General features: G+C 66.1%; 105 protein-coding genes and 3 tRNA genes (1 of these 108 running past the window's edge). 55 read left to right on the top strand and 53 right to left on the bottom strand.

Annotation, left to right across the window (positions count from 1 at the left end):
* A protein-coding gene (locus NED98_RS10045; RefSeq protein ID WP_265312885.1) for a TonB-dependent receptor plug domain-containing protein crosses the window boundary here: on the top strand, positions 1-488 show its 3' portion. 2,257 nt of this gene lie to the left of the window's left edge; only the last 488 of its 2,745 coding nucleotides appear in the window; its start codon lies off the left edge, out of view; the stop codon is at positions 486-488.
* Between the two features lie 84 nt (positions 489-572).
* Here the strand turns inward: NED98_RS10045 and trmFO are convergent, their stop codons facing one another.
* The gene (gene trmFO / locus NED98_RS10040; protein WP_265312884.1) at positions 573-1,880 is read right to left on the bottom strand and encodes a methylenetetrahydrofolate--tRNA-(uracil(54)-C(5))-methyltransferase (FADH(2)-oxidizing) TrmFO; all 1,308 of its coding nucleotides are present in this window, start codon (positions 1,878-1,880) and stop codon (positions 573-575) included.
* Positions 1,881-2,083: 203 nt separating this feature from the next.
* Between trmFO and NED98_RS10035 the strand changes: the two genes are divergently transcribed.
* The 26 genes from NED98_RS10035 (at position 2,084) to NED98_RS09910 (ending at position 25,788) form a co-directional block, all read left to right on the top strand.
* Entirely contained in the window at positions 2,084-2,686 is a 603-nt protein-coding gene (locus NED98_RS10035) for a lysoplasmalogenase family protein (RefSeq protein WP_265312883.1), read from the top strand.
* The gene (locus NED98_RS10030) at positions 2,683-3,129 is read left to right on the top strand and encodes a DUF488 domain-containing protein (protein ID WP_265312882.1); all 447 of its coding nucleotides are present in this window, start codon (positions 2,683-2,685) and stop codon (positions 3,127-3,129) included. The genes NED98_RS10035 and NED98_RS10030 overlap by 4 nt, the downstream gene beginning before the upstream one ends.
* Positions 3,126-3,770 carry a DsbA family oxidoreductase gene (locus NED98_RS10025; RefSeq protein ID WP_265312881.1) on the top strand — a complete coding sequence of 215 codons (645 nt, stop codon included), beginning with the start codon at positions 3,126-3,128 and terminating at the stop codon, positions 3,768-3,770. The genes NED98_RS10030 and NED98_RS10025 overlap by 4 nt, the downstream gene beginning before the upstream one ends.
* A gap of 11 nt (positions 3,771-3,781) precedes the next feature.
* Positions 3,782-4,141 (top strand): SpoIIAA family protein, encoded by a 360-nt coding sequence (locus tag NED98_RS10020; protein ID WP_265312880.1) that lies wholly within the window; start codon positions 3,782-3,784, stop codon positions 4,139-4,141.
* Between the two features lie 101 nt (positions 4,142-4,242).
* Positions 4,243-4,929 carry a thiamine phosphate synthase gene (gene thiE / locus NED98_RS10015; protein ID WP_179511334.1) on the top strand — a complete coding sequence of 229 codons (687 nt, stop codon included), beginning with the start codon at positions 4,243-4,245 and terminating at the stop codon, positions 4,927-4,929.
* Positions 4,930-5,133: 204 nt separating this feature from the next.
* A complete protein-coding gene (efp, locus tag NED98_RS10010) occupies positions 5,134-5,697 on the top strand; it encodes an elongation factor P (RefSeq protein ID WP_179511335.1) in 564 nt (187 codons plus the stop codon).
* 167 nt (positions 5,698-5,864) lie between these two features.
* The gene (locus NED98_RS10005; protein WP_265312879.1) at positions 5,865-6,677 is read left to right on the top strand and encodes an inositol monophosphatase family protein; all 813 of its coding nucleotides are present in this window, start codon (positions 5,865-5,867) and stop codon (positions 6,675-6,677) included.
* A gap of 311 nt (positions 6,678-6,988) precedes the next feature.
* Entirely contained in the window at positions 6,989-7,363 is a 375-nt protein-coding gene (ndhC, locus tag NED98_RS10000; protein ID WP_265271004.1) for an NADH-quinone oxidoreductase subunit A, read from the top strand.
* Positions 7,354-7,932, top strand: a complete 579-nt coding sequence (locus tag NED98_RS09995) for a NuoB/complex I 20 kDa subunit family protein (RefSeq protein WP_432423312.1) — start codon at positions 7,354-7,356, stop codon at positions 7,930-7,932. The genes ndhC and NED98_RS09995 overlap by 10 nt, the downstream gene beginning before the upstream one ends.
* Positions 7,929-8,753, top strand: coding sequence for an NADH-quinone oxidoreductase subunit C (locus NED98_RS09990; protein ID WP_265312878.1), 825 nt, complete (start codon positions 7,929-7,931; stop codon positions 8,751-8,753). The genes NED98_RS09995 and NED98_RS09990 overlap by 4 nt, the downstream gene beginning before the upstream one ends.
* 35 nt (positions 8,754-8,788) lie before the next feature.
* The gene (locus tag NED98_RS09985) at positions 8,789-10,003 is read left to right on the top strand and encodes an NADH-quinone oxidoreductase subunit D (protein ID WP_265271110.1); all 1,215 of its coding nucleotides are present in this window, start codon (positions 8,789-8,791) and stop codon (positions 10,001-10,003) included.
* Positions 10,003-10,683 (top strand): complex I 24 kDa subunit family protein, encoded by a 681-nt coding sequence (locus NED98_RS09980; protein ID WP_179511339.1) that lies wholly within the window; start codon positions 10,003-10,005, stop codon positions 10,681-10,683. Before NED98_RS09985 ends, NED98_RS09980 begins: the two co-directional genes overlap by 1 nt.
* Positions 10,680-11,999, top strand: a complete 1,320-nt coding sequence (gene nuoF, locus NED98_RS09975) for an NADH-quinone oxidoreductase subunit NuoF (protein WP_265312877.1) — start codon at positions 10,680-10,682, stop codon at positions 11,997-11,999. Before NED98_RS09980 ends, nuoF begins: the two co-directional genes overlap by 4 nt.
* A gap of 153 nt (positions 12,000-12,152) precedes the next feature.
* Complete coding sequence (gene nuoG / locus NED98_RS09970; RefSeq protein ID WP_265312876.1) at positions 12,153-14,153, top strand: NADH-quinone oxidoreductase subunit NuoG; 2,001 nt, start codon at positions 12,153-12,155, stop codon at positions 14,151-14,153.
* Positions 14,153-14,554: a clan AA aspartic protease gene (locus tag NED98_RS09965; protein WP_265312875.1), complete on the top strand. Its 402-nt coding sequence runs from the start codon at positions 14,153-14,155 to the stop codon at positions 14,552-14,554. The genes nuoG and NED98_RS09965 overlap by 1 nt, the downstream gene beginning before the upstream one ends.
* Positions 14,551-15,615, top strand: coding sequence for an NADH-quinone oxidoreductase subunit NuoH (nuoH, locus tag NED98_RS09960; RefSeq protein ID WP_265312874.1), 1,065 nt, complete (start codon positions 14,551-14,553; stop codon positions 15,613-15,615). The genes NED98_RS09965 and nuoH overlap by 4 nt, the downstream gene beginning before the upstream one ends.
* A gap of 2 nt (positions 15,616-15,617) precedes the next feature.
* A complete protein-coding gene (gene nuoI, locus NED98_RS09955; protein WP_179511344.1) occupies positions 15,618-16,103 on the top strand; it encodes an NADH-quinone oxidoreductase subunit NuoI in 486 nt (161 codons plus the stop codon).
* Positions 16,104-16,230: 127 nt separating this feature from the next.
* Entirely contained in the window at positions 16,231-16,842 is a 612-nt protein-coding gene (locus tag NED98_RS09950; protein ID WP_179511345.1) for an NADH-quinone oxidoreductase subunit J, read from the top strand.
* Positions 16,843-16,850: 8 nt separating this feature from the next.
* Positions 16,851-17,153 carry an NADH-quinone oxidoreductase subunit NuoK gene (nuoK, locus tag NED98_RS09945; protein ID WP_179513603.1) on the top strand — a complete coding sequence of 101 codons (303 nt, stop codon included), beginning with the start codon at positions 16,851-16,853 and terminating at the stop codon, positions 17,151-17,153.
* Between the two features lie 3 nt (positions 17,154-17,156).
* A complete protein-coding gene (nuoL, locus tag NED98_RS09940; RefSeq protein WP_265312873.1) occupies positions 17,157-19,220 on the top strand; it encodes an NADH-quinone oxidoreductase subunit L in 2,064 nt (687 codons plus the stop codon).
* A gap of 10 nt (positions 19,221-19,230) precedes the next feature.
* Positions 19,231-20,775, top strand: a complete 1,545-nt coding sequence (locus NED98_RS09935; RefSeq protein WP_265312872.1) for an NADH-quinone oxidoreductase subunit M — start codon at positions 19,231-19,233, stop codon at positions 20,773-20,775.
* On the top strand, positions 20,775-22,235 hold the full coding sequence (nuoN, locus tag NED98_RS09930; RefSeq protein WP_265271020.1) for an NADH-quinone oxidoreductase subunit NuoN: 1,461 nt from the start codon (positions 20,775-20,777) through the stop codon (positions 22,233-22,235). The genes NED98_RS09935 and nuoN overlap by 1 nt, the downstream gene beginning before the upstream one ends.
* A gap of 5 nt (positions 22,236-22,240) precedes the next feature.
* Positions 22,241-22,936 carry a biotin--[acetyl-CoA-carboxylase] ligase gene (locus NED98_RS09925; RefSeq protein WP_265313105.1) on the top strand — a complete coding sequence of 232 codons (696 nt, stop codon included), beginning with the start codon at positions 22,241-22,243 and terminating at the stop codon, positions 22,934-22,936.
* Positions 22,937-22,951: 15 nt separating this feature from the next.
* Complete coding sequence (locus NED98_RS09920) at positions 22,952-23,734, top strand: type III pantothenate kinase (protein WP_265312871.1); 783 nt, start codon at positions 22,952-22,954, stop codon at positions 23,732-23,734.
* Positions 23,735-23,875: 141 nt separating this feature from the next.
* Positions 23,876-25,510, top strand: a complete 1,635-nt coding sequence (locus NED98_RS09915; protein WP_179511350.1) for a ribonuclease J — start codon at positions 23,876-23,878, stop codon at positions 25,508-25,510.
* A 2-nt stretch (positions 25,511-25,512) separates the two neighbouring features.
* Entirely contained in the window at positions 25,513-25,788 is a 276-nt protein-coding gene (locus tag NED98_RS09910; RefSeq protein WP_265312870.1) for a DUF1467 family protein, read from the top strand.
* Positions 25,789-25,931: 143 nt separating this feature from the next.
* On the opposite strand, the gene NED98_RS09905 is transcribed toward NED98_RS09910, so the two are convergent.
* The 7 genes from NED98_RS09905 to NED98_RS09875 form a co-directional block, all read right to left on the bottom strand.
* The gene (locus NED98_RS09905) at positions 25,932-26,945 is read right to left on the bottom strand and encodes an aldo/keto reductase (RefSeq protein ID WP_265271023.1); all 1,014 of its coding nucleotides are present in this window, start codon (positions 26,943-26,945) and stop codon (positions 25,932-25,934) included.
* 120 nt (positions 26,946-27,065) lie between these two features.
* Positions 27,066-28,016: a Gfo/Idh/MocA family oxidoreductase gene (locus NED98_RS09900; RefSeq protein WP_265271024.1), complete on the bottom strand. Its 951-nt coding sequence runs from the start codon at positions 28,014-28,016 to the stop codon at positions 27,066-27,068.
* Between the two features lie 28 nt (positions 28,017-28,044).
* Positions 28,045-28,923, bottom strand: coding sequence for a class III extradiol dioxygenase subunit beta (locus tag NED98_RS09895; protein WP_179511354.1), 879 nt, complete (start codon positions 28,921-28,923; stop codon positions 28,045-28,047).
* On the bottom strand, positions 28,923-29,333 hold the full coding sequence (ligA, locus tag NED98_RS09890; protein WP_179511355.1) for a protocatechuate 4,5-dioxygenase subunit alpha: 411 nt from the start codon (positions 29,331-29,333) through the stop codon (positions 28,923-28,925). Before ligA (NED98_RS09890) ends, NED98_RS09895 begins: the two co-directional genes overlap by 1 nt.
* The gene (locus NED98_RS09885) at positions 29,330-30,355 is read right to left on the bottom strand and encodes an amidohydrolase family protein (RefSeq protein ID WP_265312869.1); all 1,026 of its coding nucleotides are present in this window, start codon (positions 30,353-30,355) and stop codon (positions 29,330-29,332) included. Before NED98_RS09885 ends, ligA (NED98_RS09890) begins: the two co-directional genes overlap by 4 nt.
* Complete coding sequence (locus NED98_RS09880) at positions 30,352-31,218, bottom strand: NAD(P)-dependent oxidoreductase (protein WP_265312868.1); 867 nt, start codon at positions 31,216-31,218, stop codon at positions 30,352-30,354. Before NED98_RS09880 ends, NED98_RS09885 begins: the two co-directional genes overlap by 4 nt.
* Before the next feature lie 194 nt (positions 31,219-31,412).
* Entirely contained in the window at positions 31,413-32,606 is a 1,194-nt protein-coding gene (locus tag NED98_RS09875) for a LysR family transcriptional regulator (protein WP_265312867.1), read from the bottom strand.
* A 201-nt stretch (positions 32,607-32,807) separates the two neighbouring features.
* Between NED98_RS09875 and NED98_RS09870 the strand changes: the two genes are divergently transcribed.
* Genes NED98_RS09870 through NED98_RS09850 form a run of 5 tightly spaced genes read left to right on the top strand, consistent with a single transcriptional unit; the run spans position 32,808 to position 35,861 of the window.
* Positions 32,808-33,482 carry a 4-carboxy-4-hydroxy-2-oxoadipate aldolase/oxaloacetate decarboxylase gene (locus NED98_RS09870; RefSeq protein ID WP_265312866.1) on the top strand — a complete coding sequence of 225 codons (675 nt, stop codon included), beginning with the start codon at positions 32,808-32,810 and terminating at the stop codon, positions 33,480-33,482.
* Entirely contained in the window at positions 33,475-34,536 is a 1,062-nt protein-coding gene (locus NED98_RS09865; RefSeq protein WP_265312865.1) for a 4-oxalomesaconate tautomerase, read from the top strand. Before NED98_RS09870 ends, NED98_RS09865 begins: the two co-directional genes overlap by 8 nt.
* On the top strand, positions 34,533-35,414 hold the full coding sequence (locus tag NED98_RS09860) for an amidohydrolase family protein (protein WP_179511361.1): 882 nt from the start codon (positions 34,533-34,535) through the stop codon (positions 35,412-35,414). The genes NED98_RS09865 and NED98_RS09860 overlap by 4 nt, the downstream gene beginning before the upstream one ends.
* Positions 35,415-35,467: 53 nt before the next feature.
* A complete protein-coding gene (locus NED98_RS09855) occupies positions 35,468-35,608 on the top strand; it encodes a DUF6306 domain-containing protein (RefSeq protein ID WP_265312864.1) in 141 nt (46 codons plus the stop codon).
* Positions 35,583-35,861 (top strand): DUF6306 domain-containing protein, encoded by a 279-nt coding sequence (locus NED98_RS09850; RefSeq protein ID WP_265312863.1) that lies wholly within the window; start codon positions 35,583-35,585, stop codon positions 35,859-35,861. The genes NED98_RS09855 and NED98_RS09850 overlap by 26 nt, the downstream gene beginning before the upstream one ends.
* Positions 35,862-35,869: 8 nt before the next feature.
* On the opposite strand, the gene NED98_RS09845 is transcribed toward NED98_RS09850, so the two are convergent.
* Entirely contained in the window at positions 35,870-36,811 is a 942-nt protein-coding gene (locus NED98_RS09845; protein ID WP_265312862.1) for an EAL domain-containing protein, read from the bottom strand.
* 317 nt (positions 36,812-37,128) lie between these two features.
* Here NED98_RS09845 and NED98_RS09840 point away from each other — a divergent pair, with 317 nt between their 5' ends.
* The gene (locus NED98_RS09840) at positions 37,129-38,808 is read left to right on the top strand and encodes a hypothetical protein (RefSeq protein ID WP_265312861.1); all 1,680 of its coding nucleotides are present in this window, start codon (positions 37,129-37,131) and stop codon (positions 38,806-38,808) included.
* A gap of 48 nt (positions 38,809-38,856) precedes the next feature.
* On the opposite strand, the gene NED98_RS09835 is transcribed toward NED98_RS09840, so the two are convergent.
* Entirely contained in the window at positions 38,857-41,169 is a 2,313-nt protein-coding gene (locus NED98_RS09835) for a TonB-dependent receptor (protein ID WP_179511364.1), read from the bottom strand.
* A gap of 301 nt (positions 41,170-41,470) precedes the next feature.
* Between NED98_RS09835 and NED98_RS09830 the strand changes: the two genes are divergently transcribed.
* The 3 genes from NED98_RS09830 (at position 41,471) to NED98_RS09820 (ending at position 47,208) form a co-directional block, all read left to right on the top strand.
* Positions 41,471-44,317 (top strand): M14 family zinc carboxypeptidase, encoded by a 2,847-nt coding sequence (locus NED98_RS09830; RefSeq protein ID WP_265312860.1) that lies wholly within the window; start codon positions 41,471-41,473, stop codon positions 44,315-44,317.
* A gap of 25 nt (positions 44,318-44,342) precedes the next feature.
* Positions 44,343-45,689, top strand: coding sequence for a metal-dependent hydrolase family protein (locus tag NED98_RS09825; RefSeq protein WP_265312859.1), 1,347 nt, complete (start codon positions 44,343-44,345; stop codon positions 45,687-45,689).
* A 343-nt stretch (positions 45,690-46,032) separates the two neighbouring features.
* A complete protein-coding gene (locus tag NED98_RS09820; RefSeq protein ID WP_265312858.1) occupies positions 46,033-47,208 on the top strand; it encodes an acyltransferase family protein in 1,176 nt (391 codons plus the stop codon).
* Between the two features lie 32 nt (positions 47,209-47,240).
* Here NED98_RS09820 and NED98_RS09815 read toward each other — a convergent pair.
* Positions 47,241-47,316 (bottom strand) — tRNA-Ala (locus NED98_RS09815).
* A gap of 185 nt (positions 47,317-47,501) precedes the next feature.
* Between NED98_RS09815 and NED98_RS09810 the strand changes: the two genes are divergently transcribed.
* On the top strand, positions 47,502-48,488 hold the full coding sequence (locus tag NED98_RS09810) for an NADP-dependent oxidoreductase (RefSeq protein WP_265312857.1): 987 nt from the start codon (positions 47,502-47,504) through the stop codon (positions 48,486-48,488).
* A 63-nt stretch (positions 48,489-48,551) separates the two neighbouring features.
* Here NED98_RS09810 and NED98_RS09805 read toward each other — a convergent pair whose 3' ends face one another.
* From NED98_RS09805 to hppD, 3 genes are all read right to left on the bottom strand, one after another.
* Entirely contained in the window at positions 48,552-49,448 is an 897-nt protein-coding gene (locus tag NED98_RS09805; protein ID WP_265312856.1) for an alpha/beta fold hydrolase, read from the bottom strand.
* A 66-nt stretch (positions 49,449-49,514) separates the two neighbouring features.
* Complete coding sequence (locus NED98_RS09800) at positions 49,515-49,865, bottom strand: Rieske (2Fe-2S) protein (RefSeq protein ID WP_265313104.1); 351 nt, start codon at positions 49,863-49,865, stop codon at positions 49,515-49,517.
* A 120-nt stretch (positions 49,866-49,985) separates the two neighbouring features.
* Positions 49,986-51,023 carry a 4-hydroxyphenylpyruvate dioxygenase gene (hppD, locus tag NED98_RS09795; protein WP_179511368.1) on the bottom strand — a complete coding sequence of 346 codons (1,038 nt, stop codon included), beginning with the start codon at positions 51,021-51,023 and terminating at the stop codon, positions 49,986-49,988.
* An 83-nt stretch (positions 51,024-51,106) separates the two neighbouring features.
* Here hppD and NED98_RS09790 point away from each other — a divergent pair, with 83 nt between their 5' ends.
* Positions 51,107-51,550 (top strand): MarR family winged helix-turn-helix transcriptional regulator, encoded by a 444-nt coding sequence (locus NED98_RS09790; RefSeq protein WP_179511369.1) that lies wholly within the window; start codon positions 51,107-51,109, stop codon positions 51,548-51,550.
* Between the two features lie 96 nt (positions 51,551-51,646).
* Here NED98_RS09790 and dinB read toward each other — a convergent pair whose 3' ends face one another.
* The 6 genes from dinB to NED98_RS09760 all read right to left on the bottom strand — a co-directional run bounded on the left by dinB (position 51,647) and on the right by NED98_RS09760 (position 57,659).
* On the bottom strand, positions 51,647-52,726 hold the full coding sequence (gene dinB / locus NED98_RS09785; protein WP_265312855.1) for a DNA polymerase IV: 1,080 nt from the start codon (positions 52,724-52,726) through the stop codon (positions 51,647-51,649).
* A gap of 252 nt (positions 52,727-52,978) precedes the next feature.
* On the bottom strand, positions 52,979-54,157 hold the full coding sequence (locus NED98_RS09780; RefSeq protein ID WP_179511371.1) for an acetyl-CoA C-acyltransferase: 1,179 nt from the start codon (positions 54,155-54,157) through the stop codon (positions 52,979-52,981).
* A gap of 47 nt (positions 54,158-54,204) precedes the next feature.
* Positions 54,205-54,639, bottom strand: coding sequence for a MaoC family dehydratase (locus NED98_RS09775; RefSeq protein ID WP_179513608.1), 435 nt, complete (start codon positions 54,637-54,639; stop codon positions 54,205-54,207).
* Between the two features lie 180 nt (positions 54,640-54,819).
* The gene (locus NED98_RS09770) at positions 54,820-55,989 is read right to left on the bottom strand and encodes a mechanosensitive ion channel family protein (protein ID WP_265312854.1); all 1,170 of its coding nucleotides are present in this window, start codon (positions 55,987-55,989) and stop codon (positions 54,820-54,822) included.
* Positions 55,990-56,176: 187 nt separating this feature from the next.
* Positions 56,177-57,526 (bottom strand): putative O-glycosylation ligase, exosortase A system-associated, encoded by a 1,350-nt coding sequence (locus tag NED98_RS09765; RefSeq protein ID WP_179511373.1) that lies wholly within the window; start codon positions 57,524-57,526, stop codon positions 56,177-56,179.
* Positions 57,519-57,659: a hypothetical protein gene (locus tag NED98_RS09760; RefSeq protein ID WP_179511374.1), complete on the bottom strand. Its 141-nt coding sequence runs from the start codon at positions 57,657-57,659 to the stop codon at positions 57,519-57,521. Before NED98_RS09760 ends, NED98_RS09765 begins: the two co-directional genes overlap by 8 nt.
* A 92-nt stretch (positions 57,660-57,751) precedes the next feature.
* Between NED98_RS09760 and NED98_RS09755 the strand changes: the two genes are divergently transcribed.
* The 3 genes from NED98_RS09755 to NED98_RS09745 all read left to right on the top strand — a co-directional run bounded on the left by NED98_RS09755 (position 57,752) and on the right by NED98_RS09745 (position 60,233).
* A complete protein-coding gene (locus NED98_RS09755; protein ID WP_265312853.1) occupies positions 57,752-58,990 on the top strand; it encodes a TIGR04063 family PEP-CTERM/XrtA system glycosyltransferase in 1,239 nt (412 codons plus the stop codon).
* A complete protein-coding gene (locus NED98_RS09750; protein WP_265312852.1) occupies positions 58,960-59,625 on the top strand; it encodes a hypothetical protein in 666 nt (221 codons plus the stop codon). Before NED98_RS09755 ends, NED98_RS09750 begins: the two co-directional genes overlap by 31 nt.
* 107 nt (positions 59,626-59,732) lie before the next feature.
* On the top strand, positions 59,733-60,233 hold the full coding sequence (locus NED98_RS09745; protein WP_265312851.1) for a DUF2141 domain-containing protein: 501 nt from the start codon (positions 59,733-59,735) through the stop codon (positions 60,231-60,233).
* Between the two features lie 99 nt (positions 60,234-60,332).
* On the opposite strand, the gene odhB is transcribed toward NED98_RS09745, so the two are convergent.
* The 9 genes from odhB to creD form a co-directional block, all read right to left on the bottom strand.
* The gene (gene odhB / locus NED98_RS09740; RefSeq protein ID WP_179511378.1) at positions 60,333-61,541 is read right to left on the bottom strand and encodes a 2-oxoglutarate dehydrogenase complex dihydrolipoyllysine-residue succinyltransferase; all 1,209 of its coding nucleotides are present in this window, start codon (positions 61,539-61,541) and stop codon (positions 60,333-60,335) included.
* A gap of 48 nt (positions 61,542-61,589) precedes the next feature.
* A complete protein-coding gene (locus NED98_RS09735) occupies positions 61,590-64,559 on the bottom strand; it encodes a 2-oxoglutarate dehydrogenase E1 component (RefSeq protein ID WP_265312850.1) in 2,970 nt (989 codons plus the stop codon).
* Positions 64,560-64,635: 76 nt separating this feature from the next.
* A complete protein-coding gene (gene sucD / locus NED98_RS09730; protein WP_179511380.1) occupies positions 64,636-65,526 on the bottom strand; it encodes a succinate--CoA ligase subunit alpha in 891 nt (296 codons plus the stop codon).
* Between the two features lie 74 nt (positions 65,527-65,600).
* Entirely contained in the window at positions 65,601-65,891 is a 291-nt protein-coding gene (locus NED98_RS09725) for a GIY-YIG nuclease family protein (RefSeq protein ID WP_265312849.1), read from the bottom strand.
* A gap of 146 nt (positions 65,892-66,037) precedes the next feature.
* Positions 66,038-67,000, bottom strand: a complete 963-nt coding sequence (mdh, locus tag NED98_RS09720; RefSeq protein ID WP_179511381.1) for a malate dehydrogenase — start codon at positions 66,998-67,000, stop codon at positions 66,038-66,040.
* A gap of 268 nt (positions 67,001-67,268) precedes the next feature.
* Positions 67,269-68,360: a cell division protein ZapE gene (zapE, locus tag NED98_RS09715; protein ID WP_179513609.1), complete on the bottom strand. Its 1,092-nt coding sequence runs from the start codon at positions 68,358-68,360 to the stop codon at positions 67,269-67,271.
* 130 nt (positions 68,361-68,490) lie between these two features.
* Complete coding sequence (locus tag NED98_RS09710; RefSeq protein ID WP_179511382.1) at positions 68,491-68,952, bottom strand: PaaI family thioesterase; 462 nt, start codon at positions 68,950-68,952, stop codon at positions 68,491-68,493.
* Positions 68,953-68,971: 19 nt separating this feature from the next.
* Positions 68,972-69,754 carry a succinate dehydrogenase iron-sulfur subunit gene (locus NED98_RS09705; protein ID WP_284699032.1) on the bottom strand — a complete coding sequence of 261 codons (783 nt, stop codon included), beginning with the start codon at positions 69,752-69,754 and terminating at the stop codon, positions 68,972-68,974.
* Between the two features lie 14 nt (positions 69,755-69,768).
* Complete coding sequence (gene creD / locus NED98_RS09700; protein ID WP_265312848.1) at positions 69,769-71,154, bottom strand: cell envelope integrity protein CreD; 1,386 nt, start codon at positions 71,152-71,154, stop codon at positions 69,769-69,771.
* Between the two features lie 154 nt (positions 71,155-71,308).
* On the opposite strand from creD, the gene NED98_RS09695 reads away from it, so the two are divergent.
* A complete protein-coding gene (locus NED98_RS09695) occupies positions 71,309-71,809 on the top strand; it encodes a hypothetical protein (protein WP_179511384.1) in 501 nt (166 codons plus the stop codon).
* Positions 71,810-71,820: 11 nt separating this feature from the next.
* Here the strand turns inward: NED98_RS09695 and ubiA are convergent, their stop codons facing one another.
* Positions 71,821-72,744 (bottom strand): 4-hydroxybenzoate octaprenyltransferase, encoded by a 924-nt coding sequence (gene ubiA / locus NED98_RS09690; RefSeq protein ID WP_265312847.1) that lies wholly within the window; start codon positions 72,742-72,744, stop codon positions 71,821-71,823.
* Positions 72,745-72,953: 209 nt separating this feature from the next.
* On the opposite strand from ubiA, the gene NED98_RS09685 reads away from it, so the two are divergent.
* From NED98_RS09685 to NED98_RS09675, 3 genes are all read left to right on the top strand, one after another.
* A complete protein-coding gene (locus tag NED98_RS09685; RefSeq protein WP_179511386.1) occupies positions 72,954-73,367 on the top strand; it encodes a DUF2147 domain-containing protein in 414 nt (137 codons plus the stop codon).
* Positions 73,368-73,524: 157 nt separating this feature from the next.
* On the top strand, positions 73,525-74,259 hold the full coding sequence (locus tag NED98_RS09680) for a 16S rRNA (uracil(1498)-N(3))-methyltransferase (RefSeq protein ID WP_179511387.1): 735 nt from the start codon (positions 73,525-73,527) through the stop codon (positions 74,257-74,259).
* Positions 74,260-74,384: 125 nt separating this feature from the next.
* Positions 74,385-75,758, top strand: a complete 1,374-nt coding sequence (locus NED98_RS09675) for a glutamate--cysteine ligase (protein WP_179511388.1) — start codon at positions 74,385-74,387, stop codon at positions 75,756-75,758.
* Here NED98_RS09675 and NED98_RS09670 read toward each other — a convergent pair.
* Positions 75,755-77,032 carry a methyltransferase family protein gene (locus NED98_RS09670; RefSeq protein WP_265312846.1) on the bottom strand — a complete coding sequence of 426 codons (1,278 nt, stop codon included), beginning with the start codon at positions 77,030-77,032 and terminating at the stop codon, positions 75,755-75,757. The genes NED98_RS09675 and NED98_RS09670 overlap by 4 nt on opposite strands.
* 68 nt (positions 77,033-77,100) lie before the next feature.
* Positions 77,101-77,174, bottom strand: a tRNA-Gly gene (locus tag NED98_RS09665).
* 281 nt (positions 77,175-77,455) lie between these two features.
* On the opposite strand from NED98_RS09665, the gene NED98_RS09660 reads away from it, so the two are divergent.
* Entirely contained in the window at positions 77,456-78,592 is a 1,137-nt protein-coding gene (locus NED98_RS09660) for an epoxide hydrolase family protein (protein WP_265312845.1), read from the top strand.
* A 24-nt stretch (positions 78,593-78,616) separates the two neighbouring features.
* Here the strand turns inward: NED98_RS09660 and NED98_RS09655 are convergent.
* Positions 78,617-78,702 (bottom strand) — tRNA-Tyr (locus NED98_RS09655).
* A gap of 183 nt (positions 78,703-78,885) precedes the next feature.
* On the opposite strand from NED98_RS09655, the gene rlmB reads away from it, so the two are divergent.
* Positions 78,886-79,632, top strand: a complete 747-nt coding sequence (rlmB, locus tag NED98_RS09650) for a 23S rRNA (guanosine(2251)-2'-O)-methyltransferase RlmB (protein WP_179511391.1) — start codon at positions 78,886-78,888, stop codon at positions 79,630-79,632.
* A 273-nt stretch (positions 79,633-79,905) separates the two neighbouring features.
* Here the strand turns inward: rlmB and NED98_RS09645 are convergent, their stop codons facing one another.
* Positions 79,906-80,223 (bottom strand): 2Fe-2S iron-sulfur cluster-binding family protein, encoded by a 318-nt coding sequence (locus NED98_RS09645; protein WP_179511392.1) that lies wholly within the window; start codon positions 80,221-80,223, stop codon positions 79,906-79,908.
* A 66-nt stretch (positions 80,224-80,289) separates the two neighbouring features.
* Between NED98_RS09645 and NED98_RS09640 the strand changes: the two genes are divergently transcribed.
* A complete protein-coding gene (locus NED98_RS09640; protein ID WP_265312844.1) occupies positions 80,290-80,919 on the top strand; it encodes a DNA-3-methyladenine glycosylase family protein in 630 nt (209 codons plus the stop codon).
* 79 nt (positions 80,920-80,998) lie between these two features.
* On the opposite strand, the gene NED98_RS09635 is transcribed toward NED98_RS09640, so the two are convergent.
* A complete protein-coding gene (locus NED98_RS09635) occupies positions 80,999-81,421 on the bottom strand; it encodes a DUF2147 domain-containing protein (RefSeq protein WP_265312843.1) in 423 nt (140 codons plus the stop codon).
* Between the two features lie 201 nt (positions 81,422-81,622).
* Here NED98_RS09635 and NED98_RS09630 point away from each other — a divergent pair, with 201 nt between their 5' ends.
* Positions 81,623-82,936, top strand: a complete 1,314-nt coding sequence (locus tag NED98_RS09630) for an Nramp family divalent metal transporter (protein ID WP_265312842.1) — start codon at positions 81,623-81,625, stop codon at positions 82,934-82,936.
* 104 nt (positions 82,937-83,040) lie between these two features.
* Here the strand turns inward: NED98_RS09630 and NED98_RS09625 are convergent, their stop codons facing one another.
* From NED98_RS09625 to NED98_RS09615, 3 genes are all read right to left on the bottom strand, one after another.
* Positions 83,041-83,820: a tyrosine-protein phosphatase gene (locus NED98_RS09625; RefSeq protein ID WP_265312841.1), complete on the bottom strand. Its 780-nt coding sequence runs from the start codon at positions 83,818-83,820 to the stop codon at positions 83,041-83,043.
* Positions 83,821-83,887: 67 nt separating this feature from the next.
* Positions 83,888-84,601 (bottom strand): hypothetical protein, encoded by a 714-nt coding sequence (locus NED98_RS09620; protein WP_265312840.1) that lies wholly within the window; start codon positions 84,599-84,601, stop codon positions 83,888-83,890.
* Positions 84,598-85,809 (bottom strand): toxic anion resistance protein, encoded by a 1,212-nt coding sequence (locus NED98_RS09615; protein ID WP_179511399.1) that lies wholly within the window; start codon positions 85,807-85,809, stop codon positions 84,598-84,600. Before NED98_RS09615 ends, NED98_RS09620 begins: the two co-directional genes overlap by 4 nt.
* A 181-nt stretch (positions 85,810-85,990) precedes the next feature.
* Between NED98_RS09615 and typA the strand changes: the two genes are divergently transcribed.
* Entirely contained in the window at positions 85,991-87,811 is a 1,821-nt protein-coding gene (gene typA / locus NED98_RS09610) for a translational GTPase TypA (protein WP_179511400.1), read from the top strand.
* 178 nt (positions 87,812-87,989) lie between these two features.
* Here typA and NED98_RS09605 read toward each other — a convergent pair whose 3' ends face one another.
* Together NED98_RS09605 and NED98_RS09600 are read right to left on the bottom strand one after the other, a co-directional pair.
* Positions 87,990-90,320 (bottom strand): TonB-dependent receptor, encoded by a 2,331-nt coding sequence (locus tag NED98_RS09605; RefSeq protein WP_432423311.1) that lies wholly within the window; start codon positions 90,318-90,320, stop codon positions 87,990-87,992.
* Positions 90,321-90,520: 200 nt separating this feature from the next.
* Positions 90,521-90,922, bottom strand: coding sequence for an EVE domain-containing protein (locus tag NED98_RS09600; protein ID WP_265312839.1), 402 nt, complete (start codon positions 90,920-90,922; stop codon positions 90,521-90,523).
* A gap of 129 nt (positions 90,923-91,051) precedes the next feature.
* On the opposite strand from NED98_RS09600, the gene NED98_RS09595 reads away from it, so the two are divergent.
* Both NED98_RS09595 and NED98_RS09590 read left to right on the top strand, forming a co-directional pair.
* On the top strand, positions 91,052-91,390 hold the full coding sequence (locus NED98_RS09595; protein WP_179511402.1) for a hypothetical protein: 339 nt from the start codon (positions 91,052-91,054) through the stop codon (positions 91,388-91,390).
* A 156-nt stretch (positions 91,391-91,546) separates the two neighbouring features.
* Positions 91,547-91,810, top strand: coding sequence for a DUF3297 family protein (locus NED98_RS09590; protein WP_179511403.1), 264 nt, complete (start codon positions 91,547-91,549; stop codon positions 91,808-91,810).
* Positions 91,811-91,849: 39 nt separating this feature from the next.
* Here the strand turns inward: NED98_RS09590 and NED98_RS09585 are convergent, their stop codons facing one another.
* The 9 genes from NED98_RS09585 to NED98_RS09545 all read right to left on the bottom strand — a co-directional run bounded on the left by NED98_RS09585 (position 91,850) and on the right by NED98_RS09545 (position 104,673).
* A complete protein-coding gene (locus tag NED98_RS09585) occupies positions 91,850-93,706 on the bottom strand; it encodes an ABC-F family ATP-binding cassette domain-containing protein (RefSeq protein ID WP_179511404.1) in 1,857 nt (618 codons plus the stop codon).
* A gap of 200 nt (positions 93,707-93,906) precedes the next feature.
* Positions 93,907-94,710, bottom strand: coding sequence for a LytR/AlgR family response regulator transcription factor (locus NED98_RS09580; protein ID WP_179511405.1), 804 nt, complete (start codon positions 94,708-94,710; stop codon positions 93,907-93,909).
* 94 nt (positions 94,711-94,804) lie between these two features.
* Positions 94,805-95,920, bottom strand: coding sequence for a sensor histidine kinase (locus tag NED98_RS09575; RefSeq protein WP_179513612.1), 1,116 nt, complete (start codon positions 95,918-95,920; stop codon positions 94,805-94,807).
* Positions 95,921-96,061: 141 nt separating this feature from the next.
* Positions 96,062-99,418, bottom strand: coding sequence for a TonB-dependent receptor (locus NED98_RS09570; RefSeq protein WP_265312838.1), 3,357 nt, complete (start codon positions 99,416-99,418; stop codon positions 96,062-96,064).
* 280 nt (positions 99,419-99,698) lie between these two features.
* Positions 99,699-101,825, bottom strand: coding sequence for an NAD-dependent DNA ligase LigA (gene ligA, locus NED98_RS09565; protein ID WP_265312837.1), 2,127 nt, complete (start codon positions 101,823-101,825; stop codon positions 99,699-99,701).
* A 61-nt stretch (positions 101,826-101,886) separates the two neighbouring features.
* Positions 101,887-103,455, bottom strand: coding sequence for an amino acid permease (locus NED98_RS09560; RefSeq protein WP_265312836.1), 1,569 nt, complete (start codon positions 103,453-103,455; stop codon positions 101,887-101,889).
* Positions 103,456-103,719: 264 nt separating this feature from the next.
* Positions 103,720-104,112, bottom strand: coding sequence for a histidine triad nucleotide-binding protein (locus NED98_RS09555; RefSeq protein ID WP_265271093.1), 393 nt, complete (start codon positions 104,110-104,112; stop codon positions 103,720-103,722).
* Positions 104,113-104,122: 10 nt separating this feature from the next.
* The gene (locus tag NED98_RS09550) at positions 104,123-104,458 is read right to left on the bottom strand and encodes a phosphoribosyl-ATP diphosphatase (RefSeq protein WP_265271121.1); all 336 of its coding nucleotides are present in this window, start codon (positions 104,456-104,458) and stop codon (positions 104,123-104,125) included.
* 32 nt (positions 104,459-104,490) lie between these two features.
* Entirely contained in the window at positions 104,491-104,673 is a 183-nt protein-coding gene (locus NED98_RS09545; protein ID WP_265312835.1) for a hypothetical protein, read from the bottom strand.
* A gap of 92 nt (positions 104,674-104,765) precedes the next feature.
* On the opposite strand from NED98_RS09545, the gene kynA reads away from it, so the two are divergent.
* Positions 104,766-105,593 carry a tryptophan 2,3-dioxygenase gene (kynA, locus tag NED98_RS09540; RefSeq protein WP_265312834.1) on the top strand — a complete coding sequence of 276 codons (828 nt, stop codon included), beginning with the start codon at positions 104,766-104,768 and terminating at the stop codon, positions 105,591-105,593.
* 116 nt (positions 105,594-105,709) lie between these two features.
* On the opposite strand, the gene NED98_RS09535 is transcribed toward kynA, so the two are convergent.
* Positions 105,710-106,183, bottom strand: a complete 474-nt coding sequence (locus NED98_RS09535) for an Lrp/AsnC family transcriptional regulator (RefSeq protein ID WP_265312833.1) — start codon at positions 106,181-106,183, stop codon at positions 105,710-105,712.
* 94 nt (positions 106,184-106,277) lie between these two features.
* On the opposite strand from NED98_RS09535, the gene putA reads away from it, so the two are divergent.
* A complete protein-coding gene (gene putA, locus NED98_RS09530; protein ID WP_265312832.1) occupies positions 106,278-109,904 on the top strand; it encodes a trifunctional transcriptional regulator/proline dehydrogenase/L-glutamate gamma-semialdehyde dehydrogenase in 3,627 nt (1,208 codons plus the stop codon).
* A gap of 12 nt (positions 109,905-109,916) precedes the next feature.
* On the opposite strand, the gene NED98_RS09525 is transcribed toward putA, so the two are convergent.
* Together NED98_RS09525 and NED98_RS09520 are read right to left on the bottom strand one after the other, a co-directional pair.
* On the bottom strand, positions 109,917-110,189 hold the full coding sequence (locus tag NED98_RS09525) for a BrnA antitoxin family protein (RefSeq protein ID WP_179511414.1): 273 nt from the start codon (positions 110,187-110,189) through the stop codon (positions 109,917-109,919).
* The gene (locus tag NED98_RS09520; RefSeq protein WP_265312831.1) at positions 110,186-110,449 is read right to left on the bottom strand and encodes a BrnT family toxin; all 264 of its coding nucleotides are present in this window, start codon (positions 110,447-110,449) and stop codon (positions 110,186-110,188) included. Before NED98_RS09520 ends, NED98_RS09525 begins: the two co-directional genes overlap by 4 nt.
* A 287-nt stretch (positions 110,450-110,736) precedes the next feature.
* Here NED98_RS09520 and NED98_RS09515 point away from each other — a divergent pair, with 287 nt between their 5' ends.
* On the top strand, positions 110,737-111,510 hold the full coding sequence (locus NED98_RS09515; protein WP_265271108.1) for a M23 family metallopeptidase: 774 nt from the start codon (positions 110,737-110,739) through the stop codon (positions 111,508-111,510).
* A gap of 209 nt (positions 111,511-111,719) precedes the next feature.
* On the opposite strand, the gene NED98_RS09510 is transcribed toward NED98_RS09515, so the two are convergent.
* The gene (locus tag NED98_RS09510) at positions 111,720-113,033 is read right to left on the bottom strand and encodes an AmpG family muropeptide MFS transporter (RefSeq protein ID WP_179511415.1); all 1,314 of its coding nucleotides are present in this window, start codon (positions 113,031-113,033) and stop codon (positions 111,720-111,722) included.
* Positions 113,034-113,225: the final 192 nt, after the last annotated feature.

Here is a 113,225-nt window from a genome sequence, read left to right as displayed (position 1 = left end):
GGATCGACAAACGGCTCAACAATCTCGGCCCGCTCGCGGCGGTGCCGGGGCTGGCGCTGTTCGGGCGGCAGGAGGGGCTGCGTTTCGAGAAGGGCCAGCCGCGCGACAAGATCGTGCTGTCAGCCAATGGCGAGATCGGCGTATTCGGGCTGACCGCCCGAACGACGCGTTACGGCAAGGTCGTGGCGGTAGCCGAGGCCGAGCCGCTGGATGAACCGAGCAGCCTGACCGCTTATGGCCCCGATGACATCTTCCTGCAGCCGCGATGGCTCACCGATGTCGAGGTTCGCTACACCTTCAAGAAGCATATGACCTTCTCGCTCGGCGCAGACAATGTCTTCGACGTCTATCCGACGCGCAGTCCGACCGGGAGGCGACCGGACGGCGGATTCTATCCGGAAGAAAATTCCTTCCTTCCCTATATCGATTTCTCGCCGTTCGGGTTCAACGGGCGCTACGTTTACGCCCGGTTCACCGCACAATTCTGAAAGACGCGCGCGGGTCGGCCTGGCGCCGGCCTGCGCCCCACCGTCGCCCCGGCCTCGCGCAGGGGGTGGCGGCGGATCGCGCCGCTACCCGATCCACGCCGCCAGCGCGGTGCGGGCGCGGTCGGTGTACATGCGTTTGCGGTCGGCCTTGCGCGTGCGCCCCTCGATCGGCGGGAACAGCCCGAAATTGACGTTCATCGGCTGATAGGTCTCCGCCACCGCGGCGCCGGTGATATGGTGGAGCAATGCCCCCAGCGCGGTCTCGACCGGCGGCGGGGCGAGCGGCTTCCCGGCGAGCTCGGCGGCGGCGAAACGCCCCGCCAGCAGCCCGACCGCGGCGCTCTCGATATAGCCCTCGCACCCCGTCACCTGTCCGGCGAAGCGGATCGCGGGGCGCGATTTGAGCCGCAATTCGGGGTCGAGCAATTCGGGCGAGCGCAGGAAGGTGTTGCGGTGCAGCCCGCCGAGCCGCGCGAATTCGGCCTGTTCAAGCCCCGGGATCGTGCGGAACAGCCGCACCTGCTCGGCGTGTTTCAACTTGGTCTGGAAACCGACGATGTTCCACAAGGTGCCGGTGGCATTGTCCTGCCGTAGCTGCACCACCGCATAAGGCCAGCGCCCGGTGCGCGGATCGTCGAGCCCGACCGGTTTCATCGGGCCGAAGCGCAGGGTTTCCGGCCCGCGCTCGGCCATCACTTCGATCGGCATGCAGCCCTCGAAATAGGGCACATTCTCCCAGCCGCGATATTCGGTCTTCTCGGCGGCGAGCAGCGCCGCGACGAACGCCGCATATTGCTCCTTGTCGAGCGGGCAGTTGATGTAATCCTTGCCGTCGCCCTTGTCCCAGCGGCTCTGGAACCACGCGACGCTCATGTCGATCGTCTCGCGGTGGACGATCGGCGCGATCGCGTCGAAGAAGGCGAGCGATTCCTTCCCCGTCTCGGCGCCGATCGCTTCGGCCAGCGCGGGCGCGGTGAGCGGCCCGGTGGCGATGATCGCCGGCCCCTCGGGCAGCGCGTCGACGCGTTCGCGGACGATCGTGATATTGGGGTGCGCGGCGAGCGCTTCGGTCACGCCCGCCGAGAAACCGTCGCGATCGACCGCCAGCGCCGAGCCGGCGGGGACGCGATGCGCGTCGCCCGCGCGCATGATCAGCGAGCCGAGCGCGCGCATCTCCTGATGCAGCAGCCCGACCGCATTGCTCTCGGCATCGTCCGAGCGGAAGCTGTTCGAGCAGACGAGTTCGGCGAGCGAGTCGCTCTGGTGCGCCGGGGTCGTGTCGCCGCCGCCGCGCATTTCCGACAGGCGCACGCGAAACCCCGCCTCGGCGAGCTGCCACGCGGCCTCCGAACCGGCGAGCCCGCCGCCGACGATATGGATGTGATGAGTCATGGCGGCCGGCGTTAGCCCGGTGGCGCGCGGATCGCCAGAACCCCGTTGCGGGGACCCAAGGGGCAGAGGCAGGCACTAGTGGATAGATTCAGACGGATGGTTCCAGTCTTTTTCAACCGGCATGACGGTGGGGATTTCTTCCGGACTCATCCGTTATGTTCTGACCACTAGCGCCACGGCGAACCCGCGCTACAGTCGCCCGCATGGGGAGAGGATTCATCGCGGCGTTGATCGCCGGGGCGGCCTATATGGTCGTTGTCTTGGGCTATTGGAGCGGGCCGGGAGCGGTGGTGCTCAAGGGCGCCGGGGTCGCGCTGCTCGCCTTATGGGCGGCGATGCGCGCGCGATCGACCGACGGCTGGATGATCGCGGCGGTGATGGCGCTGGGCGCGACCGGGGACATGCTGCTCGAACTGGCCGGGATGGTCGCCGGCGCGGCGGCGTTCCTTTCGGGGCATATCGTCGCGGTCGCACTCTATCGTCGCAACGGCGCGGGATGGGTGCTCACCGCCTGCGCCGCGGTGGCGGTCGCTGCGGTGGCGCGGCTGGTGGCGCATGACGCCGGGGTCGCGCTCTATGCGCTCGGGCTCGGCGCGATGGCCGGGGCGGCGACCGCGTCGCGCTTTCCGCGGCGGTTCGTCGCCCTGGGGGCGTGGCTGTTCGTGGTGTCGGACCTGCTGATCTTCGCGCGGATGGGGCTGCTCGCGGACAGCATCGTGCCGCGCCTTTTGGTCTGGCCGACCTATTTCGGCGGGCAGGCATTGGTCGCCTGGGGTGTCGTCACGACCTTGGCGCGGAAGCGATGACGCGTGTCTACACCATCGGCTATGAGGCCGCGACGATGGCCGAATTCCTCGCCGCGCTGCAGGCGGCGGGGGTCAGGCGCGTGATCGACGTCCGCGCGCTGCCGCTGTCGCGCCGGCCGGGCTTCTCCAAATCGCCGCTCGCCGCCGAACTGGCGGCGCGCGATATCGATTACGTCCACCTCAAGGCGCTCGGCACCCCCAAACCCGGGCGCGACGCGGCGAAGAAGGGCGATGTCGCGACCTTGCGCGCGGTCTATGATGCGCAGCTCGCCTTGCCCGAGGCACAGGCAGCGGCGGCGCGGATGCGCGACCTGATCGCCGAGACCCCGTCCGCCTTGCTGTGCTTCGAGCGCGATCCCTGCCACTGCCATCGCAGCTTGCTGCTCGCCGCGGAGGGCGAGGGGCTGGCTGTGGTCCACCTCTTTGCCGGAGCCACGCCATGACCCGCACGATGACTTTCGACGTGATCTCGGACGTGGTGTGCCCGTGGTGCGTGATCGGCCTGCTCGGGCTGGAGCGCGCGCTGGCGGCGACCGGAGATGTCGTCACCCCGGTGATCCGGCTCCAGCCGTTCGAGCTCAACCCGGATATGCCGGCGGGCGGGCAGGATATCGGCGAGCATCTGCGCGAGAAATACGGCGCCTCGGCGGGCAGCGGGGGCGAGGTGCGCGAGCGGATCCGCACGATGGCGGCCGGGCTCGGTTTCGACATGGCGCAGCGGCCCGGCGCGCGGATCTACAACACCTTCGACGCGCATCGCCTGATCGACTGGGCGGCGGGGCAGGGGAAGGCGTTGCCGCTCGCGCATGCCTTGTTCCGCGCCTATTTCACCGACGGGCGCGATCCCGGCGACCCCGCGGTGCTGGCGGCGGCCGCGCAGGCCGCCGGGCTCGACGGGGCGGACGCGGTGATCGCCGGCGATGCGCGGGCCGCGGAGGTGCGGGCGGCGGAAGAGCGCTGGCGGACGGACGGTATCACCTCGGTGCCGTCGATCATCGTCGACGGGCGTTACCTCATCCAGGGCGCGCAGGAGCCGGCCGCCTATGAGCGCGCGATCCGGCGCATCGCGGCCGAGGCGGCGTAAGGAGGTGAACGATGCTCACGATTGACGTGGCGGACGACGGATTGGTCGAGCTGGTGGTCGATGGCGCCATTTCGCGCGAGGATTACGATCGCGTGGTGGCAACGCTGGAGGCGCAGTTCGCAACGCATCGCAAGGTCAATGTGGTCGAGATCGTCCGCGCCTTCGGCGGAATCGCGCCGGCCTTGTGGTGGCAGGAGGTGAAGTGGAGCTTCGGCCATCTCGATCGCTTCGGGCGCTGCGCGATGGTGACCGATTCGGGCTGGATCGGCCCGGTCGCGCGGACCTTGGGGGCGATGCTGCCGATCGAATTGCGCACCTTCGGGACGAACGAGCTTGCGGCGGCGCGCGCCTGGGCGCGGGGAAGCGATTGATCCGGTTTCTTTCGTCATGCCGGGTCGAGCCCGGCATGACGGTGAGTGCGTGGGTGAAAAACCGGCTTCTGCTTGCGCGCGATCCGCCCTAGGGCGGCGTGATGGATGAAGACGATCCGCTCGGCCCGCTCGACCCCGATTTCGCCGCCGCCTTCGTGCGCGACGACAAGCGCCCGCCGTGCCAGCTCTATCTGATCTCGCCGCTCGACGTGTCGGGCGGGTTCGGCGACCGGCTGGCGCGCGCGCTCGACGCCGGACCGGTGGCGGCGTTCCAGTTCCGCGTGAAGGGCGTCGACCAGCATGAGGCGGCGCGGCTCGCCGAGCCGCTCCAGCGGATTTGCGCGGCGCGCGACTGTGCGTTCATCGTCAACGATTCGATCAGCCTGGCGAAGCGGCTCGGCGCCGACGGCGTCCATCTCGGGCAGGAGGACGGCGACCCGCGCGAGGCGCGCGCCGCGCTCGGCCCCAATGCGCAGATCGGCGTGACCTGCCACGACAGCCGGCATCTGGCGATGGAAGCGGGCGAGGCAGGGGCGGATTATGTCGCGTTCGGCGCTTTCTATCCCACCTCGACCAAGGAGGTGCGGCACCGCCCCGAGCCGGTGATCCTGTCGTGGTGGTCGACGCTGTTCGAACTGCCCTCGGTCGCGATCGGCGGGATCACCCCGGCCAATGCCGCGCCGCTGGTCAAGGCAGGGGCGGATTTCCTCGCGGTCAGCAACGCGGTGTGGGGCGGGGACGAGGCGGGGGCGGTGCGCGCCTTTGCCGAGGTGCTTGGCGGGCGCTGAAGCGGGCCCAACCTCCGTTCGCCCTGAGCTTGTCGAAGGGCTGCCCTTCTTCCGCAGAAGAAAGTGCAGGGCTTCGACAGGCTCAGCCCGAACGGGGAAGGGGGCTCGATCGCCAGCATCTTGCCGGATCGCGCCCGCGCCGCTAGACGCGCGCCACCGGAGCCGACGGCGGCTCTGATCGCTCTTTCCAGCAGGTCAAGAACCATGAAGATCAGCGGCGTGGACATCCGTCCCGGCAATATCATCGAATATGAAGGCGGCATCTGGCGTGCGGTCAAGATCCAGCACACCCAGCCCGGCAAGGGCGGCGCCTATATGCAGGTCGAGATGAAGAACCTCATCGACGGCCGCAAGACCAACGTCCGCTTCCGTTCGGCTGAGACGGTCGAGCGCGTGCGGCTCGATACCAAGGACTTCCAGTTCCTGTTCGCCGACGGCGACGGCCTCGTCTTCATGGACAAGGACACCTACGACCAGGTGACGCTGCCGCGCGACCTGCTCGGCGACGCCGCCGCCTTCCTGCAGGACGGGATGGACGTGGTGATGGAATTGCACGAGGAAAAGCCGATCTCGGTCCAGCTTCCCAACCAGGTCGAAGCGACGATCGTCGAGGCCGATGCGGTGGTGAAGGGGCAGACCGCCTCCTCCAGCTACAAGCCGGCGATCCTCGACAATGGCGTGCGCATCATGGTGCCGCCGCATATCGCCAGCGGCACGCGGATCGTGGTCGACGTCTACGAGCAGACCTACGTCAAGCGCGCGGACTGATATCTCCCCTTGTGCTCCCGCGAAGGCGGGAGCTCAGTCTGGGTCCCCGCCTTCGGTTCCCGTCAAAGTACTATTTTGATGGGGGCACTTCGCGGGGACACAGTTTTCGCTATCGGCGAAGCGACACGTTATAGAAACCGACCCCTCGCTGGGGTGGAGTAATCGAAATGCCTTCCCATTCCGGCCTGTTCACCGTCATCGAGCGCGCTGCGCGCAAGGCCGCGCCGCGGCTGCGTCGCGACTTCAACGAGGTCCAGCAGCTGCAGGTGAGCCGTAAGGGGCCGGCCGATTTCGTCTCGATGGCCGACAAGCGCGCCGAGCAGACCCTCTACGAGGAACTGTCCAAGGCGCGCCCCGACTGGGGCTTCGTGATGGAAGAGCGCGGCGAGGTCGCCGGCGATCCCGGCAAGCCGCGCTTCATCGTCGATCCGCTCGACGGCACCTCCAACTTCCTCCACGGCATCCCGCATTTCGCGATCTCGATCGCGGTCGAGGAGCCGCTCGCCAACGGCAAGCGCGAGGTGACCACCGCCCTGGTCTATCAGCCGCTGACCGACGAGAGCTTCTGGGCCGAGAAGGGGCGGGGCGCCTGGGTCCAGTCCGAGCGGCTGCGCGTCTCGGTGCGGCGCGATCCGTCCGAGGCTTTGGTCGCGACGGGCATCCCGTTCCTCGGTCACGGCGATTTCGTGCAATGGACACGGATCTTCGGCGCGATCGCACCGCAGGTCGCGGGGATTCGCCGGCTCGGCTCGGCCGCGCTCGATCTCGCGTGGGTCGCCGCAGGACGGTTCGATGCTTTCTGGGAAAGCGATCTCAACGTGTGGGACGTCGCGGCCGGGATGCTGCTGGTGAAGGAAGCCGGCGGCTTCGTTACCGATTTCCGCGGCGGCGATCGCGCGATCGAGCGTAGCGAATATCTCGCCGCCAACGATGCGCTGCACTCCAAGCTGCACAAGCTGGTGGCGGGGGCGCTGCGTTAAGCCACCTCCCGTCATTCCCGCGAAGGCGGGAATCCATTAACGCTGTCGGTGCGACTCTATCGCGAAGGTCCGAGTGCATGGATTCCCGCCTTCGCGGGAATGACGGATTGGCGGCGACGGCGGGGAATCGGTCCGATCCGTCACCAACCGACGGAACGTTATCCCCTTTCTTTCGTAGCTAACGCCAAGCAGGCGCCGGAAATCCCTGCAAAACCGTTCAGTTGCGAATCATTCTCATGCCTCCGGCGCTTGCCCGTGCGGACCCATCCGCCTAAAGCGCCCCCATCAATTTTCGCATCTGCGAGAGCCTAGTGGTCGACCTGTCGCAATATCTGCCGATCCTCATGTTCCTCGGGGTCGCGCTCGTGCTGTCCAGCGCGTTCGTCTTCCTCCCGATGATCGTCGCGCGCCTTACCGGCGCGCACAATCCGACGCCGGAAAAACTGGCGGAATATGAGTGCGGCTTCCCCGCCTTCGAGGATTCGCGCGCGCAATTCGACGTGCGTTTCTACCTCGTCGCGATCCTGTTCATCATCTTCGATCTGGAGGCCGCGTTCCTCTATCCGTGGGCGGTCAGCGTGTTCACGCTCGGCTGGACCGCGTGGATCAGCATGATGATCTTCATCGGCGAGCTTGCGCTCGGCCTCGTCTATGCCTGGAAAAAAGGCGCGTTGGATTGGGAATGAGCATGTCTTCCAACCTCCACAGCGGCCCGGTCGAACTGCGGCATGATCCCAGCGGGCAGGCGATCGTGCCGCCCGATCAGGGCTTTTTCGACGGCCTCAATGGCGAGCTGACCGACAAGGGCTTCCTCGTCACCTCGACCGAGGAATTGTTCCAATGGGCGCGCACCGGCAGCCTGTGGTGGATGACTTTCGGTCTCGCCTGCTGCGCGGTCGAGATGATCCACGTCAACATGCCGCGCTACGATCTCGAACGGTTCGGCGCCGCGCCGCGCGCGAGCCCGCGCCAGTCCGACGTGATGATCGTCGCCGGCACGCTCTGCAACAAGATGGCCCCCGCGCTCCGCAAGGTCTACGACCAGATGTCGGAGCCGAAATACGTCATCTCGATGGGCTCGTGCGCCAATGGCGGCGGCTATTATCATTATAGCTACAGCGTCGTGCGCGGCTGCGACCGGATCGTGCCCGTGGACATCTATGTCCCCGGCTGCCCGCCGACCGCCGAGGCTTTGCTCTACGGCATCATGCAGCTCCAGCGGAAGATCCGCCGCAGCGGGAGCATCGAGCGATGAGGGCGCCGGCACCGGCTTATGCCGCCGATCTCAACGGCGCGACGATCGCCGCGGCGCGCGATGCGCTCGGCACTGCGTTGGTCGACGCGCGCGACGCGGTGGGCGAGGTGGCGCTGTTCGTTACGCGCGACGGGCTGATCGACGCGATGATCGCGCTGCGCGACACGCCGGGGCTCGAATATCAGCAGCTGATGGAAATCGCCGGGGTGGATTTCCCCGACCGCCCCGAGCGGTTCGAGGTGGTCTATTGCCTGCTGTCGCTGACCCGCAACCATCGTATCCACGTCCATGTCGCAGCGAGCGAGGAGACCCCGGTTCCCTCGGTCACCGGGATCTGGCCGGTCGCCGGCTGGCTCGAGCGCGAAGTGTACGACATGTATGGCGTGCTGTTCGCGGGCAACCGCGATCTGCGTCGCATCCTCACCGATTACGGCTTCCGCGGCCACCCGCAGCGCAAGGACTTCCCGCTCTCGGGGTTCGTCGAGCTGCGTTATTCGGAAGAGGCGAAGCGCGTCGTCTATGAGCCGGTGCAACTGGCGCAGGATTTCCGCACCTTCGACTTCATGAGCCCGTGGGAAGGCGCCGAATACGTCCTCCCCGGCGACGAGAAGGGGGCGCTGCCCGAGGCGAAGGGCGCGCCGACGCAGCTCAGCGCCGACCAGATCCAGAAGGCCGATGCCGCGCAGACCGCCAAGGCTACCGCGACGACGCCGAAGACGACCGATTCGACCGCGCAGACCGGCGTCGGCAAGGCCGAGCCCGATGCGAAGCCGAAGCCGGCGGATCCCGATGTCTTGAAGGGCAAGGGAGAAGGCAAGTGACCGATACCCTGATCGACGATCCCGCGCTCGACAAGCTGCTGCATCGCACCGATGCCGCGCACCCCGACGCGGGGGACGTCGCGATCCAGAATTACACGATCAACTTCGGCCCGCAGCATCCGGCGGCGCACGGCGTGCTGCGTCTAGTGATGGAGCTCGACGGCGAGATCATCGAGCGCGTCGATCCGCACGTCGGGCTGCTCCACCGCGGCACCGAAAAGCTGATCGAATATAAGACCTATGCGCAGGCTTTGCCCTATTTCGACCGGCTCGATTATTGCTCGCCGCTCGGGATGGAGCACAGCTTCGTCCTTGCGGTCGAGAAATTGCTCGATTTGGAGGTGCCGGCGCGCGCGCAGTACCTGCGCACCTTCTTCGCCGAATTGACCCGCATTTCCAATCACATGCTCAACCTCGGTTCGCATGTGATGGACGTCGGCGCGATGACGCCGAACCTGTGGCTGTTCGAAATCCGCGAGGATTGCCTGAACTTCTTCGAGCGCGCCTCGGGTGCGCGGATGCATTCCAATTACTTCCGTGTCGGCGGGGTGCATCAGGACGTGCCGCTCAAGCTGCTCACCGATATCGGCGACTGGCTCGACACGCGGCTGCCGCGTCTGTTCGAGGATGCGATCAGCCTCGTCGCCGACAACCGCATCTTCAAGCAGCGCAACGTCGATATTGCGGTCGTTTCGCGCGACGATGCGATCAAATGGGGCTTCTCCGGCCCGATGATCCGCGGTTCGGGCATTCCCTGGGATCTGCGCAAGTCGCAGCCTTACGACGCCTATGCCAAGATGGATTTCGAGGTGCCGGTCGGCACGCGCGGCGATTGCTACGACCGGTTCATGGTCCGCGTCGAGGAAGTACGCCAGTCGGCGCGGATCATGCGCCAGTGCCTCAACGAAATGCCGGACGGGCCGATCGCCTCGCTCGACCGCAAGGTGGTGCCGCCCAAGCGCGGTGAGATGAAGAGCTCGATGGAAGCGCTCATCCACCACTTCAAGCTCTACACCGAAGGGTATCACGTGCCTGCCGGCGAAGTATATGTCGCGACCGAAAGCCCCAAGGGCGAATTCGGCGTGTATCTCGTCGCCGACGGCAGCAACAAACCCTATCGCTGCAAGATCCGCCCGACCGCCTTCAGCCATCTTCAGGCGATGGACATGATGTGCAAGGGCCACATGCTCGCCGACACGACCGCCATCCTGGGCGCGATCGATGTCGTCTTTGGTGAATGTGATCGCTGATGGCTGACGCTCCAGAAATCCCCGACGAGGCAGAGGTCCGCGCGCGCTGGGGCGCGTTCGCCTGGACCGATGAAAACAAGAAGAAGCGCGACGAGGTGCTCGCGCGCTATCCGGCCGGGCGCGAGCAATCCGCCTCGATTCCGCTGCTCGATCTCGCCCAGCGGCAGGTCGGCGCGGAGACGCAGACGCAAGGGTGGCTGCCGATCCCGGTGATCGAATTCGTCGCGCGCGAGATCGGCGTGCCCTATATGCGCGTCTACGAGGTCGCGACCTTCTACACGATGTTCAACCTCGCGCCGGTCGGTCGCTATCACGTCCAGGTGTGCGGCACGACGCCATGCATGCTGCGCGGCTCGGACGACGTGATGGCGGCGTGCAAGAACAAGGGGCTGATCAAGGGCAAAACGACCCCCGACGGCCTGTTCACGCTGACCGAGGTGGAATGCATGGGCAATTGCTCGTCCGCCCCGATGGTCCAGATCAACGACGATAATTACGAGGATCTCGATTACGATCGCACGATCGCGATCCTCGAGGCGCTGGAGCGCGGCGAGCACCCCAAGACGGGGACGCAGGAGCCCGGCCGCCACACCGTCGAGCCCGTCGGCGGCCCGACCACGCTGACCGCGATGGTCAAAGAGAACCACGATTACCGGCCGGAATGGGGGAATGCGGCATGAGCGCGATCACCTCATTGACCGACAAGGACCGGATCTTCACCAATCTCTACGGCTATCAGTCGTGGCGGCTCGATGCCGCGCGCAAGCGGGGCGATTGGGACGATACCAAGGCGCTGCTCGCCCTCGGGCAGGACAAGATCATCGACGTGATCAAGGCCTCGGGGCTGCGCGGGCGCGGCGGGGCGGGCTTCCCGACCGGCATGAAGTGGAGCTTCATGCCCAAGGAACCGCGCGCCGACCGGCCGAGCTTCCTCGTCATCAACGCCGACGAATCCGAACCGGGCTCGTGCAAGGACCGCGAGATCATCCGCCACGATCCGCACAAGCTGATCGAGGGTGCGCTGGTCGCGGGCTTCGCGATGCGCGCACGGGCGGCCTATATCTACATCCGCGGCGAATATATCCGCGAGGCGGAGACTTTGTTTGCCGCGGTCGCCGAGGCGTATGACGCCGGGCTGATCGGCAAGAACGCCGCCGGCTCGGGCTATGACTTCGACGTCTTCGTCCATCGCGGCGCGGGCGCCTACATCTGCGGCGAAGAGACCGCGATGCTCGAAAGCCTCGAGGGCAAGAAGGGCCAGCCGCGGCTCAAGCCGCCGTTCCCGGCCGGCGCGGGGCTCTACGGCTGCCCGACGACGGTCAACAACGTCGAATCGATCGCGGTCGCCCCGACGATCCTGCGGCGCGGCGCCGAGTGGTTCTCGAGCTTCGGCAACGAGAACAACAAGGGCACCAAGCTGTTCCAGATCAGCGGCCATGTCGAAAAGCCGTGCGTGGTCGAGGAAGCGATGTCGATCAGCTTCCGCGAGCTGGTCGAGAAGCATTGCGGCGGGATCCGCGGCGGGTGGGACAATCTGCTCGCGGTGATCCCGGGCGGCTCCTCGGTGCCGCTCGTGCCGGCGTCGCAGATCATCGATTGCCCGATGGATTTCGACGGGCTCAAGGCGGTCGGCTCGGGGCTCGGCACCGCGGCGGTGATCGTGATGGACAAGTCGACCGACGTGGTCCGCGCGATCAGCCGGCTCTCCTATTTCTACAAGCATGAGAGCTGCGGCCAATGCACCCCGTGCCGTGAGGGCACCGGCTGGATGTGGCGGGTGATGGAGCGCCTGCGCACCGGCGATGCCGATATCGGCGAAATCGACATGCTCCAGCAGGTGACGAAGCAGGTGGAAGGCCACACGATCTGCGCGCTCGGCGATGCCGCGGCGTGGCCGATCCAGGGCCTGATCCGCCACTTCCGCCCCGAGCTGGAGCGCCGCATCAACGAGCGTAAGGGCGGCTCGTCCGTCCCCTTGCAGGAGGCGGCGGAGTGATTTCGTGGAGCTTCTCGCTGAGCTGCTCGGTTGGCTATGGCCTTCCGGTGAGGAACGCCAGCGCCGCTGGGAGCGGGTTGGTATTGTCTTGGGGCTCTGCTTCCTTCTCGTCGGCCTTGCGGTCGTTGTCATATTCTCAGTGCGAGGCAGCTAATGCCTAAGGTCAAGGTCGACGGCGTAGAGATCGAGGTGCCCGCGGGCGCCACCGTGCTGCAGGCGTGTGAGCTTGCCGGCAAGGAGATCCCGCGCTTCTGCTATCACGAGCGGCTTTCGATCGCCGGCAATTGCCGCATGTGCCTCGTCGAGGTGAAGCCGGGGCCGCCCAAGCCGCAGGCCTCGTGCGCGCTGCCGGCGGCGGACAATCAGGAAATCTTCACCAACACCCCGATGGTGAAGAACGCCCGCGAGGGCGTGATGGAATTCCTGCTGATCAACCACCCGCTCGATTGCCCGATCTGCGATCAGGGCGGCGAGTGCGACCTGCAGGACCAGTCGGTCGCTTATGGCCGCGGCTCCTCGCGCTTCGAGGAAAACAAGCGCGCGGTGACCGAGAAGTACATGGGGCCGATCGTCAAAACGGTGATGACGCGCTGCATCCAGTGCACGCGCTGCATCCGCTTTGCCGAGGAAGTCGCCGGGGTCGAGGAAATCGGCGCGATCTATCGCGGCGAGAATATGCAGATCACCTCCTATCTGGAGGAAGCGGTGACCAGCGAGCTTTCGGGCAATGTGGTCGATCTGTGCCCGGTCGGCGCGCTGACCTCCAAGCCCTATGCCTTCGAGGCGCGGCCGTGGGAGCTCAAGAAGACGCTGACCATCGACGTGATGGACGCCGTCGGCACCAACATCCGCCTCGACAGCCGCGGCCGCCAGGTGCTGCGCTGCGTTCCGCGCATCAACGAGGACGTCAACGAGGAGTGGGCGACCGACAAGACGCGCCACGCGGTCGACGGGCTCGTCCGTCGCCGGCTCGATCGCCCGTTCGTGCGGCGTGACGGCAAGCTCGTCGAGGCGACCTGGGACGAAGCGTTCGCGGCGATCGCGGACGTCGCGAAGACCGTCGGCGACAGCGTGGCGGTGGTCTCGGGCGATCTCGCCGATTGCGAAACGCTGTTCGCGGGCAAGGCGCTGGCGAAGGCGTTCGGCTCGTCGCTGCTCGAAGGGCGGCAGACCGGGATGGACTATGACACGTCCAGCCTCGCCGCGGTCAATTTCAACACCACGATCGCCGGGGTCGAGACCGCCGACGTGATCCTGCTGGTCGGCACCAACCTGCGCTGGGAAGCCGCGCTGGTGAACACCCGCATCCGCAAGGCGATCAAGAAGGGCGCCAAGGTCTTCGCGGTCGGCCCCGAAACCGATCTGACCTATAAGGTCGAATGGCTCGGCGCCGATCTGGCGGTGCTCGGCAATCTGCCGGCGGCGGTGACCGATGCCTTCGCCAAGGCGCAGCGCCCGATGATGATCGTCGGCGGCGCGGCGATGAAGGGCGCGCAGGGCGCGACGCTGGCGCTGGTCGACACGCTCGGGCTGATCAAGGACGGGTGGAACGGCTATAACGTCCTCCACTTCTCGGCGAGCCGGATGGGCGGGCTGATGCTCGGCTATGCGCAAAAGGGCGGGATCGCCGACCTTCACGCGGCGAAGCTGGCCTTCTTCCTCGGCGCCGACGAGTGCGATTTCACCAGGTTCGGCGGGTTCAAGGTCTATATCGGCCACCACGGCGATGCCGGCGCGCATCATGCCGATGTCGTGCTGCCGGGCGCGAGCTATGCCGAGAAATCGGGCACCTGGGTCAATCTCGAAGGGCGCGTCCAGCGCGGCGAGCGCGCGGTGTTCCCGCCGGGCGACGCGCGCGAGGATTGGACGATCCTGCGCGCTCTGTCCGAGAAGCTCGGCAAGACGCTGCCGTTCGACACGCTCGAGGAATTGCGCGCGGCGATGGCGGTCGATTGCCCCGATCTCGCGACGCTCGGGCTGGCGAAATTCGCGTGGAACCCGCCGGCGCTCGCCGCCAAGGCGGAGGGCGTGCTCGCGGGCTATCCGATCAAGGATTTCTACCTCACCAATGCGATCTGCCGCGCGTCTCCGACGATGCAGCGCTGCTCGGCCGAGCTGATCCACGGTGAGACCTTCGCGGAGGCGGCGGAGTAATGGGGATCGTTCACGCCCAGATCGAACTGACCAACGCACGGCGCGACGATCTCCTGCCGATGTCGGTCGACGCGCTGGTCGATACCGGCGCGTTGCATCTGTGCATTCCACAGCATGTTGCGAATCAGCTCGATCTTGCCGTGCAGGACCGTCGTGAAGTCACCGTGGCAGACGGGCGCAAGCAGATGGTCGATTATGTCGGCCCGGTGCGCGTGCGGTTCGCCAATCGCCAATGCATGGTCGGCGCGCTCGTGCTCGGCGATCAGCCGTTGCTCGGCGCGATCCCGATGGAAGACATGGATCTCGTCATCAGCCCGGCGCGGCAGAGCATCATCGTCAACCCCGCCAATCCGAACATTCCGGGCGCGATGGCGATGGGATTGAAGGCATTTCATTCATGACCGCCTTTTTCCAAAACTTCGTCGGCCTGCCCTATGAATGGGCGTGGTTCGTCGCCACGCTGGTCGGCATCCTCGTTATCGCATTGCCGCTGATGCTGGCGGTGGCGATGATCATCTATGCCGATCGCAAGATCTGGGCGGCGATGGCGCTGCGCCGCGGGCCGAACGTGGTCGGCCCGTTCGGGCTGCTCCAGTCGTTCGCGGACGGGCTCAAGGTGTTCCTCCAGGAAACCATCGTCCCGGCGGCGGCCAATCGCGGGCTGTTCATCCTCGCGCCGATCATCACCTTCACGGTGGCGCTGATCGTGTGGGCGGTGGTGCCGTTCCAGGTCGGGGTGGTGCTGGCCGATATCAACGTCGGGCTGCTCTACGTGCTCGCCGCCTCGTCGCTCGGGGTGTACGGGATCATCCTCGCGGGCTGGTCGTCCAACTCGAAATATCCCTTCTTCTCGGCGATCCGCGCCGCGGCGCAGATGGTCAGCTACGAGGTCGCGATCGGCTTCATCCTGATCTCGATCGTGCTGTGGGCGGGGACGTTCAACCTCAGCGGGATCGTCGAGGCGCAGCGCGGGGTGTTGGGAACGCCGATCAACGGCTTCTTCCTCAATCCCTTGCTGTTCCCGATGGCGATCATGTTCCTGATCTCGTCGCTGGCCGAGACGCAGCGCGCACCGTTCGACCTCACCGAGGCGGAGAGTGAGCTCGTCGCGGGTTACCAGACCGAATATTCGTCGATGAGCTTCGCGCTCTACTGGCTCGGCGAATATGCCAATGTGATCCTGATGTGCACGCTCAACGCGACCTTGTTCTGGGGCGGCTATCTGCCGCCGATAGATATGCCGTTCTTGTTCTTTTTCCCGAACATTGTCGTGCCGGGGATCATCTGGCTGTTCGCCAAGATCCTGTTCTTCTTCTTCGTGTTCAGCTGGGTGAAGGCGACTGTCCCGCGCTATCGCTATGACCAGCTGATGCGGCTGGGCTGGAAGGTGTTCCTGCCGGTCTCGCTGTTCTGGGTGTTCCTCGTTTCCGGCGTCCTGATGTGGACGCGGGTAGGGTTCTGACGATGGGTATCGCATCGACCGTCAAGGCCTTCACGCTCTGGGAGTTCGTGAAGGCGCACGCTTTGACCTTGAAGTATTTCTTCAAGCCCAAGGCGACGATCAACTATCCGTTCGAGCGCAATCCGGTGTCGCCGCGCTTCCGCGGCGAACATGCGCTGCGCCGCTATCCCAACGGCGAGGAACGGTGCATCGCGTGCAAATTGTGCGAGGCGATCTGCCCCGCGCAGGCGATCACGATCGAGGCCGAACCGCGCGACGACGGCAGCCGCCGCACGACGCGCTACGACATCGACATGACCAAGTGCATCTATTGCGGCCTGTGCCAGGAGGCATGCCCGGTCGATGCGATCGTCGAGGGGCCGAATTACGAATTCGCCACCGAGACGCGCGAGGAACTGATCTACGACAAGGCGAAGCTGCTCGACAACGGCGACCGGTGGGAACGCGCGATCGCGGCCAACCTTGCCGCCGATGCGGCGTATCGATAATGCGCGCGCACCGTCGATTTTTCGCCGTTCGCCCTGAGCTTGTCGAAGGGCTGTACTTTTCTTCCTTAGTAAGGGCAGGGCTTCGACAGGCTCAGCCCGAACGGTCTCTCGGGGGGCTCGTCGAGGCATGATACAGGCCTTCGCCTTCTATTTGTTCGCGATCGTCGTGCTGCTTTCGGGCGCGATGACGATCTCGTCGCGCAACCCGGTGCATTCGGTGCTGTGGCTGATCCTCGCGTTCTTCAACGCCGCCGGGCTGATGGTGCTGGTGGGGGCGGAGTTCATCGCGATGCTGCTCGTCATCGTCTATGTCGGCGCGGTCGCGGTGCTGTTCCTGTTCGTCGTCATGATGCTCGACATCGACTTCGCGGAGATGCGGGCGGGCTTCGTGCGCTATGCCGCGCTCGGGCTCGCGCTGGCGGTGGCTCTGGTGTGCGAGATCTTCATCGGCATCGGCGCGTGGAGCGCGGGCGGGATCGATCTCGCGCGGCGCGCCGCCCCGGTCGATCCGGCGATCCCCAACATCCAGGCGATCGGCAATCTGCTCTACACGCGCTATCTGTTCGTGTTCGAGGGCGCGGGGTTGGTGCTGCTGGTGGCGATGATCGGCGCGATCGTGCTGACCCACCGCGAGCGCAAGGGCGTCCGCGGGCAGAATATCGCGCGTCAGGTCGCTCGCCGGCCAGAGGAAGCAACACGCAACATGCGGCCCGAAGTGGGCCAGGGGGTGCAGCTGTGAACGGCGCAATCGGCCTGATCCACTATCTCGTCGTCGCGGCGATCCTGTTCACGATGGGCGTCTTGGGGATTTTCCTCAACCGCAAGAACATCATCGTCATCCTGATGGCGATCGAGCTGATCCTGCTCGCGGTGAACATCAACCTCGTCGCCTTTTCGGCAGCGCTCAACGATCTGGTCGGGCAGGTGTTCGCGATGTTCGTGCTGACCGTGGCGGCGGGCGAGGCCGCGATCGGCCTTGCCATTCTCGTCATCTTCTTCCGTGGCCGCGGCTCGATCTCGGTCGATGATCCCAGCCGGATGAAGGGATAAATCGTGATCTCTATCCTGTTCATCGTTTTCCTGCCGCTGGTTGCGGCGGCGGTCGCCGGGCTGGGCAATCGCGCACTCGGCAATACGGTCGCCAAGTCGCTGACGACGGGCGCGCTGTTCGTCTCGTGCGCCTTGTCGTGGCCGATCTTCATCGGCTTCATGACCGGCTCGCTGAGCGAGAGCGTCACCCCGGTGCTGCACTTCATCACCTCGGGCACGATGGATGTGAGCTGGGCGCTGCGCGTCGATGCGCTCACCTCGGTGATGCTGGTCGTCATCACCAGCGTCTCCGCGCTCGTCCATCTGTATAGCTGGGGCTATATGGCGGAGGACCCGGATCAGCCGCGCTTCTTCGCCTATCTGTCGCTGTTCACCTTCGCGATGCTGATGCTGGTGACCGCGGACAATCTGATCCAGATGTTCTTCGGCTGGGAAGGCGTCGGCCTCGCGAGCTATCTGCTGATCGGTTTCTGGTTCAAGAAGCCGAGCGCCAATGCCGCGGCGATCAAGGCGTTCGTCGTCAACCGCGTCGGTGATCTCGGCTTCATGCTGGGCATTTTCGGCACCTATCTGGTGTTCGATACCGTCTCGATCCCGGCGATCCTGCACGCGGCGCCGGGCATGGCGGGGGCGACGATCGGGTTCCTCGGTTATCGCTTCGACACGATGACGGTGCTGTGCCTGCTGCTGTTCGTCGGCGCGATGGGCAAGTCGGCGCAGCTCGGCCTCCACACCTGGCTCCCCGACGCGATGGAAGGCCCGACCCCGGTCAGCGCGCTGATCCACGCGGCGACGATGGTCACCGCCGGTGTGTTCATGGTCTGCCGCCTGTCGCCGATGTTCGAAACCTCGCCGACCGCGCTGCATGTCGTGACGATCGTCGGCGCCGCGACCTGCTTCTTCGCCGCGACGATTGGTACGACGCAGAACGACATCAAGCGCGTGATCGCTTATTCGACCTGCTCGCAGCTCGGCTATATGTTCTTCGCCGCGGGCGTCGGCGCCTATGGCGCGGCGATGTTCCACCTGTTCACGCACGCTTTCTTCAAGGCGCTGCTGTTTCTCGGTGCCGGCTCGGTGATCCACGCGATGCACCACGAGCAGGACATGCGCTATTACGGCGGCCTCAGGAAGCATATCCCGATCACCTTCTGGGCGATGCTGCTCGGCACGCTGGCGATCACCGGGGTCGGCATCTATGGCGTCGGCGGCTTCGCCGGCTACCATTCGAAGGATGCGATCATCGAGGCGTCGTGGGCGGCCAAGCAAACGGGCGCATTCTGGGCCGGGGTGATCGCCGCGCTGCTCACCAGCTTCTACTCGTGGCGGCTGATGTTCCTCACCTTCTGGGGCAAGCCGCGCTGGGCCCAGTCCGAGCATATCCAGCACGCGGTGCACGATGCGCACGGCAACGGCCACGCGCACGATCATCCGGCGGACGAGCATACCGCGCCCGAAGCGCACGCGCACGACGCGGGCGCACACGAACTGGCGACCGGCACCGCGGGCTATCACCCGCACGAGAGCCCGCTCAACATGCTGATCCCGCTGATCGTGCTGTCGACGGGGGCGGTGCTTGCCGGCTTCGTGTTCCACGGCTGGTTCATCGAGCCGACCGCGGGCGAAGGCTTCTGGCGCGGGTCGATCGCCTTCAACGAGCATCTGATGCACGAGATGCACGGCGTGCCGGTGTGGGTGAAGCTCGCCGCGACGGTCGTGATGCTGCTCGGCTTTGCCGGCGCGGTGCTCGCCTATCTCGTGCGGACTGACATCCCGGCGCGGTTCACCGCGACTTTCGAGGTGTTGTACGATTTCGTGTACAACAAATGGTATTTCGACGAGCTGTACAACCTGCTGTTCGTTCGCCCCGCTTTCGCGATCGGCCGCTTCCTGTGGCACAAGGGCGATGAGGGGACGATCGACCGCTTCGGGCCGAACGGCTGGGCATGGGTGGTGCAGCAGGGCAGCCGCGTTACGGCGCGCGTCCAGACGGGGTATGTTTACACTTATGCGTTCGTCATGCTGATCGGGCTTACCGCCGCGGTCACCTGGGTCATCGCGGGTTGAGGTGGGGCAGATGAACGGCTTTCCGATCCTCTCCGTCATGTTGCTGGTGCCCGCGCTTGCTGCGGTCGCCTGCCTGTTCCTGGGCGCCAGCCAGGCGCGCTGGCTCGCGCTGGGCGCAACATTGGTCAACCTCGCGCTCGGCGCCCTGCTGTGGCTCAATTTCGATATCGGCGGCGCGCAATGGCAGTTCGTCGAGCATCATGAGCATGTCTTCGGCCTGTTCGGCTGGTCGCTCGGCATCGACGGCTTCGCGCTGCTGCTGATCGAGCTCTCGGTGTTCCTGATGCCGATCTGCATCGGCGCCTCGTGGGAGGCGATCGAGATGCGCGTCCCGGAATATATGAGCCTGTTCCTGTTCACCGAAGTGCTGATGATCGGCACCTTCGCGGCGCAGGATCTGTTCCTGTTCTACATCTTCTTCGAAGCCGGCCTGATCCCGATGTATCTGATCATCGGCATCTGGGGCGGGGCGAACCGCATCTACGCGTCGTACAAGTTCTTCCTGTACACGCTGCTCGGCTCGGTCGTGATGTTCATCGCGATGCTCTATATGAGCATCGTCGCGGGGACGACCTCGATCCCGGCGCTGATGGCCTATGATTTCCCGCCGCATGTGCAGACCTGGCTGTGGCTGGCGTTCTTCGCCTCGTTCGCGGTGAAGATGCCGATGTGGCCGGTCCACACCTGGCTTCCCGACGCGCACGTGCAGGCGCCGACCGCCGGGTCGGTGATCCTGGCGGGCGTGTTGTTGAAGCTCGGCGGATACGGCTTCCTGCGCTTCTCGCTGCCGATGTTCCCGGAGGCTTCGGCGCAGCTCACCTGGCTGGTTTTCGCGCTCTCGGCGGTGGCGGTGATCTACACCAGCCTCGTGGCGCTGGTGCAGTCGGACATGAAGAAGCTGATCGCCTACAGCTCGGTCGCGCATATGGCGATCGTTACGATCGGCCTGTTCGCGTTCAACACCCAGGGCATCGAGGGCGCGATGATGGTCATGCTCGGGCATGGCCTCGTCTCGGGCGCGTTGTTCCTGTGTGTCGGCGTGATCTACGACCGGCTGCACACCCGCGAGATTTCGCGCTACGGTGGCCTCGCGATCAACATGCCGCGTTATGCCGCATTGTTCATGCTGTTCACGATGGCTTCGGTCGGGTTGCCCGGCACGAGCAACTTCGTCGGCGAATTGCTGAGCCTGATGGGTACCTATCAGGTGTCGACCACGATCACCTTGCTGTGCACCACCGGCATCATCCTCGGCGCAGCCTATATGCTGTACCTCTATCGCCGCGTCGTGTTCGGCGAACTCAAGTCGGATGACGTGCGCGCGATGCCCGATCTGTCGTCGCGTGAAATGTGGCTGCTCGCGCCGATCGCCGCGGTGGTGCTGTGGATGGGCGTCTATCCGGAAAGCTTCCTCGCGCCGATGCGCAAGGATACCCAGACGTTGCTCGCTCGCATCGACCGCGCCAAGCCGGCGGGTGACTCGCTGCCGACCAAGGGAACCGGTATCGTCCCGGCCGCCCATGCCGAAACCGCCGCGCACGGGGAGGCGCACTGATGAACTACGCCGCTCAACTTGCGATGACGCTGCCCGAGGTGGTGCTGTCGCTGGGCGCGCTCGCGCTGATGCTGGTTGCCGCCTGGAGCGGCCCGAACGCGACCCGCGCCATTTCCTGGGCCGCGGTCGCGGTGCTCGCCGGCGCGTGCGTCGCGCTGGTCGGGCCGGCCACTTCGGGTGGCAGCGCGTTCGACGGCATGTATCGCGCCGACGCCTTCGCCGGCTTCGCCAAGACATTGATCTATGTCGCCGCGGCGGTCGCGATCCTGCTCGCGCCGGGCTTCTTCCAGCGCACCGCCGGGGACGATCTGCGCCCCGAATATCCGGTGCTGATCCTGCTTTCGGCGGTCGGCATGGGGATCATGGTCTCTGCCGCCGATCTGCTGACGCTCTATGTCGGGCTCGAACTGCAGAGCCTCGCCGCTTATGTGCTGGCGAGCTTCATGCGCCGCGACGCGCGGTCGGCCGAGGCGGGGCTGAAATATTTCGTGCTCGGCGCGCTGGCGAGCGGCATCCTGCTCTACGGCATCAGCCTGGTCTATGGCTTCACCGGCTCGACGCTGTTCGACGAGATCGCGGGGGCCTATGCCGCCGCGCCGCTCGCCGGCAGCACCAAGTCGCTGGGGCTGATGTTCGGGCTGGTGTTCGTCTTTGCGGGGCTGGCGTTCAAGATCTCGGCAGTGCCGTTCCATATGTGGACCCCGGACGTGTATGAGGGTGCACCGACCCCGGTGACCGCCTTCTTCGCGACTGCGCCCAAGGTGGCGGCGGTCGGCCTCGCGCTGCGCGTCGCGATCACCGCGATGGGGCCGGCGGCGGAGCAGTGGCGCCAGATCGTGATCTTTGCTGCGCTCGCCTCGATCCTGCTCGGTGCGGTGGCGGCGATCGGGCAGCAGAACATCAAGCGACTGCTCGCTTATTCGTCGATCAACAACGTCGGCTTCGCGCTGATCGGGCTTGCTGCGGGCACGCCCGAGGGCGTCGCCGCGGTGCTGGCCTATATGGCGATCTATATCGCGATGACGCTCGGCTCGTTCCTCGTCGTGCTGCAGATGCGCGATACGGACGGCCAGCCGATCGAGACGATCGCCTCGCTCTCGGGCCTGTCGCGGACGCGGCCGGCGCTGGCGTTCGGGCTTGCGGTGTTCATGTTCAGCCTCGCGGGCATCCCGCCGCTGTTCGGCTTCTATGCGAAGTTTGCGGTGTTCTACGCCGCGGTGCAGGCCGGGCTGTTCCCGCTCGCGGTGTTCGGTATCGCGTTCAGCGTGATCGGCGCTTATTATTACCTGCGCGTCGTCAAGACGATGTACTTCGACGAGCCGGCGGGTGAATATGGCCCCGGTGACCGGCTGGAGGGCGGGCTGATCGTGGCGACCGCGGCGATCGTCTCGCCGCTCGGCTATCTTGCGATCCCGCTGCTCACCGCCTGGACGATGGCGGCGGCAAAGGCGCTGTTCTGACCCGCATCCTTACCGTCGCGGAGACGGGATCGACCAATGCCGATCTCCTCGACCTCGCCGCCGGCGGGGCCGAGGACGGCATCTGGCTCCGCGCCGAGCGCCAGCTCAGCGGGCGCGGGCGGCAGGGCAGGGCGTGGGACTCGCCCGCCGGCAACCTTTACGCCAGCCATCTCGTCCGCCTCCGCGCGGGCGATCCCCCGGCCGCCTCGCTCGCGCTGGTTGCGGCGGTGGCGCTGGAGGAAGTGATCGCGCGGCTGGTGTCGCGCGGCACGATGCTCAAATGGCCCAATGATCTGCTGATCGGCGGCGCCAAGATCTCCGGCATCCTGCTCGAACGCGTCGGCGATGCCGTGGTGATCGGCATCGGGGTCAATGTCGCGCATTGCCCCGATCTGCCCGACCGCGCCGCGACCAGCCTCGCCGAACAGGGCGCGGCGATCACCCCGGCCGAACTACTCGAACGACTGGCGGCGATGGTCGAGGCGTGGCTGAGCATCTGGCGCGGGCAGGGGCTGGCGCCGATCGTTGCGCGCTGGATCGAGCGGGCGCATCCGGCGGGCACGCCGCTCCGCGCCCGGCTTGCCGACGGCACCAGCCTCGATGGCACATTCGAGACGCTCGCGCCCGACGGTGCGCTCGTCCTGCGCTTGGCGGACGGCACGACCCGTGCCATCCACGCGGGCGACGTTTTCCTGGTTTAAAAGGGGGAGAGGATCATGCTGCTGGCGGTCGATGCCGGAAACACCAATGTCGTTTTCGCTTTGGTCGACGGGCGCACGATCAAGGCGCGCTGGCGCATCGCCACCGATCCGCGCCGCACGGCGGATGAATATGCGGTGTGGCTCAATCAGTTGCTGATGCTGGAGGGGTTCGATCGGTCGCAGGTCGATGGCGTGGCGATCTCCACGGTCGTGCCGCGCGCGCTCCATAATCTGGAGGTGCTGGCGACCAAATATTTCGGCCGCGACGCGTTGATCGCCGGGCGTCCGCCGCTCGAATGGGGCATCGCGATCGATGTCGACGAGCCGAGCTCGCTCGGCGCCGACCGCGCGGTCAACACGATCGCGGCGCACGCGCTGCACGAGGGCGATCTGATCGTAATCGATTTCGGCACCGCCACCACCTTCGACCACTCGGATTATACCGGGGCATACAAGGGCGGGATCATCGCGCCGGGCATCAACCTGTCGCTGGACGCGCTTGTCAACAACGCCGCCAAGCTGCCGCGCATCGCGATCGAGGCGCCGGGCGGCAATTTGAGCGTGATCGGGCGCAACACCGTCGATCAGATGAACATCGGCATCTATTGGGGCTATATCGCGATGATCGAGGGGCTCGTCGCGCGGATGAAGGCCGAGGTGGGGCGCCCGGTGAAGGTGATCGCCACCGGCGGGCTCGCCACCTTGTTCGAGCAACATACCAATGCGTTCGACGCGATCGAGCCGGACCTGACCATTCAGGGGCTGGCGATCATGTGGGAACGCGCGCATATCCAGTGAAAATCGCCGGCGGTCATTGGATCTGATCCGTTCGCCCTGAGCTTGTCGAAGGGCTGCCTTCTTCCTCGCGGAGAAAGTGCAGGGCTTCGACAAGCTCAGCCCGAACGGGGATAGAGGACCGCGGCTCAACTTAGGAATACAATGACTCCCAAAAACGAACTTCTTTTCTGTGCGCTCGGCGGTTCGGGCGAGATCGGCATGAACGTCAACCTCTACGGCACCCAGGGAAAATGGGTGATGGTGGATATGGGGGTGACCTTCGCCGATCACAGCTATCCCGGCATCGATCTGGTGCTGCCCGATCTCTCGTTCATCGAGGAGCGGCGCGAGGAGCTGGTCGGCATCCTCATCACCCACGGGCATGAGGATCATATCGGCGCGCTGCCCTATCTCGCCGAGGACCTCGGCGTGCCACTTTATGCGACGCCGTTCACCGCCGGGCTGATCCGCGGCAAGCTGGAGGAGGAACGCGTCGCCGATCGCGTGGACCTGCGCGTGGTCGAGCCGCGCGAACGCGTGTCGGTCGGGCCGTTCGATGTGCGCTTCGTGCCGATGGCGCATTCGATCCCCGAGGCGAATGCGCTCGAAATCACCACCCCGCACGGCCGCGTGTTCCACACCGGCGACTGGAAATTTGACGCCAAGCCGGTGATCGGCAAGCCCGCGACCGAGAAGGAATTGCGCGCGATCGGCGAGGCGGGGATCGACGTGCTGGTGTGCGATTCGACCAATGTGTTCAACGCCGACGAATCCGGCTCGGAAAGCTCGGTGCGGCGCGGGCTGGCGGAGGCGGTGGCCAAGGCGCGCGGGCGCGTGCTGGTGACGACTTTCGCGTCGAACGCGGCGCGGCTCTCGACGCTCGGCGCGGTGGCGAAAGAGACGGGGCGCAAATTGTGCGTCACGGGTCGCTCGCTCGATCGCATCCTGCGCGTCGCGCAATCGTGCGGCTATCTGCGCGATTTCCCCGAGACGGTCGATCCCGAGACCGCGATGCGGCTGCCGCGCGACAAGGTGCTGATCGTCGCGACCGGCGGGCAGGGCGAGGCGCGCGCCGCGCTCGCGCGGATCGCCGAGGGCAATCACACCGTATCGCTCGATGCGGGCGATACGGTGATCTTCTCGTCGAAGCAGATTCCCGGCAACGAAGTCGCGATCGGGCGCATCCAGAATATCCTCGCCGGGCGCGGGGTGGAGATGGTGACCGAGAAGCAGGCGCATGTGCACGTCTCCGGCCACCCCGGCCGCCCCGAACTGGCGGCGATCTACGAGTGGCTCAAGCCGGGGCTGCTGCTGCCGGTCCACGGCGAGATGCGCCACCTGATGGAGCAGGCGCGGTTCGGGCTGTCGCTCGGCGTGCCGCGCGCCTTGGTGCAGACCGACGGCGATATCGTGCGGCTGGCGCCGGGCGAGCCGACCAAGATCGGGCACGCGCCGGTCGGGCGGCTGGTGCTCGACGGCGATGTGATCCTCCCCGCGGACGGGGTGACGATCAACGAGCGCCGCAAGCTCGGGGTCAACGGCCAGATGTCGGTCGCGGTCGCGACGCAGGGCGGGAAGCTCGCGGGGACGCCGCAGGTCCGTATCCAGGGCGTGCCCGTCGAGGAGGAGCGCCTGCCGTTCATCGCCGAGGCCGAGGAGGCTGCGGCGGAAGCGGTGCGCACCGGCCCGCGCGATCGCGAGCGGCTGCGTGAGGACGTGCGGCTCGCGGTGCGCCGCGTCGCGACGCGCTGGACCGGCAAGAAGCCGGTGGTCGACGTGCTCATCGTGGAGGTGTGACGATGCGCTGGACGTCGATGCTGGCGATCTACGTCCTGTTCTGGGCCTTTTCGGTCTTTCTCGTGCTGCCGTTCGGGGTGAGGACCGCCGAGGAAGCCGGGGTGGAGCGCGTGCCCGGACAGGCCGAAAGCGCCCCGCACGAATTCCGCATCGGCCGCATCGCCTTTCGCGTGACGATCGTCGCGACGGCGCTGTTCCTGCTGTTCGTCGCCAATTACCATTTCGGCTGGGTCACCACCGATATGCTCGACTTCCTCGACGTCGCGAACGGGGTTTAACTTCCCTTCCTTCTTCTCCCCTCCCTTGAACAAGGGAGGGGCCGGGGGTGGGTTGGCCCGAAGGGGCACCGTCGCCCGCGCCTCACACCCACCCACCCCCAGCCCCTCCCTTCACGAGGGAGGGGAGTAAGAAGGGGAAGGGATCAGGCCAGTTCCTCGTCCGCGAAGGTCTCGGTGTCGATCTGCGCCTGCATCGCGGCGGAATAGCGCGGTCCCTTGATCGATCCGGGGGCGAAGATCGTTTCCACCTCCGCCAGCACCTCGGCGCCCGGATCGAGCGCGATCGCGCCGAGATCCTCTTCCAGATGCGTGATGCTGCGCGTGCCGGGGATCGGCACGACATTATCCCCGCGCGACAGCACCCAGGCGAGCGCGAGCTGCGCCGGAGTCGCGCCGATCCGCGCGGCGAGCGCGTTGAACGCGGCCACCGCCTTCAGATTGTGGCGCAGATTCTCGCCGTTGAAACGCGGCATCGCGCGGCGGATATCGTGTTCGGCCTCATAAATGTCGTCGTGCACCGCGTCGCACAGCAACCCGCGTGCGACCGGCGAGAAAGCGACGAAGCCGATCCCCAGGGCGCGACAGGTATCGAGCACCGCTATCTCGGGGTTGCGCACGACCGGCGAATATTCGCTCTGCACCGCGGCGACCGGGTGGACGGCGTGCGCGCGGCGGATCGTTGCCGCGCCCATTTCGGAAAGCCCGATCGCGCCGATCTTGCCGGCCTCGTGTGCACGCGCCAGCGCGCCGACCGATTCCTCGATCGGTACGTTACGGTCGAGCCGGTGGAGATAATAGAGATCGATATGATCGGTCCCGAGCCGCTGCAGCGCCGCATCGAGCGTCGCGGCGATCGCGGCGGGCGAGCCGTTGAGCCCGCGCTTGCCGTCGTACATGTCGAGCACGCATTTCGAGGCGAGCGTGAATTCGCGCCGACGGTGGATCACCGAGGCGCGGATCAGCTTCTCGTTCTGCCCCGCGCCGTAGAGCGCCGCGGTATCGAGCAACGTGACCCCGAGATCGAGCGCGCGATTGAGCAGCCGCCCGCCTTCCTCCGCGCTCGGCGGGATGCCGTAAGCGTGGTTGAGGTTCATGCACCCGAGCCCGATCGCCGAAACGGTAAGCGGCCCGAGATTGCGGGTGGGAAGTGCGGTCACGGCGGCGCTCCTATGAGGTTTGCGGCGTGTGCTAAAGCATCGGATGCGAAATGGCACCCCGCCATCCTTCGCGCTCTCTTCTTCCTCCCCTCCCTGTTCAAGGGAGGGGAGGAAGAAAGGTCAGCCTCGTGCCAGTTGCTTCTCCAGCTGATCGAGCACGCGGTAGCACGGCATCACCTGCGCCACCGAGGCATTGGGCTCGCGCCCTTCGCGGATCGCGGCGACGAACTCGCGATCCTGCAGTTCGATGCCGTTGTTCGAGACAGTGACCCCGGTGAGGTCGATCGGCTCCTCCTTGCCGGTCACCAGATCGTCGTAGCGCGCGATCCAGGTGCCGGTGTCGCAGATGTAGCGGAAGAAGGTGCCGAGCGGCCCGTCGTTGTTGAAGCTCAGCGACAAGGTGCAGATCGCGCCGGTCGCGGCCTTGAGCTGGATCGACATATCCATCGCGATGCCGAGTTCGGGGTGGATCGGCCCCTCGATCGCATTGGCGGCGACGATCGGTCCGGCCTGATAGGCGAAGAGATCGACGGTATGCGCGGCGTGGTGCCACAAGAGGTGATCGGTCCAGCTCCGCGCCTCGCCCTTGGCGTTGATATTCTGGCGCCGGAAGAAATAGGTCTGGACGTCCATCTGCTGCACCTGCGCCTCGCCGCTGGCGAATTTGCGGTGGAGATATTGATGGCTCGGGTTGAACCGCCGCGTATGGCCGACCATCGCGACGAGCCCGGTTTCCTGCTGCTTCGCCAGCACCTTTTCGCCGTCGGCAAGGCTGTCGCACAGCGGGATTTCGACCTGCACATGCTTGCCGGCGTCAAGGCATTGCAGCGCCTGTGCCGCGTGCATCTGCGTCGGGGTGCACAGGATCACGGCGTCGACATCGTCGCGCGCCAGCGTGTCGGCCAGCTCGGTCGTGGCATGGCCGATGCCGTATTTCGCGGCGATCGCCTGCGTCGGCTCCAGCCGTCGCCCGACAAGGCTGGTCACCGCCACCCCGTCGATATTCTTCAGTCCGTCGAGATGCTTCTCGCCAAAGGCGCCGGCGCCGGCGAGCGCGATGCGGAGGGTCATGTTCGTCTCTCTTGTCGGGAAGGGGAAATCAGGCCGCGCCGCTGCCGGTCATGTCGAGGCCCTCGCCGTTATCCGGGCGCAGGACGATATGGCCGATCGCGGTGTTCGAGCAGGGGACGTGATAATGGCGGTGGAGCGCGCGCGTTCTTTTGCCCAGCGCGCCGCGCATGATCAGCCACATCACCATCTCGATCCCCTCGGAGCCGGTCTCGCGGAGATATTCGATATGCGGCACGTGGCGCAGCTCGTCGCCCTCGCCGATCAGCCGATCGAGGAAGCGATTGTCCCATTCGCGGTTGATCAACCCCGCGCGCGGCCCCTGAAGCTGGTGGCTCATCCCGCCGGTGCCCCAGATCTGCACGTTGATGTCCTCCGGGAAGCTCGCCACCGCACGCGCGATCGCCTCGCCCAGCGCCCAGCAGCGGTTGCCCGAGGGCGGCGGATAGGTGACGACATTGACCGCCAGCGGCACCACCTTCACTGGCCAGGCGTCGGGCTTGCCGAACATCATCGACAGCGGGACGGTGAGCCCGTGATCGACGTCCATCTCGTTGATGATCGTCATGTCGAATTCTTCGAGGATCAGGCTCTGCGCGATATGCCAGGCGAGATCGGGATGCCCCTCCACCTCGGGCACCGCGCGCGGCCCCCAGCCTTCGTCGGCGGGTTTGTAGCGCTCGCCGCAACCGATCGCGAAGGTCGGGATCACCTTCATGTCGAAGGCGGAGGCGTGATCGTTATAGACGAGGATCACGACATCGGGCTTCTCGGCCTTCTCCCAATCGCGGGTCCATTGGTAGCCTGAGAAGATCGGGCCGAAATAATCGTCCCCATCCTTGCCGAAATCGCTCGCGACGCCGAGCAGGGGGACGTGGCTGGAGCCGACGCCGGCGGTGATCCGCGCCATCAGTTCTTCCCCTTGATGCTGCGCGCGCCTTCGGGCGAGCGGCCGCCTGCGATCATCATTTTGGTATAGTCCTGGAAATTCATGTCGGTCATCGACGAGACGGCTTCCGCGAAGCTCAGCCCGTCGGTGGAGAACAATTTGGCGAGAAAATAGACGTTCCCGCCCAGATCGAGGCAGCGGTTGTAATCGCGTGCCAGCAGCGCCGCTTTCTGCTCCTCGCTGAGCGGCCATTCGTCGAGATAGGCGCGCTCGTCGGCCTTGAAGCGTTCGCGATTCTCGGGCTTCATCAGGCTCATCGCGAACTGGTTCATATGATAGCCGGCACGCGCGCGCTTCGCGGTGAACACGCGGGTGCCGGGGATATCGTCGAATTCGGCGAGATATTGGTGGATATCCTTCGGGCCGGTCATCGCCCTTTCTCCTTGAGCCGGGCGTCGAGCCGCGGGAAGACGCGGCGCGCATTGCCTTCATAGATTGCGTGGCGCTGATCGTCGCTGATCGGCAGCGCATCGACATAGCGTTTGGTGTCGTCGAAATAATGCCCGGTCTCGGGATCGATACCCCGCACCGCGCCGACCATCTCGCTGCCGAACAATATGTTCTTGGTGTCGATCACCTTGGCGAGCAGATCGACGCCGGGCTGGTGATAGACGCAGGTATCGAAATAGACGTTGTTCATCACATGCCCGGCGAGCGCGGGCTGCTTGAGCATGTCGGCGAGCCCGCGATAGCGCCCCCAATGATAGGGCACCGCGCCGCCGCCGTGCGGAATGATGAAGCGCAGGTCGGGGAAATCGCGGAACAGATCGCCCTCGATCAGTTGCATGAAGGCGATCGTGTCGGCGGCGATATAATAAGCGCCGGTGGCGTGGAGCCCGGGATTGCACGAGCCCGAGACGTGGATCATCGCCGGCACGTCGAGCTCGACCATCGCCTCGTAGAAGGGATACCAGAAGCGATCGGTGAGCGATGGGGCGGTGAAATGCCCGCCGCCGGGATCGGGGTTGAGGTTGCAGCCGATGAAGCCCAGTTCCTCGACGCAGCGCCGCAGTTCAGCGACCGAGGCGGTGAGATCGGCCTGGGGGTTCTGCGGCAGCATGCAGACCCCGGCGAAGATGTCCGGATAGAGGTCGACGCAGCGCTTGATCAGATCGTTGTTGGCGCGCGCCCAGGCGATCGCCACCGCCTCGTCGCCGACATGCGGCGCCATCGCCGAGGCGCGCGGGGAAAAGATCGTCATGTCCGCGCCGCGTTCGCGCAGCAGGCGGAGCTGGTTCTGCTCCAGCGTCTCGCGGATCTCGTCGTCGGAGATGACGGGATAGGGCGGCGCGGCGGTGCCGGCCTTGAACGCCGCCTTCTGCGCCTCGCGCCATTCGTTATGCGCGGTGGGGGCGGTGGTATAATGGCCGTGGCAGTCGATGATCATCGTCATGCAGGCTGTTCCTGACGCGTCAGCAGGGGGAGGATGAGGTCGAGCTTGGCGGCGAGCCCGTCGGGCGGCGCGGTGTTCAGCGATCCGATCGCGCGCTGTCGCTCGACCGTGCCGCGTGTCATCGCGCTGCCGGTGCCGAGCGCGTCGAGCGTCTTGGTCGCCTCTTCCATCTCGGCGGCACGGCGCTGGCCGTGGAGCATCATGCGATCGAGGTTGTAATCGAAGCGCTTCGCCCAATCCGCGCCCGGCCAGCTCGCGTCGAGCGAGGCGATCACCGCCGCGCGCACCCCGGCGGCTTCGGCGGCGAGCGCGCATTCGGCGGTCAGCGCCTCGATCCCCTTGACCATCACCGATCGGATCATCTTGATCGCCGACGCGTCGCCCACCGAGGGGCCGGCGATCGCGATATTGGTAAAGCCGAGATCGCGCAGCGCCGCGGCCCCCGCCTCGGCATGCGGGCCGGCGACGAGCAACGGCGTCGCGTGGCGGCCGGGGTGGACCGGCGCCATCACCGCGACATCGACATACCGCGCGCCGATCGCGGCGGCGGCGGCGCGCTTGGTGTCGGGCGCGACTGAATTCATGTCGAGCCACAAAGCGTCGGATGCGAGATGCGGCGCGGCGGTGTGCGCGGCGACCAGCGCCTGATCGGCGGTGACGAGCGACAAGACCGTTTGGGCACCTGCCAGCGCCTCGGCCGCGCTGTCGGCGCGGGCTACACCGGCAGCAGCGAAATCGGCGAGCTTGTTTGCGCGCGTCGCAGGGGTGTCGAGCTTGATGTCATAGCCGCGAATGTCGCTACGCCCGGGCGGCGCGAACGCCGCGCCTGCCTCGCCGAAGCCAATGAACGTCGCGCCTCTCATGGCGCTGGTGGTAAGGGGCGTCGCTGTCCGTGCGCCAATCGGAAGCGGGGCGTGGCTATTCGTTTTCCTGAATTCACCTTCGTCACCCCGGCCTTGAGCCGGGGTCCATTGTGCCGCGAGCTTTGCGATCAGAACCTCTTGCCCTGAGCCTGCCTCGCGATGGACTCCGGCTCAAGGCCGGGGTGACGGACGTTTTACAGGCTGGCCGACGCCTCCTCGATCAGCGCGATCAGCCGGCGTTGCATCGCGGTCGGGCGCCAGTCGGTGCGGGTGGTGAGGCCGATGTGGCGGATGCTGCCGGCGAGCGGCGGACCGATCGTGGTGAGCACCCCCGCCGCAATCTCCAGCGCGACCTGATCGGGCGAGAGCAAGGTGAGCAGATCGCTTTCGCCGAGCAAGCCGCGGATCACCATCACCGACCCGCACGCGATCGGCGCGGGGGGCAGCGGGTGATCGTCGAACAGCCGGCGCCAATGCGCGTGAAGCGGGGTTTGCGGCGAGCCCACGACCCAGGGATAAGCCGCCAGCGCGGCGCGATCGGGAGCGGCGATCCCGGCGAGCGGGTGCCCGGCGCGTGCGATCACCGCGAGCCGGTCATCGAACAGAGCGCGCTGGGTCAGCCCCGGCGGCGGCGGATCGCGCAGCGCGCCGATCATCAGATCGATCACCCCGTCGCTGAGCGGATCGACCAATTCGCGCCACGATCCCTCGACCACCTCGACGGTCACCCCCGGCGCCTGACGCGTGAAGCGCGACAGCGCGCGCGGCAGCACCAGAGCGCGCGACAGCGGCATCGCGCCGATCGTGATCCGCCCGGTGCCCGCAGGATCGGCGGACAGCTCGGCGATCCCGGCGGCGATTTCGCGCTCGGCGAGGCGGATGCCGCGCGCAAAACGGCGGCCGTGCGCGGTCAGCGCGACCCCCCGCCCGCGACGCTCGATCAGCGGCAACCCGATCACCTGCTCCAGCTCGCGCGCGGCGCGGTGCAGCGCGGGTTGCGAGAGGCCGCTGGCGCGCGCCCCGCCGACGAAGCTTCCGGCATCGGCAACGCGCAGGAAGGCATCGAGCTGGGTCGCGGTCATCAATTGCTCGGGGCGGGAGAAACCGCGCCCGCCGTTCATCGTCGCACGGCTCGCCTCGGCCAGCAGCCGGAAGGCGGTCGCGGCGCGCGCCGCCATTTCCGCGCCGGCGCTGGTCGGGGTCAGCCCGCCGGGGTGGCGCTCGAACAATCGCGTGCCGAGCTGCGCCTCGAGCTTGGACAGCCCCTGCGTCAACGCGGGTTGCGAGAGCCCGACGCGCGCCGCCGCGGCGGAGAGCGTGCCCTGTTCGACGGCGGCCGAAAGCGCGCGCAAATGGCGCAGGTTGAGATCGAACGGGCGCAGGTTCATCGGATGACCTATATCAAATTCTTATATGCCATACATGCATTCGATTGGGCGGGGAGGGGGCGGCGCGGCTAGGTCTGGCCGATATTCAACTTAGTCGTCATGCCGGGCCTGACCCGACATCCAGAGCCAAGAACGACGCCGCTTATGACTCTGGATGCCGGGTCAAGCCCGGCATGACGGTGCGTGGCGAAGGAGACATCAATGGCAGGCCGCGTCGTTCGCAATATCCCCCGCGCATCCGGCGCGGTGATCGACGGGTTGGCGCATGCCGGCGTCGCCACGGTGCACGAGGCGCAGGGGCGCATCGGCCTGCTCGCCAGCCGCTTGCGGCCGATCTATCCGGGCGCGCGCATCGCGGGGTCGGCGGTCACCATTTCGGCGCCGCCGGGCGACAATTGGATGGTGCATGTCGCGATCGAGCAATTGCAGCCCGGCGACATCCTCGTCCTCGCGCCGACCAGCCCGTGCGAGGACGGCTATTTCGGCGACCTGCTGGCGACCTCGGCGATGGCGCGCGGGTGTCGCGGGCTGGTGATCGACGCCGGGGTGCGCGACGTGCGCGATCTCACCGCGATGGGCTTCCCGGTCTGGTCGCGCGCGGTGTTCGCGCAAGGAACGGTCAAGGCGACGCTCGGCTCGGTCAATGTCCCGATCGTCTGCGCCGGGGCGGCGATCGAGGCGGGCGACGTGATCGTCGCCGACGATGACGGCGTGTGCGTCGTGCGCAATGCGGAGGCCGAGGCGGTGCTCGCCAAGGCGCAGGCGCGCGAGGCGGCGGAGGAGGGCAAGCGCAAGCGGCTCGCCGCCGGCGAACTCGGCCTCGATATCTACGATATGCGCGGCAAGCTGGCGGCGATGGGGCTGGTTTATGAATGACCTTGCCGGCGTCCGCTGCATGTGGATGCGCGGCGGCACCTCGAAGGGCGCCTTCTTCCTCGCCGACGATCTGCCGAGCGACGCCGCCGCGCGCGACGCTTTCCTGCTGCGGGTGATGGGATCGCCCGATCCGCGTCAGATCGACGGCATGGGGGGCGCCGATCCGCTGACGTCGAAGGTCGCGGTGGTTTCCCGCTCGACGCGGCCGGGGGTCGATGTCGACTATCTGTTCCTGCAGGTGTTCGTCGACCAGCCGATCGTCACCGACAGCCAGAATTGCGGCAATATGCTCGCCGGGGTTGCGCCCTTCGCGATCGAACGCGGGCTGGTCGCGGCGGCGGGCGAGGAGACCCGCGTCGCGATCTATATGGCCAATACCGGGCAGGTCGCGGTGGCGACGGTGCGCACGCCGGAAGGGCGGGTCGCCTATCACGGCGAGGCCGCGATCAGCGGGGTGCCGGGCACCGCCGCGCCGATCCCGCTCGCGTTTCGCGATACCGCCGGATCGAGTTGCGGCGCGCTGCTGCCGACCGGCAACGGGGTGGACGAAATCGACGGATTGGCCTGCACGCTGATCGATAACGGCATGCCGTGCGTCGTGCTCGCCGCCAGCGATGTCGGGGTGACCGGATATGAGGATCGCGATACGCTCGACAATGATGCGGCGATGAAGGCGAAGGTGGAGGCGATCCGGCTCAAGGCCGGGCCGATGATGAACCTTGGTGACGTCACCGAAAAATCGGTGCCCAAGATGATGCTCGTCGCCGCCCCGCGGGAAGGCGGCGCGATCGCGGTGCGCTCGCTGATCCCGCATCGCGTTCATGCCTCGATCGGCGTGCTCGGCGCGGTAAGCGTGGCGACGGCGTGTCTGATCGAAGGATCGCCCGCGGCCGCGGTGGCGGTGGTGCCGGCGGGGGAAAACAAGACGCTGGGGGTCGAACACCCGAGCGGGGTCACCGAATGCGTGGTCTCGGTCGACGACAGCGGCGCGCCGGTCGAGGCGGGAATGCTGCGCACCGCGCGCAAGCTGATGGACGGGGAGGTATTCGCATGAGTATCGATCGCGAAGGGCGCATCCGCAGCTGGACGCTCGATCCCTCGCGCCCGCGCTATGCCCCGCCCGCCGGGGCGATCGACGCGCATTGCCATGTCTTTGGTCCGGCGGCGCAATTTCCGTTCAGCGCCAAGGCGAAATATCTGCCGCAGGATGCCGGGCCGGAGATGCTGTTCGCGCTGCGCGACCGGCTCGGCTTCGCGCGCAACGTGATCGTCCAGGCGAGCTGCCACGGCACTGACAATCGCGCGACGCTCGCTGCGATCGCGCAATCGGGCGGCGCGGCGCGCGGGGTGGCGGTGGTCGATCCGGCGATCGGCGAGGGCGAGCTTGCCGCGCTCCACGAGGGCGGGATTCGCGGCATCCGCTTCAATTTCCTCAAGCGGCTGGTCGACGATGCACCCAAGGACAAATTCCTCGAGGTGGCGCGGCGACTGCCCGCGGGGTGGCACGTCGTGGTCTATTTCGAGGCCGATATCCTTGCCGAGCTGCGCCCGTTCCTCGATGCGATCCCGGTCCCGCTGGTGATCGATCATATGGGGCGCCCGGATGTGCGACAGGGGCCCGACGGCGCCGATATGCGGGCGTTTCGCGCCTTGCTCGACTCGCGCGACGATATCCATTTCAAGGCGACCTGCCCCGATCGGCTCGATCCGGCCGGCGCGCCGTGGGACGATTTCGCGCGCGCGGTGGCGCCGCTCGTTGCCGATTATCCCGATCGCTGCTTGTGGGGCACCGACTGGCCGCATCCCAATATGCAGGATGCGATCCCCGACGATGGCGCGCTGGTCGATATGATCCCGCGCATCGCCCCCGACCCGGCGGCGCAGCGCAAGTTGCTGATCGACAATCCGATGCGGCTTTATTGGGCGGATTGACCCGAGGCACTATACCGGCCCGGTGAGCGGCGAGCCTTCATCCCCGGTCTGTTATGCGGCAGAGGGGCGGCGATGCCTATATGGGCTATGCCGGCCGCGACGAGATCGTCGCCGCGCTCAACGCGTTGCTCGAGGCGGAACGCGCCGGCGCGCGGGTCGCGCTGGCCAGTGCGAGGGACGCGGATCCCTTCTAACACCATCACCCCGCCGCTCGATCGGCTGATATTCCTCAACCGCGGCCTATCCTGGGTGGTGCGACGGCTGGAGGCGCTGATGCCGAGAGTGCGTGACGCCGATCTCCACGCCGATCTGCGCGCGATGCTCGACAGTCACCGGGAGAATATCGCGCGGGCAGAGGGCTATGCGCGACAAGGGCAGGTCCATTCCACGCTGAGCTCGTCAAAGGTCGAACGGGGGACTCCCGACATCTGCGGTCCGCCGACTTAATGCGCTGATCAACCAGCCGGAGGCGATGGGGCCGATTCATCGAGAGGTGGCGGGCGACGGCCGCCGCTGCGTCTTGAGCCGCCTGACCGCCGAGGCTTGTCGGCTGCTGCGGGTGCTTTCGGCGGCGCATCGCGGCGGAATCCCCCGACGATGACCTTCGCTTCCGCAGATATTCGCCAGTTGCGCCTGAATGATTCCGTATCGATGATCTCGGCTTTGCGGATCACCTCGCGTCGGGCCCGGTCTCGGGCGATATCATCGAGCACCTCCTCCTGCCCGCGCGGATGCGAGAAGAGAAAGCCCTGCGCGTGGCTGAATCCGGCTGCGCGAACCAGATCGAGCTGTTCGTGCGTCTCGACCCCTTCGGCGATGATATGAATGCCCAGCCGTTCCCCGAGCGCCGCGACCGCGGACAGGATTTCGCGGCTTTTGTAGTCATAGGGCGCGTGTGAAGCGAAGCAGCGGTCGAGCTTGATCGCGTCGAACGAGAAGCGCTGCAGGTTCCTCAGCGAGGAATAGCCCGAGCCGAAATCGTCGAGCGATAGCGAGACCCCGGCGTGGCGCAGGAGGCGCAATTGCTCGACCACCTCGCGCGTCGGGACGAGCATCGCATTTTCGGTGATTTCGAGGTGAAGACGCTCGGCGGGCAGATTATGTCGCGCGAGCGCGTCGAACGTCTGCGCGGCGAAGTCGCCCGCGAGCAACTGGTGCGGCGATACGTTGACCGCCACGGCACAGCGATCGGCCCATTTGGCGGCGTCGCGGCATGCCCAATCGATGATCTTCCCGCCCAGTTCGACGATCCGCCCGGTCGTTTCCGCCACGTCGAACAGCGTCTCGACGTCGCACGGAATAGCCTGATCGGAGCCGCCCCAACGCAGCAGCGCTTCGCGCGCTGCGGTGCGGTCGTTGATCAGCGAATGGATATCTTGATAATTGAGCCGAAACATCTCTTCCTGTAAACCAAGGCGGAGAAATGCAGAAAGATGCTCGTTGCGCTGGAGTAGCGAAAATTCATCTGACATGTTCATGACATCGTCTCCCGAGTCGAACGGAGAATGACTGCAAATTTCGCCGATCCAAGGAGCAACAAAATTAGCGATTTTAATCTCGCGCTGCGCATCCGTCCGAATATTTCAACACCAGATACTCTACGCGGGGCGGAAGCGTCGGCCCCGTCTCGCAGCTGTCAAAAAGCGTTAAATGAGGGGGTTAAAAGCGTTACACGTAAATGACGTGACCGACTTCAATTTATCTGGAGTATAGAGTGATGAGACCGGCTGAGGCGGAAGCGCAGCCCGATCCGAGCGATATCCGTGAAGCGTTGCGCCTCATCCATGAATCAGGGGTTTTGGGCGAAGGAAAGCTGTCGCTGCTGCTCGATTATCTGGTCGAGGAGGAGCTTGCGGGGCGCGGCGATCGTCTGAAAGGCTATTCGATCGCGCTCGACGTGTTCAAGCGCGGCGAGGATTTCGATCCGTCGATCGACAGCGTGGTGCGTGTCGAAATGCTGCGGCTGCGCAAGGCGCTGGCGCGATATCATGCACAGCTGGATCCGGCGGCGCGCGTCGTGATCAACCTCGCCAAGGGCAGCTATCGGCCGACCTTCGGCAAGAGGGCCGAGGCTGCGGCGCCCGAAAGAGCGGATCGCAAAGCCGCGCCAGGCGCCTTCTTCGCCGCGCGGCGGCTCGCGCTGGCCGGGCTGGCCCTCGTGCTGCTCGCGGCGCTGTCGATCGTCGTTTTCAAGCCGTTCCAGGCCGCCAAGGATTATCATTGTCTTCGGCCCTCGCTGGCGCTGCGGTCGAACGGCTTCATGCCGGTTCGCGAGACCCAGTTTCAGGGTGTCTTCAGCAAGATTCTGCAGGCTTATCCTTTGGTGCTCACCGGCGCCGCGCCGAAGAGTTGCCCGGCAATGCAGCGCAGGCTCGAACTCACGCAGGTCTCCGAGCACTCGCTGCAGGCGGCGCTATACCGTGCTGCCGAAACCAACCCTTATTGGGCGCAGACCTTCACGATCGATCGCGGCGACGTCGAGCTCGTAATGGCGCAAATCCTTTATCGTGTCGCGTCGCATGAAGGCGCGCTCGTCAAGGATATGCTGCGAGGCAAATGGGAAAATCAGCAGGCGAAGCAAGATTATGCCTGCCATGTGAACGGCTATTCGCATTTCATCAATCCGATGACCGACAACCCGGCTGATGATGTGGCGTGCCTGCGCGCGAGCATGAAGGAGAAGTCGCCTTTTGCCGATACGTACAGCACTTATGCGATCTTCGTTCAGCTGCGATATTATGACCAGACTCTGTACGGCAAGGCCGATCGCGAGAAGCTGCTCGCGGAATATCGGCAGGCGATGAACCGCGCGCTGGCGATCGACCCGACCGAATGCCTCGCGTTGGTCGCGCGCCTACGCGAATATCGTCGCGCCGTTCCGCCCGATCATGAGCGGCTTGCCGAAACGGTGGAAACGATCAACCGCTATTGCGTCGGCAATCCGTTCATGTCGAGCCACGTCGCGATGATCGAAGGCTATGTTTTCAACGATTGGGCCGCGTCGCGCAATCTTCTGGACCGAGCCATCGCCATTTCCGGGCTGAAGCATTGGTATTCGCATTCGCTGTTCGGCAATTTGCTCGTCGCCGGGAAATGGGCCGAGGCTCATGATAAAATCAAATGGTTTCAGTCAATTCTCAATCCGGTCGACGCGATCTGGCTTGTCGTGATCGGCAATCATGTCGGCGATCGGGCAATGATCGGTGAGGGGCTCGAATATCTGCGGCGGCGATCGATCCGCACCTACGAAGACGCGGAGAATTTCATCGGGAGGGCCGGATATCACCCCGATTTCGCCGGCAAGTTGCTGGACGAACTGTCCGACGTGCTCCCTCACGCCGGCGCGGCGAACAAGTCGGACGTAACAAAAATCCCCGCGTCGCCGCGGGGATGATCGGATTGCGAGGCAAAGGGACGGCGGTCGCCGCCGTCCCCCACCGGATCAGAATGTCTTGCGCAGGTTGAGCCCGATCGTGCGCGGCCGCGCGGAGGTGACGCTGGTCAGCCCCACGCCGATCGCGCTCGACGAGGCGCGCGAGATCGCCAGCACATCGAACAGATTGTTGACGAAGATATAGGCGCCCCAATCGTTCGGCTTCTCGATGCCGATACGCGTGTTCACCAGCTCATAGCCGTTGATATAGCGCGTATAGACGTAGCTCGGTCGGAAATCGGAATAATAGCCGCTGGAGTGGCTGAAATCGCCGCGGACCAGCCCGTTGACCTCGCCGAACAACGGCCATGTATATTGCGCGCCGACCCCGGCGGTGAATTTCGGCACATAGGGGATGCGATCCCCCGCGCGGCCGGAGCTCGCGGTGGCGAGATTGGCGGCAAGCTGATCCTCGGTCAGCTTGGCGGTCATATAAGTGGCGTTGCCGTTGATGCTCAGGCCATGGACCGGCTGGATCGAGGTTTCGAACTCCACGCCCTGCACGCGCGCCGCGGCGGCGTTGCCGATATAGGAGAATGCGCCGTTCGGGGTGCGCTGGGTCACCTGCATGTTCGTCCAGTCGATACGGAACGCGTCGAGATTGACGATTAGCTTGTGGTTGAGCCACGAGGTCTTGAAGCCCGCCTCGTAATTCCACAGCGAGTCAGAGCGATAAGGCGTCAGCGACTGCGCCAGCCCGAGCACCTGATTGACCCCGCCGGGGCGGAAGCCCTGCGCCGCCTCGGCGTAGAACATGATGTCCGGCGTGATCTTGTACGAAGCGTTGGCCTTCACCACCGTGCCGTCCTCGCTCGACGACAGATAGGTCGGTGGGGTGAGCCGCGCGCCGACGAGGATCGACGGCACGTCGGTGTGGCCGACGACGTTCTTGGTATATTTGAAATAGCGCACGCCGCCGGTGATGTTCAGCCGCGAGGTGAGATCCCACGAAAGCTCGCCGAACGCCGCGACCTGCTTGAGCTGATCGTAGATGAAGCGGATCGTGTCGACCTCGGTCGGGATGACATAGCCGTTGAGCGGATTGACGTTGAGCTGCGGGTTGGCGACGTTGGTGCGGCGGCGCGAATAGAAGCCGCCGACCGTCCAGTGGATCGGCCCCTTGCTCGCCGAGCTGAGCCGCAGCTCCGCGGTCAGCGCGTTCAGATCCTGTTGCGGATAGAGCGAGCTGGTCGACTGGCCGGCGACGAACGCCTGATATTGCTTGAACGAGGTGATCGGGTTGAGGAACTGATCGGTGCAGCCGTTGGGCGCGCCGGTCGCGGTGAAGCAGCGCGCATTATAGCCCGCCAGCGTGTTGGTCCCCTGGATGAAGCGCGACGTATCGCTCTGGCTGACGAGATTGCGCTCCATATAGGAGACGACGCCGGTCGCGATGACCGGGCCGAAATCGTAATTGCTCGTCAGGCTGTACAGCTTCACCTCGTCGCGCACGACCTGCCGGGTGCGGGAATCGGTCTTGTACTTGCCGCTCTCCAGCAGCCAGGTCGGCGTGTCGGTGGTCGATTTGTTGTAATAGGCTGCCGCGTCGATCGTCCATTGCTCGACTGGCTGGATGCGCAGCATCACGCGCCCGCCGTAGCTTTCCTCAGCGTTGATGTCCTTCACGCGCAGCCACGTGTTGTCGATATAGCCCGAATTGCGCTTGAAGAAGCCGACCGCGCGGAGCGCGACCTTCTGGTCGACGATCGGGACGTTGATCATCCCGTTCATTTCCTGGTTCGCGCCGCCGTGCTGCGTGCCGGAGAGGCTGCCGTCGAAATCGGCGCCCAGTTCGTAGCTCGGCTTCTTGTAGATGATGCGCAGCGTGCCGCCCATCGAGCCCGAGCCGTAGAGCGTGCCCTGCGGGCCGCGCAGCGCCTCGACGCGCTCGACGTCGAACAGGCGAAGCTCGGGGGTCGAGCCGCCCGCGTCGTTGCTCGCGCCCACCGTGCCGGTCACCGGGGTTTCGTCATAATAGACGCCGACGGTCGGCTCGCCGGTGGCCTGGATGCCGCGGATCACGACGCGGCGGTTGGAAGGGCCGCCGTCGACGAAGCTGAGGCTCGGCACCTGGCTGCGCAGGTCGGCGATATTCTGCACGCCCGAATTGGCGATCGTCTGCGCCGACACCGCCGAGATCGCGATCGGGGTTTCCTGCAGGCGCGTGTCGCGCTTCAGCGCGGTGACGACGATATCCGCATCGCTGCCGCCGGTCACGGGCTGCGCATTCTGCGCGAAGGCCGGGGCGGCGAGCCCGCTCAGGAAGGTGGCGGCAAGCAGCGCATGGCCCATCGCACGGCGCGGCTGGATAACGTCGGTCATCGGGTTCCCCTTATCTCGTCGCCGCCCGCCCGCATCGCTTGCATGTCGCCAGGTCGGGTAGGGCGGCGTTCATGTCCCCATCACGCGATTGAGCAGGATGTGTGCGTTCGTCAATAAGTTCGTCAACTAATTGTGCGTGGCGCGACGATTTGATGATCCACCCTTGCGCGCGGTGGTGCGATGTCGCACGATTAGCATGTGAAGTGATCCGTCGCCGCAAGCGACGGGTTTCTCATGAGAATATGTCGGGGTCGGCGCGGGAACGGGCATCTGCCGTGTCCGCGCGAACGGGAGGGAATTGATGAAGCGGGTTTTGACGGGCGCGTCGCTGATCGGCGTCGCGATGTCGCTGGCGAATGCGGCCGGCGCGCAGCAGCAGGCGCCAAAGCAACAGATGGATTCCGATTTCGCAGCGTCGGTGAAGCAATGGACGACGCGTCCCGAATTCATGACCCCGCTGGTCGATCATCTCCCGCTGTCGACGACGATTCCCTCGCCCAAGCAGGTTTTCGGCCACCATATCGGCGTGCCCAACGTGCTTCACAGCCAGGCGGAAATTAACGGCTATTTCCGCAAGCTCGCCGCCGCCGCGCCCGATCGCGTGCGGATCATCGAGATCGGCAAGACCAACGAGGGTCGCGACAATATCGTGGTGATGATCTCCGACGCGGAGAATATCGCCAGGCTCGATCAGTATAAGGCGAACCTAGCCAAACTGGCCGACCCGCGGCGTATCACCCCCGCGGAAGCGACGCGGATCATCGGCGAGACAAAGCCGATCTATCACGTCACCGCGGGGCTGCACTCGGCCGAGACCGGCCCGCCCGAAATGGTGATGGAATTGGCCTATCGCCTGCTCACCGAGGATAGTCCGCTAATCCGCCAGATCGGCAAGAACCTCGTCGTCGCGTTCACCCCGGTGCTCGAGGCGGACGGGCGCGATCGCTATCGCGACTGGTATTATCGCCACCTGATCGACGAAAAGGACGATCTGAACAAGCCGGCGAGCACGCCCTATTGGGGCAAGTACATCTATCACGACAATAATCGCGACATCAATTTCTCAGACCCGAGCGCGCGGGAAATGATGCAATATTATCTCGAATGGCATCCGCCGATCATGCACGAACTGCATGAATCGGTGCCGTTCCTCTATACGTACAGCGGACAGGCGCCGCAGAACCCCGATCTCGATCCGATCCTTTACGGCGAGCTGCCCTTCTATTCCAATTTCGAAATGTCGCAGCTCACCAAAATGGGGCTGCCGGGGGTGTGGACGCACGGCTTCGTCGACGCCTGGTCGCCGGGGTACGTCGGCTTCATGGCGTCGAACCATAACGGCATGCTGCGCATGTACGAAACGTTCGGCAACGCCGGCGCGACGACGATGCTGCGCCACGTCGATACCGGTGAGGTCGGCCCCGGCGCACGCGGCGGCAACCAGACCGCGCGCGACTGGTATCGCCCGTCACCTGCCTACAAGGAGGTGGAATGGTCGATGCGCAACAACACCAATTATATGGAAACCGGGGTGCTCACCGCGCTCCAGCTCGCCTCGACCTTCCCCGATGTGATCCTCGAGAATTTCTACAAGAAAAGCGCGAACGGGGTCGCGGCGGGCGCGGCCAAGGCACCCTATGCCTATATCATCCCGGCCAATCAGAGCGACCCGACGCGGGTGAAGTTCGTCGTCGATACCCTCCAGCTGCAGGGAATCGAGATCGGCAAGGCCAATGGCGCGATCAAGCTGGGCGACAAGAGCTATCCGGCGGGGTCGCTCGTCATCAAGCTCAACCAGCCCTACGGCCGGCTCGCCAAGACCCTGCTCAAGGTGCAGGACAATTATCCCGACGACGACATGACCACCTATGACGATGCGGCCTGGACGATGGGGCTGATGACCCACACCAATATCGTCCAGATCGCCGACAAGGCCGTGCTCGATGTGCCGACGACGCCGCTCGACCGCTTCGTCGTCAACGGTGCGATCGGTGGCGCGGGGGCTGGGGGCTATGCGGTGCTCGACACCGGATCGGTCAATCTCGCGCAATTGCGTTTCCGGCTGAAGGACGTCGCGGTGCGCGTTGCCGAAAAGCCGTTCAAGGCGGGCGGGCGCGAGGTGCCGGCGGGGTCGTTGTTGATCCCGGCGAGTGCGGGCGGGCAGCTCAAGCCGCTGATCGAGGAACTAGGCCTCACCGCGGTCGCCGCGCCGGGCGATCCCGGCGTGCCGACCCACGACATGCCGATCCCGCGGGTCGCCTTGTTCAGCACCTGGGGGTCGACCCAGAGCGTCGGCTGGGTGCGCTATGCCTTCGATCGGTATAAGACGCCCTATGACCTGATCTTCAAGGAACAAGTCCGCGCGGGTGATCTGCGTGCAAAATATGACGTGATCATCCTGCCCGATCAGGGGCGGTCGCCGAAGGATGTGGTGTTCGATCTGCCGATGAAGGGCAAGCCCTTGCCCTATGACGCGTCGAAGGATTTCCCGACGATGGGGATGTACGGCTCATCGCCCGATATCCGCGGCGGAATGGGGCTCGAGGGGCTGGAGGAGCTGCGCAAGTTCGTTGCGGCGGGCGGGCTGCTCATCACCACCGGCAAGGCGAGCGGGGTGCCGGGCGGCTTCGGGCTGGTCGACGACGTGTCGGCCGGCGGGGTGAGCAAGGATTTCTACGCCCCCGGCCCGATCGTGAAAGCCAATGTGCTCCAACCGGCGAGCCCCTTGTTCTACGGCTATTCGCAAAAAACGATGCCGGTACGCTGGGCGAGCAACGTGCTGCTCGGCGTGCCCAAGACCGCCAAACAATATGTGCTGATGGAATTCCCGGGCGGGAAGAAATCGGTGATGAGCGGATTCATGAAGGGCGCCGAGGAGGTCAAGGACCGTCCTGCGATCGTCAATATGCCGGTCGGCGCTGGGCGGGTAGTGATGTTCGCCACCAACCCGATCTGGCGCTGGCAGAACCTCGGCGAATATCGGATGCTTTATAACGCGATGCTCAACTGGAAGGCGTTGGGCGGGGCGAACAACCTGGCGCCGGTCAAGCCCGACGAGGGCGCGCCCTTGGGCAAGACGCCGCGGGTCGACGACGGCTCGAAGCCGACCGGGCTCACCGGCTCCGACGATACCGGCACGCCGAACTGAACGACTTGGGGGACAGAGGAAGATCATGAAAACGAAGACGATTGCGCTGGCCGTGGCGGCCGCGCTGCTGGGGGTGTCTGGTCAGGCGCTGGCGCAGGCGGATAGCGTGCTCGCGCCCAAGGCGGAGAAGGCCCCCGATCGCTGGACGATCATCCACGCCGGTACGTTGATGGCCGATGCCGGCAAGCCGGTGGCGAAGGATGCCAGCATCATCGTCAAGAACGACAGGATCGAGGCGGTGCGCCCCGGCTTCGTCGGCGCGGAGGCGATCGGCAACGGCGTTACCGCGGCCAATGTCGCGATCGTCGAATTGCGCGACAAATTCGTCATGGCCGGGCTAATCGACGCGCATGTCCATGTCGGCGCGGGCGATCTGACCGCGGCACTGCGCAACGCGCGCGAGAAGGTGATGGGCGGGGCGACCACCGTGCGCGACGCGGGCGGCACCCCCGAAATCATCTTCCCGCTGCGCGATGCGATCAACAAGGGGCTGGTGGTCGGGCCGCGCATCCTCGCCTCGGGCGCGCCGATCACCACCACGGGCGGGCACGGCGATTTCCGCAACGGCAATTTCCAGGCCTCGCTCCAGCCGCCGGCCTTCTCCAGCGGCGTGTGCGACGGCGACGGCGAATGCGCCAAGGTGACGCGGCGGCAGATCCAGCTCGGCGCGGATCAGATCAAGATCATCGATACCGCGGGCGTGGTCGACGACAGCTATACCGGGCTCGACCAGCAATTCACCGATGCCGAGCTCCACGCGATCGTCGACGCCGCGCATCTGATGAAGCGCAAGGTGATGGCCCACGCGATCGGCGCCGAGGGGATCAAGGCCGCGGTGCGCGCCGGTGTCGATTCGATCGAGCACGGCAATTATCTTGACGACGAGGGCGCCAAATTGATGAAGGCGCACGGCACCTATCTGGTGCCGACGCTCGAAGCGCCGACCGATGTGCTGCGCCGCGTGCGCAACCCCAAGCCGGGCGATCGCCCGATCAGCGAGAATACCCGCATGAAGGTGCTCGGCATGCCCGAGGCGCAGCCCGACGGGATCGGCCGGCAGGTCAAGGTCGCGCTGCGCAACGGCGTGACGCTCGCGGTCGGCACCGATTTCGGCGGGACGCCGGGCGACGAGATGGTGCTGATGGTGCGCCAAGGCGGGATGAGCTCGGCCGCGGCCTTGCGCGCGGTGACGCTGACCAACGCCGAACTGCTTGGCATCTCCGCCAAGGCGGGGACGATCGAGCCGGGGAAATCGGCCGATATCGTCGCGTTCGACGGCAATCCGATCGATCAGATCGAGGCGTCGACCCGCGTGGTCTACGTCATGTCGCAGGGGCATCAGTTCAAGGCACCGGGCTTTCAGCTTCCGTAAAAGCGCCGCGGCGCGGTGCGATTGTAAAACTCTGTATGAATCTGCGAGCATCATCTGCATTCGATGTGAGATTATCGGGTGCGGATGATCTGCCGTGGAAGGTGGCAACCAGTTTGCCATCAGCTTCAATCATAACGTAAAAAACTTCATCGATATTACCGCACGCGCTGTCCGGCTCCGGCCGCGGAGGCGAGGTGGCGCGATTTCCGGCTTATTCGGAGCCCGTGGAGCGGCTTGCAATCGGCCTGCGGTTGCCAGTCTGCGGACCGTGCAAGAACGTTGCGACCCGCCGCCATCGCTCTGTTGGTGACCATTCGGACCCGGCGCCAATGGGGCGAGGGAGGTGGCGCCGCTCTCGCGTCGCGCGGGTCGCCTCGCCGACATGTGTCCCAAAACGGATCAGTCGCTACGCGACGGCCATTCCGCAGTTGCGTTGCGCGACGAAATATCGGCAGGGGAAATTAAGTGTAGATTAACCAAAAAGGTCAACATGCGATACAGCCCAAGTCTGGACGGCTTGCGCGCCGCGGCGGTGGCGCTCGTCATGGCTTCGCATTTCACCTGGGGGCGTTTGCCCGGCGGATGGGTGGGCGTCACCCTGTTTTTCGTACTTAGCGGATATCTGATCACGAAGATCCTTGTGCAAGAATTGGACAGCACCGGGACGCTGAATCTCCAGCGCTTCTATCTTAAACGATTTCTGCGTCTGTCGCCTGCGCTTGCCCTTGTGCTGGCGGCATCGCTGGTGATCGCGATATTGACCGCGAAGCTGGACAGCGCGGTGGAAGCGGCGTTGTTCGCTGGTAGTTATACGATGAACTTCAACCGCGCATTCGGTTTGGGGGAGGAAGGCGCGCTCGGTCACACATGGTCGCTGGCGATCGAGGAGCAATTCTATCTGCTATGGCCGCTGATGCTGCTTTTCGTCGTCAAACGGCGGCGTATCCGTCTGCTGCTCACGGCGATTTCGATCATCGTTGCGTGGCGGTTCTACCTGATTGTCGACGGTGCAGAGGTTCAACGTATCTATAACGGCTTCGACACACGAGCGGACGCGTTGCTGGTCGGCTGCCTTCTGGCGTTGGTCGAAAAGTCGATCCCGTATCGCGCGTGGATGCCTTATGTCGCGATCGTGACCCTGTTCGGATGCTATATCGCGCTGAAGGCCGACGCGAGTTTCATCTGGGCTAGCGGGCTCTTCGCCGCGACGCTGGCATCGGCGGCGCTGATCAAGTTCACGGTGGTGGACGGCTGGGCGCGCGTTTTCCTCACGTTCAAGCCCTTCGTGTTCGTCGGCAAATTGTCCTACGGCCTGTACCTCTGGCACTATATGCTGCTCATATCGGCGATCCGGTTTCAGCAGGATGACAACCGGGTGCTGTACGTAACCGCGGTAGCCGTCGTTTCGATCGGCCTGGCAATCGCGAGTTATTTCCTGGTCGAGCTGCCCTTCAACAAGCTCAAGGATCGGATCGGCCGGCGGCCGCGCACCGGAGCGGCAGCAGAATTGCCTGCGTAGCGAAGCGGTTTGCGATTTCCGAAGGTTCCGGGTGGTGGAGCCGAGGGGAATCGAACCCCTGACCTCTGCAGTGCGATTGCAGCGCTCTCCCATCTGAGCTACGGCCCCGCCCGGTGCCCCGGCATCGCCGGGAGCGACGCCATTAGCGGCCTCTGCCGGGCGATGCAACGCCCTCATGCAACAAATCTGAACTTTGTCCGCGCGGGCCGTGTCGCAGGCGATCGAGCCCCCTTGTTTTTATTGCCCACCGCACCATACCTTCGCTTCGAACAAGGCGATAGAGGAGGAGAGCGATGGCACGTGCCTGGACTTTGAAATCACGCCCGGCGGGAATGCCGGAGGACGATAATTTCGCGTTGATCGACGTGCCTTCGGCGCCGCTCGGCGCGGGGCAGGTGCGCGTCGCCAACCGCTGGCTGTCGGTCGATCCCTATATGCGCGGCCGGATGAACGACGTGAAAAGCTACGTCCCGCCGTTCGCGTTGGGCGAGCCGATGCAGGGCGGCGCGATCGGCGAGGTGGTCGAAAGCAACAGCCCCGATCTCCCGGTCGGCGCCAAGGTGCAGCATATGCTCGGCTGGCGCGAGGAAGCGGTGCTCGACGCCGCCGAGGCGCAGAAGCTGCCCGCGCTGGGGGTCGAGGATCAGGCTTATCTCGGTCAGCTCGGGATGCCGGGGATGACGGCCTATTTCGGGTTGCTCGAAGTGGCGTCGGCCAAGCCCGGCGACGTGGTGTTCGTCTCCGCCGCGGCGGGCGCGGTCGGCTCGACCGTCGTCCAGATCGCCAAGGCCAAGGGAATGACGGTGATCGGTGCCGCGGGCGGCGCCGACAAATGCGCCTGGGTGAAGGAACTCGGCGCGGATCAGGTCATCGATTACAAGGCCGGGCCGGTCGCGCGCGGGCTGATGCAGGCGGCACCCGACGGGATCGACGTCTATTTCGACAATGTCGGCGGCGACCATCTCGATGCGGCGTTGCTCGCTGCGCGACTGCACGCGCGGTTCGCGATCTGCGGGATGATCGACATCTACAATGATGCCAAGCCGCAGGAGCTGCGCTATCTCGCCAAGGTGATCGGCGCGCGGATCAATATCCGCGGCTTCATCGTCAGCGATTTCTTCGCGCAGATGGGCGATTTCTATCGCGACATGGGCGGGTGGCTGAAGGAAGGGAAGCTCAAGCGCCACGAAACCGTGCATGAAGGGATCGCGGCGATGCCCGAGGCGTTCCGCGGGCTCTTCACCGGGGGGAATATGGGGAAGATGCTGGTGCGGCTGTAACGGCGCGGCTTTCGTCACCCCGGCGCAAGGTCGGGGTGACCTAAGCAGCGAAGCTGAAGTCGTTCAGGCGGCGCGTGCCAGTCTCGGCCGTGCCACGCTTTCGAATGCGGCGACCACCGTCGGGATCACCTCCGGGGGCAGCGTGTGACCCATGCCGGGGATCTCGACAAGCCGCGCGCCGGGGATCGCGGCGGCAGTATCGCGTCCGCCCTCGGCCGGGACCAAGGGATCGTCCGCACCGTGGATCACGACGGTGGGGGCAGCGATCGTCTTCAGCCGCGTGCGGCGATCGCCGTCGGCGAGGATCGCGGCCATCTGACGAACGAAGCCCGACGGGTGATGGTTGCGGACGATTTCGTCGCGATAGCGCTCGGCCATCAAGCGATCGTCCTCGGGGAAGCTGCCGCCGACCACCTTGGCCGCTTTCACGCCGTGGGCGACGATCGCCTCGAGATCGTTGTCGCGCGGTCGCCGCAGCAGGATGCTCATCGCCTGCAACGAGGCGCCCGGGAGCGCGGGATTGCCGGTGGTCGACATGATCGAGGTGAGCGACAAGGTCCGCTCCGGCCAGTGCGCGGCGAACAATTGCGCGATCATCCCGCCCATCGAGGCGCCGACGACATGCGCGCGCTCGATCCCGAGCGCGTCGAGCAGTCCGGCGGCGTCGGCGGCCATGTCGGTGAGCGTATAAGGCGCGCGGATCGGGCGGCGCAGGATGTGCGACACCGCCATCAGCGCGAAATTGGGGGTGCCGGCGGAATCGCACTTGGTCGACAGACCGACATCGCGATTGTCGTAGCGGATCACGCGATAGCCCCGCGCGACCAAAGCATCGACGAGCGCCATCGGCCAGCGCACCAGCTGCGCGCCGAGCCCCATGATCATCAACACCGCCGGCGCATCCTTCGCGCCGAACTCGTCATATTCGATCTCGATACCGTTGGCGGTTGCCTTCGCCATTGCGCGCGTCACTCCTTCGAACGAAGCAGCTTGCCGTATTCGTCATCGAACTGCAATAATTTAGGATCAGGCGGTGACGATCGTGCCGTCCCGGATCGTGACGGGCCAGCGCGTCAGCCCGGTGCCGGGGCAGGGGCCGCCGCGGCACTTGCCCGAGGCGGTATCGAAGACCGCGCCGTGCCAACTGCACGCGATCATATCGCCCGCGACATAATCGTCGAGTTTCTGCGCGAGCGGCAGCCCCATATGCGGGCAGCGGTCGACATAACCATATACCGCATCGCCGCGACGCACGACGAAGCCGTGGAAACGGCCGGCGCGCATCTCGATCACGAACCCGCGCGCCGCGCCGTCGGCGATCAGATCGAGCGGGCCGAGCGCGATGCCGGCAGGCGTGACGATGAGGCGTTCGGTCAGCGGACGTGCTTTCGGGGTGGGGGCGCGGAACGTACCACAAAATGTGCTCCCGCGGAGGCGGGAGCCCAGTCTGGGTCTCCCCTTCACGGGGACGCAATTTGGAACGCGATGACCCTGCGATCAGGCGTCGACCTTGATCACCCCGCGGCGGATCTGATCGAGCTCGATGCTTTCGAACAACGCCTGGAAATTGCCGTTGCCGAACCCTTCGTTGCCCTTGCGCTGGATGATCTCGAAGAAGATCGGGCCGAACATATTCTCGGTGAAGATCTGCAGCAGGATGCCTTCGCCGGTCTCGACCGAACCGTCGATCAGGATGCGGTTCTTCTTGAGCCGCTCGAGATCCTCGCCGTGGCCGGGGACGCGCTTGTCGACCAGCTCGTAATAGGTCTCGATCGTGTCCTGCAGCTTCACCCCGCGCGCACGCAGCCGCTCGACCGTGTCGTAGATATCCGGGGTGGTCAGCGCGAGATGCTGGATGCCCTCGCCGTGATATTCGCGGATGAATTCCTCGATCTGCGAATTTTCGTCCTGGCTCTCGTTGAGCGGGATGCGGATCGCGTGATCGGGGGCGATCATCGCCTGGCTGAACAGCCCGGTCGCCTTGCCCTTGATATCGAAATACTTCTGTTCCTCGAAGTTGAAGAGCGTGCGGTAGAATTCGGACCATACCCGCATCTGTCCGCGGCGGACATTGTGAGTGAGGTGGTCGAGCAGGTCGAGCCCGACATTGTTCTTCGCCTCCGCCTCGCGCCAGCCGGGGAATTCGGCCCAGTCGGCGTAGAGATCGGTGCCGTCCTCGATGAAATAGAGATAGCTGCCGCCGATCCCCTGGATCACCGTATCGTCTTCGTCGGTGCGCTTCGCGCCATGCTCCAGCGCCCATTTCATCGCCGCATCGGGATCGGCGACGCGGAACGCCATCGCGCTTGCTGAGGGGCCGTGTTCGCCGCGGAACGCCGCAACCCGCCCGGCCTCGTCACGGTTGAGCATCAGGTTGATGCGGCCCTGCTTGTAGCGGGTGATATTCTTGGTCGGATGACGGTGGGTCGCCGTGAAGCCGAGCTGCTCGAACTGCCGCCCCATTGCCTCGGGATCGGGCGAGGTGAATTCGACGAACTCGAAACCGTTGAGGCCAAGCGGATTGTCGGGGGTCATGACAGGTCTTCCCAAAGGGGTTGGTATCAATTGAAACTATTATTGCGTGTTGAGCAAGTCGTGTCAAATGCTACCGTTCCCGTATGACCAATCGCCTACAGCTCGATCGGTTCCTGCCGTATCGTTTGTCGATCACCTCGAATCTGGTGAGCGACCGGATCGCCCATGCCTATGAATCGATGTTCGGGCTGACGATTCCCGAATGGCGGCTGGTGGCGGTGATCGCCGAGGTCGATGCGATCACCCAGGCGGAAATCGGCGAGCGGACGCGGATGGACAAGGTGACCGTGAGCCGCGCCGCGATCGCTTTGGTCGGGCGGGGGCTGCTCGAACGCGCGCCGAACGAGAGCGACAAGCGCTCGCACCTGTTGTCGCTGAGCGCGGCGGGGCGAGAACTCTATGCGCTCGTCGCGCCCAAGGCGCTGGAGCTGGAGGCGCGGGTCTTCGCGCGATTCACCCCGGCGGAACTGGAGGCGTTCACCACGATGCTGCGCCGGATCGACGCCGCTGCACTGGAGGAGGATTGACCTGACCCCGGTTCGGGCTGAGCCTGCCGAAGCCCTGCACTTTTCTTCCATGGAAGAAGGGCAGCCCTTCGACCAGCTCAGGGCGGACGGGTTTTTTTAATCCAGCGGCAGCACCGGCTGATCGCGCTCCTCGGGGTCGAGGATGCCGGAGAGCGTAAGCCCCAGGAGCCGCACGCCCCCCTCGACCGGTAGCTCGCGCGTCATCAGTGAATGGCCGATCGCGGCGAATTGCGCGCGGCCGGCGACCGGATCGGCCAGCGAGCGCGCGCGGGTGAAGGTGCGGAAATCGGCGCGGCGGAATTTGAGCGTCACGGTGCGGCCGCGCTCGCCGCTACGCATGACGCGCTCCCAGGCCGCTTCGGCGACATGATCGATCGCCGCGGCGATCTCCCCCGGATCGGCGAGATTATGGTCGAAGGTGCGCTCGGCGCCGATCGACTTGGTGGGACGGTCGGGGCGCACCGGGCGCTCGTCCACGCCCCGCGCCGCGCTATGGAGATAATCGGCGTGGCTGCCGAAATGCGCACGGAGGAAATCGAGCGATTGCCCGCGCAGGTCCTCTCCGGTCTCGATCCCCAGCGCCGCCATCCGGCGCGCGGTTACCGGGCCGACGCCGTGGAAACGCGCGACCGGTAGTGCGGCGACGAACGACGGTCCCTTCGCCGGCGGGATCACGCATAGCCCGTCGGGCTTGTTCTGGTCCGATGCCAGCTTGGCGATGAACTTGTTGTAGCTCACGCCCGCCGAGGCGGTGAGACCGATCTCCGCGCGGATGCGGGCGCGGATTTCCTGCGCGATCGCGCGCGCCGAGCCGAGCCCGCGCAGATCCTCGGTGACGTCGAGATAGGCTTCGTCGAGCGCCAGCGGCTCGATCAGCGGGGTATAATCGGCGAAGATCGCGCGGATCTGGTGACTGATCGTGCGATAGACGTCGAAGCGCGGGCGGACGAAGACCAACTCAGGGCAGCGCCGCCGTGCGGTGATCGAGGGCATCGCCGATCGTACCCCGAAGGCACGCGCCTCATAGCTCGCCGCCGCGACGACGCCGCGCGCTTCCGCGCTGCCCACGGCGACGGGGCGCCCGCGCAGCTCGGCGTTGTCGCGCTGCTCGACCGACGCATAAAAGGCGTCCATGTCGATATGGATGATCTTGCGCGGGGAGGGGGTGTCCGACACGCGCACGACCTTGCCACGAAAGTCGCGCGAGGAGAACAGGGCGCGAACGAAATGACGGTTGAGACGCAGCGCTGTTCGCGAAACCCCTATTTGCTCCGTCCTTCCCGCGAAGGCGGGAATCCATCGACGCCGGTGTAGCGATTTAGCCGGAAGGCCAGCCCGAATGGATTCCCGCCTTCGCGGGAAGGACGAAATGAGAAGCCCCGACCGCACAAACGGCCGGGGCCTTTTTGTTTTCGCCCGTCAGGCGGCTTACAGGACCTCGAACAGCCCCGCCGCGCCCATGCCGCCGCCGATGCACATCGTGACCACGACATATTTCGCGCCGCGGCGCTTGCCCTCGATCAGCGCGTGGCCGGTCATGCGGGCGCCGGACATGCCGTATGGGTGACCGATCGAGATCGCGCCGCCGTTGACGTTGAGCAGCTCGTTGGGGATGCCGAGCTTGTCGCGGCAATAGAGCACCTGCACCGCAAACGCCTCATTGAGCTCCCACAACCCGATATCGTCCATCTTGAGGTTGAACCGGTCGAGCAGCTTCGGGATCGCGAAGACCGGGCCGATCCCCATCTCGTCGGGCTCGGTGCCCGCGACGGCCATCCCGACATAGCGGCCGAGCGGCTGCAGCCCGCGCTTCTCGGCCAGCTTCTCCTCCATCAGCACGCTCGCCGCAGCGCCGTCCGACAGCTGCGAGGCATTACCGGCGGTGATGTTGAGATCGGGGCCGAGCACCGGCTGGAGCGACTTCAGCCCCTCCAGCGTCGTTTCGGGGCGATTGCCCTCGTCCTTGGCGAGCGTCACTTCCTTATAGGAGACTTCCTTGGTCTCCTTGTTGACCACCGCCATATTGGCGGTGACGCTGACGATCTCGTCGTCGAACTTGCCCGCGGCCTGCGCGGCGGCGGTGCGCTGCTGCGACTGGAGCGCATATTCGTCCTGCGCGTCGCGGCTGATGCCATAGCGCTTGGCGACCACCTCGGCGGTCTGCAGCATCGGCATGTAGATGTCCTTGTGCATCGCGATCAGTTCGGGATCGGGCTGCACGCGCATCTGCGGGGTCTGGACGAGGCTGATCGATTCGACGCCGCCGCCGATCGTCACGTCCATCTGATCGGTGATGATTTCCTTCGCCGCGGTGGCGATCGCCATCAGCCCCGAGGCGCATTGGCGGTCGACCGACATGCCCGAGACCGTCACCGGCAGCCCGGCGCGGAGCAGCGAGGTGCGCGCGATATTGGTCGCCTGCGCGCCCTGCTGCAGCGCGGCGCCGAACACCACGTCCTGCACCTCGGCGCCGTCGATCCTGGCGCGCTCGACCGCGGCCTTGATCGCGTGGCTGGCGAGCGTCGGCGAAGGGAGGTTGTTGAACGCCCCGCGATAGGCGCGGCCGATCGGGGTGCGGGCAGTGGAAACGATAACGGCGGAACGCATGTGATGCTCTCCTGAAGGATCAATCGGTTAAAGCTGTGTCGAGCGGATCAGGCGAAAACCTGCGTGATCCATTCGGCGATCATCGCGGGCTTGTCGGCGCCCTCGATCTCCACCGTCGTCTCGGTGGTGAACTGGAACTGGCCGGGGCGCTTTTCCTCGAATTCGGTGATCTTCGAGCGGCCGCGGACGCGCGAGCCCGACGGCACCGGGGCGAGGAAGCGCACTTTGTTGCCGCCGTAATTGACCCCCATCTTCACCCCGTCGAGTCGCGGCATCCCGGGGTTCTTGGCGCTGAGCTGCGGCAGCAGCGAGAGCGTGAGGAAACCGTGCGCGATCGTCGTGCCGAACGGGGTGAGCTTGGCGCGCTCGGGATCGACGTGGATGAACTGATGATCGCCCGTTGCGTCGGCGAACTTGTTGATCATCTCCTGCGTCACCTCGATCCACTCGGAAACGCTTTCCTTGCCGATGCTGGCCTTCATCTCGTCCGGGGTCACAATCCCTCCATCGATTTATTGCGCCGCAGCGCAGCGTGATCGCCTCCTGTAGGCGCGGAACGCCCGGCGCTGCAAGCCTTGGCTGACCGAAGGCTTGAAAAACGCGCGTTCCGCTAGGGAAACCTTGCCGAATTAATCCGAACCCGATCTTCGAATTCGTGAAAGTCAGGCATGCGGCGAGTCGCCGGCCGGGGTCGCCGGCGGCGGTGGCGGGATGTGATTGCCGGCCGTGGGGTTGGAGATGGTGTGGGTAGGGAAGGGGATGGAAATGCCCTTTTCGGCACACATCTTGATCAGCGCGATGCCGACCTTGTGTCGCCCGTCGAAGGCATCGGCGAAATCGGGGGTGTCGCTGTCGAACTCGATGTCGAAATCGAGCGTCGACGCATTGAACCTGAGGAAGCCGCAGCGGACGAAGACCAGCCCGCACGATTCGACCACTTCCTTCACCATGTCGGGGAAGGCCTGCAGCGTTTCCGCCGGCGTGTCATAGGCGATGCCGAGCGTGAAGGTGGTGCGGCGGAACTGGCGCCGGGTGTTGTTGCAGATTTCCTGATCGAGCAATTTGCGGTTGGAGATGATCCGCTCCTCGCCGTTGGTGCCGCGGATGCGGGTGGATTTGAGGCCAATCTCCTCCACCGTGCCCGATGACTGGCCGTAGGAGATCGCGTCCCCGCGCCGGAACGGGCGATCGAAGATGATTGCCAGCGCCGCGAACAGATCGGCGAAGATGCCCTGCGCGGCGAGGCCGATCGCGATGCCGCCGACGCCGAGGCCGGCGATCAGCCCGGTAACGTTGACCCCGAGATTGTCGAGCACGACGATGAACGCGATCGCGAACAAGGCGAAGCTGACGAGCACGCGGATCAGCCCCATCGCGCTCATCAGCGCTTCGCCCGAATAATGTTCCGAATGGGTGCGATGCTCGATCGCGCCGAGGATCACCTCCCGCGCCCAGATCGCGGACTGGAACACCGCGACGATCGTGAACAGGAAGTGGATCGTGGCCGAAACCGGGTGAGGCGCGCCGGCGAAGCCCTCGACCAGCCGGATCGTCAGCAGGACGATGAAATAATTGTTGGTACGCTGGATCGCGCGCCCGAGCACCACCGGCCAGCCGGTGCCGTGCTTGTCGCGCCCGGCAAGCCGCGCCCCGCAGGCGCGGAGCCACATCAGCAGCGCGGCGATGCCAACGCCGATCCCGCAGGCGATCGCGATCTGCAGCCAATGGGTCGCGACCCAGGTGATGCTTGCGTGATAGAGCGTCTCGAACTGATTGTTCCAATCTTCATGGGGCAGGATCGGCGCCTTGGCCGGGGCGCTGGTGTTGCTCATGTCGTTTCCTTGATCGGGCCGTGCGGGATGTGGCGGCCGGGACATATGCCTCGCCGCCTTCGATACCTGTTCGTAACGAAACGTCCAATCCGCGGTTCCTGCACTCCGACGCGGGTTTCGCGCCGTTCCCCTTCTTCTCCCCTCCCTGTTCAAGGGAGGGGAGCAGGAAGTCGGATGAAAAGACGGGTCAAGCTGCGGCGGGCGTCAGGCGTTTGCCGAACATCGGGCGCCACGTCGCCTCGCGCCGCCGCCGCGTCAGATAGGTATCGAGCCCGATCTGCGCGCCGATCAGCATGTAGATGAACGGCTGGAATGCGATCCCCACGAAGGCGCCGCCGAGCAGGTAGATCAGATGCGCGTGCTGCAACGCCCCCGCCAGCGCGCCGCCCCAGGCGAAGTCGCCCTCGCGGTGGCGACGGCGCAGAATCTCCATGCGGATCAGCCCGGAAAGGCTGAGCAATAGCCATAGAGCAAGCCCGGGATAGCCCTGTTCGCCGAGCATCTCGAAATAGCTCGAATGATAGGCGCGGCTCTTGTCGACCGTCAGGTTGCGCTCGACCGTGGTCGACGCGCCCGATCCCTTCACTGCAACCGTGTCGTACCGGATGCGGTTCTGCCGATAGGCTTCGAAGCCGCCGCCGAACGGGTGGGTCTTGGCGTATTCCCACGTCCATTGCCACACCGCGAGGCGCGTCGAGGCGGATTCGTCGGCCTGATAGGTCTTGATCGTCGCCATCCGGTCGCTGAATGCCGAGGGGAGGAACGGCACCGCGACCAGCCCCGCCAGCGCCAGCGCGCCGAGGTAGAGCATCGGCCGCTTCACCTCGCGCAGCATCAGCACCGCGAGCAGCCCGATGCACATCAGCCCGGTGCGCGCCGAGGTGCCGACCGGGATCAGCAGGCAGGCGAACACCAGCGCATAAGCGAACGCCTTCACCGCGTGCCCGGTGCCGAACAAGGTGCCGTAGCGCGCCAGCCACAACACGATCGGGATGATGCAGATCGCGACCGCGGAGATGATGCTGCCTTCGTACAGCCCCGAATTGTTGGCGACCATCAGGTTGAGTTCGCCATAGCCACCGCCCGAGAACAACGTCTTGATCCCGCCGACGATGACGATCGACGCGGCCGACAGCGTCATGAACAGGAGCAGCGCCTCGATCCGCAGCCGCGTCCGCAGGGTGAGCGGAAGGAAGGCGGCGAAGGCCAGCGCCTTCCACACCCAATCCCATTTATCGAGCGCTTCCGCCGGGAAGTCGGCGGTGCGGGTGGTGATGCCGCAATAGAGGATCAGGAGCAGGATCAGCCCCTGCCGTGGCGCCACGCGGCAATCCTTCTTGTCGTCGAACACCAGCCAGCCGCCGAACGCCGCCGCGCCCGCGATCAGCGAGATCGGCAGGCTGTTGAGCAGCATATAGGTCAGCCGCTGCGGCGAGACGATATCGATATAGACATAGGCGAGCACGAACAGGAACGGGCGGCGCAGCCCCATCCCGAACAATGCGAGCAGGAAGCCGATGAAGGCGAGATCACGCACGCGGTTCACGCTCCTGCGGGGTATCGCGACCCGGTGGCGGCGTTTCGCGGTCGAGATCGGGCCGGCGCAGCAGCAGCCACGCCGCGAGCAGCATCAGCCCGTGGGTGAGGCCGAGCGCGAAATTGTCGATCATCGGCGCGAAATCCCTCGTGCTGCGTGGCGCCGGCTTTATCGGCACGCGGTTGACGCGGCGTTAAATGATCGTGTGGCAAGCATATTCTTGCGATGCGTATCCTCCATATCCTCGATCACGGCCTGCCGCTGCACAGCGGCTACACCTTCCGCACCCGCGCGATTCTGACGGCGCAGATCGCGCGCGGCTGGGAAGTCGCGGCGATCACCGGGCCGCGGCAGGGCCGGTCCGCGGCGGCGTTCGAACAGGTCGACGGGATCGATTTCCACCGCACCGTGCCGCCGCGCGCCTTTCCCGCGCCGGTCGGCGAGCTGGCGGAAATCGCCGCTTTCGCCCGGCGCATCGATGCGGTGGCGGAAAGCTATCGCCCCGATGTGCTCCACGCGCATTCGCCGGTGCTCGGCGCGCTGGCGGCGCTGTGGGTGGCGCGGCGACGCAGGTTGCCGCTGGTTTACGAGATCCGCGCCTTTTGGGAGGATGCGGCGGTCGGCAACGGCACGGGGCGCGAGGGGTCGGCGCGGTATCGCGCGACACGTGCGCTCGAGACCTGGGCGGTGCGACGCGCCGACGCGGTGGCGGTGATCTGCGAGGGGTTGCGCGGCGATCTCATCGCGCGCGGGATCGACGCGGCGAAGATATTCGTCTCCCCCAATGGGGTCGATCTCGGGCTGTTCGGCACGCCGGGGCCGCGCGACGAGGGGCTCGCGGCGACACTCGGGCTCGACGGCGAGACGATCGGGTTCATCGGCAGCTTCTACGATTATGAAGGGATCGACGATCTGATCGCGGCGATGCCGATGCTCGTCGCGGCGCGGCCCGCGGCGCGGCTGCTGCTGGTCGGCGGGGGGCCGATGGAGGCGGCGTTGCGCGCACAGGCCGCCGCGTCGCCGGTCGCCGATCGCATCGTCTTCGTCGGGCGCGTGCCGCACGATCAGGTCGAGCGTTATTACGGCGTGACCGACGTGCTCGCCTATCCGCGCAAACGGATGCGGCTGACCGATCTGGTCACCCCGCTCAAGCCGCCGGAGGCGATGGCGCAGGGGAAGCTGGTCGCGGCCTCCGATGTCGGCGGGCATCGCGAGCTGATCCGCGACGGCGATACCGGCACCTTGTTCGCCGCCGACGATCCGTCGGCGATCGCGGCGGCGCTCGCCGGGCTGCTCGCCGATCGTGCCGGCTGGGATGCGCGGCGGGCGCGGGCGCGCGCGTTCGTCGATGCGGAGCGCAACTGGGCGCTCAACGTTTCTCGTTATCAGCCCGTTTACCAACGTCTGGCAAAAGCCGAGCGGATGGATGAATCATGGCCGCAACCCAGCACGACACCCGCCTGAACCCACGAAAATTGTTGCCGGCGCTGGCGCTGGCGACGGGGCTGATCGCCGCGGCGCTGGTCGCCGCCGCACCGGCGGGGGTGTTCGATGCGGCGGTCGAGGAGTTGCCGCTTGGGGCATTTGCGCCGGTCGGGATGACCGGCCGGATGTTGGCGGCGATCGCGGTGGGGGGCGTGGTCGCCGCGCTCGGTGCGTTGCCGTTGCTCGCGCCGCGCCGGCGCCGCGCGACCCGGCTCGGCGCGATCCCGCTGCTGCGGCGCGCCGATGCGCACCCCGATGCCCCCGCGCGGCGACCGATCGCCGCGCATAGCGAGCTCGGCGCGCCGGTGCTGCTCATCGACGCACGGACGGCCGAACATGGGCAGCCGATTCCGGCCGATCTCGATCAGCCGCTTGCGGCATTCGATCCCGGCGCGGTGCCGGCGGTGCCGCGCGCGCCGGTTCGGGCGGTTCGCTCGCTGGCACCCGTCCGGCGCGCGCGGATCGAGGCCTCTCCGGTGCCGGCGGGGGAGGGGGAAGCGTCGATCGGCGCGTTGCTCGACCGGCTCGAACGCGCGGCGGCGCGGCGTGCCGCGGCGCGGATCGACGGGCTGGAGGATATGCTTGTAAAATTGCGTAAGCTTGCCGCGGGTTGAAGCGAGACCGTCATCGTCCGCTGCTATCCTGCCGTAAAACCGCCGCACGGTGCGGCAATGGCGTTCTGATGTTCGATTATTCCCGTGTCGCTTTTGCGGCCCTATTGATGACTGCAGGTGCGGCGCCGGCCGTTGGCGCCGGCGAAGGCGCGCCGATCCTCGGCCCCGATGCGGCGGTGTGCGCGCACGGCAAGTCGCCCGCGATTCTCGTCGACATCACCGGATTGAGCAACCGCAACGGCACGGTGCGGGTGCGCACCTTCGGCGGGGCGACCTCGACCTGGTTCGACAAGACCAAATGGCAGACCAAGGTGGAAATCCCCACCCCGCGCACCGAGCCGATCCGCGTCTGCATGCCGGTCGCAGCGCCGGGCAATTATGCGATCGACGTGCGTCACGACGCCAATGCCAACGGCGAGACCGATCGCAAGGACGGCGGCGGCGCCTCGGGCAACCCGCGGGTGACGGTGTGGGATTTCATCTTCGGCCGCAAGCCCTCGCCCAAGCAGACCGCGGTGCATGTCGGGCAGGGCGTGACCGAGATTTCGGTGACGATGATGTATCTGAGCGGGACGTCGCTCAAGCCGCTGAGCGAGACGCGGAAGTAGGAAGGCAACCGTCATCCCAGCGCAAGCTGGGATCTCAGGCGGCAAGCGCAACCCATGTGGCACGCGGCCCCAGCTTTCGCTGGGGCGACGGCCGTTCGATTAAAGGTCGATCAGGATCCGCGTCGGGTCTTCCATCGCATTCTTGAGCGCGACGAGGAAGGTCACCGCCTCGCGGCCGTCGATCAGCCGGTGGTCGTAGCTCAGCGCGAGATACATCATCGGGCGGACGACGACCTGGCCGTCGCGGACCACCGGGCGATCCTCGATCCGGTGCAGCCCGAGCACCGCCGACTGCGGCGGGTTGATGATCGGGGTCGACATCAGCGAGCCGAACACGCCGCCGTTGGAGATGGTGAAGGTGCCGCCCTTCATCTCGTCCATCTTGAGCGTGCCGTCCTTGGCGCGGCGGCCGAAATCGCCGATCGTCTTCTCGATCCCGGCGACCGACAGCTGATCGGCATCGCGGATCACCGGCACGACGAGGCCGTTGGGCGCGCTGACCGCGACCGAGATATCGGCATAATCGTGATAGATGATCTCATCGCCCTCGATCGAGGCGTTGACGGCGGGAATATCCTTCAGCGCCATGCACGCGGCCTTCACGAAGAAGCCCATGAAGCCGAGCCGCACGCCGTGCTTCTTCTCGAACAGGTCCTTGTACTTGGTGCGCGCCTCGATCACCGCGCTCATGTCCACGTCGTTGAACGTGGTGAGCATCGCGGCGCTATTCTGCGCATCCTTCAGCCGGCGCGCGATCGTCTGGCGCAGCCGCGTCATGCGGACGCGCTCTTCCTTGCGGCCGGTCGATGCGGCGACCGACGGGGTGGCGGGCACCTCGGCAGCGGGCGCCTTGGCGGCGGTCGCCGCGGTCGCGGCGGCGGCGACGTCCTCCTTGGTCAGGCGGCCGTCCTTGCCGGTGCCCTTGATCGTCGCCGGATCGACGCCGTGTTCGAGCACCGCGCGGCGCACCGACGGCGAGAGCGCGGCGGGCGCATCGGGGCTCGCGGCCGGGGCCGGTGCAGCCGCGGGGGCAGGGGCCGCGGCAGCCGGCGCAGCCGCGGCGGCGCCGCCACCGGCCTCGACCGTCGCGATCATCGCGCCGACCTGCACCGTATCGCCGACCTGCACGGCATGCTGCCCCATCACGCCGGCGACCGGCGAGGGGACTTCGACCGAGACCTTGTCGGTCTCGAGGCTGGCGATCGGCTCGTCGGCGGCGACCTTGTCGCCCGGCTGCTTGAGCCATTCGCCCAGCGTCGCCTCGGTGATCGATTCGCCCAGTGTCGGGACCAGAACTTCGGTTGCCATCTTAAACCTCGTCATTGACGCCCCGGCCGGAACCGGGGCGACGGAACGTCACGCGCCGGCCTTGCCGGCCTTTTTCGCCGTGCCGCTTTCGCGGGTACGGCGGATTTCCTCACGCACATTATGGCCCAGCGCATCGGCGACAAGGGCGCCCTGCTCGGCCTGGTGGCGCTTCATCAGCCCGGTCGCCGGCGATGCCGCGGCGGCGCGGCCGGCGTAGCGCGGGCGCTTCACCGGGCAGTTCGCCTTGATCAGCGCCTGCTCGATGAAGGGTTCGACGAAGAACCAATAGCCGTTGTTGCGCGGCTCTTCCTGCGCCCAGATCACTTCCTCGAGATTGGGCATCCGCGCGAGGCGGACGGCCAGCGGCTCGCCGGGGAAAGGATAGAGCTGCTCGACGCGGACGATCTGCGTATGCTTGTCGCCCGCCGCATCGCGCGCCTCGATCAGGTCGTAGGCGACCTTGCCGGTGCACAGCACGAGCCGCTTGGTATCCGCATCGGCCGGCGCCGAGGGATCGGAGAGCAGACGGCGGAAGTGGCTGTCGCCCTGGAAGTCCGCCGCGCTCGACACCGCCATCTTGTGCCGCAGCAGCGACTTCGGCGTGAAGATGATCAGCGGTTTGCGGAACGGGCGATGCATCTGCCGGCGCAGCAGGTGGAAATAGTTCGCCGGCGTGGTGCAATTGGCGACCTGCATATTATCGCCCGCGCACAGCTGGAGGAAACGCTCCGGCCGCGCCGAGCTATGCTCCGGCCCCTGGCCCTCGTAACCGTGCGGCAGCAGCATCACGAGGCCGTTGGCGCGCAGCCACTTGGCCTCGCCCGCGGCGATGAACTGGTCGATCATGATCTGCGCGCCGTTGGCGAAGTCGCCGAACTGCGCCTCCCACAGCACGAGCGTCTTGGGATCGGCGAGCGCATAGCCGTATTCGAACCCGAGCACGCCATATTCGCTCAGCGGGCTGTCGAGCACCTCGAAATTGCCGTGTTCGACATTGGCGAGCGGCACGTACTTATGCTCGTCATTCTGGTCGACCCACACCGCGTGGCGTTGCGAGAAGGTGCCGCGGCCCGAATCCTGCCCCGAGAGGCGGACGCCATAGCCTTCCGACAGGAGCGAGCCGTAGGCCAGCGCCTCGCCGGTCGCCCAGTCGAAGCCCTCGCCGGTGCGGAACATCTCGCGCTTGGCGTCGATCACGCGTGCCAGCGTCTTGTGGATCGAGATCGAGTCGGGAACCGTGGTGAGTAGCCGGCCGATCGCGTCGAACAATTTGGGTTCGATGCCGGTATCGACGCTGCGCCGCGCGGTTTCGGGATCGGCCGGGATCGAGAGACCCGACCAGCGCCCGGCGAACCAATCCGCCTTGTTGGGCTTGTAGCTCGCGCCCGCCTCGAACTCGCCTTCGAGCAGGGTGGTGAACTGCTGGCTGGTCGTATCGATCCACGCCTGATCGACGACCTTCTCGGCGATCAGCCGCTGGCCGTAGATCTCGCTGACCGGCGCGTGGCTGCGGATCGCCTTGTACATCAGCGGCTGGGTGAAGCTCGGCTCGTCGCCCTCGTTATGCCCGAAGCGGCGATAGCACCACATGTCGATCACGACGTCGCGGTGGAACTTCTGGCGATATTCGATCGCCATCTTGCACGCGAAGGTAACCGCCTCGGGATCGTCGCCGTTCACATGGAAGATCGGCGCCTGCACCCCCTTCGCCACATCCGACGGATAGGGCGAGGAGCGCGCGAATTGCGGGCTGGTGGTGAAGCCGATCTGGTTGTTGATGACGAAATGGATGCAGCCGCCGGTATTGTACCCACGGATGCCCGAGAAGCCGAGGCATTCCCACACGATGCCTTGCCCGGCGAACGCCGCGTCGCCGTGGATCAGCACCGGCAGCGAATGCGAATGCTCGGTGAGGTCGTTCGCGATCGTCTGGATCGCGCGGGTCTTGCCCAGCACCACCGGGTCCGCCGCCTCGAGGTGCGACGGGTTGGCGACGAGCGACATATGCACCTTGTGCCCGTCGAACTCGCGGTCGGTGGAGGTGCCGAGGTGATATTTGACGTCGCCCGAACCGCCGATGTCATCGGGGTTGGCCGAGCCGCCGGCGAATTCGTGGAAGATCACGCGGAGCGGCTTGGCCATCACATTGGCGAGCACGTTGAGCCGGCCGCGGTGCGCCATGCCGATGACGATCTCGTTGACGCCCATCTGGCCGCCGTACTTGATCACGCTCTCCAGCGCGGGGATCATCGATTCGCCGCCGTCGAGCCCGAAGCGCTTCGTGCCGACATATTTGCGGCCGAGGAACTTCTCCCACTGCTCGGCCTCGATCACCTTGGTGAGGATGGCCTTCTTGCCGGCGTCGGTGAATTCGATCGCCTTGTCCTTGCCCTCCATCCGATCCTGGAGGAAGCGACGCTCCTCCACGTCGGCGATGTGCATATATTCGAGGCCGACATTGCCGCAGTAATTGGCGCGCAGGATGTCGACGATCTCGCGTACCGTCGCCCATTGCAGCCCCAACGTGCCGCCGAGATAGATCGGGCGATCGAGATCGGCGTCGGAGAAGCCGTGATATTCGGTCGTGAGATCGGCCGGCAGTTCGCGCAGCCCGGAGAGGCCGAGCGGATCGAGATTGGAGGCGAGGTGGCCGCGCACGCGATAGGTGCGGATCAGCATCTGCGCGCGGATCGCATCGGCGGCGGCCTTGACCACCGCGTCCTGATCGGGGGCGGGGGCCGCGGCCGCCGGGGCGGGTTTGCCACCCTTCGCCGGCTTGGGCGCGGGCTCCATCTGCGTCGGATCGAGCGCCGCGGTGAGGTCGTCGGTCGAGGTCAGCGGCCAGCGGGCATTTTCCCACGACGGCCCGGACGTCGCGCCCTCCAGCCCCTCGAAGAAGGCGCGCCAGCCCGGCTCGACGCTGTCGGGCGATGCCTTGTAGCGCGCATAGAGCGCATCGATGAACGCCGGCGAGACGCCGCCTGCGATATCCGCGAAATCCTGGCCTTCGTAGCCCATGACGCTTTGTCCTCGGGCATCCTGGGGAGAGATGCCGTTGTCGCCCCGGAAGCAACATGCCCCCGGGGCGGAATGATCAACCCTTCAACACTTCGAGCAAGGTCGAGCCGAGCTCGCTCGGGCTCGCCGCGACCTTGATCCCGGCGGCTTCCATCGCCGCGATCTTGTCCTCGGCGCCGCCCTGGCCGCCCGACACGATCGCGCCGGCGTGACCCATGCGACGGCCCGGCGGCGCCGTGCGCCCGGCGATGAACCCGGCCATCGGCTTCTTGCGCCCGCGCTTGGCCTCGTCCTTGAGGAACTGCGCCGCTTCTTCCTCGGCGGAGCCGCCGATCTCGCCGATCATGATGATCGACTGGGTCGCCTCGTCGGCGAGGAACAGTTCGAGCACGTCGATGAAGTTGGTGCCGTTGACCGGATCGCCGCCGATGCCGACCGCGGTGGTCTGGCCGAGCCCGGCGTTCGAGGTCTGGAACACCGCCTCATAGGTCAGCGTGCCGGAGCGCGAGACGACGCCGACCGAACCTTCGCGGAAGATATTGCCCGGCATGATGCCGATCTTGCACTGGTTCGGGGTCAGCACGCCCGGGCAGTTCGGCCCGATCAGCCGCGACTTGGAGCCGGAGAGCGCGCGCTTCACCTTGACCATGTCGAGCACCGGAATCCCTTCGGTGATGCACACGATCAGCGGCACTTCGGCGTCGATCGCCTCGAGGATCGAATCGGCCGCGAAGGGCGGCGGGACATAGATCACGCTGGCATCGGCGCCGGTCTTGGCGACCGCCTCGGCGACGGTGTCGAAGTTCGGCAGCCCGAGCTCCTCATGCACCGTGCCACCCTTGCCCGGCGTCACGCCGCCGACCATCTGCGTGCCGTAATCGAGCGCGGCCTTCGTGTGGAAGGTGCCCGTCTTGCCGGTCATCCCCTGGGTGATGACCTTGGTGTTCCTGTCGACGAGAATGCTCATGCGGGTTCTCAACTCCTTGTGTCCCCGCGGAGGCGGGGACCCAGCCTGTGCTCCCACCGGGAGCACATTGCCGATCAAAACAACGACTCGAACAGATCGTCCCAGCCGGGGTTCATTCGCTCAATCTCCGCCAGCTTCCACTGGCGGTTCCACTTCTTCATGCGAAGCTCGCGTAAGCGGGCCTCGTCGAGGTCGTCATACGCTTCGTACCAGACGAGACGGTGACAACCATATTCCTTCGTGAAGCCGTCGATCAGCCCGTTGCGGTGCTGATAAGCGCGGGCGGCGAGATCCGAGGTGACACCGATATAGATGGTGCCGGCGCGACCATTCGCCATGATGTAAACATACCCGCGCTTGTTCATCGGCTCCTTGTAATGTGCCCTCGCGAACGACAGCGTAAAATGTGCTCCCGCGAAGGGCCCTCATCAAAGTATTACTTTGATGGGAACCCAAGGCGGGAACCCAGTCTGTGTCCCCGCCTTCGCGGGGACACAGCTGAGCGCCTATGTCACGCCAGCGAGCTATCGATCGCCTTGCACGCCACGAGCAGTTCCTTGACCGCATCGACCGAGACCTGAAGGTTGGCCTTCGCCTCGTCGCCGAGCTTGACCTCGACCACCTTCTCGACGCCGCCGGCGCCGATGATCACCGGCGCGCCGACGTACAGATCGTCGACGCCATATTCGCCCGACAGATGCGCGGCGGCCGGCAGGATGCGCTTCTGGTCATAGAGATAGGCCTCGGCCATCGCGATGCCGCTGGTCGCCGGGGCGTAATAGGCCGAACCGGTCTTGAGCAAAGCGACGATCTCGCCGCCGCCGCCGCGGGTGCGCTTGACGATCTCGTCAACCTTTTCCTTGGTCGAGAAGCCCATCGCGATCAGATCGCTGACCGGGATGCCGCTGACCGTGCTATACTCCAGCACCGGCACCATCGTGTCGCCGTGGCCGCCGAGCACGAAGGTGTTCACGTCCTTGACCGAGACGTTGAATTCCTCGGCGAGGAAGTGGCTGAAGCGCGCCGAGTCGAGCACGCCGGCCATGCCCACGACCTTGTTGGTCGGCAGGCCGGAGAATTCGCGCAGCGCCCAGACCATCGCGTCGAGCGGGTTGGTGATGCAGATGACGAACGCGTCGGGCGCGTTGTTCTTGATGCCTTCGCCGACCGACTTCATCACCTTGAGGTTGATGCCGAGCAGATCGTCGCGGCTCATGCCCGGCTTGCGGGCGACACCGGCGGTGACGATGATCACGTCCGCCCCGGCGATATCCTTGTAATCGTTGGTGCCGATGATCTTGGCATCGAAGCCTTCGACCGGGCCGCATTGCGACAGGTCAAGCGCCTTGCCCTGCGGCACGCCCTCCACCACGTCGAACAGGACGATATCGCCCAAGCCCTTGAGGGCGGCCAAATGCGCGAGCGTACCGCCGATGTTGCCGGCGCCGATCAGCGCGATCTTCTTGCGGGCCATTCCATCCCTTTCACTAGAGGTTGCGACGTGAATGGAAAGGCCGCCTACGCCTATCCGTCACCCGGGGCAACCCGTTAAAGCAGGAAGGTTAAGGTTTTTATTGCGAGTGTTTTGCAATATCAACAACGAGGGGCGCGCTGAGTGTTCGTCGTCATTCCCGCGCAGGCGGGAATCCATTCTGGCTGCCCTCGCGACTCTTTCCCCGACCTGCGCGAATGGATTCCCGCCTGCGCGGGAATGACGGGGGAGAGGGGCCGCGCCGGACCTGTCAGGCGCCGTGGCCGGCGGCGAGATATTCCTCCGAGCGCATTTCCTCCAGCCGGCTGACGGTGCGCTGGAACTCGAAGCGGCCGTCGCCCGTCGGATAGAGCGCGTCGGGCTGGGCATCGGCGGCGGCGAGCAATTTGACCTTATGCTCGTAGAGCGCGTCGATCAGGCTGACGAAGCGCGCCGCCTCATTGCGGTTCTCCGGCCCGAGGATTGGAATACCGACGAGGATGATCGTATGGTAACGCCTTGCGATCGCGAGGTAATCGGCGCTGCCGCGGGCTTCGGCGCAGAGCCGCTTGAAGCTGAACACCGCGACGCCCTTGAGCGATTTGGGGACGTGCAGGGTGCGACCCTGGACGATGATATCCTCGCTCGGGACGTGATCGCGATCCTCGGGCGGATAATCGGTCAGGCGGAAGAAGGCGGCGGAGAGTTCGGCGGTCGCCTTGGGGCCGTTGGGGACGAGCCAGGTGTCCTGCTGCCCCAGTCGGTCGCGGCGATAATCGACCGGGCCGTTGAGCGCGAGCACGTCGAGCCGCGCCTCGATCAACGCGATGAAGGGCAGGAAATGCTCACGGTTGAGGCCGTTCTTGTAGAGATCGGCCGGCGCGCGGTTCGAGGTGGTGACGACGGTGACGCCCGACTCGATCAACGCGGTGAACAGTCGCGAGAGGATCATCGCATCGGGCGAGTTGGTGACCATCATCTCGTCGAAGGCGAGGAGGCGCGCTTCCTCGGCCAGCGCATTGGCGACGGGGACGATCGGGTCGCCCTGTTCCTTGCGGCGTTCGATCGCGATGCGGCCGTGCACCTCGAGCATGAATTCGCCGAAATGGACCCGCCGCTTCCGCTCGATCGCGACATTGGCGAAGAACAGGTCCATCAGCATCGATTTGCCGCGGCCGACGTCACCCCACAGATACAGGCCGCGCGGCGGGATCGGGCGACGGCGGAACAGCCCCTTGGTACGCGGATGCTCCAGTTCGGCGGCGAGCGCATCGAGCCGACGCGCGCCGACGGCCTGCTCCGCATCGGGGCGGAGCTCGCCGGCGGCGACCAGCGCGTCGTAAGCGGAGAGAACCTTGCCCATCATTCAGCCTTTTGCGGTAATTGGGATCACCCACCCTCCGGTCGCCCTGAGCTTGTCGAAGGGCGGCCCGAACGCTCGGGCGACAGGACGCCCTTCGACAAGCTCAGGGCGAACGGGGAGGCGCAAGAAATCAGTTTCGCGGCGCCGACGGTTTCCTGATCGTGCCGGAAAATTCCGCCACCACCTCGCGATCGCCCTGCAACACCACACCGCGCAGGAACAGCAGCCGCCCGGTTTCGCGCAGCAGCTCGACCTCGGCCTCCAGCGGCTCGCCGATCCGGCCGCCGCCGATGAAATGCGTGTTGAGATCGAGCGTCACCGCGGTGCCCGCGGTGATCAGCCCGAAGCTGCGCGCCGCGGCGAACAGCGAAACGTCGATGAAGCCGAGCATCGCCCCGCCATGGACGACATTGGCGAGGTTCGAATGCCGCCGCTCGGGCGTCATCCGCACGCGCGCGCGGCCGCCATCGCGGCGCACGATCATCTCGCCGAGAAACGCGGTGTAGCGCGTCTCGTCCTTGAACCCCCATTTCATCCAGCCGGGATGATCGGGATGTTCCTCGTAGAGAAATTCGGGCTTGGGCTCGGTCATCGAAGCGGGGGACGAGCGCTCAGACGAGCCGCTCGACCTCCATCTTCTTGATCTCGGCGATCGCCTTGGCCGGGGAAAGGCCCTTGGGGCAGGCGTTGGCGCAGTTCATGATCGTGTGGCAGCGATAGAGCCGGAAGGGATCCTCCAGCGCGTCGAGCCGCTCGCCGGTCATCTCGTCGCGGCTGTCGGCCAGCCAGCGATAGGCCTGGAGCAGGATCGCCGGGCCGAGGAACTTGTCCGAATTCCACCAATAGCTCGGGCAGGAGGTGGAGCAGCAGGCGCACAGGATGCACTCGTAAAGCCCGTCGAGCTTGTTGCGATCCTCGGGCGACTGCAGCCGCTCCTTGCCCGCGGGGGGCGGGGTCACCGTCTGCAGCCACGGCTTGATCGAGGCATATTGCGCGTAGAAATGCGTGAAATCGGGGACGAGATCCTTGATCACCTCCATCGCCGGCAGCGGGGTGATCTTCACTTCACCCTTCACGTCTTCGATCGCCGTCGTGCAGGCGAGACCGTTCTTGCCGTCGATGTTCATCGAGCACGAGCCGCAGATGCCCTCGCGGCACGAACGGCGGAAGGTGAGCGACGAATCCTGCTCCGCCTTGATCTTGATCAAGGCGTCGAGCACCATCGGGCCGCATTCGTCGAGATTGATCTCGAACGTGTCGTAGCGCGGGTTCTCGCCCGAGTCGGGATCGTAACGATAGATTTTGAAGTTCCGCATCTTGCCCCCGGGCTGGGGCGAGGGGATTTTCCGTCCGCCCTTGATCTTGCTGTTCGCGGGCAAGGTGAATTCGGCCATCGTTTTTTCCCGATTCAGTCGGTTGCGGTCGCGGAGCGGAGGCCGCTCCAGTCGATTTTGCGCGTCAGGTACATGATGCCGGCCAGCGCCGCAAACAGGAGAATCGCGCCGATCAACAATGAATAAGCCTCGAGGCTCAGCAGGACGTAGAGAATCGCGTAGAGCGCGATGAGCAGCGCGGCGATATAGCCCGCGCGCTGCCAGCTTCTCAGCACCGCGGCCGAATAAGCGGTGAGCAGCCCGACGATCGCCGCCGCGGCGAGGATATAGGCGAGCGCGAAGCCGATCACCTCGGCGAAGGCGAGCAGCATCACGAAGAACAGCACCAGCCCCGCGCCGACCAGCAGATATTCTGCGGTCGCGACGCGCACTCCGGCGATCACGTCGAACATCAGAAAGGCCATGAAGGTGAAGCCGATGAACAGGAAGCCGTATTTCACCGAGCGATTGACCTGGCTGTAGAGATCGACGGGGGAAATCAGATCGACTCGCGCCTCGTAATCGCCCGCCTGCTGCGACGTATCGTATCGATCGCCGACCGGGGTTTCGCGGGTATCGGGCGCCGATTCGCCCGCCGAGACGAGCGTGCGGCCGAGCGCGAGATTGCCGACACGCCAGGTGGCGTTGAAGCCGTTGGCCGAAACCTGCTGCGCGGTCGGCAGGAAGCCGCCCTGGAAGCTGGGGTGCGGCCATTTCGAGGTGACCGTCCAACGGGTGTCGCCCGCCTGCGGGGCGAGCGCGATCCAGCCGTTGCCGCGGAAGGTGAAGCGGAAGCTCGCGGCGATCGCGCGCGTGCGCAGCGGGGAGGCATCCAGCCAGGTGAAGAAGCCCGCGCCCCCGGTGGCCGCCGATCCCTTGCCGGGTTGCAGCCCGAGCCTGACCCCGTCGACCGTCACCGCTGGCGGCGCGCCGTAAAGCCCGCGCGCGTCGCGCAGGCCGAAGCGGAGTTCGGCGCGGTCGAAGAATAGCCGATCCTGTGTGATGCCGAAGCGCGCGAGGTCCGCCGGGAGGACGAAACGCGCGGTGCCGCTCGCCGCCGCCTCGAACAGGACGGCTTCGTAGATCGACCGGCGTCGGCGCTCGGGCGTCAGGTCGGTACGGAGGTCAGCCTGTTCGGGCGCGAGCGTCAGCTCGCGCCACACCGTCTGTGTCTTGGCGACCTGCTTGCCACCTTCGCTGACGGTTTCGGTCGTCTGCTCCTGATAGGGGATGACGAGCACGGGGCCGGCGATCGTCTGCGGGCCGCCCCAGCCTTCCGCGATCGAGGCGCGCGCGACCTGAGACTGCGATTGCCGATCGTAGACCAGGAGGTAGACCGCGAAGAGGGGGATGGCGAGCAACGCGCCGATCAGCACGGCGATCAACAGCTTTTTGCCGGGAGTCCGCTCGTCTACCGCCATGTCACGTCCTTTCGCCGACGAAGCGAGGCAAATTAGCGGTGAAATGAGACCGCGGCAATGCGCGCCGGTTCATGAAGTCAACGCAGAATGGATCGCACGCCCTCTCGCTGCGTTAGATTGTGGCAGAGGGCTGATTGGAAGGGAAGGTTCAACGATGCATGTCGCCGGTATCGCCGTGATGATTGCCGCCGTGCTGCTGCCGGCCGGCGCGATCGCGCAGGAAGTGCGCGAGGCGCAGGACAATAAGCAGGATTCGACGCTGTCCGAAGCCGGCAAGATCGCGGCGCGCCCGGTGCATGACGTGGGGCTGGCCAACAAGAAGGTCCCGCCGGTGCTGCTCAACGCCGAGGACGCGCCCTATAGCACCAGCGGCACCGCCTCATGCGCGCAGATCGCCGGCAGGCTGCGCGATCTCGACAAGGTGCTCGGCCCCGATTTCGACGTGCCGTCGGAGGACAAGGGCACCCGCACCGGTCAGATCGCCAAGATCGCCGGCGAGACCGCGATCGATACGATCATCCCGTTCCGCGGGCTGGTACGCGAAGTGAGCGGCGCCGCGGCGGCGCAGCGCCGGATGCAATCGGCCACCTATGCCGGGCTCGCGCGGCGCGGCTATCTGCGTGGGGTCGCGCGTGCGAAGGGGTGCAAGCGGTAGGTTTTGGCGATCTACAGCCGCGTCCCGACCACCGCGCAGGCAAGGAACATCAGCAGCCCGGCGAACCGGTTCGAGCGGAAACGCGCGAGCGCGCCCGCGCCGTCGTCGGGATCGAGCGTCGCGATCTGCCACATCAGATGCGCCGCGATCGGCAGCAGCGCGGCGAGCGACAGCGGATCGGGGCGTACCAGCCAGAAGGCGCCGCCCCACAATAGCAGCGCCGCGACATAAAAGCCGCCGACCCCCGGCACCACCGATTTGCCCATCCGCAACGCCGACGAGCGGATGCCGATCAGCGCATCGTCCTCGCGATCCTGCAGCGCGTAAATCGTGTCATAGCCGATCACCCAGCAGATCGACCCGGCGTAGAGCAGCAGTCCGGGAATCGCGATCCACCCCCAGGTCTCGTTCCACCCGACCAGCGCCGCCCAGGAAAAGACCAGCCCCAGCCACGCCTGCGGCCACCAGGTGATCTTCTTCATGAACGGATAGGCGGCGACCAGCGCGAGGCTGGCGACCGCGACGATCGCGGTATCGACGCGCAGCTGGAGCAGCACGACCAGCCCGACGAGGCTGAGCATGCCGAGCCATATCCAGGCGGCGGTAAGCGATACCGCGCCGCTGGCGAGCGGGCGCGAGCGGGTGCGCGCGACGCTGGCGTCGAGCTTGCGGTCGACGATATCGTTATAGACGCAGCCCGCGCCGCGCATCGCGATGCTGCCCGCGAGCAGCCACAGGATCAGCGGCCAGCGCTCGATCGTGCCGCCGGCGAGTGCCACCGCCCAGGCGCCGGGCCAGAACAGCAGCCACCAGCCGATCGGCCGATCGAACCGCGCGAGCAGGGCGAAGTTGCGCAGGCGGAGCGGCAGCGCGGCGACGATGCCGCGATGCTCGCTGTCGGGGACGATATCCGGGGCGTTGCTCACGCCGGCCATCCTATCCGCCTCGTCACGCTTCCGCCACAGCCGGTTCGTAGATATCAGTGGCTTGTGGTTCAGTTGAAGATACCGACGAAACCCCTCGTCATTCCCGCGCAGGCGGGGATCCATTGACGCTGGTCTCGCGATAGGGCCGCAACCTCAGCGTCAATGGATCCCCGCCTGCGCGGGAATGACGAGAGACGGGAGCGAAGGGAGTAGAGTATATGCGTATGTCTCCGATGCCGATCGCGATGCTGGCCGCTCTCGTCGCGATCGCCGGCCCCGCGGCGGCGCAGAACGGACCGGCGCTCGCCGGCATCTGGCGCAACGACGCCGACAGCGTGCGCATCCGTATCGCGCCGTGCGGACAGGGGCTGTGCGGCCGGGTCATCGCGGCGAGCGAAAAGGCCAAGGCGGATGCCGCCGCCGGGGGCACCGATCAGTTGGTCGGCACCGAATTGTTCCACGATTTCCGGCGCGAGGACGACGGCCTGTGGTACGGCGAAGTCTATGTGCCGGATATCGACAAGACGTTCGACGGCACGCTCGAACTGGTCAACCGCGACACGATCGTCGGCAAAGGCTGTCTGTTCGCCGGGTTCGGCTGCAAGACGCAAAGCTGGAAGCGCGTCCGCTGATCCATCTGTCGGTAGCGATCGGTCGGTTCGTCGAGGCCCTGTTCTACGCCATCCTGCGGGTGGCGGGGGTGATCACCTTTGGCGTGATCGGGATTGCCATCCTCGCCGTCCTCCTGTTCATGACCGTCAAACGGATGACCGGACGAAACCGCAAATAATGATCGCCACCCCCGCCTGGCCGCCGCGCTCGACCCCGCGCCTCTACGTGCCCGAACCGCTCGCGCCGGGCGCGCGTCGGATCGACGGCGCGGGGGCGCATTATCTCGCCTCGGTGATGCGGCTGAAGGCCGGCGATCCGGTGAAATTGTTCGACGATGCGACCGGCGAGTGGCTGGCGGTGGTGGAGAGCGCCGGGCGCCGCGATGTGACGCTCGACGTACGCGAATTGCTCGCGCCGCGTGAGCGCGTGCCCGATCTGTGGCTGGTCGCCGCGCCGCTCAAGAAGGGGCGGGTCGACTGGATGGCGGAGAAAGCGTGCGAGCTGGGCGTCGCGCGTTTCGTGCCCGTCGTGACGCGGCGCACCGTGGTCGATCGCCCCAATGTCGATCGGCTTCGCGCGCATATGATCGAGGCGGCCGAGCAATGCGGGCGTACCGCGCTGCCCGAGGTGGCCGAGCCGGTGAAGCTCGCCGCGCTGCTGCGCGACTGGCCGGACGGGCGGGCGCTCTATTTCGCCGACGAACAGGGCGGGGCGCCGGCGCGCGCGGCGATGAAGCCCGGCGCGGCGGCGATCCTGATCGGGCCGGAAGGCGGGTTCGACGACGAGGAGCGCGCGGCGATCCGCGCGACGCCGGGGGCGGTGCCGATCTCGCTCGGCCCGCGCATCCTGCGCGCCGATACCGCCGCGGCGGCGGCGGTGGCGGTGTGGATGGCGGCGGCGGGGGACTGGTAGTCGCGGCCTGTTCGACGCGTGACGCAGCACGCAAAAGCGCATGAAATTTCCTAATGTACCGTCCGATAGCTAAACCCGTAACGGTTTCGCTAGCGGAGCCGTTCATCCCCGCGTAAGGCGCGCTTATGACGACCAAGACGGTTTCGGAAAGCAACTCGCCAGTCATCGAGTCGCGCGAGCAACTCATCGCCAGTTTCGCCCGTGGCGAAAAGCCCAAGGAACGGTGGCGGATAGGCACCGAGCATGAGAAATTCGTCTATGCCGTGTCCGATCACCACGCGCCGTCGTGGGACGAGCCGCACGGCATTCGCGCGTTGCTCACCGAGCTCCAGCAATATGGCTGGCGCCCGGTGGAGGAGAACGGCAACCTCATCGCGCTGACCGGGCTCGACGGCAGCGTCAGCCTCGAGCCGGCGGGACAATTCGAGCTTTCCGGCGCGCCGCTCGACAATCTCCACGAGACCTGCGCCGAAACCGGCCGGCATCTGGAGCAGGTGAAGGCCGCGGGCGAGAAGCTCGGCATCGGCTTCCTCGGGCTCGGCATGTGGCCGGACAAGACGCGCGGCGATCTGCCCGTGATGCCCAAGGGGCGCTATGCGATCATGTTGCGGCATATGCCGCGGGTCGGCTCGCTCGGGCTCGACATGATGCTGCGCACCTGCACGATCCAGGTGAACCTCGATTACGCCAGCGAGGCCGATATGGCGCAGAAGTTCCGCGTCGGGCTCGCGCTGCAGCCGCTTGCGACGGCGCTGTTCGCCAATTCGCCGTTCACCGAGGGCAAGCCCAACGGTTATCTCTCCTACCGCAGCCATATCTGGTCGGATACCGATCCGGCGCGGACCGGGATGTTGCCGTTCGTGTTCGAGGACGGCTTCGGTTACGAGCGCTATGCCGAATATATGCTCGATGTGCCGATGTACTTCGTCTACCGCGAAGGGCGCTATATCGACGCCGCCGGGCTGTCATTCCGCGATTTCCTCAAGGGCGAACTACCCGTCCTTCCCGGCGAGCTGCCGACGCTGGAGGATTGGAACGACCATCTCTCCACCGCTTTCCCCGAGGTGCGGCTCAAGACCTTCCTCGAGATGCGCGGGGCGGATGGCGGGCCGTGGAACCGGATCTGCGCGCTGCCGGCCTTTTGGGTCGGGCTGCTCTACGATCAGGCGGCGCTCGACGCGGCCTGGGATGTGGTGAAACATTGGACGATGGAAGAGCGCGAGGCGCTGCGCAGCGCCGCGCCCAAACTCGCGCTCGGCGCGCCGATCCCCGGTGGCGGCACGCTGCGCGATATCGCGGGCGAGGTACTGGAGATCGCCAATGCCGGGCTCGCGGCGCGCGCGCGGCACAATCGCTCGGGGGATAACGAAACTGGCTTCCTCGATCCGCTGCGCGAGATCGTCCGCAGCGGCAAGGTGCCGGCGGAGGTGCTGCTCGAACGCTATAACGGCGCGTGGGGCGGGGACATCTCGCGGGTATACGGCGAAGCGAGCTTCTAGCGCCCCGCGATCCACGCGAAGGCGCGCGGGATCGGGGCGTTGCGCGTCATCCACGCGTCATAGGCGCGATAATCGGGGTCGGCCGAGAGGTGGCGTTCCTCGGTCTTCGCGCGCCAGTAATAGACTGCGCTGACCACGCCGAGCAGCACGGTCGCGCGCGTCGCGTCGACCAGGCTGCCGGTCGACAGCATCGGCAGCGTGGAGAGCCACCAGAACAGGTTCTTCGACAGATAGGCCGGGTGGCGCGACCAGGCATAGGGGCCGTGGGTCAGGATGCCGCGGTTGGTGAGGTTCGAGAAGCGCAGGCCGAACGCCACCGTCGCCCAGGCGTAGATCGCGGTCAGCGCCACCAGCAACGCGCCGACCAGTGCGAGCGCGATCGGATAGCCGGCGAGCCACGCGGTCCAGTCGGCGGTGCCGGGGTGATAGTCGAGCGGGCCGCCGGGGTTCATCAGGATGAACGGGGGATAGCAGATCAGCGCCGCCGTCCAGCCCGCGGCATAAGGGTTCGCGGTGCGGATATGCGCGTCGAGCGGGCGCATCGTGAGAAGATAGCCGACGGTGGCGAAGGCGACGTCGACCACGAACATGAAGGTGATCAGCCAATTGGCCAGCGCCACCGGATCGCGGAGCACCGCCGCCGGGTCGGCGCGGACGAAATCGCCGAACCCCGACGGGACGATCGCGAGCATGAAGGCGAGGAAGAAGCCCTTCACCGCCCAGGAACGCAGGTGGTTCCAGATCGCCTCGCGATCCGGCGCGCCTTGCCCGAGCAGCCACGCGCCGAGCGCCCAGGCGCCGTCGCGCGGTTCGACCAGCCGGCGGTCGAGCCAGATCGTGTACGGGATCGACAGCACCAGCAGCGGCGGCGCGGCGCGTTCGAGGCACCACATGGCGAACTGGAAATTGCCCTGCCAGTAGAAGCGCCCGACGGCATAGGCCAGCGTGATCGCCGCCCAGGTTGCCCATAGCCCGGTGAGCTTGACGAGGCTGATGTCGATCGTCGCGCGCAGCGGGCGCCGCATGTGCCAGTCGATCCCGGTCGAGCGGTGGCGGTGCACCTTGTCGACCAGCAGCGACCACAGCACCATTGGCACGCCGCAGGCGGCGACCCCGACCAAAGCGGCATAAGGGCCGTCCATCCCGAAGTGTCGCGCCACCGCGATCCACCCCGCCAGCCCGGCGAGCCCGGCCAGCCCGACGCCGCGCGACACCGCCGAGGCGGGGCGCGGATCGGCGCGATTGGCCGAGGCGAGTGCTGGATCGAGATACATCGCGCCGCCCCTGCCACGCGAATGGTAAGGATCGCGTGAAGGATCAGAGGTTTGGCTGGGGGGAGGGGTGGAGCGGGTAACGGGAATCGAACCCGTGTATTCAGCTTGGAAGGCTGCTGCACTACCATTGTGCTATACCCGCATACCGTTGAAAACGCGTGGTTTTCTATGCGGCTCCGGCCGGTATTCCAACTTCATGTCCGTCGGAATGCCAACACGGTGCGGGTGCGAGATAACCAGCGGCGCGCATCGGCGCAAGCCGTGCGCGCGGCTTCGGATCCTTTTTGGAACCTTAACCATAGTCAGGAATTGTGCGTCCGGGACCTGACCCCACCGGTTGCGGCGCACGGAGTTAATCTTCCGGGCGCCGTAGCTTTGTGCGGATCGCATGTTACGCTGCGCTCCCGGTTCACGGAGCGGATCATGAGCGAGGCGATCACCCCCTTCCACCTCGACGTGCCGGAGGCTGCGCTGGACGATCTCCGCGTGCGGCTCGCCAACACCCGCTGGCCCGAGCGCGAGACGGTCGGCGATTGGGGGCAGGGCGTTCCGCTCGATCGCGCGCAGGCGCTGGTCGCGCATTGGCGCGACCGCTACGACTGGCGCGCGTGCGAGGCACGGCTCAACGCGCTGGGGCAATATCGCACGACGATCGACGGCACCGGAATCCATTTCCTCCACGTCCGCTCGCCCGAGCGCGATGCGTTGCCGCTGATCATCACCCACGGCTGGCCGGGATCGGTGGTCGAGTTCCTCAAGGTGATCGGCCCGCTGACCGATCCCGCGGCGCACGGCGGGGATCCGCGCGATGCCTTCCACATCGTCGCGCCGTCGCTCCCCGGCTACGCCTTTTCCGACCGCCCGGCGGATCGCTGGCCGGTGCCGCGCATCGCGGCGGCGTGGATCACCCTGATGAAGCGGCTCGGTTACGATCGCTTCGTCGCCCAAGGCGGTGATTGGGGATCGGCGGTCTCCTCGGCGATCGGCGCGAGCGGCGACGCGGCGGTGGCGGGGATCCACGTCAACATGATCGTCGCCCCGCCGACCCCCGAGGACATGGCCGATCCCACCCCCGAGGAGCAGGCGGCGCTCGCGGCGTTCCAGCGCTACATGACCGACGGCAACGGCTATGCCCAGCAGCAGGCGACGCGCCCGCAGACATTGGGCTACGCGCTGGTCGATTCGCCCGCGGGGCAGGCGGCGTGGATCTTCGAGAAATTCCACGCCTGGACCGATTGCGACGGCGACCCGCTCAATGTGCTGACGCTCGACGAGATCATCGACAATATCATGCTCTACTGGCTGCCCGGCACCGCCGCCTCGGCGGCGCGGCTCTATTGGGAGAGCTTTCGCGATTTCGCCGCGGCGCGGGTCGAGGTGCCGGTGGCGTGCAGCCTGTTTCCCAAGGAGATCTTGCGTGCCTCGCGGCGCTGGGCGGAGCGGCGCTACCCCCATATCGTCCATTGGGGCGAGCCCGCGCGCGGCGGTCATTTCGCGGCGTTCGAGCAACCCGGGCTGTTTGTCGAGGAGGTGCGCGCCGGGTTCCGCCCAATGCGCTGACACGCTGGCCGCCGCAGCGGCTGGTGGTGGAAGGGGCTGGATTCGAACCAGCGTACACTTGCGTGGGCAGATTTACAGTCTGCTGCCTTTAACCACTCGGCCACCCTTCCACAGGGCCGCTTCGTCAAAGCGAGGGCGCCCAATGCCGAAGCAGGCGGGCGGTGTCAACGCGCTCATGTCGATGATGTCGCATTTTGTTCATCATGCGGCGGGCGAGCCGAAAAAACTTGCCGCGCACGCCGCGGCCGATCAAATCGCGGGCATCTGTCCCTTCGTTTGTCCGGAATTGAATGATGGCCCGTCGCAGCCACCGCCCCTCGCAGCCCCCCGGCAGCCGCCCGCGTTTCTGGGGGCGCCATGCCGTCATCGCCGCGCTGGCCAACCCCGAGCGCAACGTGCGCAAATTGTGGGGCACGCGCGAGGCGCTTGCCGCGCTGTCGCTGCCCTCGGTCCTGCCGGTGGTCTATGCCGATGTCGCCGATCTGGGGCGGATGGTGCCCAATGACGCGCCGCATCAGGGGCTGGTGGCGGAAGTCGATCCGCTCGAGGAAATCTGGCTCGGCGACCTGATCGAGCAGGGACGCGACGATCGCCGCCCGCTGGTGGTGCTCGATCAGGTGACCGATCCGCACAATGTCGGCGCGATCCTGCGCTCGGCGGCGGCGTTCGACGCGCTCGGCATCGTCACCCAGGATCGCCACGCGCCGCCCGAATCGGGCGCGCTGGCGCGGGCGGCGTCGGGCGCGCTGGAAACGGTGCCGTGGGTGCGCGTGGTCAATCTGTCGCGCGCGCTCGATGAGATCGCGGAGGCGGGCTTCTGGCGGATCGGGCTGACCGGCCATGCCGCGCTCAATCTCGCCGAGGCGATGGGCGAGGCGCGCGTCGCGATCGTGCTCGGCGCGGAGGGCGAGGGGATGCGGCAGAATACCGAGGCGCATTGCGACCAGCTCGCCAAGCTGCCGATCTCGCCCAAGGTGGAGAGCCTCAACGTCTCCAATGCCGCGGCGATCGCGCTCTATGCGGCGGCGGCGCGGGGCTGAGGCCGGTCGACATTCAGCCGTTCGAGCCTCGCAAACTGTCACCCCGGCCTTGAGCCGGGTCCATCGTGCGGCACGCTCTATGGTAAGAACCTCTTGCTCCGCGCTTGCCTCCCGATGGAGGCCGGGGTGACGGAGGGGGGTGGGCATCCCAGGCGAAATAACTGGATGCCGATCGGCCCTAGCGCGGGCCCGAAACCGGCCCGGCGCGGGCCGGGGCCCGGTCGCTACCGGCCCGATGCTGGACCCCGGCCTGCGCCGGGGCGGTGCGTAGGATCAATCTTCTTCGGCGATTCGCACCTTCATCCCGTCCAGCGCGTCGCTGAACGGAATCTGGCACGACAGGCGCGAGGTTTCGTCGCGGTCGCTCGATGAATCGAGCAGGTCGTTCTCGTCCTCGCTCATCGGCGGCAGTTTGGCCGCAAATTCCGGGTCGACATGGATGTGGCAGGTCGCGCAGCTGCAGCAACCGCCGCACAATGCCAGGATTTCATCGATGCCGCCGTCGCGGATCACTTCCATCACAGACAGGCCTGCCTCGCCGTCCAGCGCGCGTTCTTCCCCATCCCGCGTTACGACGATAAGCTTGGGCATTATGGTCTCCGTGCAAAATCCCATCAGATTCGCATCGCCCCATGCCTGCCTTCGCGCGAGCCTGCAATGGGGCTGAGCGAAGCGCAGCTTCGTTCGGGGATTGATGCACTAGGCGCAATCGAACCGAAATTCGCGGTCGCGGTGGCGCGGGTCGGCTATCCGGCACCGCGCATCCGCGCGCGTGGTTATGTTACTTTGTTGCGCACGATCGTCGGCCAGCAGGTGAGCGTGAAGGCGGCGGACGCGGTGTGGCGCAAGCTGGAGGCTCAGATCGGCGATCCGACCGATCCCGCGGTGATCGCGCGCGCCAGCGACGAGGATCTGCGCGCCTGCGGCTTTTCGCGGCAGAAATCGGGTTATGCGCGCAGCCTGGCGGAGGAGGTGCTGAGCGGCCGGCTCGACCTGGACGCGCTCCCGGCAGCGGACGAGGAGGCGATCGCCAGCCTCACCCGGGTGAAGGGCATCGGGCGCTGGTCGGCCGAAATCTATCTGCTGTTTGCCGAGGGGCGGGCGGATATCTGGCCGGCGGGCGATCTGGCGGTGCAGATCGAGGTCGGGCGCATCCTGGGCCACGAGACGCGGCCGAGCGAGAAGCTGACCCGCGAGCTCGCCGAGGCGTGGCGCCCGCATCGCGGCGCGGCCGCGATCTTCACCTGGCATCATTACGGCGCGGGAATCGACGCGGCGCCGGTGTGAAGGGGACGCCGGTGTGACGGGGCGTGAGACCTCTTCTTGTTCCCCTCCCTTGTTCAAGGGAGGGGAGAAGGAGAGAGCGTTACCGCGCCGGGCGCCAGAGCTGCGTCTGGCAGATAAAGGCGAGGCAACCCTTCACATTGAGCGTGCCGTCGGCGTTACGGCTGACGACCGACTTGAACGTCTTGCCGCGGCGCGGGTCGTAGATTTCGCCGCGCCAGTCGCCGCCCTTGTCGGTGAGGCCGTTGAGGATCTGCATCCCGAGCAGCGGGCGCGTGCGCAGCGCGGGGTCGGGATTCTTCACATCGGTGGTCGAGCCGTTGGGGGTGGGTCGCACGATCGTCGCGAGCTTGCCGCACATCGCCTTGCCGCAGGCGCCGATCGCGACGATGCCCGATCCGTCCTCGGTCAGATAGCGGCCGGCAATCGGATCGGCGGCATGAGCCACTCCCGGCAACGTGAGGAGCAGGGGGGCGATCAGGGCGGGCAGGGTGGGGCGAGTCATGTCGCGAAGATGCCGCCCGTGGCGGCGGTGCACAAGCGGTCTGCGCCGGGGTGGAAGCTCAAGCGATCCCGATTGAGGGCGTGCGCTCCAACGGTCCCTCCCGCATCTTTCGCTCAAAGCGCACGGGCAGCGTGCGGAATATCGGTTAGCCCCCGCAATCGCGGTTGAACCCGCGCGCGCGCTCCCGCATTGAGGCGCGCGATGACGCGGCCCGCCACCGACATGATGCGCTCGCTCCCCGAAAGCCACGGCACGATCGCCGTGCCGCGCGGGGGCGGTTTCTGGCGGCGGCTGCTCGCCTTCATCGGGCCGGGCTGGCTCGTCGCGGTGGGCTATATGGACCCGGGCAACTGGGCGACCGACATCGCCGGTGGGTCGGCGTTCGGCTATACCTTGCTCTCGGTCATCCTGCTTTCCAACCTGATGGCGATCGTGCTGCAGGCGCTGGCGGCGCGGCTCGGGATCGGCGCCGGGCTCGATCTCGCCCAGGCATGCCGCGCCCATTACCGGCGCGGGCCGGCGCTGATCCTGTGGCTATTGTGCGAGATCGCGATCATCGCATGCGATCTCGCCGAGGTGCTCGGCACGGCGATTGCCTTGAAATTGCTGTTCAATATGCCGCTGCTCGTCGGCGTGTGCGTCACCACGCTCGATGTGTTCCTGATCCTCGCGCTGCAGCGTTACGGGTTCCGCCGGCTCGAGGCGTTCATCGCCGCGCTGCTGATCGTCATCGCCGGCTGTTTCGCGTTCGAACTGGCCTGGGCCGGGCCGGACTGGCGCGCCGCGGCGGCCGGGCTGGTGCCGACCGCCGAGATCGTCCGCAATCCGGCGATGCTTTATATCGCGATCGGCATCCTCGGCGCGACGGTGATGCCGCACAATCTCTATCTCCACTCGGCGATCGTCCAGACCCGCGCGTTCGGCGAGAGCGAGCGCGAACGACGCGACGCGATCCGGCTGGCCACGGTCGATTCGACCGTCTCGCTCGGGCTCGCCTTCTTCATCAACGCGGCGATCCTCGTGCTGGCGGCGGCGACCTTCCATGTCGCGGGGCGCACCGGGGTGGCGGAGATCGAGGAGGCGCATCGCCTGCTCGCGCCGATGCTCGGGGTCGGGGCGGCGAGCACGGTGTTCGCGATCGCGCTGCTGGCGAGCGGGCAGAATTCCACCGTTACCGGCACGTTGGCCGGGCAGATCGTGATGGAGGGGTTTCTCGATCTCCGGCTGCCGATGTGGCTCAGGCGGCTGATGACGCGCGCGCTGGCGATCGTCCCGGCGGTCGCGGTGATCGCCTGGGCGGGGGATCGCGGGGCGACCCCGCTGCTGCTGCTCAGCCAGGTGATCCTCAGCCTGCAATTACCCTTTGCGGTGGTGCCGCTGGTCGCCTTTACCGGCAGCGCTAAGGTGATGGGCGCGCATGCCGCGCCGCGTTGGCTGACGGCGCTGGCGTGGGTGATCGCGGCGCTGATCGTGGCGTTGAACGCGATCCTGCTGTGGGGCGTGGCGTTCGGTTAGGAGACGTTCCCTATCCCCGTTCGGGCTGAGCTCATCCAAGCCCTGCACTTTCTTCGAGAGAAAGAAGGGCCGCCGTGCGACAAGCTCAGGGCGAACGGGAGGGGTTAGGCCACCAACCGCGCCGCAATCGCCTGGCGCCGTGCCGCATCGACCCCCAGCACCTCCGCCGCATAGGCCTCGACCCCGCCGTGCCGCTCGTCGATCGCAGCGAAGGCGGTGCGGAGGTAATCCGCCTCGACCGACATCAGCGCGACGATCGCCTCGTCGCTCATCTGCGGGCCGTAGCGTTCGCGGATCGATGCGGCGGCGCTGGCGATGCGGCGCCCGGGGTCGCCGGCGGTGTTGGTGAGCAGATAGTCCGCCATCACATCGTCCGCGTGGACGCCGAGCAGCCGGTGGAGCAGCGCCGCCGCCAGCCCGGTGCGATCCTTGCCGGCGAGGCAATGCAACAGGCTGGCGCCGTCGCGCGTCGCCAGCGCCTCGAAAAAAAGCGTCAGCGAGCGGACCAGGATCGGGCGATAGGGCATCGCGGCATAAAGCCGGGTCATCGCCCCACGCGCTTCGGCAGCGGTGGTGATGCCGCGCCCGGCCTCTTCATGCGGGGCGAGTTCGATCCCGGCGGTCTCGCCCGGCGCGAACAGCACCAGGCCGTCGAAGCCGTCGTGACGCAGGCACGGTGCTAGCGCCCGCTCGCTGTCGCCGCGCAGGTCGATCACGGTGCTAATGCGGAGGTCGGCGAGGCTCGCGAGATCGGCTGCGGTCGCCGCGCCGTGCTGGCCGGAGCGCCACAGCAGACCGGTGCGCAGCCGGCCGACGGGGGTGTCATAGCCGCCATAGTCGCGGAAATTGTGGATGCCCTCGAAGTTCAGCACGCGATCGCTCATGCTGGCCGCGCTAGCCGATCGGACGTCCCCCGTCACCCTGGCTCAAGGCCGGGTGACGGTGCTAGGGTTAACCCTCGTCGCCGCGATATTTGACCTCGAGATAGCGCCCGCGCGTCGCGAGCGAATCGAGGTCGCCCTGCGCCAGTTCTTCGGACATTTGCCCGATCTGGCGCTCGATCAGTTCAAGCCCGTCGGTGAGCTGGCGGTCGGGGGTCTTGCCGTTGCGCGGGGTGCCGCGCAGCTCGCGCGGGACGCGCTGATAATCGCGGACGAATTCGGGCAATTGCTCGCCGACCAGCCGGCGGATTTCGCCGGTCGCGGGGGTCTCTTCGTTCAGCCCGGCGAGCTGCGCGCCGAGCGTATCGAGCCGCACCCCGATCCGGTCGGCCACCGCCACCGCAGGCGCAGGGAGGGCGGCGCGCTGCGAATCGAGCCAGCGCGCGGTCTGCGTCGGCAAGGCGCGGATATCCGCCTGGCGCAGCCGCTCGGGCGCGACCGGCGCGTCGGGCGGCCAGATCGCCAGCGTCACCGTCGCGGCGAGCAGCAGCGCCATCACCGCGGTGGCCCCCATGATGCCGAGCGGGATGATCAGCCCGATCACCACCGCCGCAACGAGGATCGCCGCATCGGCGATCGCGATCCGCGCCAGCCGTTTCCCGAGCCGCTGCACCCCGGAGTCACGCCGCCGGCGCAGCATATAGCCCGCGTCGTAGCGCGCGCCGGTGATCCGCTCGTAGGCAGCGCGCGCGGCGGCGATGGTCTGTTCGGAGGTGTCGCTCACACCGACTCCAGTTTGAAATTATCCTGCGGGGCGCTGAGCTGGCTCTGCGCGGCACCCTCGGCGCGGGCGATATAGCCGCGCGATTTCTCCACTTCGCGGCCCAGCGTGTCGACCGTCGTCTTCATCGAATCGAGCGCCTTCATCTTGAAGGTGTCGATCGCGTCCATCGTGTCATAGATGTTCTGGAAGGCGCGCTGCAGCGTCTCCAGCGGGATGGTCGAGCCCGCGGCCTGCTCGTGGATCGTCGCGGTGTTCGAACGGAGCAACTTGCCGGTCGAATCGATGATATTGGCGGTGGTGGTGTTGAGCTGGGTGATCTGCTCCAGCACCAGCCGCTGGTTGGTCATCGCCTGCGCCACCGTCACCGCGGTGCGCAGCGCCGAGACGGTGGTGGTGGAGGCGCGGTCGACGCCCTTGATCAGCTCGACATTGTTCTTCTTGACCAGATCGAGCGCGAGATAGCCCTGCACCGTCACCGCCATCTGCGTCAGCAGATCCTGCGTGCGCTGGCGGGCGTAGAACAGGGCGGTCTCGCGGATCGCCTTGGCCTTGGCCGGATCGGTCGCGTCAAGCTCGTTGGCCTTATCCTCCAGCTTGGCGTCCATCAGCTTGGAGAGGTGGATCATCTGCTCCAGCCGGCCCATCGCCGACCACAGATTGGCGCGCTCGGTATCGATCGCGGCATTGTCCATCAACAGCTCGTCCTTGCCCGAGGAAAGGCTCCTCAGGATCGAGGCGATATGCGTCTGGCTCGATTTGTAGCTGTCGAAATAATTGCGCATCTTGTTGCCGAACGGGATGATCCCGAACAGCTTCTGCGGCGCGGTGAGATTGCCCTTCCGGCCCGGATCGAGATCCTCGACCACGCGGCGGAGCTGGGCGAGATCCTTGCCGACCCCGCCTTCCTGATCCATCGCGCGCACCGGGCGATCGAGGAAGCGGTTCGACTGGCCGGCGGCGTCGCGGATTTCCTTCGCGCCCATCGCCGTGATCGCATCGACGCGCTTGCCGAATTCGGGCGAATTGGCGTCCTGCGCGACGAGCTGCGCGATGAACTGGTCGACGCGCTCCTCCAGCTTCGACTTGGTGCCGTCGTCGACCGGCACCAGTCCGGCGGCCTGCTCGGTCGCGACGGTCGGGACGGGATCGGGGGGCGTCAGCTTCAGCGCGGGCTCGGCGGCTGTCGTCGTCTCGGGAGTTGTCGCCATCTTTTCCTCCAGCGGTGCCGGCGAGGATGACCCGCCGCCGCCGCATATTCAACTGTATTGCATATGTAACACGCTGGCGGGCGGGTTCAACTGTCAATGAAACCCTAGCCGCAATGCAGCAAATAGGCTATCGGCGCGCGCAACAGGCCGCAGCGCTTTGCGGCCATTCCAGGATTTTCTGATGAATCTGCGCAATATCGCCATCATCGCGCACGTCGATCATGGCAAGACCACCCTGGTGGATCAGCTGTTCCGCCAGTCCGGCACGTTTCGCGACAATCAGCGCGTCGAGGAACGCGCGATGGATTCGAACGATCTCGAAAAGGAACGCGGGATCACCATTCTCGCCAAGCCGACCTCGATCGAATGGCAGGGCACCCGCATCAACATCGTCGACACCCCCGGCCACGCCGATTTCGGCGGCGAGGTGGAGCGCATCCTGTCGATGGTCGACGGGGTGATCCTGCTGGTCGACGCCGCCGAAGGCGCGATGCCGCAGACCAAGTTCGTCACCGGCAAGGCGCTGGCGCTGGGGCTGCGCCCGATCGTGGTGGTCAACAAGATCGACCGGTCGGACGCGCGCGCGCAGGAAGTGCTCGACGAGGTGTTCGACCTGTTCGTCTCGCTCGACGCGACCGACGAGCAGCTCGATTTCCCGGTGCTGTTCGCCTCGGGCCGCAACGGTTACGCCGGGGACAATCCCGACGTGCGCGAAGGGACGCTGGAGCCGCTGTTCCAGAAGATCGTCGGCCATGTCCCGCCGCCCGCGCTCGATGAGGAGGCGCCGTTCAGCTTCCTCGTGACCTTGCTCGACCGCGACAATTTCCTCGGCCGCATCCTCACCGGCCGCGTCCAATCGGGCGTGGTCAAGGTCAACCAGCCGATCCACGCGCTCGATCAGGAGGGCAAGGTGATCGAAACCGGCCGCGCGTCGAAGCTGATGAGCTTCCGCGGGCTGGAACGCGTTCCGGTCGAGGAAGCGCGCGCGGGCGACATCATCAGTCTCGCCGGGCTGGCCGTCGCGACCGTCGCCAATACGATCGCCGATGTCGCGGTCGAGACCCCGATCCAGGCGCAGCCGATCGACCCGCCGACGCTGTCGATGCGCTTCGCGGTCAACGATTCGCCGATGGCCGGGCGCGAGGGCAGCAAGGTCACCAGCCGCATGATCCGCGATCGCCTGTTCCGCGAGGCGGAATCGAACGTCGCGATCAAGGTCACCGAAGCCGCCGACAAGGACAGCTTCGAGGTGGCGGGGCGCGGCGAATTGCAGCTCGGCGTGCTGATCGAGACGATGCGCCGCGAGGGCTTCGAGCTCGGCATCAGCCGCCCGCGCGTGCTGTTCCGCGACGGCGACGCCGGCCGCGAGGAGCCGTATGAGACGGTGGTGATCGACGTCGACGAAGAATTCTCGGGCACGGTCGTCGACAAGATGAACCAGCGCAAGGCCGAGATGACCGATATGCGTCCCTCGGGCGGCGGCAAGACCCGCATCACCTTCTCCGCGCCGAGCCGCGGGCTGATCGGCTATCACGGCGAATTCCTGTCCGACACGCGCGGCACCGGGATCATGAACCGGCTGTTCGAGAAGTACGGGCCGTACAAGGGCCAGATCGACGGCCGCAAGAACGGCGTGCTGATCTCCAACGGCTCGGGCGAGGCCAATGCCTATGCGCTCGGCAGCCTTGAAGAGCGCGGCATCCTGATGGTCGCGCCGGGCGATCCACTCTACGAGGGCATGATCATCGGCGAAAACGCCAAGACGGACGACCTCGAGGTCAATCCGATGAAGGCGAAGCAGCTCACCAACTTCCGCGCCTCGGGCGGCAAGGACGATGCGATCCGGCTGACCCCGCCGAAGCGGATGACGCTGGAACAGGCGATCGCCTATATCGACGACGACGAGATGGTCGAGGTGACCCCGAAGTCGATCCGGCTGCGCAAGCGCCACCTCGATCCGCACGAGCGCAAGCGCGCGGCGCGGTCGAAGGAAGCTGCATAATCCCGGTGCCGTCACCCCGGCGGAAGCCGGGGGCGCGTGCCGCGAGGTGCGCGCTCGCGGCCTGAGATCCTGGCTTTCGCCAGGATGACGGGAAATGAAAAAGGGCGGGACGGCATCAGCCATCCCGCCCTTTTTGTGTTCGGTTAGCGCGGGCCGGCATGCGGCCCGCGCCCTTCGATCAGTTGAACTTGCCCGAGATCGAGACCCCGATGACGCGCGGTTCGTTGAACACCGCCGCCATGTAATTCTCGATCACGCCCTTGAGGTTCTTTTCGTTGGTGATGTTCCGCGCGAAGGCGGCGATCTCATACTTCTTGTCCGGGGTGGTGTAGCCGACCTTCAGACCGAGTTCGAGGTTGCCGTCCGAGTAGAACTCCTTCGTGTGGTACAGCACGAAGTTGGTATAGCCCTGTACGTTCGCATCGGCGTTGACGAAGAAGTTGCCGCCATTGCCCAGCGGGATATCGTAGCGGATCGCGCCGTCGATGTTGAAGGTCGGCGCGTTCGGCAGCGGATTGCCGTTGATCGACGCGAAATAGGTCGTGCCCGTCCCGGTGCCCTTGGTGAAATAGGGATCGAGCACGGTGCAGACCATCACGCCGTTGAGGCTGCAGGTCTGCGCATAGACGCGGCTGTCCTTGATCTTGCTGTGCAGCGCGCTGGCGCCGAGCGTGAAGGTGATGTTGCGGATCGGGCGCCATTCCGCCTCGGCCTCGATGCCATAGGCATTGGCGTGATCGGCGTTGAACAGCACGCCGTTGCCGAACGAGTCATTGCCGTTGAGCTGGATGTTCTTCACCGTATACGCGAAGGCGGTGGCGTTGAAGCGCAGGTTGGCGGTCGGCTGCGACTTGAAGCCCGCTTCATACGACATGATCGTTTCCGAATCCGCCGTGGTGAAGGGGGCGCCGAACACCGCCGAGCGGCCCTGGATCGTCGGGCCACGGAAACCGCGCGCGACGCGGGCGTAGACGTTGAGATCCGGGTTCACTTCGTACAGCGCCGACACGTCCCAGCTCGGCTCCTTGCCGACGAGGCGCACGTCGCGCGGCGCATTCGCCGGGAAGTTCGCGGTCGTGCCGGCGGCGTTGAGCGCGGCCTGCAGCAAGGTGGTGTGCTTGCGATCCTCGGTGTAGCGCGCGCCGCCGGTGAGGGTCAGGTTGCCGATCTTGTAGCTCGCCTGGCCGAACACCGCCCAGGAGGTGTTGACGTCATGCAGCCGCACCCAGTTGTTCGGGTTATAGCCCGCGCTGGTCGGCAGCAGGAAATAGCCGCGCTGGTAGAAATCGGTGATGTCGCGGCTGTCGAAATAGAAGCCGCCGAACTGCCACTTGAACGGGCCGTTACCGTCCGAGGCGAGGCGCAGTTCCTGCGTCCACTGATCGAGCCCGCGCAGATAGCCCTCGCTCTGGCCGAAGCCGTTGGGGTTGCCGTTGAACGGGAAGTTCACCGCCGCGCCGCCGTCGGTATCGCCGCGGCTGTAGCCCGAGCTATGTTCGTAGGCGGTGATCGAGGTCAGCGTCGCGCCGCCGAAATTCCACGCCGCGCGCACCGAGGCGCCCTGCGTCTTGTAGGACTGCACATTGTTGTTCGCCTCGTCATAGGCGACGATATCGCGCGGCTCGGCCTGGACGTTGTTCGAGCCCTTCTTGAGCGCGGCGCGGTGGAACAACGTCGAGGTGCCGTCGTAATCGCGGACATGGCCCGAAACGTCGATTGAGAAAGTGTCGGTCGGGGTGAAGAGGAGCTGCAGGCGCGCGTTGCGGTCGTTGAAGCCGCCCATCACATCCTTGCCGCCCTTGGTGCCGTCGGCGCTCGGGCCGGCGTAATTGTTGCTGACCCAATTGTCGCGATGCTGCCACATGCCCGAGACGCGGAACGCCAGCTTGTCGGCGACGATCGGGCCGCCGATGCCGACATCGGCCGACACGGTGTTGTAGCTGCCCCACGAGGCGGAGCCGCGGCCCTGCCAGTCCATCGTCGGCTTCTGGGTGTCGAACTTGATGATGCCGGCGGTGGTGTTGCGGCCGAACAGCGAGCCCTGCGGGCCACGCAGCACTTCGACCTGCGCGACGTCATAGACCGGGTTCGACTTGAGCACGACATGCTCGAGCACCACGTCGTCCTGGATGATCGACACCGGCTGCGAGGCGCCGAGGTAGAAGTCCACGTTGCCGAGGCCGCGGATGTAGAAGCGCGGGAAGATGCGGCCGGTGGTCGTCTCGATATAGAGGCTGGGCACGCGGCCCGAGAGCGACAGGATGTCCTCGCCCGCCGCCTGGAAGTTGCGCAGATCCGCGCCGCTCACCGCGGCGACCGACACCGGCACTTTCTGCAGATTCTCGCTGCGACGCTCGGCGGTGACGACGATCTCGCCGAGCCCGTCGCCTTCCGGCGCGGCGGCAGGGGTGGGGGCGTCCGCCGTCTGGGCGTGCGCGGGGGCCGCGAAAACAGCAAGGCTGGCGGCCACACCCGCGAGCAGCGCGGGGCGAGTGCGATTGATCGACACGATGATTACCCTTTTTTTGACTTATATCGGTGAGCGAGGCGCGACGCCCGGTGCGGCGAGGGCGCGCGTTTCGGCTCAGCTGGAGTCGATCCGCTCGCATCCCCCGATTCGCGCCAGGTTTGTCCCGCCTGCTGCGATCGGCCGCTAGGCGCAGTTTATGTCCAAATAATGAAACGAAAGTGCGCCGAGACGGGTGGCGGTCAACGGGCCGCCATTGCTTCGATCGTTTTCCATTCGGCATCGCCCACCGGGGAGGCCGAAAGCCGCGACTGGCGCAGCATCTGCAGCCCGGCGAGCGCGGGTTCGGCCTTCATCGCCGCCAGCGTCACCGGATGGGGTAGCGGCGCGATCGGGCGGATCGCGACCGATACCCAATTGCCCTCGTCGCCGTCCTTGCGCGCGGCGCGGGTGATCTCGGCGACGCCCACCGCGGCCTTTTCGCCCCCGCTGTGATAGATCAGCGCGCGATCACCGGGCTGCATAGCGCGCAGGTGGAGCGCGGCGGCATTGTTGCGGACGCCATCCCATTCGGTGCCGCCGTCGCGGACCAGATCGTCCCACGAATAGCTCTCGGGTTCTGATTTGAGCAGCCAATGCGCCATGAGCCTACCTAAACGCGGGGTGAATGCCGTATTCCAGCCTCATTCAGCCCGACTCGGCTAGCAAAAGCAACAAGCTCGCAGCGTCATGCGTTGACACCGCGAGCCGGTTTTGAGTTCTGGAGGTTCGAGATGAGCGGCTTTCTGAAAAAGGCGGGCCTCGGCGTGGCGCTGGCGGCGACGGCATTGACCGTCGCGGCGCCGGCTGACGCGCAGCGCTGGGGCGGGTATCGCCATTACCACCGCGGCGGCGACGCGGCGGGCGCGGCGCTGGTCGGTGGCATCCTTGGCCTCGGCATCGGGGCCGCGATCGCCTCGAGCGACCGCCCGCGTTATTATTATTACGACGCGCCGCCCCCGCCGCCGCCGAGCTATTATTACTACGAACGGCCCTATTATCCGCGCTGCTACACGAGCTGGCGCTGGGATCCTTATTGGGGCCGCGAGGAACCGGTGCGGGTCTGCCGCTAAGGCGCCCGCTTCCGGTCACGCAGGGACGGCGCGGGTAGCCCCCGCGCCGTTTTTGCGTTGATCCGGCGGTGCTGACCGAGGTTTTTTGCTTTTGCGCATTTCCGAAGCGGAAAACCGGTATCCACTTTTCCCGAAAATGCTTTAAGCGCCGCGCCCATGAGCGATACACCTCCCGACCATCTGTCGATCGATCCGCGCAGCCCGCACTTCCACCAGGAAGCGCTGGAGCGCGGCGTCGGCATCCGTTTCAAGGGCGTCGAGCGTAAGGACGTCGAGGAATATTCGATCAGCGAAGGCTGGATCCGCGTCGCGCTCGGCAAGAAAGTCGACCGCCACGGCCGCCCGCTAACGATCAAGCTCTCCGGCCCGGTCGAGGCGTGGTTCGAGCGGCCTGCGGAAGAGGCCGAGGGCGAAGAATAACCTCTAACCCCTCCCCTGAAGGGGAGGGGCTTTTGAGGCTTACGCCTCCTCCAGCGCCTCGCTCGCCTCCAGCCAGCGCGCTTCCGCCGCCTCGATCTTCTCGGTGAGCGACGCGCGGCGCTTCATCAGTTCGGTCATCGTCAGCTTGGCGAGCGCGGCATCAGCCCCGGCGGGATCGAACATCGCGCGGTCGACCGCCGAGCGTTCGGCATTGAACTTCGCCAGCTCGCTCTCGGCATCGCGCGCCGCCTTGCGCCACGCCTTGGCCGCTTCGCGCTTTTCGGCGGCGGCGCGGCGCTCGTCCTTGCGGTTGGGCTTGCCGCCCTCCGCCTTGGGCTCCTTCGCCAGCACCAGCGAAACATAATCGTCGAGGCTGCCGTCGAATTCGCGCGCCGTCCCGCCGTCGACCAGCACCAGCCGGTCGGCGGTCAGCTCGACCATATGCCGATCGTGGCTGACGATCAGCACCGCGCCCTTATAGCCCGCCAGCGCCTGCACCAGCGCCTCGCGCGCGTCGACGTCGAGGTGGTTGGTCGGCTCGTCGAGGATCAGGAGATGCGGCGCATCGCGGGTAATCAGCGCGAGCGCCAGCCGCGCGCGCTCGCCGCCTGACAGCTTGCCGACCTGCGTCGTCGCCTTGTCGCCCGAAAAGCCGAACCGGCCGAGCTGCGCGCGCACCGCCGCCGGGGTCGCGCCGCGCATCACCCGCGTCATATGCGCCAGCGGGGTATCGTCGACGTCGAGCTCTTCCACCTGATATTGGGTGAAATAGCCGACCTTCATCCGCGACGAGGCGGCCATATCCCCCTCCATCGGCGCGAGCTGCGCGGCGATCAGGCGGGCGAGGGTGGTCTTGCCGTTGCCGTTGCGGCCGAGCAGCGCGATGCGATCGTCGGGATCGAGCCGCAGGTTGAGCCGCTTGAGGATCGGCGTTTCGCCATAGCCGACCGCCGCGTGATCGAGCGTGATCAGCGGCGGGCGCAAAGGTTCGGGGTCGGGGAAGTCGAACGCCAGCGTCGGATCGTTGGCGATCTCGGCGATCGGCTGGAGCTTGGCCAGCATCTTGGCGCGGCTCTGCGCCTGTTTGGCGGTCGAGGCGCGGGCCGAGTTGCGCGCGATATAATCCTGCAGCTTGGCGCGCTGCGCATCCTGGTTGGCGCGCGCGGCGGCAAGCTGCGCCATCCGCTCGGCGCGCTGGCGCTCGAACGCGTCATAGCCGCCGACGTAGAGCGTGGTCTTGCCGCCCTGCAGATGCAGGATGTGATCGACGACATTGTTGAGGAAATCGCGCTCGTGGCTGACCACGACGATCGTCGCGCGATAGGATTTGAGGAAATCCTCCAGCCACATCACCGCTTCGAGATCGAGGTGGTTCGAGGGTTCGTCGAGCAGCAGCAGATCGGGCTGCGAGAAGAGCAGCGCCGCGAGCGCGACGCGCATCCGCCACCCGCCCGAGAAGCTGTCGAGCGGGCGCCCCTGCGCCTCCTCGTCGAAGCCGAGCCCGACGAGGATGCGCGCGGCACGCGCCGGGGCGGCGTGGGCGTCGATCGCGATCAGCCGTTCGTGGACTTCGCCGAGCCGCTCGGGATCGGTGACGGTTTCGGCCTCTTCCATCAGCCGCGCGCGCTCGACATCGGCGGCGAGCACCGCCTCGAACGGCGTGGTCTCGCCGGCGGGGGCCTCCTGCGCGATATAGCCGACGCGCGCGCCGCGCGGCATCTCGACCGCGCCGGAATCGGGCTCGAGCATCCCGGCGATCGCCTTCACCAACGTCGATTTGCCCGCGCCGTTGCGGCCGATCAGCCCGACGCGGCTGCCCGGCGGCAGCGCGGCGCTCGCGCCGTCGAGGATCGCACGCCCGCCGAGACGGACGGTGATGGCATTAAGGGTAAGCATCGGGCGCGCCTAGCAGAGCGGGGGCGATGTCGCCAGCGGGGGAGGGGCGTTCTCAGGCACACCCCTCGTCACCCCGGCCTTGAGCCGGGGTCCATCGGGAGGCAGGCGCGGGGCAAGAGGTCCTAGTCGCGGCGCCCGAGGCACGATGGATCCCGGCTCAAGGCCGGGATGACGCAGGTGGGTGAAAAGGCGCGCCGCCCTCAGTGGACGAAGCGCGCCACCACGTCGCGATACGAGCGGCTGACCTTCACCTGCGCACCCGAATCGAGGATCAGGAAGCATTCGCCGTTGGTGTGCGGCTTGACCTGCTTGACGAGATCGAGGTTGACGATCGTCGAGCGGTGGACGCGCTGGAAACGCCGCGGATCGAGCCGCTTTTCCAGATCCTTCATCGTCTCGCGCAGCACGAGCGAATTATCCGCGGTCTTGATCACCATATAGTCGCCGGCTGCCTCGATCAGCTCGATCGTGTCGACATCGACGCGGAAGATCTGCCCGCGATCCTTGATATTGATGAGCTTTTCGAATCGGTTGGCGTTGACGTGATCGCCGTCGCCGGCACCGATCTCGGCCGCCGCCTCGGGAGCGTGTTCGGCCAGCGCCTCCTTCAATTTCTCGGTTTCCTCGGCGCCGCGGCGTTCGGCGAGGCGCTGGCGCACGCGATCGAGCGTGTCGGCGAGCCGGGCTTCCTCGACCGGCTTCATCAGATAATCGACCGCCTGCGCCTCGAAGGCGCGCAAGGCGTGGTCCGAATAGGCAGTGACGAAGACGAACAGCGGCGGCTCCACCTCCATCATCCCCTGGACGACCGAAAAGCCGTCGAATCCGGGCATCTGGATGTCGAGAAAGACGAGATCGGGCTTGTGGGTCTTGATCGCGCTGATCGCTTCGCGCCCGTTCTGGCACTTGGCGATGATCTCGACGTCGTCATGCGTCTGCAGGCGCAACTCGAGCCCCTGGATCGCCAGCGGCTCGTCGTCGACGAGAATGGTGCGGATGGTCATTGCCTTGGTAGTCTCCAATACGTCCGCCGCGCCGGCGCTGTTGCGATCCGCCGCGGCTTCACTTTTCCATCCCCCTGTTCATCTGCCCCCTGGGTTATTCGAGCTGGAACGGAATCTCGATCTCGACCCGGAACCCGCCTTGCGGCATCGCCTGGATCTCAAAACGATGATCCGCGCCATAGGCTTGCGCCAGGCGCTCCCTGATATTGGCAATCCCAACACCGGTTGAAAGGCTCGGCCGGTTCTTTGTCGCCTGCAAGCCCGGTCCTGTATCAGATACGATGATCTGCACCCGTTCCCCGGCGAGCCGCGCCGTAACGCGGATTTCGGCGCCCTCTTCCTGAGGCGTAACCGCATATTTTATCGCATTTTCGATCAGTGGCTGGAGCAGCAAGGAGGGCAGATGCGCCTTTTCCGCGGCCGGATCGATCTCGAATTCGGGGCGCAGCCGATCCTCGAAGCGCATCTTCTCGATCTCGAGATAGAGCTTCAGCGTCTCGATCTCCTGCGCCAGCGCGACATGCGCGGTCGGCTCGTTGATCAGCGTGTAGCGCAGGAACGAGGCGAGCCGCGACAGCATCGCATTGGCGCGCTCGGTCTGCTTGAGCAGCACCAGAGTCGAGATCGAATTGAGCGTGTTGAACAGGAAATGCGGGTTGAGCTGGTAGCGCAGCATCGCGAGCTGCGCCGAGGACGCCTGGGTTTCCAGATGCTGCATCTGATCGATCTGCTCCTCGATGATCAGATAGAAATTGATCCCGAAATACAGCGCCGACCAGCCCGCGAGCACGGTGAAATTGAGGAACAGCGCGCCGATCAGCAGCTTCACATCGATGCCCGGCGCGGCGAATTTGATGAAGCTGAACGAGAAGGTGTCGAGCAGCGCATAAAGGAAGGTCGCCGCACCCAGGGTCAGCAACGTCAGGATGATGCCGGTGATGCGCGGGAGCCCGCGATAATAGCCGTAGAGCGTCGAGAGCAGCAGCGTGATGCAATAGCCGACGATCGTCTCGATGATATTGGTGACCACCCCCTGCAGCGTGAAGCCGTTCGAGATGCTCGAAACGGTGCGCAGGATGAGATAGCCCGACCAGCCCGCCGCCTGGAGGAACCAGAAGGCGCGGGCCTTGTCCTCGAAAAACGGGCGGACGAACATCGTCGAGGCGCGCGCCTGCGCCAGCGCCGCGGCAGCGGAGGGAGCGCCGGTCATTACGGGCGGAGTCGCCTGGGGGGCGGGAAGCGTCGCCATTCCATTCGCCTTACACGGCCTGTCGAAAGGGTGCAAAACAAGAGGGCCGCCGCTCCCGCGAAAGGAGCGACGACCCGTGAGATTTTACCGAGCGACGGGCGCTTAGAAGGTGAAGCGCGCGCCGATGCGGATCGTGTAGAGGGACGGACGCGACGAAATCACGTTCTGTTGATCCGGCGTCACGGTCGGGGCAGAATATTTATACTGTCCGCACGGCTGCGACGTGCTGGTCACGACGGCGCCACCCGGCGCGGTGAGGCACTGAACGCGCACCGCCGCGATCGTGTACGGGAACGAATATTCGCGAACCTGGCCCCACTTCTTGTTGAGCAGGTTGGTGAAGTTCTCGATATCCGCGAAGATCTGGACGCGGCTGTCACCAAGCCCGGTCGGGATTTCCTGCGACAGGTGCAGGTCAATGCGGGTGAACCACGGCGAGTTGAACGCGTTACGCGGGGCGACCTTGCCGCGATATTTCGCCAGACCCGTGCTGTTGATCAGGTTGTCGAGATAAGTCGCGGTCGTCGGGTTGTCGTAAGACACCAAAGCGTCCGAGGTCGAGGTCGGCACGTAGAGCAGGTAGCGCGCGCCGGTTCCGACGTTGCCGAAGATCGCGCTGCGGCCCTGCGAGATGTCCTGCATCGTATAGCTGTAGGGCTTGCCGATGCGGGTTTCGCCGAAGATCGAGAACACGGTCTTGTAGTCGCCGAAGAAGGCGTGATCGAACGTCACGTTATATTTGAAGAAGTGACGGACTTCGTCGTTCGAGACGCCATAGGCCGCGCCGCTGGCATCGAAGAACGCACCGTTGCCGTAGTTCGATCCTGCGGTCGAGGAGGTTGCCGGCGTAGCGTCCTTGACGTTCTGATAGGTGTAGCTCGCGCCGATATTCACGCCGATGTCCCAGCTCTTGTCGAACCGCGCTACCGCGATGTAGCCGCGGCCCTTGTCGGTATTGGTGAGCAGGATATCCTGGTTGGTGTCGTTGAAGGTCGTCAGCGCGGCGTAGCGCGTCCGGCCGTCAGGCGTCTTGAGCGCGGTCGGCACCGAGCGGATGTCGGTGAAATACACCTGGCTGCGGACCTTCGAGTAGAGGAAGTCGGCGCCGAAGTGCCAGCCGCCGCCCAGGAAGCCGCCCAGATTGGTGTCGTAATCGGCCGACAGCGTCGCGCGCCACTGCGACGGCAGCTTGAAGTGCGGATCGAGCGCGTTGGTCGGCGCGGTGGCCGACGACGAGGCGTTCGTCAGCACCGTATTGGCGCCGGCCGGGATGGTCTTGCCGTTCACGCCGCTCAGAATCTGATCGCCGGTGACCGTGCTCCCGGCGGGCATGATATAGCCGCCGCCGTTGGTCTGGCGGATATCGATGCTGTTCGACAGATAGCCGGTGTTCGAGAAGCTGTTCGAGACATAGACGTCGGGCGAGCCGCCCGAGAAGATGCCGCCGCCGCCGCGGATCACCAGGCCCGGGGTGGGCTTGAAATCGAAGCCGACGCGCGGCTGGAAGATGCCGCGGCCCGAGATATAGGCGTTGTTCGCGAAGCCGAACCGGTTGACGAAATTGGTGTTGAGCGCCGGACGGCTATCCCCGGCGTACAGGTCGTAACGCCCGCCGTAGTTCACCGTGAGGATGTCGCTGACGCGCCAGGTATCCTGGAGGCCGAAGACGAACGACTGATATTTGAACCGCGCCGCGGCATCCGCCGGGTTCAGGCTGGGAACCGCATTCGTATAACGCAGCCGCTGTGCGTTGCCGGCCTGGAAATCGGCGATCGAGTCGAAATAATAATCGCCCGCCGTGCGCTGCACGAACAGGTTGAAGATCGACGTGCTTTGCACCTCGGCAAAGAGCCGCACGTCATGGTCGTTGCGGGTCAGGCGCGCCTGGACGAGGCCGCCCCAGGTCTTGCTGCTGAGCTCGTTCGACTGGCGCGAAATATCCGGGCCGAACGACACCGTGCCGTAGCCGGGGGCGCAATTGTTCGACAAATCGGTGTTCGTTGCGGCGCCGGTGCCGCGATCGGAGGTCGGCGCGGTGCAGACCTGGAACTGGCCGAAACCGCGGCCGAGGATCGGATCCTGACCGCGCTTGTAATCCTTATAGAAGGCGCGGACTTCGGTCGAGAATTCGTCGCTCCAGTCGGAATTGAGCTGGAACACGCCGGTGTGCAGCCGGTTCGACGCGATATAGCCGTTCGATTCGAGCCCGAGGCCCGGCGCGCTACCCGTCGCCGCTGCTGGGCCGACGTTGGTGTTGTTGCCGAACTGGATCGAATCCTTGGTGTACATGTACGTCAACGACACGCGCTGGCGGTCGGAGATGTTGGCGTCGATCTTCGCGACGAGGCGGTCGTCGGAATCCTTCGAATTGTTGAGGATGCCGCCGGTGTTGTAGCCGTATTTGGACTTCGCGATGTCCTGGATCTGCGAGACGGCGGCATCGGTGATGAGCGGGATGACGGTGCCGGCATTGTTGCCCGGCGTGCCTTCCGCGATCGGCGTGCCGGCGCGGATGCGCTCGCCGGCGACCATGAAGAACAATTTGTCCTTGATGATCGGGCCGGAGATCTCTCCGCCGTAATTCTCATATTTGAACTTGGGCAGCGTGACGACGCCGGTCGGCACGCCGGGGCCGGCCTTGGTCTTGGTGCCCGTCAGGCCGTCCGACGAATAAGCGTAGAAGCCGGTGCCGTGGAACTGGTTGGTGCCCGATTTCAGGATCGCGTTGATCGCGCCGCCCTGGAAATTGCCCTCGCGCACGTCATAGGGCGCGACCTTGGTCTGGAACTGGCCGATCGCGTCGAGCGGCACCGGCGAACGGCGGGTCGGCAGGCCGTCGGGATTGATGCCGAAATTGTCGGTGACCGGCACGCCGTCGATCGAGAAGCGGTTGAAGCGCGCATTCTGGCCGGCGAAGCTCACCGCGCGGCCGTTGCCGTCCGAATAGTCGAGGCGCGCGAAGGGATCGCGGCGCATCAGGTCGCGGATGTCGCGGTTGACCGAGGCGACCGCGGCGATCTGCGTCGCCGAGAGGACGGTCGCCGGTCCCTGGCTGACGGTGCGTGCGTTGGGCAGCTTAGCCGCGGTGACGACGACATCGCCGCCCGCGGTGGTTTCAACGCCCTGCGCCGGCTGGAGATCGATCGGCAGGTCGAACGCTTGGGCAACGACGGTATTGATGTCGGTGATGCTGGTCTGGGGATGGCCCTCGGCCTTGACGGTTACGGTGAACGGACCGCCCACGCGCAGACCGGCGGCGTTGAAATTGCCGTTTGCGTCGGTGGTGGTGTTCGCCGTCGTGCCCGACGGAACGTGCGTGATCGTCACGGTCGCGCCCGCCACCGGGGCGCCGCCCGCGGTTACCGAGCCGCGAATCGTGGAAGTGGTTTCTTGTGCCATTGCCGCGACCGGCACGATGAGCGCGGCCGCAGCCACGCCCAGAAGCAGGTTATTACGCATCTATGTGTCCCCTATCGAGCTTTTTGCTCAGGTGCCCGGCGGTTCCCTGACCGACTGCCGCGCCCGTGCCTGCGTAATATGAAGCTTAGATGACGGTCGCGAGTCGATTCAGGATTAATCGGCGACTCACGTTCCGATGCGTTGCATAAAAGCGACACCGGGGCGGATATTCACGCGACATCCGTTTCGCCCTGAGCCTGTCGAAGGGCTGCATTTTCCCCTACGAAGAAAAGTGCAGGGCTTCGACAAGCTCAGCCCGAACGGCAGGTAGGGCAAGCCATCACCCCGCCGCGGCGACGATCGCCTGCCAGCCGGCCTCGTCGACCACGCGGATGCCGAGGTCGGCGGCCTTTTTCGCCTTCGATCCCGCGCCGGGGCCGGCGACGACGAGGTCGGTCTTGGCCGAGACCGATCCTGCCACCCGCGCGCCAAGCGATTCGGCCTGCGCCTTGGCCTCATCGCGGCTCATCGTCTCGAGCGTGCCGGTGAAGACGACCGTCTTGCCCGATACCTCCGAGGCGCGGGTCTCGTGGATCACGTCGGCGGGGGTCAGCTCGGTCAGCAGATCCTCGACCGCGGCGTCGTTCTGCGGCTCGGCAAAGAAATCGATCAGCGCCAGCGCCACTTCGGGGCCGACCTGTTTGGTATCGACGATCGCGGCGAGTTCCTTGGCGGTGCGCTGGAGCAATTTGTCGTCGCTCTCGCCGATCGCCTGGAGCATCGTGTCGCGCTTCTCGATCCCCGTCGCGATCATCGCGCGGAACGCCGCCCAGCTCTGCCAGCGGCGCGCGAGATCGCGCGCGGTGACCTCGCCGACGTGGCGGATGCCGAGCGCGAAGAGCAAGCGATCGAGCGGGGGATTGCGCCGCGCGTCGATCGCCGCGACGAGATTGTTGGCCGAGACCTCCGCCCAGCGCTCGCGCGCGAGCAATTGCTCGGCGGTGACGCGGAAGATGTCCGCCGGCCGCGCGATCAGCCCGTCGGCGAAGAAATTCTCGATATTGGTGATCCCCAGCCCCTCGATATCGAGCGCGTGGCGCGAAGCGAAATGGCGCAGCCGCTCGACCTGTTGCGCCGGGCAGACCAGCCCGCCCGAACAGCGCCAGTCGACCTCGCCCGGCTCGCGCACCGCTTCCGATCCGCATTCGGGACAATGCGTGGGGAAGGGCCAGGGATCGCGGCCTTCCTCGCGCGAGAGATTCTCGACGATCTGCGGGATCACGTCGCCGGCGCGCTGGATCACGACGCGATCGCCGGGATGCGCATCGAGCCGGGCGATCTCGTCGGCATTGTGCAGCGTCGCGTTGGAGACGACCACGCCGCCGACCGTGACGGGAACGAGCCGCGCGACGGGGGTGAGCTTGCCGGTGCGGCCGACCTGGATGTCGATCGCCTCGATCGTGGTCTGCGCGCGTTCGGCGGGAAATTTGTGCGCGATCGCCCAGCGCGGCGCGCGCGCGACGAAGCCGAGCCGCTCCTGCCAGTCGAGCCGGTCGACTTTGTAGACCACGCCGTCGATGTCGAACGGTAGATCGGCGCGCATCGCCTCGATCGCGCGATAATGCGCGAGCGCCGCGGCGGTATCCTCGACGCAGGTAAAGCCCTCGGCGACCGGGAAGCCCCAGCTGCGGATCGCCGCGACGACCGCGCTCTGCGTCGTGCCGGGGAGCGCGGAGACATCGCCCCAGCCGTGCGCGAGGAAACGCAGCGGGCGGCTGGCGGTGACGGTCGCGTCCTTCTGGCGCAGCGAGCCGGCGGCGGCGTTGCGCGGGTTGGCGAACTGGCGCGCCTCCTTGCCGGTCTCCGCCGCCTCGGCCGCGAGCCGCGCGTTGAGCGCGGTGAAATCGGCCTTGGCCATATAGACCTCGCCGCGCACCTCGAACAATTCGGGGGCGTCGGCGGGGAGCGTCTTGGGGATATCGCCGATCGTCGCGACATTGGCGGTGACGTCCTCGCCGGTCGTCCCGTCGCCGCGGGTCAGCGCCTGGACGAGGCGGCGGTTTTCGTAGCGCAGCGAGCAGGACAGGCCGTCGATCTTCGGCTCGGCCGTCAGCGCGACCGGCGTATCGTCGGCGAGCCGCAGGAAACGACGGACGCGCGCGACGAATTCCGCGACATCCTCGTCGGCGAAGGCATTGTCGAGGCTGGTCATCGGCTTGGCATGCGCGACTTTGGCGAGATGCGAAGCGGGCGCGGCGCCGACGATGCGCGACGGCGAATCGGCGCGGATCAGATGCGGGAAGGCCGCCTCGATCGCATTGTTGCGACGGACCAGCGCGTCATAATCGGCGTCGGAAATCTCCGGCGCGTCGTCGGTATGATAGAGCCGATTATGGTGGGCGATTTCGCCGGCCAGCCGCTCCAGTTCGGCGGCGGCTTCGATATCGGAGGTGGGGAGGGCGGTCATGCCAGCCCTCTAACCCGTCCGCCCCATTCTTGCGAAGGGGCGAACAGGCAGAAGTGTCAGATTACGGCTGCTCGCCGACCGGGGCGACATATTCGCCCATATCGGGGCCGGGTTCTTCGTCGAGGCCCTTGGCGAGCCGCGAATTGCGCATCCCGTAGACGAAATAGAGCACGATCGCGCCGATCGTATACCACAGGAAGAACAGCAGCACGCGGGTCTCGACCGAATAGATCAGCCCGAAGCAGAACAGGATGCCGAGCACCGGCACCACCGGATAGAAAGGCACGCGGAACCCGCGCGGCAGATGCGGATGCGAGCGGCGCAGGTAGATCACCGTCAGGCAGACGATGCCGAACGCCGCCAGCGTGCCGACCGAGGTCATATCGCCGAGCGTGTTGATGTCGAAGAAGCCCGCCGCGCCGGCCACGACGATCGCCACGACGATCGTGTTGATCCACGGCGTCTTGAAACGCGGGTGGACGCTGGAGAAGATGCGCGGCAGCAGCCCGTCGCGCGCCATCGTGTAGAAGATGCGCGTCTGGCCGTACATCAGCACCAGCACCACCGAGGTGAGGCCGACGATTGCGCCGACCTTGACGATCTTGGCGAACCAGCTCCACTGCGGGCCGAGTGCGTCGACCGCCACCGCGACCGGATCCGGCACGTTGAGCATCTTATAGTTGACGATCAGCGTCATCGAGACCGAGACCAGCATGTAGATCACGGTGCAGACGACGAGGCTGCCGATGATCCCGATCGGCATGTCGCGTGCCGGATTCTTGGCTTCCTGCCCGGCGGTGGAGACCGCCTCGAACCCGATATAGGCGAAGAACACGATCGAGGCCGCGCGCATGATGCCGCCCCAGCCGAATTCGCCCTTGTCCCCCGAAGCGGGCGGGATGAACGGCTGCCAATTGGCCTTGAGCGTGCCGATATTCTGGATCACGAACCAGCCGACGATCGCGATGAAGGCGAGGATCACCGCCACCTTGATCACGACGATCGCGTTGTTGACCTTCGCGCTCTCGCTCACCCCGATGACGAGCAATGCGCCGAGCAGTGCGCAAATCGCAAAGGCGGGGAGGTTGAACAGATAGGTCAGCGGCGCGCCGTTCGCGCCGAGCACCGCGCTGCCGCCCTTGACGATCGCGTGGCCGGTCGGCCCGGTCAGCTCGACGGGGATGTTGATCCCGTAATCGCCGAGCAGCGACACGACATAGCCCGACCAGCCGACCGCCACGACCGAGGCGGCAAGGCCATATTCGAGCAGCAGCAGCGCGCCCATCACCCACGCGGCGAATTCGCCGATCGTGGTGTAGGAATAGGTATAGGCCGAACCCGATACCGGTAATGTCGAGGAAAGCTCGGCATAGCAGAGGCCGGCGAGCCCGCAGATCACGCCGGCGACGATGAACGAAATGACCACGGCCGGCCCGGCGTGAAGCGCCGCGGCATTGCCGGTACGAACGAAGATGCCGGCGCCGATGATGCAGCCGATACCGAGAAAGACGAGATTCGCGGCGCTGAGTGTTCGTTTCAGCTCGCTTGATTGGGTCTCGCGCTGGACCTGCTCCACCGTCTTGCGAAGCATCATCCGCCCGAGAAGACCTTCTGCGGGTCTGGTTGCCATAATCCTCCCTCGACCGCCCCCCGGACGGCCTGAATGCGTGAAGCGCGCGAAACTAGCGGCGAAAGCCGCGAGAGCAAAGCCCGAACGCGTTAAATGGATTACGGGCCGTTACGGCACGCAACACGCGCGCGCTCTCGGCTCGCCTCACTCGTGAAGGGAGGGGCTGGGGGTGGGGTGGGTATGGGGGGATACCGGCGCGCTTCCTCGCAGGCCAGCTCACCTCCGGCCTCTCCCTTGTTCAAGGGAGGGGAGCAGAATGAAGATTCAGCGCCGGCTGTCGTTCTGCACCAGCATCGGGCCGAGCGGGCGGCCGGCGAGGATATGGACGTGGAGGTGCGGCACCTCGGCGTGCGAATCGAGCCCCGTGTTGGCGAGCAGGCGATAGCCCGGCTCGACCAGCCCCTGATCGCGCGCCACCTTGCCCACCGCGCGGACGAAGCCGGTGATCTCGGCATCCGAGGCGCGTGCGGTGAAATCGTCCCACGAGACGTATTTGCCCTTGGGAATCACCAGGATGTGCGTCGGCGCCCAGGGGGCGATATCGTGGAAGGCGAGCGCGTAATCGTCCTCGTACACGCGGCGCGAGGGGATTTCGTCGCGCAGGATGCGCGCGAAGATATTCTGGTCGTCATAGGGCAGGGTGGCGTCGACGGCCATCGGTGGCCTCCTATTCGGGGCGGAAGGAAAGGGGGCGGCCGGCCTTTTCATCGTGGCCCGACTGGCCTTCGCGCCGTTCCAGCTCGCGGCGCACGTCGTCGAGCCCGAGATCGGCGTCGGCGAGCAGCACGAGCAAGTGGAAGATCAGATCGGCGGCCTCCGGGACGATCGACGCATCGTCGCCCGAGGTGGCGGCAATCACGGTCTCGATCGCCTCTTCGCCCAGTTTCTGCGCGATGCGGCTGCGCCCCTGGAAGAACAGGCTGGCGGTATAGGATTTCATCGCCGCGGCGTCCTTGCGCGCGCGGATCGTCGCCTCGAGGCGATCGAGCGTATCGTCGGCCATGCCCGTAGCGGTGCCGCGTGGCGCGCGCGCGGTCAACCTCCTTGCGGCGGGTCCTTGCGCATCCGGCGGCGCAAGGCGCGCCGCGTCAGCCACACGATCGCCACCGCGACGACGAACAAAGCGATGTCCGACAACTCGGGCGCGGTGCGCGGGCGCGCGACGCCGGTGTGGCCATTGTCGGTCGTGGCGGCGGCGAGAAGCGGGAGCGCGGGCATCGCACGATCCTAGCGCCAGCCTCTTGATCAAAAGGTTACGCCCGATATCCATCGCGACCGATTCCGCATAGGACAGGCGAATGGAACCCAATGTGACCGACCATGACGATCCGGCGAGCGGCGCGCGGCGCGATTTTTCGGATGCGATGTCCTATGGCGATTATCTCAAGCTCGATCGCATCCTCGATGCGCAGGCGCCGCTCTCCACCGCGCATGACGAGATGCTGTTCGTCATCCAGCACCAGACCTCCGAATTGTGGATGAAGCTCGTCGTCCACGAATTGCGCGGCGCGATGGCGGCGATCCGCGCCGATCGGCTCCAGCCCGCGTTCAAGATGCTGACCCGCGTCGCGCGGATCTTCGAACAGCTCAACAGTGCGTGGGACGTGCTGCGGACGATGACGCCGAGCGAATATACCGAATTCCGCGGGTCGCTCGGGCAATCCTCGGGCTTCCAGTCGTGGCAATATCGCGCGATCGAATTCCTGCTCGGCAACCGCAATACCGCGACGCTGGCGGTCCACGCGCATCGGGACGAGGTGACCGCCGGGCTGGAGGCGATCCTCGCCGCGCCGAGCCTGTACGACGAGGCGCTGATGCTGCTCAAACGGCGCGGCTTCGCGATCGGCGGGATGCCGCGCGACTGGCGCAAGACGCGCGAGGTGGAACCCGCGGCGATCGCGGCGTGGAAGCTGATCTACCAGGCGCCCGAGGAACATTGGGAGGCCTACGAACTGGCCGAGAAGCTCGTCGATCTGGAGGATTATTTTCGCCGCTGGCGTTTCAACCACGTCACCACGGTGGAGCGGATCATCGGGCTGAAGCGCGGCTCGGGCGGCACCGCGGGCGCGGCCTATCTGCGCAAGATGCTGGAGGTGGAGCTGTTCCCCGAATTGTGGCGGGTGCGGACGGAGCTTTAGGTTCGCCTTCACCCCTCGCCCTGAGCTTGTCGAAGGGCTGTATTTCTTCGTCGGAAGAAGGGCAGGGCTTCGACAGGCTCAGCCCGAACGGCGGGAGGTTGTGCGCTTAAGCTCTATTACACCGCCGCATCCCTGATCGTTTCCATCGCGACGAAGGTCGAGGTGCTCGCGACATGCGGCAGGCTGGAAATCCGCTCGCCGAGCACGATGCGATAGCGGCGGATGTCGGCGGTGCGCACCTTGAGCAGATAATCGAAGCTGCTCGCGATCATATGGCATTCCTCGACCTCGGGGATCTTGAGCACCGCGCGGCGGAATTCGTCGAGCGCCGCCTCGCGCGTGTCGGACAATTTCACCTCTGCGAAGGCGATATGGTCGAGCCCCAATTTGGCCGGATCGATCACCGCGCGGAAGCCGCGGATATAGCGCTCGTCGATCAGCCGCTTGAGCCGCACCTGCGTCGGCGTCTTCGACAGCCCGACCCGTTTCGCCAATTCGGTGATCGACATCCGCCCGTCGTCGCGCAGCGCGTCGAGGATACGGCGATCGAAGGCGTCGATTTCACCTTTGATCGGGTATTTTCCGTCCATTCGATCTGTCTTCCGGGTGAAATGAGGGAAATCTGCATCGATTCTGCCCGATGATTGGGCGGAACGCCAATAGCGAATCTGCTAAGGGGCGCGGATGACCGATCTCTCCCCGCTGTTCGCCGATTTCGCCCCGCCGATCCGCCCGCAGACCGCGCTGCGACAGGCGATCACCGCCGCCTATCGCCGCCCCGAGCCCGAGTGCGTCGCGGCGTTGCTCGGTCAGGCCACGCTCCCTGCGCCGGTCACCGCCGCGGCGGCCGCGACCGCGACCAAGCTGATCACCGCGCTGCGCGCCAAGCACAAGGGCGACGGCGTGGAGGGGCTGGTCCACGAATATGCGCTGTCGAGCCAGGAGGGCGTCGCGCTGATGTGCCTCGCCGAGGCGTTGTTGCGCATCCCCGACGACGCGACGCGCGATGCGCTGATCCGCGACAAGATCGCCGGGGGCGACTGGCGCGCGCATCTCGGCGACGGGCGCTCCTTGTTCGTCAACGCCGCGACCTGGGGGCTGGTGGTCACCGGCAAGCTGACCAGCAGCGTCAACGACAGCGGGCTCGCCTCCGCGCTGACCCGGCTGATTGCGCGCGCCGGCGAGCCGGTGATCCGCCGCGGGGTCGATATGGCGATGCGGATGATGGGTGAGCAATTCGTCACCGGCGAGACGATCGAGCAGGCGCTGAAGCGCGCGCGCGACCTCGAAGCGCGCGGTTTCCAATATAGCTACGACATGCTCGGCGAGGCGGCGACCACTGCCGCCGATGCCGAGCGTTACTATCGCGATTACGAGGCGGCGATCCACGCGATCGGCAAGGCGTCGGGCGGGCGCGGCGTCTATGGCGGGCCGGGGATTTCGATCAAGCTCTCCGCGCTCCACCCGCGCTACGCCCGCTCGCAGGCCGCGCGGGTGATGGGCGAACTCTTGCCGCATGTGAAGACGCTGGCGCTGCTCGCCAAAGGCTATGACATCGGCTTCAACATCGACGCGGAGGAGGCCGACCGGCTCGAACTGTCGCTCGACCTGCTCGAAAGCCTCGCGCTCGACCCCGATCTCGCGGGGTGGAACGGGCTCGGCTTCGTCGTGCAGGCTTATGGCAAGCGCTGCCCGTTCGTGATCGACTGGATCGTCGATCTCGCCGCGCGCGCCGATCGGCGGATCATGGTCCGGCTGGTCAAGGGCGCTTATTGGGACGCCGAGATCAAGCGCGCGCAGGTCGACGGGCTCGCCGGTTTCCCGGTCTATACCCGCAAGATCCACACCGACGTCGCCTATATCGCCTGTGCGCGGAAGCTGCTCGCGGCGACCGATCGGGTGTTCCCGCAATTCGCCACGCACAATGCGCAGACGCTGGCGACGATCTATGAGATGGCAGGGCCGGACTTTGCGCTCGGCCGCTACGAATTCCAGTGCCTCCACGGCATGGGCGAGCCGCTCTACGACGAGGTGGTCGGCGCGGACAAGCTCGACCGGCCGTGCCGCATCTATGCGCCGGTGGGCACGCATGAGACATTGCTCGCCTATCTCGTGCGGCGCTTGCTGGAGAACGGGGCGAATTCCTCGTTCGTCAACCGCATCGCCGATCCCGAAGTGTCGATCGCCGATCTCGTCGCCGATCCGGTCGAAGCGGTGCGCGCGATGCCGGTCGTCGGGCAGAAGCATCCGCAGATCGCCTTGCCGCGCGAACTGTACGGGGCGCGGGTCAATTCCGCGGGTATCGATCTCTCCGACGAGACCGCGCTCGCCGCGCTGGGCGAGACGATGCGCGCAGGCGCCGGCAACGACAGGCGCGCCGCGCCGGCCGACGGGGAGGGGACGCCGAGAGCGGTGCTCAACCCGGCCGACCAGCGCGATCGTGTCGGCACGGTGATCGAGGTGTCGCCGGAGGCGGCGCGTGCCGCCGTCACCCGTGCGGCTGCCGCCGCGCCGAGCTGGGCCGCGGTGGCGCCCGGCGATCGCGCCGCGTGCCTCGATCGCGCAGGGGAGATTATGCAGGCGCGGATGCCGGCATTGCTCGGGCTGATCGTGCGCGAGGCGGGCAAGTCGCTCCCCAATGCGATCGCCGAGGTGCGCGAGGCGATCGATTTCCTGCATTATTATGCCGATCAGGCGCGGCGGACGCTGGGGCCGGCGCATCGCCCGCTCGGCCCGGTCGTCTGCATCAGCCCGTGGAATTTCCCGCTGGCGATCTTCACCGGGCAGATTGCCGCGGCTTTGGTCGCGGGCAATAGCGTCCTCGCCAAGCCGGCCGAGGAAACCCCGCTGATCGCCGCGCAGGGCGTCGCGATCCTCCACGAAGCGGGCATTCCGGCGGATGCGCTGCAATTGCTCCCCGGCGACGGTGCAATCGGCGCGGCGCTGGTCGGCGCGCCCGAGGCAGCGGCGGTGATGTTCACCGGCTCGACCGAGGTGGCGCGGCTGATCCAGCGCGAACTCGCCACGCGGCTTTCCGCCGACGGCGCGCCGATCCCGCTGATCGCCGAGACCGGCGGGCAGAATGCGATGATCGTCGATTCCTCGGCGCTCGCCGAGCAGGTGGTGGCGGACGTGATCGCCTCCGCCTTCGACAGCGCGGGGCAGCGCTGCTCGGCGCTGCGCGTCCTGTGTCTGCAGGAGGATATCGCCGATCGTACGCTGGCGATGATCAAGGGCGCGCTCCACGAACTGTCGATCGGGCGGACCGATCGGCTCGCGGTCGATATCGGCCCGGTGATCACCGCCGAGGCCAAGGCCAATATCGAGCGGCATATCGAGCGGATGCGCGGAATGGGCCGCGCGGTCGAGCAGATCGCGCTGGCCGGCGAGACCGCGCACGGCACCTTCGTCCCACCGACGATCATCGAGCTTGACGATATCGCCGATCTGGAGCGCGAGGTGTTCGGACCGGTGCTGCACGTCGTCCGCTTCCGGCGCAACGCGCTCGACCGGCTGATCGATGCGATCAACGCGACCGGCTATGGCCTGACCTTCGGCTTGCATACTCGGCTCGACGAGACGATCGCGCATGTCACCCAGCGAGTGAAGGCGGGCAATCTCTACATCAACCGCAACGTGATCGGCGCGGTGGTGGGGGTGCAGCCGTTCGGCGGGCGCGGACTTTCGGGTACCGGGCCCAAAGCGGGCGGTCCGCTCTATCTCGGCCGGCTGGTGAGCGGCGCGCCGGTGCCACCGCGGCTCTCGTCCAACGCCGCCGATCCCGCTGCGCGCGATTTGGCGCTGTGGCTCGAGGAGGCGGGGGATGTCGGCGCCGCGGCGCGGGTGCGCGAGGCGATCAGCGCCTCGCTGGTCGGCGGCGAGGTGACGCTGCCGGGGCCGGTCGGCGAACGCAACGTCTATGCGCTGCATCCGCGCGGGCGGGTGCTGTTGCTGCCGCAGACCTATGAGGGGTTGATCGAGCAGCTCGGCGCGGCGCTTGCCGGGGGGAATGACGTGGTGGTGGCGGGCAAGGCCGCGCTGCTCGACGGCCTGCCCGACAGCGTGGCGCACCGCGTCCGCCGTATCGCCGATTGGCCGGAAGCGGGGCCGTTCGCCGGCGCGCTGATCGAGGGCGATGCCGAACGGGTGCGGGCGGCGCTGGAGGCGCTCGCCGCGCTGCCCGGGCCGATCGTGCTCCCGCAGACCACGGGGGCATCGGGCTATCGGCTCGACTGGCTGGTCGAGGAGGTCTCGACCTCGATCAACACCACCGCCGCCGGCGGCAATGCGAGCCTGATGGCGATGGTGTGACCGGCCGGGCCGTCAGAGACCGATAGCGTGGCGCAGCGCTTCGTCGATGCGGCGCTGCCAACCGGGGCCGCCGGCCTTGAAGTGGTTCAGCACTTCGGGGGAGAGCCGGATCGTCGTGCTGATCTTGGTAGCGGCTTTCTGCGGACCGCGCGTTGCGCGCATTTTGGCGGCCAGTTCGGGAAACGCCTGCGCGAACGGAACCGCCTTGGCGATGTCTTCGGCGGTCAATTCCGGGTTGTCCGACACCGCGTCCAGGTCGGCCTGGGTATATTTCGGGGCTGTCACGGCAACAGGTTCCTTTCCTTTCGGTTCGCCGGGCGCGCGGAAACGATTGAAATCCCCTCCGTCCCGAGCTTCGCGAAGATGACTACGATTACACCGTTCAGTTCGCCGATCGCGAAGTAACGGCCGTTCCTCGCTTCACCGATCAGGGCTTCTGCGAAAAACGCCTCGTCGACGTCGGCGAAATCGATGCCGTGCTTGGCGAGGTTAGCTTCGCGCTTCGGCTCATCCCAAACGATTATCACATCTTTTTGTAGTAACAATTAGCTTCGAAGTCAAGCTTTGACGCGGGCAAAACCACGGCGAATTTGCTTGTCCGACGCGCTTTAAGCCCCCGTTCAGGTGCCGGCGACGAAGCGTTTCGTCGCTCGTTCCAACGACTCAACGCAGCTTCGGTGCGCCCCGACGCGCTATTGTCGTGCGGCGCTTGCATAAAAACGACAGCGTGAGCCACAACCCATTTGTCCGGGCGCGGGGGTGCGATCCGAACAGATTGAAGACGAACGTCGCCGGGCTTCTCTGGCGTCGATCGCGCAACGATGGGTCGCCAATGTCGCAGCTTTCTTCATCGCAGCTTGTTCGCGGGTTCGGCCGGAGCGCCGCGCTTTGCGCCGCCGCTCTGGTGTGCGCCGGCGTCGGCACCGCAGCGAACGCCGCCCCCGATGCGGAGCAGGCGCGGACCGCGCAGGTCGCGACGCGCGGCGCGGTCGGCGGGCCGATGATTTCCGCCAGCACCGTCGGCGCGGCGAGCGAGGTCGGCGGCGACGCGCAATTCCGGTCGCTGTTCATGACCTGGAAGAAGATGGACACGATGGAGCATGGCTCGATCGCCATTCCTTCGGTCCAGCCGGTCCAGAAGCTTTCCTTCACCAGCAATTTCGGCATCCGCAGCGATCCCTTCCGGGGCACCGCCGCGATGCACGCCGGGGTCGACATCCCCGGTCCGGTCGGCACTCCGATCTATGCCACCGCAGACGGCGTCGTCGCCCATGCGGAGCGGATGGGCGGTTATGGCAACATGGTCGAGATCGATCATGGCAAGGGCATCGCCACCCGCTACGGCCATCTTTCGAAGATTCTGGTCAGCGACAATACGCGCGTGAAGCGCGGGCAGCTGATCGCACTGATGGGTTCGACGGGTCGCTCCACCGGACCGCACCTCCATTATGAGGTCCGTATCGACGGGCATGCGGTGAATCCGATCCCGTTCCTCACCACCGCCGATTACCTGCTCGCCGCGCACGATCGCTCGGTGACCGAAATCCCGGTCTCGACCACCGGCCCGGTGGCGCAGGACAGCCTCGATCAGGTTGCCAGCCGCTAAGTATTTTAGCGCTCGACCGTTTTAGGACGCTTTCGAACCCCGGCCGTTGCGCCGGGGTTTGTTGCGTTTGAGGGACATTGCGCGAAATATGATCCGGTCGCCCCGAGCTCGTCGAAGGGCTGCCCTTCTTCCTTTCGAAGAAAAGGGCAGGGCTTCGACAGGCTCAGCCCGAACGGCGGGGGGGGGGGGCCGGGCTCAGGGCGAAGCGTTCAGCCCTCGTCACCCTCGACCACCCCGGCGCTGCCGATCGACCGGTCGACCATCCCGGTCCGGCTCATCCACCAGAACAGCGCGACCCCGGGCAGCGCGATCAGCGTGGTGAAGAGATAGAAGTTCACATAGCCCATCGCCTCGATCAACGCCCCGGCGGTGGTGCCGGTGACGATCCGCCCGAGGATGCTCGCCGCCGCGGAGATCAGCGCATATTGCGCCGCGGTGAAGCGCAGGTCGCACAAAGCCGAGAAATAAGCGACGACCGCCACCCCGCCGAACCCGCTGGCGAAATTCTCGAATCCGATCGCGCCGGCCATGCCGATGTTCGAATGCCCCGCCGCGGCGAGCCCGGCGAAGCTGAGGTTCGATATCGCCATCAGGACGAGCGACAGCAAAACCGATCGCTTCATCCCCATCCGCGCATAGAGCACCCCGCCGACGAAGATGCCGATTAGATAGGCCCAGAAGCCGAGCCCGACGTCGTAGAAGGCGATCTCGTCATTGCTGAACTTGAGGTCGTCGAACAGCAGGCGGAAGGTGAGGTTGGCGAGCGTGTCGCCGATCTTATGGATCAGGATGAAGGCAAGGATGATCACCGCGCCGGGGCGCGCGAAGAATTGCACGAACGGGCGCCAGATCGCCTCGAGCGCGGCCGCGAGCCCCTTGCGCGGGGCGACGACATGTCGCCGCTCGGGCTCGCCGACGATCAGTCCGGCGAGCATTGCGGGCAGCGCGAGCCCGGCGCAGGCGAGATAGGCGAGGCTCCATCCGTGGCGCGCGGCGATCACCAGCGCGAGCGCGCCCGCGCCGGCCGATCCGATCCGCCAGCCATATTGGCTCATCCCGGCGCCGACGCCCAATTGGCGTGGCTCCAATATCTCGATGCGATAGGCGTCGATCACGATGTCGAAGGTCGATCCGGCCGCGCCGACGAGGATCGCGGCGAAGGCGGTCGCGGCGATATCCGCCTTGGGATCGATCAGCGCGAGATGGACGACCGCGGCGATCACCAGCGTCCCCGCGACGAGCAGCCACGACACGCGCTGCCCGAGCCGCCCGATCACCGGCAACCGCACCCCGTCCACCGCCCAGGCCCAGAGAAATTTGAGATTGTAGACGAGGAAGGCGAGGCTGAACGCCGTCACCGTCTTCTTGTCGATCCCGCTCTGCGCCAGCCGGGTGGTGAGCGTCGCGCCGATCATCGCATAAGGAAAGCCCGACGAAATCCCCAGCGCCAGCGCCGCCAGCGGCGCCTTCTCGACATAGGGACGCACGCCATCCAGCCACGTCCGTCCGGTCGCTGCTTCCATCTCGCCCCTTGCTCCCCGCGTTCGCATCCGCGACACTTAGGGTCCAAACCCGCTCAGGACAACGTCGTGATCGCCCGGAGAAGCCCGCTGGCAAGGAGTGTAGCGCAGACGCGTAGCCGTGCTACGCGCAAGCAAGCGACGCTGGCCAGCGGGCTTCTCCGGGCGACCCCTTCGGGGCGGGCGGAGTTTTGC

This window comes from Sphingomonas lycopersici (genome assembly GCF_026130605.1).
Lineage (GTDB): Bacteria > Pseudomonadota > Alphaproteobacteria > Sphingomonadales > Sphingomonadaceae > Sphingomonas > Sphingomonas lycopersici.
Note: the sequence above shows the minus strand (reverse complement) of the source record. Positions and strands in the feature narration are given on the sequence as shown.

Excerpts from the sequence above, each read along its gene's own strand:
- trmFO (WP_265312884.1), bottom strand. The coding sequence starts at position 1,880 with ATGACTCATCACATCCATATCGTCGGCGGCGGGCTCGCCGGTTCGGAG.
- NED98_RS10035 (WP_265312883.1), top strand. The coding sequence starts at position 2,084 with ATGGGGAGAGGATTCATCGCGGCGTTGATCGCCGGGGCGGCCTATATG.
- NED98_RS10030 (WP_265312882.1), top strand. The coding sequence starts at position 2,683 with ATGACGCGTGTCTACACCATCGGCTATGAGGCCGCGACGATGGCCGAA.
- NED98_RS10025 (WP_265312881.1), top strand. The coding sequence starts at position 3,126 with ATGACCCGCACGATGACTTTCGACGTGATCTCGGACGTGGTGTGCCCG.
- NED98_RS10020 (WP_265312880.1), top strand. The coding sequence starts at position 3,782 with ATGCTCACGATTGACGTGGCGGACGACGGATTGGTCGAGCTGGTGGTC.
- thiE (WP_179511334.1), top strand. The coding sequence starts at position 4,243 with ATGGATGAAGACGATCCGCTCGGCCCGCTCGACCCCGATTTCGCCGCC.
- efp (WP_179511335.1), top strand. The coding sequence starts at position 5,134 with ATGAAGATCAGCGGCGTGGACATCCGTCCCGGCAATATCATCGAATAT.
- NED98_RS10005 (WP_265312879.1), top strand. The coding sequence starts at position 5,865 with ATGCCTTCCCATTCCGGCCTGTTCACCGTCATCGAGCGCGCTGCGCGC.
- NED98_RS09990 (WP_265312878.1), top strand. The coding sequence starts at position 7,929 with ATGAGGGCGCCGGCACCGGCTTATGCCGCCGATCTCAACGGCGCGACG.
- NED98_RS09980 (WP_179511339.1), top strand. The coding sequence starts at position 10,003 with ATGGCTGACGCTCCAGAAATCCCCGACGAGGCAGAGGTCCGCGCGCGC.
- nuoF (WP_265312877.1), top strand. The coding sequence starts at position 10,680 with ATGAGCGCGATCACCTCATTGACCGACAAGGACCGGATCTTCACCAAT.
- nuoG (WP_265312876.1), top strand. The coding sequence starts at position 12,153 with ATGCCTAAGGTCAAGGTCGACGGCGTAGAGATCGAGGTGCCCGCGGGC.
- NED98_RS09965 (WP_265312875.1), top strand. The coding sequence starts at position 14,153 with ATGGGGATCGTTCACGCCCAGATCGAACTGACCAACGCACGGCGCGAC.
- nuoH (WP_265312874.1), top strand. The coding sequence starts at position 14,551 with ATGACCGCCTTTTTCCAAAACTTCGTCGGCCTGCCCTATGAATGGGCG.
- nuoI (WP_179511344.1), top strand. The coding sequence starts at position 15,618 with ATGGGTATCGCATCGACCGTCAAGGCCTTCACGCTCTGGGAGTTCGTG.
- NED98_RS09950 (WP_179511345.1), top strand. The coding sequence starts at position 16,231 with ATGATACAGGCCTTCGCCTTCTATTTGTTCGCGATCGTCGTGCTGCTT.
- NED98_RS09935 (WP_265312872.1), top strand. The coding sequence starts at position 19,231 with ATGAACGGCTTTCCGATCCTCTCCGTCATGTTGCTGGTGCCCGCGCTT.
- nuoN (WP_265271020.1), top strand. The coding sequence starts at position 20,775 with ATGAACTACGCCGCTCAACTTGCGATGACGCTGCCCGAGGTGGTGCTG.
- NED98_RS09920 (WP_265312871.1), top strand. The coding sequence starts at position 22,952 with ATGCTGCTGGCGGTCGATGCCGGAAACACCAATGTCGTTTTCGCTTTG.
- NED98_RS09915 (WP_179511350.1), top strand. The coding sequence starts at position 23,876 with ATGACTCCCAAAAACGAACTTCTTTTCTGTGCGCTCGGCGGTTCGGGC.
- NED98_RS09910 (WP_265312870.1), top strand. The coding sequence starts at position 25,513 with ATGCGCTGGACGTCGATGCTGGCGATCTACGTCCTGTTCTGGGCCTTT.
- NED98_RS09900 (WP_265271024.1), bottom strand. The coding sequence starts at position 28,016 with ATGACCCTCCGCATCGCGCTCGCCGGCGCCGGCGCCTTTGGCGAGAAG.
- NED98_RS09895 (WP_179511354.1), bottom strand. The coding sequence starts at position 28,923 with ATGGCGCGGATCACCGCCGGCGTCGGCTCCAGCCACGTCCCCCTGCTC.
- ligA (WP_179511355.1), bottom strand. The coding sequence starts at position 29,333 with ATGACCGGCCCGAAGGATATCCACCAATATCTCGCCGAATTCGACGAT.
- NED98_RS09885 (WP_265312869.1), bottom strand. The coding sequence starts at position 30,355 with ATGACGATGATCATCGACTGCCACGGCCATTATACCACCGCCCCCACC.
- NED98_RS09880 (WP_265312868.1), bottom strand. The coding sequence starts at position 31,218 with ATGAGAGGCGCGACGTTCATTGGCTTCGGCGAGGCAGGCGCGGCGTTC.
- NED98_RS09875 (WP_265312867.1), bottom strand. The coding sequence starts at position 32,606 with ATGAACCTGCGCCCGTTCGATCTCAACCTGCGCCATTTGCGCGCGCTT.
- NED98_RS09870 (WP_265312866.1), top strand. The coding sequence starts at position 32,808 with ATGGCAGGCCGCGTCGTTCGCAATATCCCCCGCGCATCCGGCGCGGTG.
- NED98_RS09865 (WP_265312865.1), top strand. The coding sequence starts at position 33,475 with ATGAATGACCTTGCCGGCGTCCGCTGCATGTGGATGCGCGGCGGCACC.
- NED98_RS09860 (WP_179511361.1), top strand. The coding sequence starts at position 34,533 with ATGAGTATCGATCGCGAAGGGCGCATCCGCAGCTGGACGCTCGATCCC.
- NED98_RS09855 (WP_265312864.1), top strand. The coding sequence starts at position 35,468 with ATGCGGCAGAGGGGCGGCGATGCCTATATGGGCTATGCCGGCCGCGAC.
- NED98_RS09845 (WP_265312862.1), bottom strand. The coding sequence starts at position 36,811 with ATGTTTCGGCTCAATTATCAAGATATCCATTCGCTGATCAACGACCGC.
- NED98_RS09835 (WP_179511364.1), bottom strand. The coding sequence starts at position 41,169 with ATGACCGACGTTATCCAGCCGCGCCGTGCGATGGGCCATGCGCTGCTT.
- NED98_RS09830 (WP_265312860.1), top strand. The coding sequence starts at position 41,471 with ATGAAGCGGGTTTTGACGGGCGCGTCGCTGATCGGCGTCGCGATGTCG.
- NED98_RS09825 (WP_265312859.1), top strand. The coding sequence starts at position 44,343 with ATGAAAACGAAGACGATTGCGCTGGCCGTGGCGGCCGCGCTGCTGGGG.
- NED98_RS09810 (WP_265312857.1), top strand. The coding sequence starts at position 47,502 with ATGGCACGTGCCTGGACTTTGAAATCACGCCCGGCGGGAATGCCGGAG.
- NED98_RS09805 (WP_265312856.1), bottom strand. The coding sequence starts at position 49,448 with ATGGCGAAGGCAACCGCCAACGGTATCGAGATCGAATATGACGAGTTC.
- hppD (WP_179511368.1), bottom strand. The coding sequence starts at position 51,023 with ATGACCCCCGACAATCCGCTTGGCCTCAACGGTTTCGAGTTCGTCGAA.
- NED98_RS09790 (WP_179511369.1), top strand. The coding sequence starts at position 51,107 with ATGACCAATCGCCTACAGCTCGATCGGTTCCTGCCGTATCGTTTGTCG.
- NED98_RS09780 (WP_179511371.1), bottom strand. The coding sequence starts at position 54,157 with ATGCGTTCCGCCGTTATCGTTTCCACTGCCCGCACCCCGATCGGCCGC.
- NED98_RS09775 (WP_179513608.1), bottom strand. The coding sequence starts at position 54,639 with ATGAAGGCCAGCATCGGCAAGGAAAGCGTTTCCGAGTGGATCGAGGTG.
- NED98_RS09770 (WP_265312854.1), bottom strand. The coding sequence starts at position 55,989 with ATGAGCAACACCAGCGCCCCGGCCAAGGCGCCGATCCTGCCCCATGAA.
- NED98_RS09760 (WP_179511374.1), bottom strand. The coding sequence starts at position 57,659 with ATGATCGACAATTTCGCGCTCGGCCTCACCCACGGGCTGATGCTGCTC.
- NED98_RS09755 (WP_265312853.1), top strand. The coding sequence starts at position 57,752 with ATGCGTATCCTCCATATCCTCGATCACGGCCTGCCGCTGCACAGCGGC.
- NED98_RS09750 (WP_265312852.1), top strand. The coding sequence starts at position 58,960 with ATGGCCGCAACCCAGCACGACACCCGCCTGAACCCACGAAAATTGTTG.
- NED98_RS09745 (WP_265312851.1), top strand. The coding sequence starts at position 59,733 with ATGACTGCAGGTGCGGCGCCGGCCGTTGGCGCCGGCGAAGGCGCGCCG.
- odhB (WP_179511378.1), bottom strand. The coding sequence starts at position 61,541 with ATGGCAACCGAAGTTCTGGTCCCGACACTGGGCGAATCGATCACCGAG.
- NED98_RS09735 (WP_265312850.1), bottom strand. The coding sequence starts at position 64,559 with ATGGGCTACGAAGGCCAGGATTTCGCGGATATCGCAGGCGGCGTCTCG.
- sucD (WP_179511380.1), bottom strand. The coding sequence starts at position 65,526 with ATGAGCATTCTCGTCGACAGGAACACCAAGGTCATCACCCAGGGGATG.
- NED98_RS09725 (WP_265312849.1), bottom strand. The coding sequence starts at position 65,891 with ATGAACAAGCGCGGGTATGTTTACATCATGGCGAATGGTCGCGCCGGC.
- mdh (WP_179511381.1), bottom strand. The coding sequence starts at position 67,000 with ATGGCCCGCAAGAAGATCGCGCTGATCGGCGCCGGCAACATCGGCGGT.
- zapE (WP_179513609.1), bottom strand. The coding sequence starts at position 68,360 with ATGGGCAAGGTTCTCTCCGCTTACGACGCGCTGGTCGCCGCCGGCGAG.
- NED98_RS09710 (WP_179511382.1), bottom strand. The coding sequence starts at position 68,952 with ATGACCGAGCCCAAGCCCGAATTTCTCTACGAGGAACATCCCGATCAT.
- NED98_RS09705 (WP_284699032.1), bottom strand. The coding sequence starts at position 69,754 with ATGGCCGAATTCACCTTGCCCGCGAACAGCAAGATCAAGGGCGGACGG.
- creD (WP_265312848.1), bottom strand. The coding sequence starts at position 71,154 with ATGGCGGTAGACGAGCGGACTCCCGGCAAAAAGCTGTTGATCGCCGTG.
- NED98_RS09695 (WP_179511384.1), top strand. The coding sequence starts at position 71,309 with ATGCATGTCGCCGGTATCGCCGTGATGATTGCCGCCGTGCTGCTGCCG.
- ubiA (WP_265312847.1), bottom strand. The coding sequence starts at position 72,744 with ATGGCCGGCGTGAGCAACGCCCCGGATATCGTCCCCGACAGCGAGCAT.
- NED98_RS09685 (WP_179511386.1), top strand. The coding sequence starts at position 72,954 with ATGCGTATGTCTCCGATGCCGATCGCGATGCTGGCCGCTCTCGTCGCG.
- NED98_RS09680 (WP_179511387.1), top strand. The coding sequence starts at position 73,525 with ATGATCGCCACCCCCGCCTGGCCGCCGCGCTCGACCCCGCGCCTCTAC.
- NED98_RS09675 (WP_179511388.1), top strand. The coding sequence starts at position 74,385 with ATGACGACCAAGACGGTTTCGGAAAGCAACTCGCCAGTCATCGAGTCG.
- NED98_RS09670 (WP_265312846.1), bottom strand. The coding sequence starts at position 77,032 with ATGTATCTCGATCCAGCACTCGCCTCGGCCAATCGCGCCGATCCGCGC.
- NED98_RS09660 (WP_265312845.1), top strand. The coding sequence starts at position 77,456 with ATGAGCGAGGCGATCACCCCCTTCCACCTCGACGTGCCGGAGGCTGCG.
- rlmB (WP_179511391.1), top strand. The coding sequence starts at position 78,886 with ATGGCCCGTCGCAGCCACCGCCCCTCGCAGCCCCCCGGCAGCCGCCCG.
- NED98_RS09645 (WP_179511392.1), bottom strand. The coding sequence starts at position 80,223 with ATGCCCAAGCTTATCGTCGTAACGCGGGATGGGGAAGAACGCGCGCTG.
- NED98_RS09640 (WP_265312844.1), top strand. The coding sequence starts at position 80,290 with ATGGGGCTGAGCGAAGCGCAGCTTCGTTCGGGGATTGATGCACTAGGC.
- NED98_RS09635 (WP_265312843.1), bottom strand. The coding sequence starts at position 81,421 with ATGACTCGCCCCACCCTGCCCGCCCTGATCGCCCCCCTGCTCCTCACG.
- NED98_RS09630 (WP_265312842.1), top strand. The coding sequence starts at position 81,623 with ATGACGCGGCCCGCCACCGACATGATGCGCTCGCTCCCCGAAAGCCAC.
- NED98_RS09625 (WP_265312841.1), bottom strand. The coding sequence starts at position 83,820 with ATGAGCGATCGCGTGCTGAACTTCGAGGGCATCCACAATTTCCGCGAC.
- NED98_RS09615 (WP_179511399.1), bottom strand. The coding sequence starts at position 85,809 with ATGGCGACAACTCCCGAGACGACGACAGCCGCCGAGCCCGCGCTGAAG.
- typA (WP_179511400.1), top strand. The coding sequence starts at position 85,991 with ATGAATCTGCGCAATATCGCCATCATCGCGCACGTCGATCATGGCAAG.
- NED98_RS09600 (WP_265312839.1), bottom strand. The coding sequence starts at position 90,922 with ATGGCGCATTGGCTGCTCAAATCAGAACCCGAGAGCTATTCGTGGGAC.
- NED98_RS09595 (WP_179511402.1), top strand. The coding sequence starts at position 91,052 with ATGAGCGGCTTTCTGAAAAAGGCGGGCCTCGGCGTGGCGCTGGCGGCG.
- NED98_RS09590 (WP_179511403.1), top strand. The coding sequence starts at position 91,547 with ATGAGCGATACACCTCCCGACCATCTGTCGATCGATCCGCGCAGCCCG.
- NED98_RS09585 (WP_179511404.1), bottom strand. The coding sequence starts at position 93,706 with ATGCTTACCCTTAATGCCATCACCGTCCGTCTCGGCGGGCGTGCGATC.
- NED98_RS09580 (WP_179511405.1), bottom strand. The coding sequence starts at position 94,710 with ATGACCATCCGCACCATTCTCGTCGACGACGAGCCGCTGGCGATCCAG.
- NED98_RS09575 (WP_179513612.1), bottom strand. The coding sequence starts at position 95,920 with ATGACCGGCGCTCCCTCCGCTGCCGCGGCGCTGGCGCAGGCGCGCGCC.
- NED98_RS09570 (WP_265312838.1), bottom strand. The coding sequence starts at position 99,418 with ATGCGTAATAACCTGCTTCTGGGCGTGGCTGCGGCCGCGCTCATCGTG.
- ligA (WP_265312837.1), bottom strand. The coding sequence starts at position 101,825 with ATGACCGCCCTCCCCACCTCCGATATCGAAGCCGCCGCCGAACTGGAG.
- NED98_RS09560 (WP_265312836.1), bottom strand. The coding sequence starts at position 103,455 with ATGGCAACCAGACCCGCAGAAGGTCTTCTCGGGCGGATGATGCTTCGC.
- NED98_RS09555 (WP_265271093.1), bottom strand. The coding sequence starts at position 104,112 with ATGGCCGTCGACGCCACCCTGCCCTATGACGACCAGAATATCTTCGCG.
- NED98_RS09550 (WP_265271121.1), bottom strand. The coding sequence starts at position 104,458 with ATGGCCGACGATACGCTCGATCGCCTCGAGGCGACGATCCGCGCGCGC.
- NED98_RS09545 (WP_265312835.1), bottom strand. The coding sequence starts at position 104,673 with ATGCCCGCGCTCCCGCTTCTCGCCGCCGCCACGACCGACAATGGCCAC.
- NED98_RS09535 (WP_265312833.1), bottom strand. The coding sequence starts at position 106,183 with ATGGACGGAAAATACCCGATCAAAGGTGAAATCGACGCCTTCGATCGC.
- putA (WP_265312832.1), top strand. The coding sequence starts at position 106,278 with ATGACCGATCTCTCCCCGCTGTTCGCCGATTTCGCCCCGCCGATCCGC.
- NED98_RS09515 (WP_265271108.1), top strand. The coding sequence starts at position 110,737 with ATGTCGCAGCTTTCTTCATCGCAGCTTGTTCGCGGGTTCGGCCGGAGC.
- NED98_RS09510 (WP_179511415.1), bottom strand. The coding sequence starts at position 113,033 with ATGGAAGCAGCGACCGGACGGACGTGGCTGGATGGCGTGCGTCCCTAT.